Below are 115,343 nucleotides of genomic sequence, written 5' to 3'. Positions count from 1 at the left end.
AGCAGCAGATCGACCGTGCGGTCCTCGCGGACCGCCGAACGCGACAGCGCCGCGACGGTATTCAGCGAATCGATGCCATGCAGCAGCGCGAAGCTGTGCACGGCGATCGCCGCCTTGTTCGACTGCAGCCGCCCGATGAAATGCCAGCGCGCATCCGGCATCCAGCGCTCGAGATACGCAATTTTGCCGACCGCCTCCTGCACGTAGTTCTCGCCGAAATCGCGCTGCCCGAGCACGTACGCGTTGCGAATTGCATCCACGTCGAGCTTCTTGGTCACCGCGACGATCCGCACGGCGGCCGCGTCGCGGCCTGCCGCGCGCGCCGCCTGGTCGACGCGCTGCCGGACCGATTCGAGGCCGCTGCGGATCCGGTCGGGATGCGGCTCGTCGATCACACCTTCGCAGAAGATCTCCGGCGGACCGCTCATGACGACACGCTGATCGCGCCGGGCGGCGAGATTCCGCAACGGGCGAGAGCGCGTACGACAGGAGTCATCGGCAGGCCGATCACGTTGTCGAGCGGCCCGACGATTGCGCCGATGAACCGGCGCCCATCTCCTTGCGCAGCGTAGCTTCCGGCTTTGTCCATCGGCTCTCCCGATGCTGCGTAGGCCTCGGCTTCGCGGCGCGAGATCTCGCGCATGCGAACGACCGATCGGCACGCGCCGCACTCCGGCGCGCCGAGACTGCCGTTTACCGGCAGCACGGCCCACGCCGTCCACACGAAGTGGTTGCGGCCCGACAGCGACAGCAGCATCTCGACCGCATCGCGGACGTCGACGGGTTTGCCAAGAATGCGCTCGCCGACGACGACGGTCGTATCCGCCGCAAGGATGACTTCGGATGAGCATGACAGCTGATGGTCGGCTTCGCTGGCCAGTTTACGCTCGGCTGCGCTGGCCAGTTTACGCTCGGCTTTGCTCGCGAGTCGCCGCGCGGCAACGGCCTCGGCCTTCTCGATGGCGAGCCGGGTCGTGGCGGCGACCGGTGATTCGCCCGGGAGGATCGTCTCGTCCATATCGGGCACGTCGATCTCAAACGTGAAGCCTGCTCCGGTCAGAAGCTCGCGGCGGCGCGGTGAGCCCGATGCGAGAATCAATTGCATGCTGCGCGCGGCGGGCACCGCTGCATTCTTTCGGCCGCTCGGGTAAAGTCAACGAACCCATGACGATGAACCATGCGCGAATCGTGCGAAATCCTTTCCTGACCTGCTTCGCAGCGGTGCTGCTGTCGACTGCGATCGTCTGCGCGCCCGGCGTCGCGTATGCAGCCACCAGCGACGGCGCGAAGGCCCGGAGCGGTGCCGGAGCAGTCGCGCCGGTGCCGGACGCTGCGGGCGACGAAGCTCTCGAAGATCTTCATCCGGCCAATACCGAGCTCGGCCGCGCAATCGCCGGAATGCGCAAGGATCCGCGCAAAGCTGCCGCGGACTTCGGCAAGCTTCACGAGAAGATGCCGTGGCTCGACGATGTGACCGACTTTTACGCGGCCACTGCGCGCAGCCGCTTCGATCGCCCCGCCGCAAGAAAGGATTTCGAGGAATTCCTGACGAAGTATCCGGATTCGGTGCTGCGCGGGGACGCTGCAGCCGAGCTCGCGCGACTCGTTGCCGAAGACGCCGATGTCGAACGCGCCGTTTCGCTTGCCGAGCGCTACGGTCGCAGCGGTCCCGATACCGGAGATGCGGCCAGTGTCTGCCTTTCGGCAGGCCGCGTGCTGGCCGCAAAGGATCCGGACAATGCGGCCGTCTATCTCCAGTGCGCGCGCTCCAAGTCGCCGCTCTCCGCCTCGGCACGCAGCGCTTACGAGCTTCTGACGACCCTTCGTCGTGATCATCCCGAGCTGCGGCCTTCGGGTGCAGACGGGCTGATGGCCGAAGCGCGGCTTCTCGGGCGCGAGGGGCGCTCCGAGGAACAGGCCGCGCTCCTTCGCGAGCTGCTCGACGATTTTCCCGGAAGCCCGGTCGAAGGCGAAGCCGAGCTGGCGTACGGCCGCAATCTCGGACGCTCCGAGAGCAAGGCGGCGGGCGCGGCGTTCTTCGAGAAGCGCGCCGCCCCGGCCATCGGCGCGCACAAGGCCAAGCTTCTGTACGAGGCCGCAACGCTTCGCTGGAACAACGACCAGAACGCCGAAGCCACCGAGCTGTTCGAGAAGATGCTCGGCATGAAGACCGGCATCGGCGACGAGCAGCAGGCGCTCTACGCGCTCGCGCGCATCAACGACGTCGAAGATCACCATGCCGAAGCGATCGCGTATTACGGGCGAGCGGCAGCCCTGGCGAAGGGCGCGACTCGCGCGGAAAGCCAGTGGCGCCAGGGCTGGGTTTCCTATCGCGCCAAAGATTACAGCGAAGCCGCGAAGACTTTCGCAGCGATGGCAGCCGGAGCGCCGCGCGGCTCGGACACCGAGGGCCGCGCCGACGCGCTTTACTGGCAGGGACGCTCGCTCGAGCATCTCGGTCGCAACGACGAGGCGCGCGAGTGCTACCGGCAGGTGCTGAGCGAGTTTCCGCTTGGATACTACGCCGCTGCATCCGAGGCGCAGCTCGGACGCAAAAATCCCGCTCCGACCGAGATCAAGCCGCCGGTGGTTCCGGAGTCCTTGCCGGCCGATGCCGTGCTTGCGATCCGCCGCGCGACGTCGCTGCGCGAGTCGGGCCTGGTCACGCTCGCCGCGCGTGACCTTTCGATGCGGCTGGCGCGCTTCGACACGGCGACTCGGCGCGCGGTGCTGCCTGCGCTGCCGTCTTCGGGCGCGTATGATGCGGCGTTCCGCATCGCGATCGAGATGAACGATGCGGGCGAGCTGTCACGCGAAGAGGCCAGGCCGTACTTCTATCCTCGTGCGCACGCCGACATCGTCGAGCGCGAGTCGGCAAAGGCCGGCATCGATCCGATGCTCGTCTACTCGCTGATGCGCCAGGAATCGGCGTTCTCGGCAACCGCAGTCTCTTCCGCCAAGGCGCTCGGGCTCATGCAGCTTCTCGAAAAAACCGCGAAGCGCGTGGCGTCGTCGTCGGGGCTTCCGCAGCCGGATGCCGACGATCTGTTCGATCCCGCCGTGAACATACGGATTGCCGTGCGCTACCTTGCCGAGCTGTCGAAGGAGTTCGGCGGCAACACGGCGCTGATCGCGGCCGCATACAACGCCGGCGAAACCGCCGCCGAACGCTGGCGGGACCTCACGAAGATCTGGCAGGAAGACGAGATGATCGAGCAGATCAGCTACCGCGAGACGCGCCTGTACGTGAAGAGCATCCTGCGCAACATGCGCAACTACCGCAGCATCTATGGTAGCTCGCCCGAGGCGCCGGTCGCGAAGGCGAGCTGAAAAAGGGACAGGTACATTTACGCGCCGCGTAAATGTACCTGTCCCCTTTTTTATTTCTCTTTGTTTACGCGGGGGCGAGGAGTTTTCTGGGGAGGCCGCCGAAGGCGCCGTTCGACATGCAGAGGACGACGTCGCCTTCGCGCAGCTCGCCGCGAAGCCTCGCGAGGATTTCGTCGGGGCCGGCTTCGGTCCACGACGGAATGCCGCGCGCGCCGAGGTCGCGGATCAGCACGTCGGTCGACAGCATCTCTTCCGGCTTCAGCGGATCGTTGTCCTTGCGGAATACGGCCGACAGCGCGACGGCGTCCGCGCCGGCGAGCGCATCGGCATAGGCTCTCTGGAAGATCGCGCGCCGGCTCGTATTCGAGCGCGGCTCGAACACCGCCCACAGCCGCCGCCCGGGAAAACGCCCGCGAATCGCCGCAATCGTAAGCCCCACCGCGGTCGGATGATGCGCGAAATCGTCGACGACGGTGATGCCGCCGTTCTCGCCGACGATTTCCTGGCGTCGCGCGGCGCCCTTGTACGTTGCGAGTCCTTCGGCGACTGCGCCGAGCTCGATGCCGAGCTCGCGGCAGAGCGCATAGACCGCCGTCGCGTTGAGCGCGTTCATCGCGCCGACCAGCGAAAGGCGAAGTCGCGCATCGCGGCGTCCCTTCCAGTAAAGGTCGAAGCGGCTGCCGTCCGGCCCGACTTCGATGGCGCGCGGCTCCCATCCATCGGGCGAATGCATGCCGTACGGCACGAAGCGGTAGCGCCCGGCGCGCTCGATCGCAGCGAGCAGATGCGGATAGTCGACGCAGCCGACCAGCGGCGCATTGGAAGGAAGGATGCCGGCGAGCTTTCGGAACGACGACTTCACGTGCTCGACGTCGGTGTAGATGTCGGCGTGGTCGAACTCGACGCTCGTAAGAATGACGGCCGACGGCTTGTAGTGGAGGAACTTGGGGCCCTTGTCGAAGTAGGCCGTATCGTACTCGTCGCCTTCGACGACGAAGTATTCTCCGCTTCCGGCTGACGCGAGCTTTCCGAGATCGCGCACGAGCCCGCCGACGAGATAGCCGGGATCGGCGCCGGCGGTTGCGAGGCAGTGCGCGAGCATGCCCGTCGTCGTGGTTTTTCCGTGCGTGCCGGCAACCACCAGCGAGCGTGCGCCGCGTCCGAGGAAAAACCGTCCGAGCGCCGCCGGAAACGACGTCTTCTCGATACCGAGCGCCTCGACCGCCTGCGCCTCGACGTTGCTGCGCGTGACCGCGTTGCCGATCACGACGAGGTCCGGACGCGGTTCGAGATTTTTCGCATCGAAGCCGAGCGTGACCGGAATGCCCGCCTGGCGCAGCATGTCGCCCATCGGCGGATACGCGGCGATGTCCGAGCCCGTGACCTCGTAGCCGGCGTCGCGCAGCATCACGGCCATCGGCGCCATGCCGACTCCGCAGATCGCGACGAAATGAATGTGACGCGGCTTGTTCTCGGTCATCGAATCGGTCCCTTGCCTTTTCAGTCTCTTGCGCGGTCGAGCGCCGCAAAGACTGCATCGTGCACGCGCGGCCTGAGCGCACGGATCGCGTCTGCGTTTGTACCGTACGCGATGCGATTGGTCAGCAGCACGACGTGCACACTCCGGCTCGGGTCGATCCACAGCGAGGTGCCGGTGTAACCGAGATGTCCGACTGCGCCCGGACCGATGCGCGAGCCCGCCGAGCTGACGCCTGGAGTCGGCGTGTCCCATCCGAGCGCCCAGGACGACGAGGGCGACGGCGCGGCGCCGGCCGCCGGCTCGGCCCGATCCCATGCATGGCTCACGACGCGCCGGTCGAGCACGCGGCCTCTTCCAGCCGCGGCTTCCGTCCATTCGCCGGCGAGCCGGTGAATCGTGCGCGCGGTTGCGAACAGCCCGGCGTGCGTTGCGACGCCGCCCATCGCGTACGCGTTCTGGTCCTGCACGCGGCCGCGGATTTGGGTCCTGCGCCAGTCGCACGCTCCGGTTGCCGCACAGCGCAGCGTGAATGCGTCGTCCGGCTCGTCGGCAAGATCGACGAACCTCGCTTCTGCGGCGTCGAGCGGCCCGAAGATCTGTTCGGCGGCCAGCGCGTCGATGCGTAGGCCGGCGATTTTTTCGACCATCGCGCCGAGGACGAGGAAGCCGATGTCGCTGTAGACGCTGCTCGAGCGCGGATCGCGCTCGAGCGGCTCGGCGAGAGCGAGCGCGAACATGCGGTCGCGGCGGCGCGCCGCTTCTTCGCGCGACGCCGGAAGCTCCGGCGGGAACGATTCGAAATAGCGGCGGTGGGCCGGAAGGCCCGAATCGTGGTGCAGGAGATTGCGCACGGTAACCGCCAGGCGCCGCTCGTCGTTGCCGCCTTCGGCGTGCGACGCAAAGTCCGGCAGCACGTCAGTCACGCGCGTGTCGAACGACAGCCTGCCGCGCGCGATCAGCTGGAATGCGAGCGCCGCCGTCACGAGCGGCTTGGTCAGCGACGCGACGTCGAAGATCGTATCCGTCGTGCACGGCGGATCGCCGGCGCCGGGGCCGGTCGCTCCGGTTGCGTGCTCGAACAGCACCGCATCGCCGCGTCCGACCAGGAGCGATGCCGCCGGGCTCACGTGATCGGGGCCGACGGCGTCGTCGAGAATCCGTACGACCTCGTCCCAGGCCGAATGAGTTGTCGAGCCGGCAGCCTTCGGCGAGACGCCCGCCGGCCGGCCGGCCCGGCTGTTCGCCATCATCGGACCGACATCGAAGCGCTGAGGTCCGGGCGCCCGGGCGAAGCGGCAAAGACCGGCTCCAGAAGCTCGACGCGGCCCGCATCCGCATCCACGCGCACCTCGCAGCCGATCGGCACGACCGCAGCGCCCGAATGATGGCCGCCGTCGAACCCGGACACGACGGGAATGCCGCGCGCGCCGAAAATCTCCACGACGATCTCATGGATCTGATCCGCCGGCTCGCAGTCGTGAAACGCGCCGAGCACGACCGCAGCCATTTCGTCGAGCTTGCCGGCATGCGCGAGGTGCGTGAGCATGCGATCGATCCGATACGACGGCTCGGCGATGTCTTCGAGGAAGAGCACCGCGCCGCGCGTGTCGATCTCGTACGGCGTACCGAGCGTCGTCACGAGCACGGACAGGCAGCCTCCGGCAAGGCGTCCTGTCGCCTGACCACGAACGAGCGGCGTGAGGCCGTCTCCGGCCCACCAGCCCTCTTCGTCAAACAGGAAGCGGCGAAAGCGCTCGAGCTGCGCAGGCGAAAGCCGCGGCAGATCGCTCGCGGCCATCGGGCCGTGGAAACAGACGAGGCCCGCTTCCGACGACAGCCGCGACAGCAGCAGCGTGACGTCGCTGTAGCCGACGAACAGCTTCGGATGCGCGCGCGCAACGGCGGCATCGAAGCGGCCGAACAGGCGCGCCGATCCGAAGCCGCCGCGGACTCCGATCAGCGCCGCGACGTCGTCGCGCGCGAACGCGTCGGCAAGGTGCGCTGCGCGCTCGTCGTCGGATGCGGCAAGATACCGGAGCGTGGCCGACGGGGTGGGCGCATCCACGACGAGCCCCCACGACTGGAGCACCTCGATGCCCCGGTCGAGCGCTTTCTCGTCGTAGCGCGACGACGGCGCGATCAGCGCAACGCGGTCGCCCGACTGAAGTGCACGCGAACGAACCAGCGGAGAAAATTGTCGCATCGACGTTTCCGGCCGCGTGAGAACGCAGGCGAGTGCTCGTTGTACCGAAACTGGCGCCGCCCGTCATCACTCGAGTCGGGAAATCGGGGACAGACACCGATTTGCGCAAATCGGTGTCTGTCCCCGATTTTCATTCGAGCCCGCGCGCAAGGTTGCTCCGGCGGCGGTCTCCAACCATGTTCGCGTGCGTGAGCCTGTCCCGCGACGACATCCAGCGCCTGGCGATCTCGATCGCCACGGACCTTTGCCGGGAAGACCCTCCGGCCGTCAAAGGCGAGATGAACAAGGTCGCAGCAGCCGTCGCCAATGCGATCGCGACCAATTTCGCGCAGGAGGCCGCCATCCGGCGCGAGGCCGAGGAGGCCCTGCAGAAACTTGGCCGTCAGGACCCGACGATCGATCCGGCCAAGCTCTTTCAGGGGCTCTGCGAGCGGATTGCCAAGCAAAAAGGCTTTGTCCTGTGAGCGTCCGGCTCAAAGAAGAGCGCGTCGAGTCGCTGTCGCTGGCCATCGCGAAGGCGCTTGCCGACTCCGGGGTCCAGATCGTCGACCGGGGCTCGGCTGTGAGGCGGATCGCTGCCCGGATCGGGGCGAGTCTCGGCGGGGACTCGGGAGCACTCGACCGTGCCGTCCGTTCGCGGATTGCGTCCCTTCAAAGGACGGTGCCCGAGGGCGGACGGGAGTGGGAAGTCCTCTACCGCAAGTACACCGAAGAGCTTTCGCGGCGGCGCTGAACCGCCCGCTCGCCGGCCCCGCGGCGGCCTCGGTCGTTCGCGTTTCCGGCAAAAACAGGCTCTGAGAAAGAGATTGGGTTCAAAGCAAGCGTTTTTCCACGGCGCTGCCTTGACACCCCGATGAGCGGCCCTACAGACACGCCCATCTTCCGCGCTCGAGTTTCGAGCGCGGGCAATCCAAAACTCGACCGGTTTCCTGTCGGATAAACAGACAGGGAGCGGTCCTTTTTTCGAGGAGGCTACGACGAAATGAACATTCGGCCACTATACGACCGCATCCTGGTGCGGCGCGTGAAAGAAGAAGAGAAGACCGCCGGCGGGCTCTACATTCCGGATACCGCCAAGGAGAAGCCGCAGGAAGGCAAGGTTGTCGCCACCGGCGAAGGCCGCCGCGGCGACGACGGCAAGCTCCAGAAGCTGACCGTCAAGAAGGGTGACCGCATCCTCTTCGGCAAGTATTCGGGCAGCGAGGTTACGATCGACGGCACCGAGTGCCTGATCATGCGTGAGGACGACGTCCTCGGCATCCTCGAGTAGTTCCGGCCGCTTCGGCCAATTCCCGCATTTCCCAATCCAGAGAGGATTCTAACCCATGCCCAAGATTGTAAATTTCGGTCAAGACACCCGTGACAAACTGCTCCGCGGCGTCAACATTCTCGCCGACGCCGTAACCGTTACCCTGGGCCCACGCGGCCGTAACGTCTGCCTCGAAAAGTCCTGGGGCGCGCCGACCGTCACCAAGGACGGCGTCTCGGTCGCCAAGGAAATCGAGCTCGAAGACAAGTTCGAGAACATGGGCGCGCAGATGGTCAAGGAAGTCGCTTCGAAGACTTCCGACGTTGCCGGCGACGGCACCACCACTGCAACCGTTCTCGCCCGTGCGATCTTCAGCGAAGGCGCGAAGATGGTTGCCGCCGGCCACGATCCGATGTCGCTCAAGCGCGGCATCGACAAGGCCGTCGAAGCCGTCAACGCCGAGCTCCGCAAGCTCTCCAAGCCCACCAAGACCCAGGAAGAGATCGCGCAGGTCGGGACGATCTCCGCGAACTCGGACCGCACCATCGGCGACATCATCGCCGAGGCCATGAACAAGGTCGGCAAGGAAGGCGTGATCACCGTCGAGGAGAACAAGGCTCTCGAGACGACGCTCGACGTCGTCGAGGGAATGCAGTTCGACCGCGGCTACCTCTCGCCGTACTTCGTCACCGACCCCGAGCGCATGACGGCTCGTGTCGACGACGCGCTGATCCTCATCAACGAGAAGAAGATCTCGAACATGAAGGAGATGCTGCCGGTGCTCGAGGCGATCGCCAAGGCGGGCAAGCCGCTGCTGATCATCGCCGAGGACATCGAAGGCGAGGCTCTTGCGACGCTCGTCGTCAACAAGATCCGCGGCACGCTGAACGTGGTTGCCGTCAAGGCGCCGGGCTTCGGTGATCGCCGTAAGGAAATGCTGAAGGACATCGCCGTCCTGACCGGCGGCAAGGTCATCAGCGAAGAGCTCGGCCTCAAGCTCGAGAACGTCACGATGAACGATCTCGGCAAGGCCAAGCGCATCACCGTCGACAAGGACAACACCACGCTCGTCGACGGCGCCGGCAAGAAGGCCGACATCGAAGGCCGCATCGGCACCATCCGCAAGCAGATCGAAGACACCACCAGCGACTACGACCGCGAGAAGCTCCAGGAGCGCCTCGCCAAGCTCGTCGGCGGCGTGGCGGTGATCAAGGTCGGTGCAGCCACCGAAGTCGAGATGAAAGAGAAGAAGGCCCGCGTCGAAGACGCGCTGCACGCCACGCGCGCAGCCGTCGAGGAAGGCATCGTGCCGGGCGGCGGCGTCGCTCTCGTTCGCTGCCAGTCGGTGCTCGAAGGCCTCAAGGGTTCGACCGACGAGGAGAACATCGGCATCCGCATCCTGTCGCGCGCGATCGAAGAGCCGACGCGCTGGATCGCACGCAACGCCGGCGCAGAGCCGTCGATCGTGATCGACCGCATCCGCAGCGGAAAAGGTGCGTACGGCTACAACGCCGCATCGGGCGTGTACGAAGACCTGATCAAGGCCGGCATCGTCGACCCGACCAAGGTCGTTCGCACCGCGCTGCAGAACGCTTCGTCGGTTGCCGGGCTCATGCTCACGACCGAAGCAGCGGTCACCGAGAAGCCGAAGCAGGAAACTGGCGGCGGACACGGTGGCGGCGGCGGCGGAATGGGCGGCATGGGTGGAATGGAAGGGATGATGTAGAGCCGACCTCTACCTGGTCTGGAATGAGAGAGGCCCGCGCACCGAGAGGTGCGCGGGCCTTTTTTGGTCCTTGTTTCCAATTGATCACGCCAACCCCAGTCTTTCGCAGTGCAGGGCCTGGTGGAGTTTGGAACGCCAGACTCAGCTTCGTTTTGTTTCTTCAGACTATGTTAACTCGTAGCTGACCTTCACGGGACGCCCCAGGACATCCTGAGATACATTCGCAGAAAGGCCATTTCCGTCGCATCGAGTGCGCGGTTAAAGACGATGATTTCGCAGATATCTCCGTCAAAGAAATTCTGGGCTTTTTCGTAGTCCCCTGGGGTATCCGCCACAACTTTTCCTCCGCCGATACAGGACATGCCGATCGCTTGCGTGAAGGGAAACTCCGGTTGGCTGACGACGTCGTCTACATAGAGTCTCGCTCCGAGTCCGTCGCGAGTCGCAGCGACGATGTGAAACCCAGAAGCCAGAGTTGCTGATGCGGAGTCGAGATTGTGCCATCCGGCCAATTCGTCGTGATGCTTGTAGCGAAAAACATAGGAGGCGCCTCCGGTGCTCGCGGCGAGTCCGAGTTGGGCCCACGCCCCGAAACTCTGATCGCCGAGGATGGTCGCCGGCGGTGTTTCGGGTGACTCCTTCGGAGTCGCTGGCGGTGTGGGCGGATCATCGACTGCAACCGGAGGCAGGCTTGTCGGCCTGACCAGTGCAACGACTGTATTGGCTGACTCGCCGCCGCGAAGTCCTCTTTCTTTTTGTTCATCTGTCTTGCCGCACCCGAGCCAGGTCGAGCGTAACGCATCGAAATGAATGTGCGGTCCGCCAGCGTTTCGGAGAGTACGCAACTCCGGTCGCCGTGCCGGATCCGCCTGGAGAAAGACCGGAACGGAACGAGGACTCGCCTGCGAGAGGTCTTGCCAGGACTGAACGTTACCGGATAGATCCGTTTCAACTCCCATGTCCGCGCGAAGCCAGAGCAAGACGAGAGGGAGGGACGCATCCTCAGCGGTACGGCCAGCAACAAGATTCGGAAAAAACGGAATGATGCTCAGTGTGATACCTCAGCGCCGACCTTATCCCAACAGGGAATACTGTTCGGATAGCGCGGACTTGACGCTACATGCATGGTCGCAGCCACACGAGCAGAGCTTGCGACACAGAGAAAGAAACATGCTCGTGGTGTGAATGTAATTACTCAACCGTTCATCCCCCGCGCGTATCTTGCGCGGTCAGCCGATTGCCCCGCGCCTTGCACTTTCGTTTCTCCCGTTCGACTTGCATTCTATGGACTCGAGCCTTTTTACTCGCGACCCCGCCCACCCGAATCTCTTCCATCCCACCGAGCTCACGCGCGGCCCATGGACACCCGTCGCCCAGCACGGCGGCCCGCCATCCGCGCTGCTCGCGATGGCGCTCGAAGCGTACGACGATGCGAAGGCCCCGCGTCACCCCGACGGCAGCGACGATGCGATGTTCATCGCACGTCTCAACGTCGAGCTGCTGAAGCCGGTCCCGCTCACACCTCTCGTCGTCTCGGTGACGACCGAGAGACCTGGCCGCAAGGTACAGATTCTTTCGGCGTCGCTCTCATCCGACGGCAAGGAGGTCGCGCGCGCGACGGCGCTTCGCATCCGGCGGACACACGTCGCGCTTCCGGAAGGATGTTTCCCCGCGCTCCAGCCGCCGCCTCGGCCATCGACCGGCTACGACACGTCGACGCCTTGGCGTCACGGCGACCTCCTCGCATTTCACTCGCACGCCGTCGATCATCGCTTCATCGAAGGCGGGTTCGACCGGCCGGGACCCGCGATCGACTGGATCCGCCTTCGCGTGCCTCTTGTCGCCGGCGAAGCGACGCCGCCGGTAAGCCGCGTGGCGGCAGCTGCGGATTTCGGAAACGGTGTCAGCTGGACGCTCTCGCGCGTCGACGGCTACGTATTCATCAATCCGGATCTCACGCTCTATCTGCACGCGTATCCGGCCGGTGAGTGGGTGTGCCTCGACGCCGTGACGTATCCGCAACCGCACGGCGTCGGCCTTGCCGAGAGCCGGCTCTGGGGAGAACAGGGCGTGCTCGGCCGTTCGCTTCAGAGCCTTCTCATCGAACACGAACCGTGAGCTCGCGAGCGGTCAGAGATCGATGCGCACGACTGCCGCTTCGCGAGCGAGCACGGCCCGCTCCTCCTCCGACAGCTTCTTTCCACGCGTGTACTGGATTCCGAACTGCGGACTCAGCCATGGCATTTTCGTAAACGTCGTATCGAACGCCGCAGCGAACTCCTCGCTCTCCGGCGTAACGACTTCGGCCGTTCCCGTGTGTGTCGCGCCGCGAGTGTAGACCTCGATCGGCCCCTTCGTGCGGTAGTTGCGCCACCAGACCTTGGTCGCCGCCCGCGACACGAGAACGAGAATCCGGTTGCCGTCGCGCTGGTAGCCGACCGGGATCGTGTACCGCTTGCCCGACTTTTTCCCCGTCACGGTGACGAGCATGAGCTCGCCGTCGAGGAGCGCATGAAACGGCGAGCGCAGCACCCAGGCAATGGGGCCATTGAGCCGCGTGAAGAAGCGGCTGAGATTCAACGAATGCGGGACGGAGATTCTTCCAGGACTCATCGACTTACTTGTTACATTTGAATTTGTATTCGTGCGTCTCGGTTCTCACCATCGTGGCGCGGCCTTTTTCGGGCACGTCCATCGGCATCGTGATGGTGCGCGAAATGGACTCGCGCTCGATGCTCATCGTGCTCGCGTCGATGACGCGCTCGCCGGTTCCCTGGATCGACGGTTCACCGATCTTTACTTCGATGCCTTTGGTCAGCGGCTTGAGGCCCTTCTGGACGTCGTCCATCATCTTCCTGGTCGCCGCACCGTCGGCCGCATACGTGAAGTTGAGCGTGACGATCGGGTGGCCTGCGCGGTCTTCGATCTTCGAGATGCGCGTCAGCGACTTGAACTTCACCGGGCCGGTCGGCAGCGGATACTCGCTGTCGCCTTCCCACACGTCGCCAGCCTCAGCCTGTTTGCCGACGAAATCCCCTACGCGACTGTTCCACTCCATGATCTCGCGATTGGCCATCGAATCGGCATTGAGCGACTTCGAAACCATCGTGCGCACTTCAGCGGGCACCGATGCCAGTACGGCATCGATAAAGTCATCGTAGCCATGCACGTCGCTCGCCTTGCCGTTCGATTGCACGTCCATCGTGAACTCGCGTCCGGCCAGCAGCTTGCTCACGGGATCGACGGCGGGCTTGCCGTCGCGCGTCATGTCGACGGACTTGATCGTGGTCTTTACCTTATAGCCGGTGGGCGCTTTCTCGTACTTCGCGTGCGCAACGCTGTCGCTGACGTCCTCGCGCTTCGGCACATCGTCACCGATGCCCTTGAGCTCGGTGACGGAACTGGTCTTCAGGTACTGGTCGCACTCGAGACCGTCCGGCGGAGCGAACTTGAATTCGACGGCTGCGGCGTCGGTTGCGAGCAGGATGACGGCAAAAAGCGAGACCCGGATCGTTGAATTTGTCATTGCCACAGATTTCTTCCTTCGTCCTTTCCATAAGTCGAACCGAACGCCTCGCGACGAGCCGCCTCGGAAACGGAAACACGCAGATCAGAAATCCAGGCGGACGACGATGCCCGCCGCTTGCAGAAAGGCGGCGGCCCGTCTTTTGCGCGCCGGGCCCGGTCGCACTCGACCCGCCCCGCGCGACATCAGCGTACGCAACCGACCGACAACGTCTTCGTGACACCGATGATCGGCGCCGTTCCCACGCGGACCTGCACGTCGAACTGGAGTTTGTGCTTGCCCTTCGGCAGCGAGCCGATTGCAAAAACGTGCGTCGCGCTGACCTGATCCGGATCGATGGGATCGCTCGCGACGATGGCGCCGTGCGTCTTGAGGTCGTGGATCTGGAAGAGAACGTTATCCTGGCCGTTGACCGGCGTCAGCCAGTTGGCCGCCATCGTGATGGAGCTGCAGTCGTCGGCGTTGACCGCAAACAGGAATGACGTGGCCGGACCGGCCTCCGACCGGGCGGCAAGCACGGCGGCGGCGAGCAGGACGGACGCGAACATTGTGACGATTCGTGATCGGCTGTTCATGAGAGTCTCCTTCGAGCAGGTTTGGCGGACGGTGGCATCCTGCCATCGAAGGGACAGCCGAACTTTGAGAAGTTCTTGAATCGCTCTTGAAAGTCGGGCCGCGCCGAAAGGCGGCCGGGCCAGCCACGCGGACGATGCAATCCGCTCGGAGGGGTGCTCGCTGCGACCGTCGTCGTTACCGGTGGTATGTTCCTTTGTACTCCGCAGTGCTCTGCAGCTTTGCGCCGAGCCAGTGGAACCAGCACGCCTGCGAGAGCCCGTCGTCGACGATGATCCTCGCGCTGAGACGGGGCTGAGACAGCAGACCGTCCGGGAGCGGAAGGTTCGCGCCTCGACCAGTGAGGCGGAATCCTGCTGGTCCCACCCGCATTGCCGTAACGCCGTCCGCTGAACCCGAGCGGTCCTTGTAAACATAGCCGGCGCCTCGCGGCGTCCAGCAATTCTCTCCGTCGCAGCTTCCTCCAGCCGGGATCGTTGCGCTCATGACCGGCCGGCTGATTCCGTCGACGTACGAGTAGATGCACATCGTGTATGACGTCGACGAAGTCGGGTCGCCCGACGCGACGACGTCATCGACGATCCTCAAGCCGAGGCGGTCGTCGCTCGGATCGTCCGCCAGCTCAATCGACAGGATCTCCTTCGACAGGTCTTCGTCGCAGGCCGGCACCGTCGAATACACGCAGCCTTCGACCGCGTCGCACATTCCGCAGGGCGAACAGTCCATCGCAGCGCCGGGAGCACATTGGCCGGCACCATCGCAGGCGTCGTCGATCGTGCAGACGCTCGAGTCAAAGTCGCACGGGGTACCGGCAGTCATGTTCGTCGTCAGCACGCAGGCACCCGCGTTGCACGCGCCGGTCGCACATCCGTTTGGATCGGCGCAAGGCGCCGAGTTGTCCGGATGCTCGCACGTGCCGGCACCGTCGCAGACGTCGTCCGTACAGACGTCATAGTCGGTCGTGCAGAGGGTTCCAGGATCATCGAATGTACAGGACGACGAACAGCAGTCGCCATCGGCTACGCCGCCGTCATCGCAGTCCTCGCCGAAGTCGATCTGGTTGTTTCCGCAGCGCGTGCCGCTTTGCGTGGACGTATCGGAGGAGCATCGAATATCGAATCTGGAAATGACGACGAGTTGGACGTGGGTCCACGTCGCCGTGAACGATTCGTTGCCGGCCGCGATGTTTCCATCAAAAAAGTCCACTGGGCACGGAAAGCTGTTGCCGAAACGCAGGTGAAACTCTCCGGTTGTCTCGTCGATCGTCCCCGCGACCGTTCTGCCATCGGCGGTCCCGCCGACCGTGCCGTCGGATTGCGTGAGATCGAACCGGAGGCCGCTCGGGGAGACCAGCCATTTGTCGGACATGTCGTACGCGGCCTCAGCACGCGCTGTGAAACAGGATGTTACGACGATCGCGGCCGCGACCTTGGCGAGACGAGCGAATCTCATGCCGGTGACTACCATCCTGGTCCACCGCAGGTCAATGCTCGCGCTGGCCTCCGGCGCTACCTGTTTCCCGGCACCACGCCCGAAGCTGCGCCGAGCTCGAGCCAGCGCTTCAGCTCCGGCGTGAGCGTCCGCCGGGCGGCCGCCTCGTAAAGCTCGAGATCGTCGGCGGTAAGCACATCGCGCCACCGGTCGTTCGTCCCTTTGAACAGGAACTTGTCCGCCCCGCCCTCGAAGATCATCCCCATCTCCGGCCCGAGGATGTGCACGTCGCGTTTCATCGACGAGAACGTCGCGGCATCGACCAGCTGCGGCCATTTACCCTCGGGCACGTCGATTTCGAGAAAGCGAGCGATGCGCCGCATCTGGCCGTCGAGATCGGCCTTGAGATCGTTGTAGTGAACCATGAGCAGGTTCGGCAGATGCCGGTAGTCCCAGTACGAACGCGCATGCCGGAGGTGCGACCAGTACGGAAAGCCGTCGGTCTCCCACGGATAGCCGCCAGTCGTCATCCACAGACGCCAGAACTCGCGGATGTCGTCGGGCGGCTCGAGAAACGGGTGAGCCGGCGGGTTCTCTCCGCCGTTGAGCATCTCGCGCGCCATCGGCGTGTAGAGGTGGACGTGATTCCATGTCGACATGAACACGTCGCGCGTATCGCGCCCGACGTAGATGTACTTCGTATCCGCCCAGTACGGCAGCGCATCGAACGGAAGATGGCTCTTGAAGAAACGCCGGTGCTGCACTCCTTCGCAGAGTTGCTGCATCTCGGCGGTTCCGCCGATGAATCGGCAATCCACCCACGGCGAGCAGAAATGCAGCGTCGCCGGCAGCTCGACCGACTGGAACACCAGCAGGCTCACGATCCGCTGCGTCCACGTCGTTCCCGCCTTGAGCGACGTCGTGATGATGATGTCGTCGGGCCGCGGGATGATGTGGTCCCAGCGCGTCGAGTCGAGATGATGACATCGGTAGGTGCGCGTGCGTTCGGGGAGTGACGTGATCATGGCATACCTCTAGGCGTGGCTCTGCTGCATCACGAAGCCTGTATCGCATTTTCGCGGCGCAGCGTAAGTCTCCGCGTCTGCTGCCCCATGCCCGACAGCCGTGCGCAAGCTCGACGACGCATCCACGGCGTTGGCAGAGTTGCGCCATCGGATTAGAACTCAGTTGCCGCGACGCGACGGACGACCAATGAACATCGACAAGAAGCTTACCCAGTGGCGCGCCGCCGGCCACATCGACGAAACCACCGCCGCGCGCATCGCTGCCTTCGAGCAGTCCGGCCAGCGTCCGATCCTGCTCTACGCCCTCGGCGGCCTCGGCGCGCTTACGCTCGGCATCGGCATCATCTCGGTCGTTGCTTCCAACTGGCAGGCGATTCCTCGCACGACCAAGCTCGGGATGGATCTTGCCCTCGGCCTGGCACTGGCGCTGGCGCTGTTTCGCAGTGCGACGCGCGTACAACTCTGGCTGACCGATGTGCTGGCCGGCATCTACTATGCATTCGTGCTCGGCTCGATCGCGCTCATCGGGCAGGTCTACCAGCTCGGCTCGCCGCAGTACCAGGGGCTCGTCACGTGGTCGCTTACGACCATTCCTTTCATGCTTCTGGTGCGCGGACGCCTGCTCGGCGCCGTCTGGCTCGCGGGTCTCGCCGTTACGCAGGCCTTCTGCTTTGCAGCGCTGTTCGATTGGCTGGACGACTTCTGGAGCCAGGCGACCACACTGAACCTCGCGATCAGTCTCACGTTCGCATCGCTCCTCGGCTACATCGTCATCGCTCGCGCACGCTCCTTTGTGCGCGCACGTCCGCACGTAAGCGAAGTCTGGACGCGCATGTCGTGGACGGCCGTCGTGGCGAGTGCGCTCGCGATCAGTTTCGCGTTCTACGACGAGATCGACAACGACAAATTGAGCTGGGCGGTCGCCGTCTGCGGCGTTCTCGCTGCGGGCATGGTCGCACTTCTGCCAAGGCTGTATCCCGAAGTGGCGCCGCGCGCCCGTACCGGCATGGCGCTGCTGCTCGCATCGGTCTGGCTGCTGCTCGCCACGGCGACGACGTTCGATCGCGCGGCGCTTCCGGTACTCGGTGCCATCGTGCAGGTCGCGGTGCTGGGTATTGCGGCGTGGACCGTGCTTGCCCTTGGCAGCGTGCGCAGCTTCAACACGCTGACGGCGCTCATCGCGCTTCGCGTGCTCGTCATGTACTTCGAAGTCTTCGGCTCGATGCTCGATACCGGCCTCGGCATGATCAGCGGCGGGCTGCTCACGCTGCTGCTGGCCTGGCTGTGGAAGCGCAAGTCCCCGGAGCTCGCCGAGCGGCTGAGCATCGAAGGAACGCCGGACCATGCGTCGTAGTTTCCTCGCCGTCGCCGTCGTCCTTCCGCTCATCGTGCTTGCGCTCGGCATGGTGCGCGCGGAGCGTCACCTCGGAGAGAACCGGCGCTGGATCTTCGAAGCCACCGGCTACGATCCTCGCGACCTGCTGCGCGGGCATTACATCATCTACCGGCTGGCGCTCGACGAAACCGATCCCGCGTTTCAGGATGCCGAGCAGTGCCGCGACGACTCCGGCGACAGGTGCTGCCTGTGTCTGTCGGCCGAAACTCCCGGGGGCCCGACGAAAGTGCAGCGCACGACGTGCGAGTTTGCCTACGGGCGCTGCGAAGGCGCGCTGCAGTCGCAGTATCTCAGCGAGCTACAGCGCTATTACATTCCCGAAGAACGTGCGGCTGAGATCACGCGCCTGTTTCAGGACGCGTCGCGCGAACACCGCGCGCAGCTCGTGGTTGCCGTCGACAAGTCCGGCAGGCCGCAGATCGACACGCTGCTGGTCGACGACATCCCGATCGAGCGCGCTCGCTGAGCCCGCTCGGTGCTGCAGATCTATCGCGCGCGTTCGAAGCGAATGTCCGCTCCTTCCGAATTGTTCCCGACCGCACGGCGCAGAAGCGCGATCAGGTGCGGCGTCGCGCCGGGACGTCCGGAAATCGTCTCGATCTCCTCCGGATTGATCCAGTAGTCATCATCGTCCGGACCTTCTTCTTCCAGCGCATCCTGAAGGACGGCAAGCTCGGCCTCGGAGATGCGGCCGAGCAACTGGCCGGTCTTTTCGTCGAAGATGGAGATGGTCGCGTCGGGACCGTCGGCCATGCCGCCCGCGGCAGCGATGTCGACCTCGCTCAGCCGGGCTCGCCTCTCATCGAGAAGCTCGAGCTCGGTGAAACGCGGAGCGTCGGGCTCGAACGCTTCCCAGCCGGTGGTGATCCAGCGATGCACCCTGCGCCGCAGATCGATGGCACCAGCCGTTCGCAGCACGTCCTTGACCCGCTCCGCCTGCTCGGTCGGAGTTTCGACGACGAGAAGAGCGCTTCCGCGCCGCAGCCCTTCCGCATACGCGCTGGCGTCGTGCTCGTCGTCCGGAGCGACGTGTTCCTTGAGACGCTCCCAGGCGCTTCGAACGGACGATGGTGTTTCGGCGTCATCGCCGGCATCGAGCTCGACCCAGACGCTTTCCTCGGTCGCCAGTCCCGATCGAAGCAGCTCCGCTTTGGCGGTTTCGATCTGCGAGGGATCATCGAACATTGCTACGACTTTGATGACGACCATGTGGCTCCTTCGTGTCTCGCCGACAACTTCTTCCAAGACCGGAGTATCGCCGGACGCGCGGAGTTACCAGAGGGCATCGCCATCGGTTGTCGAAAAAACCTCTGAAGCGCAGGATTCCCGGCGATTGCGGCTCACCAGGACGGGTCGGCTGTTCGTTCGCAGCGATCGACTTGCAAAAGCGCCCTGCGATCGGCACCCGTGCCCGCATGATGTCGAACTTCACACTGAGGCTTGCGGGCACGCTTGCGATGTTGACGGTCCTGCTCGCAGGCTGCAGCGCCTCGGCTCCTTCACGAACCGCGTCCGCTGCTGCACCAACCGCTTCCGCTGCTGCACCAACCGCTTCAACCGAATCCGGCCCGCTGACGCTGGCGGAAATGCGCATGGATGCGGCCGGCGGTCCGTCCAGGCCGGCGATCCCGGCGGGCATCGCATCGCCCGTCACATCGTCCGGTCCTGCCGCGAATGCCCTGACGGATGCAGGGCCGAACACTCCACTCGGCAAGCAATGGATCTTCGCCAGTGCGAACGGATTCGACGGGCCGATGCCTCAGTCTCCAAGAAACGCGAGCCTTCTGCTCAGCCGCGAAAGCGGGCGCATGATCGGCAACACGATGTGCAACAGCATGTCGGCGGCCTTCGACATCAGCATGGTCCAGGCGACGCTGCGATTCCGTAACCTGTCGAGCACCCACGCCATGTGCGGCGAGCCCAACCGCAGCGTCGAGAGCGCCGTCCTCGATGCATTGACCGCGTGCGATTCCTTCCTTCTCGATGGCAAGCGCCTGAAGCTGTTCTCGAAAGGACAGACCGTGGCGGAGCTGACGACGCCTTAGCCCCTCCTGTTCGAAGCGATGTTTGCCGGGAGCCGCGCAGGTTCCCATCGCCCGGCCGGGGCATGCGCAGATGCAACTGGAGCTGCCGGCTCAGCCGCCGTGCTTGTAGAACTGTACGGCGCGTTCGTGCTTCTCGGCAGCCGCTCGACTCTTGAACGTTCCGAGGTTGCGGCGCTTCTTCGTTTTCGGATCGAGCTTTCGCGAATAGAGCCTGTACTGGCCGTCTTTCAGTTTGCGGATCATCGGTAGACCTCGATCCCCCTTGTCTTGTTCGCACCTGTGCTCTCGTCGACCGTACGTTCCTGTTGACGTCGACGTTGTTTTTTTCGTCAACGCACGGCTGTCGTGACGAGAAACGATCCCACTGGGGAGTGCCTCGGAAGCGCGAGATGACACCATTGCGTCACGCATGCCGGTCAGAATTTTTTCGACACCGTGATCGACAGCAGGTAGGCCGGTTTTGACTCGAATTTCCCCGGAAAGATCTTCGCGTCGTCCTCGCTGATGTTGCGAGTGCCGGAGAAAATGTAGCCGAAGCTGCCGTCGAGGGTCCACGCGTCGCCCGTCCAGTGCAGGCCCGTGTTGAGGCGAAAATCCTTGCAGTCGTAGCTCATGGGGCTGACGCCCTTTCTTCCGACGATCGAGTTGGCCTTGGCAAATCCCGCAAGCAGCTCGAGTCGCTCCGACCATGCGTACTCGAGACCGATCGCGTGCCGCCATTCGTCCTGCGCAGCACCCAGGAATGAATGGTTGGCCGACGGCGTCTCCTGGTATCGTATCCACGACGTCTCGAACACGCTCGTATCGGTGAAGCGCAGCGAGTACGAAACCCTCCATCGCTCGAAGAGCGATCTGGTGATTCCAAGCGCAACTTCCGCCGGAATCTCGAGCTCGAGATCGACGTCCTGCTTTCCCGATCCGAGCTTGCTGTCGCCGCTCGCCCAGACGCGGCCGGGCGGTTTTGCGGCGAGACCAATCGACCACGAATCGGTCGGCTTCCACGTAACGCCGAACATCCCCTGCACGCCGAAGCCTTCGACGCTGTAGTGGAACGGCGTCGACTCACCGGGGAATTCCGCGACCTCCTGCGAATAACGGAGATGGGTCGAACCGTAGAGCACGATGAGCTCGGCGCCGAGCCAGAGCTTGTCCATTGCCCGGTAGCCGGCGCTGATCGGCAGCCCGATCACGCCGGTCTCGGAAAAGAATCCGTCGTCTATTCCTGCTTTCGGACGCGGCCCGTAGTCGAAACGCGCACCGGATGTTCCCATCGTCCCGATTCCGAACGTCCAGCGATCCATCGGTACGATGAGGAACGAGTCGAGGAACGGGACCAGCACTTCGTTGCTCGCGTTGTAGCCAATGGCTTCGGAGGTCACTTCGCCGCGGCCGTATGCAAGGCCGAGCCCGGTTCCCATCGTACGCTCGGTAAAACCGGCAAGGCCGGCGGGATTGCTGAATTGGGCTCCGAGCGGAGAAAGTGGCTCCGCCGTGGTTGCACCGGCAGTCGCCGCGTCTGCCGCGCCGGACGCCGGTGCCACGAGACTCGAAGCATTGGCCTCGCACAGCAACGACAAGGGGAGGGGCCCCACGAAGACGAAACAGAACAGCCAGGGGAGGAGTGCGGCTGTCGAGTACTGAAGCGCCACCGGTGTTCCGCTTCGAGTATCGTGCCTGCTTCGCATCGTGGTTCCCGCGACCACCAAAGCAACAGGCGTGCCGGAGAAATTCCCGTTGAGATCCGTCGAGGCTTTCGCACGGATGCAGAGGCGTCGGACCGGGAGTCGCGATGCTGGGAAAGATTGCGAGCCGGCGCGTCAGCTTTTCGGCAGCGAAGGAGGCCCGCAAGCCGCGGCATCGTCGGCTAATAATCGACGCCCTCGACGTACGTCCGCACAGCCGGATTCGCGATCACGCTCGTCGGCCGCATCATTTCGTTGTCCTCGTGGTCGATGATGTGACAGTGCCACACGTAGCCGTGACCTCCGTCCGGAGTGAACGGATACGACGCTTCGGCCGGTGGCGTCTCCGAGGGAAGATCCGTCGGTGCCCAGCGCACGACGAAGCGCGTGACCTGGCCCGGATACGCGACAACCGTGTCCTTCCAGCCGGCTTCGTTCGCCGCCGGCGGGCGCACGGGCCCTTTCAGAAACGGCGTAATGTCCGGATTGCCGCCGAGCGCGCGCGGGTTGCCGGTCGCATAATCAAGCGGCGGACCGAATCCGGCCACATACACGCTGCCGGGGAACGCGCCGGTGTAGGCCGCGTCGTACTTCCGGCCGTCGAACGACTGCCGGTTCATGAGTTGAAACTGCACCAGATGAAGATGAATCGGATGAGCATCGGCGGTCATGTTGACGATCTCCCAGACCTCGGTCTCGCCCTCGTGCGGCAGCTCGGAGTAATACGTCGTCACGCCGCCCACGCTGATCGGTACGAAGTCCGGCCGGTCGGTTCCGGGAAGCTCCGTGTTGTTGATCAGCACTTCGAGCGGCCCGCCCGGATAACTGACGCCGGCGACTGCCGATGAGTCGTTGAGAACTTCGTTGAGTGTGAGCTGGCGAGTCTGCTGGACGGCAGCTGCCAGCGTTCCTTTGTCGGGATTTACGAGTCGCACCATCGGCGTTCGCAGCGGCGTGCCGGCGACGGGGTCGTAGCTCGTATCCGGGCTCGTCGCCGCGGTAACGCGGAATTCCATGATCCGCCCGGTCGTCGCACCGTTCGGCGCTTCGCCGTCCGGATACGGTGCCTTCGCGATGTTGCGAAGAAGCAGGCGGGTTCCCGGTGTGACTCCGGAAAAATCAATGATCACATCGGCACGCTCTCCCGGCAGCATGACCAGCCGTTGCAGCTTTCCGCCGTGCCTGTTCGAACCGATCCTGACCGGCGCATCGAGATATCCGCCGTCCGTGCCGATCTGCCAGAGTGCAGGTCCGGCCGACTTTCCGCCGCGCTCGGTGAGAAACATCTCATACCCTCGCGCATTGGAACCGTTCAGGAACAGGAACCGATAACGCCTGGCCTCGACCTCGAGATACGGCCACACCTTTCCATTGACGGCGATCGTGTCGCCAAGGAACTCCGGAACCCAGAACGGATGGGACGGGTTCGGAATGTACGGTGCACCGGCCGGGAAGAAGAGCTGGCCGTCCGCGTCGAACATGCGGTCCTGGATGACCAGGGGGATCGGTGCAGGAAGATTGGCAGGCGGCGGATTGGCCGGATCGGTCAGCAGGTATGCGCCGGCCAGTCCCGCGTAGACATTGAGACGGGTAAGGCCGAGCGCGTGATCGTGAAACCATAGCGGCGCCGCCTCCTGGACGTTGGGATAGCGATATCGGGCATGGTTCGTCGCCGCGATACCGTCGCTGCTGTAAAAGGCCGGCCCTTTCCATGCGCCGTCACTCGTGAACCATGCATTGGGACCGCCGTCGAGAACAGATGGCACTTCGCCGCCGTGCAGATGCGGAACCGCCGGTATCGGTCCGCTGTAGTTCTGCGCGCATTCGCCCGTCGGGACGTTGTCCGGCTCGACCGCCTCGGCGCATTCATTTCTCTCGTTGTGGTACGGATCCGCCCAATGAATGGTCTGGTCGCTGGCATTCAGCCACGCCGCAAGATTGCTGCTCGCGGTATCGCCGAGATCGTTGACCCACGTGATCTCGAGGGGCTCGCCTCGCTCGGCAACGACAACCGGACCGAGATACGAGGCCCGCGTCTCCTGACCCGGCTGAAGATATCCCCACACCCAGCTCTTCGGCATTCCCGTCGGCAGCACCTGGGCTTCGAACTCGGCCATGCGAAGCTCGATCTGGCTCTGCCCGGCGATGACGTCGAGTGTTGGGAGCGGGTCGACAAATTGAGGGATCGATTTCCCGTCCAGCAGCTCGGCCGCCGATGCAGGCAGCGACACAAGGCCGAAGCTGACCAGGAGCACCGGTAGCGAGATTCCTGTGAGTTTCGCAACGGAGCCTTCGCGCAGCAGGTTCATCAGTTCCGTCCTCCCGATTTCGAGATCGCACGAGCCTCTTGCGCAGGCGGGCGCATTGGTCCGCAATCCTGTTCAAGCAAAACAGGAGCCAACCGCGCTGCGACTGGATATCCGAGGTGATTTTTCCTGGGGACTGGCGAGATTCTTTCATCGCCGCGAAGAAATTGGCGCCGGCTCTCATCGCCGGGAAACGCGAGCCTGCGCCGACCCCTCCTGACGGCAGAGATCGCTTCGACGCGCGCTGCCCAGCGTCGAGCCTATCCGCCAGAGAGTTGGTGGACGGCATCCAGATACTCGGCAATCGCGCGATCGGCCCAGGAGTCCGCCCCTCTCAGCGTCTCGAAAAAACCGCAATGGCCGCCGTGGCGCGTGACGGCCAACGTCATGCGCGGCAGCTGCTGCATCTCCGCCAGGTGGCGAAGAACGTTGCGTTCGACGCACACCGGATCATCCGCAGCGTTGATCACGAGCACCGGCACGGCGACGTCGCGCGCGACCTCCATCGGATTGGAGCCGAGATAGTACGCTTCGCGACTGTCGAAACCCGCCAGAGGATACAGGCGATCGTGGAACTCGGTCATCGTGGTCGCCGCAGCACAATGGTCGTAGCCTTCGATGCCGCCGAGCACTTCCTTGTTTCGATGCAGGAAGAACCGGACGATCTTGCGAGTCAGATACCAGTTGTATCCGGGGTGCGCGTGATCGAACGCGTACCGGATATCGTACGCGGGACAGAGCGCGACGGCCGCACGAAGGCGCGAGCGCTCTCCTTCTTCCCCGAGATAGCGCACGATCAGCCCCGATCCCGCGGACACTCCGACGCCGTATAGCGCGGCCTTGCTGCGGCGCGACTCGATCGCGAGGAGCTGGCGGCGAAGATCGTCGGTCGCACCCATCGTGTTGATCTGCGCAGACGTGAGCTCGAGCCCGGCGTGACCTCGCCGGTTGCAGGCGGCGACAACCCAGCCGAGCCGTGCACGAACCGCCGCAATGAAACGTCGAAGATCGTCGCCGCTGCCGGTGATCGTATGGAGCACGACCAGCACTGGAGTCTCTTCCGGCGCGGCAAGCCCCAGCCACTGAATCGAGACGGTTCCGCCGTCCGGCATCGACAGACGTTCTTCGAGATCCCAGCGAAGCGCCGGTGCGACCTCGCCGCGCACGACGGTCAGGAGGTTCTGAACGTGCGCGCTGCGGATCGACCACGACGGTTCGAAATCCGCGCGCAGCGACGGACATCGCTCGAGGATCTCGCGGTGCCAGTCGCGATCGCTGCCGCTGTAACACGCAATGCTGTCTTTCATTCGGGTCTGTCAGCCGGGGAACCGTAACGTCATAACAGGACCGGCCACGGATGGAGAATCGGCGCCGAAACAGGGCCTTTCTTCAAGCACTGCGCGCTGATAGTGGTAGGCGGCTTCCAGCACGATCCGCGCATTGCGCGAAGGAGATCGCATGAATATCGCTCTGAACCATCCCGGCGTCAGGACCGTTCTCGCAGCCGTCTTCTCGATGTTTGCCGCAGCGTCACAGGCCGCACAGCCGGTCACCGCGTGCGATATGACCATCGACGGGGATGCGTATCTGGAAGCAGATCTTGACTGCCCAACAAGCGATTTCGCGATCCGCCTCAAGGGACCGGCCACGCTGGAGCTGCGCGGATTCTCGATTCTCAATGTTCCCGGTGAAGCCGTTGCGTGCGACGGTAAATGCTCTGTCGTCGGACCGGGATCCATTCACGACGCTGGGACGGGGATCCGCAGTATCCGGAGGATCGACGTCACCGACGTTTCATTCCAGGAGAACGGCGTCAGTATCGATGGCAACAATGTTCAGCTCGAGAACTGCCAGATCGAAGGAGGCCGCACCGGTGTCTATGTTGGCCGGAAACTGGTGCTCCAAAATTCGAGCATCAGCGGCGCCGACGAGTTCGGCGTGCACGCCGGATGGCGACTGCACGGGAACGATCCGTGCAGAGGTGGGCTGATAAGGCTCGTCAATTCGGATGTGTCCGGAAACATGCTCAATCCCCGTCCGGAAGTCATCCCGTACTTCGGCGATGTCGTCTCTTGTGCCATGCCGAAGCTGGATGACGAAAGCTCCTGCGGCACCAGCCGGAAATACGAGAGCGATGAAAGCTGGGGTGCGTGCAGCCTCGATTGATCACGCGTCCGATGCTTGCAGCGATCACTCTGGCAGCGACGATTGCGCTGCTCGTCGTCCTGCCTGCGAACGGCCGCGCGGAAATCAGCTTCCGTACCGAATCCGGCAACCGTCCCTATCTTTTTGAAAGCGGCATGGTCCTGCAGCGCGGCAAAGTCGTGCCGGTCTGGGGTACGGCAACGCCCAGCGTCGCAATTCGCGCCGATTTCGTTTCGCCGGTGTCCGGGCTGCTGCAGTCGCGCACGACCGCGTCGAGCAGCGCCGGTGGATGGGTCGTACGTTTCGACAACCTTCCGGTCGGTGGGCCGTACGAGGTGCGATTCTTCGAGAACGGAGAGAGCTCGGCGTCCGTCGTGCTCGCGGACGTGCTGGTCGGCGACGTCTGGCTGCTCAGCGGCCAGTCGAACATGGTTCTGCACGGTCCGCGCGACGGCGACGCCGAGCTCTATCCGCAAGTCCGTGCGATCACGGTAATGCATTGGGGCCAGCGACCGTCGGGACCGGCGTTCTACTTCGGCGCCGAGCTGTCCGACTTCCTCGACATTCCGATCGGTCTCGTCAATCGCGCGGTTCCCGATACCGCGCTCGGACACTGGCTGCCGTCCGAAGTCGCCAGTGATCCGGATCCCGTCGTGCAATCGCTGTTCACCGGCTGCGGCGGAGAGCCGGTCAACCGCTGTCTGTACTACGACGAATCGATCCGGCCTCTGGAACGGCCGGTCGAGACGGGCGAGCCGCGCGAAGGGCTCGCACTGCGCGGCGTCGTCTGGTGGCAGGGCGAAAAAGGCTTCGACAAGCGCGCACCAGGCGAATACGCGCATCTCTTCCCCGCGATGATGCGCGCGTGGCGTTCAAACCTCGGCCAGCCCGACCTGCCGTTCGTGTATAACGAGCTGCCGTCGGGCACCGGCCTTCGCTGGCTCGCGACGCGCGTCAGGACACTACCGTCCAACAATCGCCTCGACGACTGGCAGGCGCAGCAGCATTCGATGTTCTTCCGCACGCTCGCCTTTCCGCTGACGGCGCTGATGACGTCGATCGACCTCGTCGGCGGAATCCATCCGAAGGAGTTCGACGTCTACGGACGGCGTCTCGGCGATGCGGCGCTTGGAACCACGTACGCCGGAGAAATTGCGCCGTTCGCGTATTCCGGTCCGATCTACGAATCCGCATCGCTCGAGCCCGCCGCGGAGGGACCCGACGAAGTCCGCATCCGCTTCCGTGCGCACACGGCCGACGGCCTCAAGGTCGGGCCCGCGACCGCGCCGCCCGGAGCTGCGCTTCAGGGATTCGCGCTATGCTGCAACGCCGACGGCAAGTTCGTCTTTGCCGACGCGCGCATCGAGAACGACGACGAGGTGGTCGTCTCCGATGCCGACGTTCCGTCACCGACGATCGTGAACTACGCGATCGGCCACACGCCGATGTGGGCCAATCTGTTCAACGGCAATGATCTCGGCGCAGCGCCGTTCTCCTCTGCGCTGCAGCCGTTTGTGGACGACGATCCCGACGGCGACGGGTTCTGGGAGCCGGGGGCCTACACCGGAATCCCGTAAACGCTCAGGCTGCGGCGTTCCGCTTTGCGACAGCGAGCATGGACGAACGCCGCGAACCTGCGTGAAGGACCACCAGATCGAGGATCGACAGGCCGCCATGCTCCAGGGCTCGCCGGAAATCCACTTCGTACGTGACGTTTCCGAAATCGATCGTGGTGACGAAACGCAGAAGAGGTTTGACGGCCTCGACGATCCTTGCGCGCCGGTGCTCGAACGTCTGCGTGAAGTAGACACGGCCGCCGTCGACGAGGAGCGAAGCCACGTGGCGAAGCGCTGCGGGCGGATCGTCGAGCAGCATGAAGCTGCCGCTGAAATACACCGCGTCGTACGGCCCGCCGTCGTGATCGAAGACCGATTCGAGCCGCGCGTCGACGCGGCGTTCGAGGCCGCGATCCCGGACCGCGTCGCGACATCGGTCGATGTAGGCAGCGTCGATGTCGATCCCCGTGATCTCGAGCTGCTCGTCCTCGATGACGGCAGCATGCGACAGCAGCGCCGTGCCGGTGCCGATGCCGACATCGAGCAGGCGAGAACCGCGAGGCAGCCGCTCGAGCACCGCTCCGTACCAATCCGCCGTCATCGCTGCGACTGCAGCGTCGTACACCGCAGATCGCAGCCAGCGCCGTACGTTCATCCGGACCACGTCATCGGTGGGAGTCGGTTCAGATCGATGGCCGCGGCTTGGCAAGCAGCCGCGGCTGCCTCGTTGCCGCAAGTCGGCGGGTCATGGACGGCGAAATCTCCTGCACGCGACTCAGCTCTGCGATCAGAGCATCGCACGTCCGAATGTCGGGTTCGCCCAATCCGCCGGCGAAATCCGCACGCACGCGCAGCAGAAGCGAAAGCGCCTCGTGGCGGCGCGCGGACTGCGACAGCAATCCTGCGAGATCGATCGTGGCTCGCAGCTGCCAGGACAACGCGCCCTGCGACGCGGCGACGGCGATCGCGTGTCGCAGATCCGCTTCGACTTCTTCGGAGCGGATGCCGGCCGCTTTGCGAAGAAGCGCACGAATGCGGAACGCTTCGGCCTCGCACTGCCGTTCGCCGGTGTTCTCGACGAGAGCGATGGCGCGGCCGATTTCCACGAGCCCTTCCTCGTTGCGACCAGCGTCGCCACAGGCCTGGGCTCGCAGGCAGTGCCAGAACGGCATGATCAGCGTGCTCGCGGTGGCCGTGAAGCGTTCGAAGCCGGCTTCGAGGCGTTCCCGTCCGCCGGTGTGATTGCCGAGCGAGACCGTCGCGGACCCTTCTAGGATCTCGCTGATCGCGAGGAACACCGCGAGTGTACGCTTGCCGGAAACCTCGATCCCGTCTCTCGCAAGGGCGAGGCAACGATCGGCGTCACCACGCAGGCGCTGCAGCCACGCGGCAAACGACAGCGCGTAGCCGATGCTGAATGGATGAGTGATCTCGCGGGCCAGCGCGATGGCATCGGCAGCGGCCGACTTTGCGCCGTCGACATCGCCCAGCGTCCAGCGGGCGAGCATCAGATGCGCGAGCGCCGCAGCGCGGGGATCCTGGCCGAAGATGAGGCAATGCTCCGCGTCGCGCTCGGGATCGAAGAGCGCGAGAGCGCGCTCGAGCCGGCGGCGGCTCTGCTCGAGCTCGCCGACGTAGAAATGGGTGATCCCGGCCGTGACGTCCGCTTCGAGCAGCAGCGAGTCGTTGTGATCGCGTTCGGCAAGCGCAGTCATGTCGCGGGCGATCGCGGCCGCTTCCTCGTGACGGGCCCGCACGCAATGGATGGTCCACAGGCCGAACATCACGGGAAACAGTGCGGGCGGATCTCCGAGCTGGCGGCACAGCTCACGCGCGCGCCCATACGCCCTCTCCATCGACGGATCGGCATATCCACGGCTCGCCATCAGCGCGGGGCCGAGGACGAGCTGCAGGTTGAGCTCTGACGAGAGCCTGACAGGCTCCCTGGCAATCGTTCCGACGATCGCAAGACCGGCCTCCGCGTATGCAATGGCTTCCACGGTAGCTGAGCTCTCGAGCGCGCGTTTCCCTGCTCTCGTCCAGTAGTCGACGGCTTCGATCGGCCTGCGCGCTTCCGTGTAGTGCCGTGCGATGATCTCGGGCCGCGTGGACACGACCTCCGGAAAGTTCCGGACCAGCTCGCCGGCGATCCTGTCGTGGTACAGGCGCCGCTCCGCGCGAAGAAGCGACTGGTAGGCAGCATCCTGAATCAGCGCATGCTTGAAAATCAGGATGCGCTGCGACGGCAGCTCGTGAGTGAACAGGATTCCCGCCCGGATCAGGCGCTCGATGGATGCCTGCAGCGCGGGCTCCGACATGAGGCTCACGCGCTCGAGCAGCGAAAGCGGAATCTCGCGTCCGATCACCGCCGCGAGCTGCGCCGTTTTCTTGGCCACTCCGAGCAGATCGAGGCGTGCCATCAGCAGGTCCTGCAGTGTGTCGGGAATGACCGGCGCACGACGAGTCGCTGTCGCACCGTCGGATGCGGAGCCGGCGGAACCATCCGCTTCCCGCTGGACCATCTCGACGATCATCTTCGCCAGCTCTTCGACGTACAACGGGATACCGTCGGCGCGCTCGATGATCGCTTCGGTTGCTTCGCTCGTCAGTGCGTCCTGATGCGCAAGGCGAACGAGCTCGCGCGACGTATCCTTCGGCAGGCGCTCGAGTGTGATCAGCGCGACGTCGGAGTACGGCGACCACGGCGACTCGAAATCCGGACGCGCCGTCATCAGCACGAGGATGCGGGAATCCGGATCCTGCTCCAGCAGGCGCTGCAGGAACTCGATGGTGGACGGATCGCACCAGTGCAGGTCTTCGACGAGCAGTACGACCGGCTGGGTACGCGCCAGCGTGAGTGTCCAGTTCACGAACGTCTGGATCGTGCGCGCGCGTGCTTCGGGGTCGACGTTTCCGGTTGCCGTCTCGCTCGCGAGCCCGACCAGCGGCGCGACGTTTGCATAGAGCTCATCAGCGTCCATGCCGTCGCGCGCAGCCCTGCGCCGGATCTTGGCCTGCTTCTCCTCGCGGCCGTCGTTCTCGGAGAGCTCGAGACCTTGCCGGATCAGCTCCATGATCGGCTCGAACGCGGCGTGCTTGGTGTAATCCATCGCGCGGCATTCGAGCCAGGTGTGGGGCTGATCGGCGAGCTGCTGCTGGAACGTCAGCACGAGACGGGACTTTCCGATCCCTGCCTCGCCGACGACGAGGACCGCACGGCCGCCGCCGTCCTCGATGCTTTCCCAATGCTCGCGCAGCAGACCGACCTCGCGATCACGTCCGACGAACGGCGTGAGCTTCTCGGCAGCTTTCAGCCGGCTGCGCACTCCGCTCGGAGCGGTCACCGAATACACCCGCGGCGGGTTGTCGACGCCTCTCAGCTCGAAGACGCCGAGATCCGCAGTGACGAACTCGCCCGCCGTAAGCCTGCGAACCGCGTCGCTGATGACGATGCCATTCGGCGCGGCCACTGCCTGGATGCGCGCGGCGACGTTGGCCGGCGTTCCGATCGCCGTGGTCTCGCGGTGCAGCTCGTGCTCGATTTTCTCGACGACGGTCAGACCCGTGTGAATTCCGACACGAACGGCAAGCGACCCGACCCCGAGACCCGCCGTCCGGTCACGCAGCGCCTTGAGACCCTCGACGATCGCGAGACCCGCGCGCACCGCGCGCGACGGGCCATCCTCATAGGCGACGGGAAATCCGAAGTAGGCGATGACGCCATCGCCCTGAAACTGCGCCACGTAACCTGAGTAGCGGGTGATAGCGGCCCGGGCCGTGTACCGGAAAAGCCCCATCGCCTGGTGCCAATCCTCGGGATCGACCCGCGCGGACAACCGCGTCGAATCGACGAGGTCGCAGAACAGAACCGTCAGATGACGGCGCTCGATGCTGCGGCCGGACCCGAGGCCGTACGCTTCGGGCGCTTCGGCAACGACCGGCTGAGTCGGGGAACTAATGAATCTTGCAGAGGAAACGGAAGACGGCGAAGCGGGCGAGCGAGTGTCGAGCAGCGGGCTTCCGCATTCTATGCAGAAGCGGGATCCCGCAGGATACTCACGCAGGCACGGGTCGCAGTGAGGCAAGCCACTCCTCCTCTATAAAAACGACACAATTTCGTTCCTCACGACTTAAATCAATCCGGCAGGTGGGTAGCATCGCGGCACTTTCCCGGCCGCATTTTCCAGGCCGTACGCTCCAGGGAGGACTACCCAATGCCCGGTGACGGATACGCAAGCTTTCTCGAATACCTCACACAACAGCACCTGAGCCTCGCCGGCTACGATCCGGGCGATTTTCTGTACGGGCACAATGGCCCGTGTCCGCAGATCGCCCGCGACCATCCTTTCGGCCAGGTGCCGGAGATCCTCGACATCCCGGAGCAGGAAACCATCGAGTGGGACAAGCACGTCCGCAGCTACTACCGCAGCGAAGGTTTCATGCTCGAGCTCGGCGAGGCGCGGATCTGGAGACGCAGGCGGTGGGCCGAAAGCGGCGGCCACGGATATGCGGAAGTGCCGGACGCCATGTTCCTGGAGCTGATGACCGAAGGGCTCTACAGCAAGTTTCTCTGCCATACCCTCGACGCGCAGGACCGCGCACGCTTCGCGGCCATCCTCCAGGAAGACCCGGGCGCGGACTACTGGAAGTCCGACTACTCGTGCATGGCGGCGATCAGGAAGACCCGCGACGCGGAGAACTACGTCGCACCGACGGTCGTGCTGATGAAACAGACCGCGTCGCGCAAGTTCGAGGTCGTCGCCATCGACCTGCGGTACTGGGACGGCAACGACTACGAGTACATCGACGCACCGCTGAAACCCGCGAATACCGATGCATGGCGCCTCGCGAAGTACTTCGTCCTGCAGGGCGCCATTCATCGCATCAACCTGATCGACCACGGCAAGGTCCATTTCCCGTGCGACGTGGTCAACGCGATCACCAAGACCGCACTGCCGACGCGACATCTCGTGCACCAGCTGCTGATGCCGCATTTCTTTCTCACGCTTCCGGTCAACAACGCCGTGCTGGAAGGTGAAAAGTCGCTGATCAGCCGCAACGGAACGTATCCGTACAGCCCATTCGCGGCGGAAAAACGCGAAGTGCGAAGGCTTCTTTCTCTCGGCTGGTACGGCTGGCGTTACTACTGGAGCGGCGACAATGCTTCGTATCCGCCCTACAGCTTCACGGTCGGCCCGCCGGACCTTCCGTCCGTGTACGGCGACTACATGAAGACCTGCTACGCGCCGATCTACGAATTCGTGCGCGAGATCGTCGAGCTGCTGCCGGACAAAGCCACCGCGGCGGACTGGATCGAGATCCAGAGCTGGGCTGCGCAGATCTCCGGCTGGCTTCCGGGTTTTCCAGAGTGGTCGGAGTTCAACTTCGACGACGCCGGGCGGGAGAAATCACTGGATACGCTCGCCAAAGTGCTGGCCACGATCATTCACAACGCAGCGGTGGTGCATTCCTGCGACCACGCTTCGCTGCACTGGATGATCCAGAACAGACCGGTGCCGTTCATCCTGAGGGTGCCGCCGCCGCACAACGCGACCGACAAGGCCGTGATCTCCGATACGCTGAAGCAAAGCTTTGACGGGTTGTTCGACTTCATCTCGAAAACGTTCCTGGACTCGGAGACGCCGATGAAGCCGTGGACGACGGGGCACGAAACGATCCTGTGCCATCCCGAAGATCTCGAGAGCACCTGCTGGGCGGACCTGCTGTTCTACCGCGCGCACAACACCACGCTGCTGATCGACTGCGAATACGAGTTCAAGGATGACAAGGCCAAGGCCGCGGTCGTCCGATTCCGCGAGGCGCTGGCGTTCGTGAGCGATGCACAGAAGGAACTCGTCAAGGATTACCACTTGCCGTGGATCAATCCCGCCGACGGCGGCGACGTCAGCGACAAATTCAAGAAGAGGCACTGCATCGGCGCCGGGATTCAATACTGAGCGTACGCGCGACCGGATAAGGCGGGTCGCTGGAGCGAGACGGTCGCTCCGGGCAACATGCCCGGAGCGATACCTCGATGGACGAAACTCAGCCCAACAATCCGCTGCACGGGATCAGCCTGAAGACGATCATGGAAGAGCTCGTCGAGCGCCACGGCTGGACGGGCCTCGCGCAGCGCTTCAGCATCCGATGTTTCTCGGAGAATCCGAGCATCGCGTCGAGCCTGAAATTCCTGCGCAGGACCGAATGGGCTCGCCAGAAAGTGGAGCGCTTCTATCTCGAGGACTGTCAGGCCATCGAGCGCAATCGAAAGCGCAACCAGCGCCGCGCAGCGATGCGCGCGGCCCGCGTCGAGCCCGAAGAATAACCTCGGCTCGACCGTTCAGGCCGGCGGCCAGGCGCCGGCAAGATTCTGCTTCGCCAGTTTTTCGAACGCGTCGTACGACGCGCGCTGCCCGGCCCGCGACGGAAAGTCCGGCGTCGACCGGCGAATGCCAGCAAGAATTCGTGCAGCCGATTCCTCGGCGCGCCCCATCAACGCCGGCACGTCGACACCGAGGAGCACTCCATCCTTCTTGACGGCTTTGCCCGCAACGAAGACATCGCGCACGTCGTGTGCCGTCGCCTGGAACACGACGCTCCCGGCAGGCTCGACGCACGGCCGGAACGCCATCGAATCCGCACCGCCGAGAACGATGATGTCGGCCTGTTTTCCGGGCCGAAGCGAACCGATGCGGTCGTCGAGACCGCACGCCTCCGCGCCGTAGAGAGTCGCCCAGCGAAGAGCTTCCTTCGATGTGACGCTGAGCTTTTCCGGCATCGCGCCGGAGCGATGGATCGTGTCGTTGTCGCCGAATCGCGCGGTAGCGATCGCAAGCCGCATTTGCGTGAACAGGTCTCCGGAGTTCAGCGAGATGATGTCGCAGCTGAGCGTCGGATGAATTCGGTGCCGCAGGCACTCTGCGACCATCGGCCGGCCCATTCCCATGTTCAGCTCGGTCTCCGGTGAGATCGAAACCCGCGCGCCTGCTCTCGCGAGCATCTTCCACTCGGATTCGTCGAGCGTGTTGCAGTGGACGTGGACCTGATCGCCGGCCAGCAGTCCGTGCGCATCCATTTCCCTGACGCCCATCGTCATCACCGAACCCCACTGACAGCCCGTGTGAAGCACCATCCGCGCGTCGAGGCGGCGTGTCGCTTCCACTTCCATGACTGTCGCGGCCCACGGGATCGTTGCAACTTCCGTAAGCGCAGAGCCGATCGTGACGAGGCCGTCGCTGGTGCCGTAGCGGCGAAGCACGCGCTCGAAGTCGGCAAGCCTCGTTTCGTGAGTCGGAAAATCCGTCGTGCCACGGCTCGGTGCAAAAAAGCCGTAACAATGGAGCGCGCGAATTCCCGCATCCTGCAGGCCTCTGACCGCCGCGTCGGCATGGTCGGGCGTGTTGTTGCAGTGCGAGAAGTCGAGAATGGTCGTCACGCCCGACCGGAGTGCTTCGACGGCACCGAGGTAGTTTCCGATGTAGACGTCTTCGGCAGTGTAAGCCGGGGAGATCGCGAGACGCATGCCGAGGAAATAATCGTTCAGCGTCCAGTCCGCGCAGATGCCGCGCATCTGCGTCTGCCACGTATGACGGTGGGTATCGACGAGGCCCGGCATCACGACGGCACCGCGCGCATCGACGACGATCGCGTCGGCCGCGTCGATCGAAGGCCCGATGGCCGCGATCGAGCGGTCTTCGATCAGTACGTCGCCGACCGGCAGGTCACCGATCGTATCGTCCATCGTGATCACGTGGCCGCCGCGGAGAACGGTGCGCTGAGGATTCATTGGCGGCACTCTATCGAAGTCGCGCGTCCGGCAAACTCGCCGGTGCGCGCTCGGAGCACCGTATCGGAATGCACGCTCAATTCGCGCGTGCGGCGAGAAGCCGTTCGTAGTAGCGGCGGGTCACGGTGCCGCTGCCGGGGTTTCCCATCAGATGCACGGGGTCGGCGACGATCTCCATCACTTCGAAACCGTCGGCTCCGAGATCGCGGTAGCCGCGGAAGTATTCGTCGCGAAGTCCGAGGATATGACCGAATTCGTGGGCCAGGACGTGCCGGTCGATGTCGCCGGGGCCGAGGAAGATCGTGCCCTGCTCCGCGTGGGTCGTGCCGGCGCCCGTCGTCAGCCGCGCACCGCCGGTCGGAAACAGCGCAGCATGCGCCGCAAGGTCGATATGGTCGCCCCGCTGCGGCGGAGTGCAGCGCTTCTCGGTGCTGCGCTCGCACCCGGCCTGGGCGCGATACAGGTGCTCGACGTTGACGGGCACGAGCACCAGCTCGACGCGGAACTCTTCGCCGCCGGCCCGCAGATGCCAGATGTCCTCGACCGCGTGCCGGAACTCCGCAAGGAAACCGGCGTCGTCGATGTCGGTGTACATGCGCACCTGAACGGTCGAGCGGTGTCGCTGGTGACTCACGTGCACGTACGCCGGAATGGCGATGCGATCGAGCTCCTGCTGGATCTCTTTCGTGTCGGCGGATGCGCGCTCGCGCAGAACCCGCTCGATCCGCGAACGAGGCTGCGAACGGTCGATTCCGGCAAGCGTTGCCGTCGCGCGCGCAAACGCAGCGTCGTCGCCGGTCGCAAGCGCATCGGCGATCTGCTGCCGCTCGACAACGAGATCGTGGAAGCGGGTCGCGCGGTCGTATGCCGCTCTGCGAAGCGCAATTTCGGACTGCCACTCGCGGTTGTAGCGTATGTGCTCACCGATATTGCGCTGCGCAGCGGTGAGGTCGGGATAGCGATCGGCGATTCGTGCGAGTGCCTCGCGTTGCTCCTTCCCGCGCAGAGAACCGGCGTGCTCGAGATCTGTACGTAGAGCGTCGAGATTCTTTGTCGCGTCCGCGATCTTCTGCTGTGTCCACGGCCAGCTGTAGCGGAGCGATCGGGCCGGCACCGGCGTTGCCGGCGCAGTCGCCGCCGGTGGAAGAACGTGGGGAAGCAAGCCATAGCCGTAGACCGACGGCGCCGGCGGAGCCTCTTTCAGCCTGGCGTACAGGTCGGGAGCGCGGGTCTTCACGGTCGCCGATAGCTCGTCGTAGAAGCTCTGCAGCCGCGAATCGTACTGGCGGCTGAGAGCCTCGACCTCGTCACCGCGCCGCATCCAAGCCGGCGGCGCGTCGGCGATGCAGACGTCAGCTGCAACGATGCCGACGCAAAGTGCCACGGCCACGGCGGATAGCGTGAACCACCGATGTCGAAGGCGAAATCTCACTGCGATGTCTCTACTGTCCGTCCCCATGGTTCTTCGGCGGCTCGTCGTCCTTACCGTGCTGGTCCTTGCGGCTGTCGTTGCGGTGATGGTCGTCGACCTCGGTCCGGTCACCGTCACGCGCAACGTTTATCGACGGGTGCTGAAAATCGCCGACCAGCGCAACCGCTGGCTCGAGCCCGCCGGCAAGTTGCCGCACGAGGACTCGTCGGTCACGGCCGCCGACATGGATCGAGGCTTCTATGTGTTCACGCGCTCGATCCTGGAGCGAGTGCTTCCGTCGTCGATCGCCGACGCCGCCGGGCGTCCCGCTCGTATCCGTCTCGAGGCGGCCTGGAACCAGTACGAAGCCGCGCAGATCGGCGTCCGGGCGCTTCACGATCTCGACGCGCTGACCATCCGAGTATCCGATCTGCATGATGCGGACGGGCACGTCCTGGCGGCCTCGTCTGTCGACATCCGGATGGAACGATTCTACGCGCTTCCGCTTTCGATCCGGGTGCACAACCGCTTCGGCGTGGTTCCGAAGACGCTCGAACCGGCCGTTGCGATCCGCGCGACAGCGGCGACGACGAGACCGTACTGGCTCACGGTGCACGTGCCGGATCGGCAGGCGGGCGGCCTGTATCGCGGCACCGTCACTGCCAGTGACTCGCAGCATGCGGACAGCGTTCCGATCGAAGTGGACGTGCTTGCCGGGACGCTCGACGAAGCCCCGCTGCTGCTCGGCCCGCTCAGCCTGCCCGTGCTGCGCAACTTCCCGCATGCGCGCGGACGCCGTGCAGAGCAGATCCTCGACCACGCCGACATCATCTTTCGCGACGTGCGCGAGCACGGCATGACCACGCTCAGCCTGTGGTCGGGGCGCGTCGTGCGTCGCGACGACGGCCGCCTGGTGCTTCCCGATCTTGACGAAGCGATTCGCCTCTATGCGCGCTACGGATTCCCGCGCCCGCTCATCTACGCACCGGTCAACCTGCTCAGCACCAACAAGCTCGGACGCTCGTCGACGTATCGGCACTACGACCGCTCCGTCGCCGTGCCGCTCGCGCGCGAAATCGCTTCTGTCTACGGACGTCGCGCGGCCGAAGCCGGCCTTCCCGGCCTGATCCTCGATCCGATCGAAGAGCCCAACTACGCGCTCGGCGTCGATCGTCACGATGCACCGGATCTGCGGCAGCGCATCGCCACCGAGCTCCTCGCGGCCGTCAAGCAAGGCGGCGGGACGACTGCAATGACGTGTACGCCGGAGACCGCCGCGGTCGGCGCGGGGAACCTCGACTACTGGCTGGTCGCATTCAAGCGCTTCACGCCGGGCGTTTACGAGAAAGCACGACGCGCCGGTGCGCACACTGCGATGTACGCGAACTCGACGCTGACCGGCAACGGAACGTCGTTCAGCCGGTTTTTCTTCGGGTACTACCCGTGGGCGAACCGCCTCGACGGAATGACGGCGTGGACGTATCCGATGACGCCCAAGCGCTTTCCGGTCAACATGGATGCCAAGCGCGCCGAGGGGCCTCTCGACGTTCGCGAAGGGTTTCTCGGCTCGGACGGAAGGCCGGTCCCGGTCATCCAGTGGGAGCTCGCGCGCGAAGGCGTCGACGACCTGCGCTATCTGACAACGCTCGAACGCCTTCGCGCAGAGCATTGTCCGGCCGGGGCGGCGGTTGCCGCTTCCGACGCCGACCCGTGTACGCGCGCCGGCGAGTTCCTCGAATCGGTGCGCTCCGCCGTCGCGCGCGATCCGCACCGATACACGTTCGAAGACCCGCGCACGCTCGAGCCCATTGCTGCGTTCCAGTGGACCGCGGACGACTTCGCAGCGCGGCGGCATCGCAGCTTCGAGCTGGTGCGCGAGCTCTCCGCTCTCGACCGGTGAGCGCGCGGCGAAGCGGCAACGTCTCTACGCGATCTTTCGAAAGCGTCATCGCACGCAGCGGAATCCGAGGTTGCCGCTCGAGTGGTACGGCTGCGCAGCGCCGAAGACCGCGAGCGGACCGGCCAGAGCGCCGCTCGAGAACCAGCCGCCGCGGATCACGACGCCCGGACCGGTCTTGTCCTCGCTGGCGCCGGCCAGGCACATCTCGTCGTTGCTGAAGCTGCCCCACGTCGGACAGGTGGTGGACGCGGGCGCCCAGTCTGCGGTCCACTCCGCCACGTTTCCGACCATGTCGAACGCTCCGCGCGCCGAAACGCAGGCCGCGCGCTCGCCTCCACGCGTCCTCGTGCCGCTCGTGCTGTTGCAGTCGAGCACGCCGTCGTCCGGACCCGGATCCGGCGTGCCGTCGGCGGCGACCTGCCACTCCGCGCTCGTCGGCAATCGTTTGCCGGAGTTCGCGCATGCCTCGCCCGCCTGGAACCACGTGATCTGCGCGGACGGGATCTCCGACGGAAGGCTTACGGCGTAGATGTCGTCGGCACATTGCTGTCCGTCGTCACGGCAGTCACCGTAGTCATCTCCTGCCGTGCCGAGCTCGACGGCGCCGGCTGCGACGAGATCGGCGCGGGTCGCCTCACCTCGCTGAATCGACCGCACGAGCAGCGTGTTTGCGGTGGTCGGATCGGGCACGCGCCAGACGCTCGCTTCGTAGAGATCCACGCACACGGTGCCGGCAATCACCGCATCCGCATTGCATCGCTTGAGCGCGGCGCGGTGAGCGTGAACCGTGGTGACCGTGGTGAGCGTAGCTGCGATGCCGACCGCGAGCGTGGCGAGGATCCCGATCGCAGGGCGAAGCTTTTGCGCAAGACGTGTCATGCAGGTTCCTCCCGAGCGGCTGTTGTACGGGGTGGCGGACGCACGCGCTTGGAGACTTCGTGGAGAACATCTGGAGATTCCGGACCGGTGAGGCCGGCCGCCGGCCTCACCGGTCTTCCTGCAGCCCGCCAATGGCGTGCTAGGCTGCTTTTCCGGCTGTCAGCGCGTGCACGTCGGCTGCCTTCAGGGATTTGCCGCCGATGGCCCAGTCGCCCTGCTCGAATTCGTTGATCCGGACCCAGGTGACCGGCCGCATGCCCTCACCTTCCACGCTGATCATCGCTTCGGTGACCTTCTCGACGAGCTCCTTTTTCTGGCCGGGCGTGAAAACGTTCTTGATTACATCGATTGTGACCAGTGGCATGCTCTGCTCCCTTGCGGTTTGGTCGCCGGACCATCCGGCGAGCACGGGAAAGAACATACGGCGGCCAGGAGCGACGCGCTGGAAGATCCGATGGAGAGAATCTGGAGAATTTCGGGAGCGCGCCGCATGACCGCCGGCGGCTGCAGCGGATGATCTATCTGTTCGACGCATTCGAGCTCGACCGCACGAAGGTCGAGCTTCGCCGCGACGGGAACACCGTCGCGGTCGAGCCGCAGGTCTTCGCGCTCCTCCTGCTCCTTGTCGAGAATCGCGACCGTCTCGTGACTCGCGACGAGATCATCGAGAAGGTCTGGGACGGCCGCATCGTGTCGGACTCTGCGCTCGACAGCCGTGTGAAGTCCGCGCGCCGCGCGCTCGGCGACGACGGCAAGGCCCAGCGCTTCATCCGCACGATTCACGGACAGGGATTCCGTTTCGTTGCCGAGGTTCGTGAGGCGGCGGCTGCCGCAATCGAAGCGGTCGAAGCGCCCGCGCCGGAGACCGCCAAGCCGTCGATCGCGGTTCTGCCGTTTCGGCTGATCGGTGACGCCGGCCCGTACGCGGCCATCGCCGACGGTCTTGCCGACGAAATGATCGCCGAGCTGTCGCGCATGCGCTGGATCTTCGTCATCGCCAGAGGATCATCGTTCCGCTTCCGTTCACCGGCTCCCGACCCCGCGGAGATCGGCATGCTTCTCGGCGTCCGCTACTGCCTGTCGGGGACGGTCGAGCTCGGCGGTGCGAAGCTCGTGGTGACGGTTCAGCTCACCGACACGCGGGACTCGGGCGTAGTGTGGGCCGACCGCTTCGTATCCGGGCTCGCCGACCTGCACGACACGCGCTCGATGATTCTTGCGCGCGTCGTCGCCGCCCTCGAGCTGCAGATTCCGCTCAACGAAGCCCGGGCCGCACGCCTTATCGCACCGGAGAATCTCGACGCATGGTCGGCTTACCACCTGGGCCTGCAGCACATGTTCCGTTTCAATCGCGCCGACAACGCCGAAGCCGGGCGGTTGTTCGAGCGCGCGGCCCGCGAGGATCCGCAATTTTCGCGCGCACATGCGGGACTCTCGTTCGTGCACTTCCAGAATGCGTTTCTGCGCTACTCGGCCGATCACGACGGCGAAGTCGCGCTTGCGCACCGCCATGCCGAGCGCAGCGTCGAGCTGGATCCGTTCGATCCGTTCGCGAACCTCACGATGGGGCGAAGCTTCTGGCTCGACGGGCAGCTCGACGCGGGATTTTCCTGGGTCGAGCGCGCGACGGCAATCAGTCCAAATTATGCGCAGGCGGTTTACGCTCGCGCGTGGACGCACGCGTTGTCGGGTCGCGGGCCGGAAGGACGCGAGGACGCCGACACGGCGATGTCGCTGAGCCCGCTCGACCCGCTGTACTACGCAATGGCTGCGACGCGTGCGCTATCGCACGTGGTTTGCGGCGACGAAGCCGAAGCGGCGGCCTGGGGCGAGCGGGCCGCTCGATCGCCAGGCGCGCATGTCCTGATCGCGGTCATCGCGGTTGCGTGCCATTCGCTTGCCGGCGACCGCACTCGCGCTGAAGCATGGGCGGCCAACGTGCACGCTCGCAGCGACGCGAATGTCGGTGAGGCGTTCTTCCGGTCGTTTCCATTCACCGACGCGGCCGTTCGCGAGCGCGTAGCAGCCGCGCTTTCGCGATTCGGGATCTGAGCGTCCTGCGACGTTGTCCTGCCGCAACGCCGCGGTCGTGCTGCAGCACCGGCATTGGGCCGCAACACGTCGCTGCGCTCGCGGATGCGCCTACCGGTCCTCGACGAACGCGCGCAGCCGTTCGAGTGTGCCGTCCCATTCCTCGGAGATCAGGGCGAGAAGCTGCTGCGCCTTCGCGAGGCGGCGCGGCTGCAGCTCGTAGACGTTTTCGCGGCCGTCGCGTGCGCTTTTGACCAGCCCCGCGCTTTCGAGGACCTGAAGGTGCTTCGTTACGGCCTGCCGCGTGACGTCGACGCCTTCGGTCAGCTTCGAGATCGACAGCGGACCTTCCTCGCACAGGCGCGCAACCACGCGCAGGCGGGTTTCGTCGCCGAGCGCGGCGAAGACCGGCGCTGCCTGCGCAACGCTTCGAGTCGGCGCGCTACGCGGCATGCAGTGCCAGGTACTTTTCGAGGAGCCTCGTCTGGTGCTCCCAGCCGCCGTCGTTCGCAGCGAACGCCTGTGCGCGCCGATCGAGCGGAATGCTGCGGAAGCCGGATTCCGTAATCGTCAGGACCGTCCCGTCCTCCGAATCCTCGAGCTCGAAGACGATCAGTGTTTTCGGCTCGTGCGAGTAGTCACGGGCCTTGTCGATCCCGAACGGATGCCAGCGAAACGAAATCCATTGCTCCGGCTCGATGGCTTCGACGGTCCAGTCGAACGGCAAACCGGTGTGCGGCTCCTGCAGCTTCGCGACTTCCGGGTCGACTTTGGTCGGAACGATCCGGCCCTTGAGGGCTTTGCCTGCGACGAACGGCCCCTCGAACTCGACCCCGAACCAGGTTCCGAATTCCTTCGCATCACTGATCGCGCGCCACACGCGGCTTCGTGGTGCACGCAGCGTGATTTTCTTCTGAATGCTGTCCGGCGTTTCGTCGTGCTTCGTCATTGGCAACCTCCAGGTTGCATATGTCTAGCGCGGCCGTCTGCCGATGCGCAACCGTTCAGTTGCCTGACATCCGCCGAAAGCAACCCGGATGAGCGCGAAAATCGGGGACAGACACCGATTTCCGGAAATCGGTGTCTGTCCCTGATTTTGACCCTGCGCGAAACGTGCGAAGAAGCGGCCATGGACCGAAGTGATCCGCTGCGCACCCGGCAGGGCGAACCCATCCCGGACTGGGCGGAGCGTCTCGTGCTGTTCCTGGACGACGGCTACGTGATTCCCGGGACGGGCTTCCGGGTGGGCTTCGACGCGATCGTCGGCCTCGTTCCGGGCATCGGAGACCTGCTGACGACGGCGAGCAGCTTGTCGCTCGTCTGGCTCGCGCAGCAACGAGGCGCGTCGAGGTCCGTGATCACGCGCATGCTCGCCAATCTCGCTATCGACGCAATGGTCGGCGCGGTGCCGGTGCTCGGCGACCTGTTCGACGTCGTGTTCAAGGCGAACCGCCGAAACCTCGAGCTTCTCCAGCGTTACGACAAGGCTCCAAAGGAGGCGCGCAAGAAGGACGCAGTCTTCGTCGTCATGGTCGTCGCCGGAATCATCCTGCTGCTCACGGTGCCGATCACGCTCGCGATCCTGATCGTGAAGTTTCTTACGGACTGACAACGAGCGCGACGGCTGCGTTTGCGAGCTCGCGCGCCGCGACGTTCATGGAATCGTCGCGCCGGGCTCTGCCGCGCATCCGACACCAGGAGCGTACCGTTTTCCGGCGGCAGCGTCGCAGAAGGATTGCATGGTCGTCTGCTGCAGCAGTCGAAGAGGCCCGGGGATTCCAAGAACCGCATTCTTCCCCGCTCCGCTCGTCGGAGGCATGCATGCCGTTGACGCCAGTACAGGATGCTGCGGGTCGACTTCGCCCGTCGCGACGATCGGATCGGGCAGACACAGTCGCCGCTGACTGAGCGTGCAATTCCCATAATAGAAAACTCCATCGCTGGGTTTGCCGCATCCCCTTTCATCAACGACGCGCGTCGGGTCGCACGGGACAATTCCCTTGCCGTTGGCGCGAACGAGATCGTCGCAGAAAAACTCGTCAGGCCCCGTCGTGCACTCTCCGGTTCCGTCCGGCAACGCGCTGCAGGCGCTGTTTTCGCAAACGTTGGGTTCCGGGAAGCCTCCGGAGCCCGAAGAGGAACACGTTCCGAACCCGAGATCCGCGCAATACTGGTCGGTGTTGCACGGGACGTCCTCCGTACGATTGCCGTTGCAGATGAGGCAGGGGCAGAGCGCGTCAACCTGTCCGCACGGCACGTGGGCCGTCAGCGTCGAGGTTCCAGTAGTCTGCGTCAGATCGATGAGGAGACCGGTGCCTGTAGCGTTCTTCCCGGCACTCGGGAAACAATCGAGGCTGTATCCGCCGCCGTTCGGCCCATCGATAAAAGCGGGGAACGTCGTATTGGCCGCCGTCACGTCGCACGGAAGCTTGATGTTCTGCCCCGCCGTGCAGACGCCGCCGCGCTGTCCGTCACCGCTGATCGGATCCAGGTGGGTGCAAGTGCCCCCTGGACAGTCGAGGTCGCGATTGCACACCGCATCGGCGTTGGTCGAACACAGACCGCCACACGTCGGACACGAGTTACCGCTGCCGGACTGTCCCAGAAACACCAGCATTCGCAGGTTCTCGGTGAGCGCGACCGATCCTTCGTCCACGTCGACGGTTCCGACGACCGGGTTTGCGAATCGCGTGAGCACGCAAAATGGAACTCCACCGGCGGAAATCGGAAGCGGCGCGCCGGTGTAGCACGCGCAATCTCCGTGTCCGGTGCACGTTCCGTGGATAAAGCAGTCCTCATTGGTCGTGCAGAACTCCGAGCTGCCCTGAGTGGAACAGTGCAACCTCTGCGGGTTGCATACACCGACCTGGCAGTCCGTGTTCGTCGAACAGGTGTGGGTCTTGTCATTCGAGCACTTCTGCGACTGGCACTTCGCAGTTGGCTCGGCGCAATCGCTGTTGGCGCCGCAGGCCGTCAGATGCTCGTTGGAGCATACCCTGGCCGCGCACGTCCCTTCCGCAGAAATCGCCGTGCATACCGAGCTCGAAGTGCAGACCGTGTCTGGTGAGTTCGTGCAGACCTTGACGTTCTTACACTGAGGATTTGTATCCAGGCAGTCGTCCGCGACGTTGCACCCCTGCGTGTTCTTCTGGCCAGCGTCCTCGCATTCCAGGCACGCCGGCACGTCGTGCTGGAACGGAACGTCGCAAATCTGCTGGTTCCCCCTCCCCGGTAGAGTCGCGAACCCGAGGCTCGTGCAGCGGCAGTTCCCCGCCGATGCATCGACGTCGGTCACGCTGCACTGGCCGCACGGTGGTCCGTCGCTGCCGCACTCGGTTCGCAGGCGAAGAGTCGACCCGTCGTTCCAGTCCGATTGCGACGTTATCCATCCGATGTCGAGCTCGCTCGACGTGTGGCATCGGCCGCTCAACCCGTCGCACTCTCCGATCGCGCAGTCGCCATTCGAAGCGCACGCGGCTCCGTAGCCGGCGTGCGTCGTCAGCGCGATCACCGTCGGACACGAATCGATGGTTGTCGTGGTTGTCGTTGTCGACGTGGTCGTGGATTGATCGCACGGCGGACAGGTGAGCGTGACCGGCTGACCGACTGCGGCCTGCAGGCACCCCAGCGCATCGGATGCGGTCACGCCGCCGCTGGCGTTGACGTCGCACAGACAAAGCGGACAGCTCAACTCGTCGCTGACGGCCGCACGCAGAATGTACAGACAGTCGGACGCCGCGGGATTCTGCCCCGCGCTTTGAGGCTTTCCACACGATTCCGATGAGGCAATCCCCGCCCCCGGTAGAAATAGTGCGACCGCCGCAATCAGCATCGCGGCCGGAAAAACACGGATCTCGGCCCGGAGTCGCTCGAACATGTTCCCTCTTTGCCGCTCGCGGGAGCAGACGCGGCATCATGCAGGTCTGGCGTGAGTTGAGGCAATCCCGAAACAGCTGCCAGGACGGGAACTCCGACGTGAGCCGCTACGCAATCGCCGACCGCAGCACCTCGCAGACGCGATCGACTGACGCTTCGGGCATTTCCGGATACAGCGGCAGGCTCACGATCTCGCCGGCAACGCGTTCGGCAACCGGAAAGTCACCGGGCGTCGGCGTCGCGCCGACCGCGGGAAGGAACGCGACCGGCGCCGGATAATGGATGCCGGCGCCGATGCCGGCCGCACCCATCGCACGCATGACGCCATCGCGAAGCCGCGCCGGAACCCGCACCACGTAGAGATGGAAGACGTGCTCTTCACCGGTAGGAATCTCCGGCAGCACGAGGCCTTCGATGCCGCGAAGCCGCTCGTCGTATGCACGCGCGAGCCGGCGGCGCGACGCATTCCACGCATCGATGCGCCGCAACTTCACGTCGAGCAGCGCCGCCTGAAGCGAATCGAGCCGGCTGTTGACGCCGAACGCCGGGTGCTCGTACTTGCGGGGTGAGCCGTAGTTGCGCAGCGCCCGAAGGCGGCTCGCGACGTCTGGATCGCTCGTCGTCACGGCGCCACCGTCGCCGGCGGCCCCGAGATTCTTTCCGGGATAGAAACTGAACGCCGCAGCCATTCCGCACGATCCGGCGCGACCAGCCGCACTATTGGCGCCGTGCGCCTGCGCAGCGTCTTCGATCAGCAGCCAATCGTTTGCGCTGCAGAACGCACGCAGCGCATCCGGATCGCACAGCCGGCCATAGAGATGAACGGGAAGCAGCGCGCGAACACGCGGCGTCCGCGCGCGCGCTGCCGCATCGAGATCGATAAGGAACGTTCTCTCGTCGCAGTCGACGTAGACCGGATTCGCGCCGGCACGCAGCACGCCGATGGCGCTCGCGACGAACGTGTTCACGGGCACGAGCACGTCGTCGCCTGCGCCGATGCCGCAGGCCCGCAGGCTAAGCTCGACGGCGTCGGTGCCGCTGCCGACTCCGACCGCATGCGCTGCCCCGACCCACGTCGCAAAAGCCGTTTCGAAACGTTCGACCGCCGGACCGAGAATGAACGCGCCCGAAGCCAGGACCTCGGCCATCGCCGGTTCGGCTTCGGCGCGAATCGACTCCCACTGCGCGCTGAGGTCGACGAGAGGAATCGCGCTCACGACGCGTCCGTGAGGCCGCCGTTGGTTGCCGGCGTCCAGCGGCGCCCGCATTCGCAGACGAAGACCGTGCCTTTGGTGGCGAGCTTGTCACCGCATGCGCAGACCCAGCCCGTAGCGCGCGCAGGCACGCCGACGGCCAGCGCATGCGGCGGAACGTCGTGCGTCACGACCGCGCCGGCCGCGATCATCGCATACGAACCGACAGTGACGCCGCAGACGATCGTCGCGTTGGCGCCGATGCTGGCGCCGCGGGCAACGCGCGTGGCGAGAAACTTCGCGGCCGACTTCTTGTGTGCGCCCGAGCGCGGCCGAAGATCGTTGGTGAAGACCGCGTTCGGTCCGATGAAAACGTCGTCTTCCAGCGTTACGCCGTCATAGAGAGCCACGCCGTTTTTTATGGTCACGTCGTTCCCGACCGTCACTCCGGATTCCACGAAGACGCCTTCACCCAGATTGCATCGCGAGCCGATGCGCGCACCCGGCATGACGTGCGCGAACGCCCAGACGCGCGTGCCCTCGCCGACGTCCGCGCTCTCGCAGAGCGCGAGCGGATGGATGATCGCACCGCCCGCCGTGTTCCCGCGTTTCCCGCTCATGAGACATGCTGCTCCGCGGAGCCGGCGCGCAGCGACCGTTCCACGGCTTCGAGCACGCGAACGACGGCGATGCTTTCGGCGGCGCCCGACAGCGGCCTCGCGCCGTCGACGATGCAATCGAGGAAGTGCTCGCATTCCGCACGCAGCGGCTCGCCGGCCGGGATGAGCGGAACCGAGATCTCGCCGTCGCGGATCGATGACCGGAAGCCGACGAAACTGTCGACGATCGGGTACGACTCTTCGCAGCCGGGTTCGGTCACGGGCGCGACGCCCTTGTCGTAGATGCGCACCGGCTCGGCAAGGTTCATGTCGTCGAAAACCAGCATGCGCTGCTCCCCGACCACGGTGATCTGCCGGAGCTTGTTCGGCGACAGCCAAGTCGCGTGCAGGTTGGCGAGAACGCCTCCGGGATATTCGAGCGTCGCAAACACCACATCCTCGATCCCCTTGTTCACGTAGATGCCTCCTTTGCCGGTGACGCGACTCGGAAGCCCGTTGAGCCAGTAGTGGAAGATCGACACGTCGTGCGCGGCAAGGTCCCACAGCGCCGACACGTCGGTACGAATCGGACCGAGGTTCGTGCGCACCGACTGGATGTACTGGACGCGGCCGAGCTCGCCGTCGTCGATCAGGCGCCGCACCGTACGCACGGCTTCGTGAAACAGGAACACGTGACCGGTCAGCAGCACGAGCCCTGCGTCCGCGGCGATGCGCCCGAGCTCTTCGGCTTCTGCAGTCGTCCGCGCGAGCGGCTTTTCGACGAGCACGTGCAGGCCGCGGGCCAGCGCAGCCACAGCAAGGCGATGATGCGTCGCGGTCGGCGTTGCGATCACGACGGCGTCGAGGTCGTCGCGCGCGAGCAGCGACTCCGCACGGTCGTGACCGTCCACGCCGGGATAGCGTGCCAGCACGGCCTCGCGCCGGCCGGCGTTGGTATCGGCAATTGCAACGACACGTGACCGTTCGTTGCTGATGAAATTGCGGATGAGATTCGGCCCCCAGTGCCCGGCGCCGAGAACGCCGATGCGGACGACGCCGTTCGAATACGACGACATCGTCACCTCCTCAGCCCGAGGCCGAGCAGGACGAGCGGCCTCAGCATCGACCACCATCCGGTTACCGGAGGCATCTTGGTGTAGCCGAGCGCTCGCGGCGGGTAGATCTTGGTGACGGGAACTTCGCGCGTATCGTAACCGAGACGAATGGCTTTCAGGTAGAGATAGGGCTCGAGCTCGTACTGGTCGAGCCACGGCTGGTCGAGGCGGATGCGCGGATCGTCGAGCAGCGCAGTGCGGAATGCGCGGAAACCGTTGGTCGACTCGCTGACGCGTTTTCGTGCGACCAGCGAGAACAGCAGCGGGTGCACCCGCGTCGCGATCCGCCGGTACAGCGGCATTCCGCCGGATCGTCCGCCGGCGAGGAAACGCGAGCCCTGAACGAAATCGGCGCCGTCGGCGATGGCGTCGACGAGACGCGGAATCTCCTCTGGGGAATCCTTGTTGTTGCCGGCGCACACGACGATCACGTCGCAGCCGCCGGAGCGGGCGTCGCGGAATCCGGCGCGCAGCGCGGCTCCCACGCCGACCGTGCGGCCCATCTCCAGCACCTCTGCACCGCCGGCCTTGGCGACTTCGCGTGACGTGTCCGTGGATCCGTCGTCGACGACCAGGATCCGATCGACGATGCTGCGCGGCACGCGCCGGACGACCTCGCCGATTTTTCTTTCCTCGTCGAAGACCGGCACGACGAGGACGACGCGCAGGCCGCGGTGCATGTCACTCGGTCGCCGCGCGGCCGAGTGCAGCCCCGTCTTTGCCGAGTTTGAGGCGCGCCGCCTGCTGCTCCACGGACGCCATCGTGCGCGCGATGTCGAACTGGTCGCGCGTGCGAAAAGCGAAGAAGAACTGCCGCACGAAGCTCTCGTGAGGAAAGTCCGGGGTCTCGATTCCGAAGTGCACCGGTTCCTCGTCGTGGAGCCTCGCGGTGCCGAACATCCAGTCGAAGATCGAAAGGTTATTGCCGAAGTTGCAGTCTCCGCGAACCGGATCCTGCACATGGTGCCACAGGTGCATCTCGGGACCGACGAAGATGGCGTGCAGCGGGCCGAGACGGATGCGGGTGTTGGAATGGTTGAGCATGCCGAAAAAGACGTCGATTCCCGACCAGACGAGCAGCGCCGGCTCGTCGGCGCCGAGCACGGTCAACGGCAGCAGGAAGATCACGCGATCGAGCAGTTTTTCGAGCGGATGGAAACGAACCGACGACAGGAAGTCCATCTCCTCGGAGCTGTGGTGGGTTTCGTGAAGCCTCCACCACCAGTGCCAGCGATGCTTGAGGCGGTGCATCACGTAGAAAAAGAAATCCAGCACGATGACCACCACGATCGCCTGCAGCCAGATCGGTCGTCCGGACAGGATCGAAACGGATCCCGGCAGCGAGCGGCTGCCGATCTCCGTCAGCAGGCTGGCGCCGAGGAAGCTGATCAGCACGCGCAACACGTACTGCACCGGCAGATAGAGCATGTCGGCGAAAAATCCGCGGCGCATGATGCGCTGCGCGGGCACGCGCGGGAACAGCCGCTCGACGACGAAGAAGAAACCGGCGATCGCGCCGAACATGACCAGGACCGTCATCGCGCGCTCTTATAAGGAAAGTCCGGGGCCCGGCCAAGCCCTCGGGTGGCGGCGGGTACGATGGCGTTCGCGGGGTTTACTTCTGCCCGCACAGGCAGAAGAAACCTCGCATGTCCGCCTCATTGTCGATCGTGCTTCCGTACTGGCTCGACCGCCCCAATCTCGAAGCCGTCGAGATCGCCAGAAACGCCGACGCCGCGGGCTTCGGCGCATTGTGGGTCGGCGAAATGATGACGTTCGATGCGTTCGCGCTCGCATGCGTGATCGCACGCGAGACCACGGCGATACGGCTCGTCGTCGGCCCGCTTGCGGTCGGCGTGCGAACGCCGGCTTCGCTCGCACTTGGAATGGCGTCGGTCCGGACGCTCGGCGCGCGCGATGCCGATCTGGCTCTCGGCGCATCGAACCAGCTGGTGGTCACGGCGTGGCACGGCCGCAACTTCGCGCATCCCGTTGCACGGATGCGCGAGACGGTGGACGCGCTGCGTCCGATGCTTGCCGGCGAGCGTTCGTCCGCGAGCGGAACGCACGAGTCTTCGACGGGATTTCGCACCGCCGGCGATCCGTCACACGCCACCATCACCGTCGCGGCGTTCGGCAAGAGGATGCTCGAGCTGGCCTCGGCGGTCGCCGACCGCGTCGTCGTCAATCTCGTCACCAGCGAGCAGGTCGCGCGCACCAAGGCGGCGATTGCGCATGCGGCACGCGCAGCCGGCCGAGATGCGCCGCCGCTTGCGGTCTGGGTGCCGGTTGCGATCGATCCCGGGCCCGCAGCGTGGCAGCAGCTTGCCCGTCAGCTCGTCGTCTACGCCGGGGCACCCGGCTACGGCGAGATGTTCGCGGAGGCGGGCTTTGCGAGCACGGTCTCGCTCGCCCGCAGCGGCGCTCATCCGCGAGAGATCCTCGCGGCGATGCCGCGCGAGCTCATGCAATCGATCGGCGCAGTCGGAAGCGCGGACGAAGTGCGCCGGCGTCTCGGCCAGTACGCCGACGCCGGTGCCGATGAGATAGGAATCGTACCCGTTACCGCCGACGATCCCGCAGGCGCGCGCCTGATGGACGAGCTGCGGCCGGATTGAAAAACGACCACAGCCCAACGGAGACTTACGCCATGAGAAATTCGATCACGCTTCGACTCGGACTTGCTGCAGTTGCACTGGCGCTGCTCGGCGCAGGCGCCGCCCATGCCGGCATGCTCTCGCCCGGCGCATCGATGCCGCATTTCGAGCTTCGCGACCAGGAAGGCCGCATGGTCAGCTCCAACGATCTTGCCGGCAAGCGCTATCTGTTGTGGTTTTATCCGAAGGCCATGACGCCGGGCTGTACGATTGAAGCGAAGAGCCTGCGCGACAACTATTCGACGCTGGAGAAAGCCGGAGTCGTCGTGCTCGGCGTTTCGTTCGACGAACCGGCGAGCAACAAACAGTTCGTCGCCGCCGAAGCGCTGCCGTTCCGACTGCTCTCGGACACGGACCGAAAACTCGCGGTAGCCGTCGGCGCGGCCGAATCGACGGATGCAAAGACCGCACGGCGGATTTCGTACCTGGTCGGCGCCGACGGAAAGATCGAGAAGGCCTACGATAACGTCGATCCGAACGTGCACGCCGGACAGGTCGTTTCGGACTGCTCGGCGAATGGGAAGTAAACGGCGTCGATTATGCAGCCCCTAAGGGCGTCGTGACGCACACTGACGTGGCACGAATCACGTCACTACGCGCGTAGAACTCCTGTCTATCGCCATCACCTTCGAAGCCTAGAATTACGGTGCCGCCATCTCCCGGCGACAGGAGGCATCGTGAAACTTCGTAGAAGCCTGACTTTTTCTGTGGCGTTGTCGATGATGGCATCTCCGGTTTCGCTGTACGCGGCCGTTCGTCCTGACCTCGGCACGGCAATCGACTTCGCGGTACTCGGAGCGACCACCGTAACCAGTACCGGACTCACCGTCGTCAATGGCGATCTCGGTGTGAGCCCTGGCACCGCGGTTACGGGGTTTTATCCTCCCGGAATCGTCAACGGGACGATCTACTCGGGATTCAGCTCGAACGCCGGTCCGGGTCAGGCCGATGCACTCGACGCATACAACTTCGTTGCCGGACAGGCGTGCAATACCGACTTGACGGGCAGCGATCTCGGCGGCCTCACGCTTACTCCCGGAGTCTATTGTTTCGACAGCTCGGCGGAACTGACGGGAACGCTGACCCTGGACTTCCAGGGCAACTCCAGCGCCGTCTTCATCTTTCAGATCGGAAGTACGCTGACCACGGCAAGCAATGCGAGCGTGGTGACGATCAACGGATTTCCGTCCTGCAACAACGTCATCTGGCAAGTCGGCAGCTCCGCCACTCTCGGAACGGGAACGGCGTTCTTCGGAGACATCCTGGCCTCCGAATCCATCACGATGACGACTGACGCATCCAACGACGGCAGCCTGTATGCCCTCAACGGCGCAGTTACGCTGGACACCAACGTCATTTCCGCGTGCGGGCCGTCGTGCGGCAGCAATGCGGAGTGTCTCGACGACGGCAACGTCTGTACCACCCAGATTTGCGCTCCCGCCGACCCGGTCGCAGACGTCGACGGATGTACTTTTCCGAACAATACCCTGACTTGCGATGATGCCCTGTTCTGCACTGTCGGCGACGTGTGCGCGGGCGGCACCTGCTCCGGCACGGCGCGCGACTGCGCGGACGCGAATTCATGCACCAACGACTCGTGCAGCGAAGCCACGGATGTCTGCCTGCACACGAACAACTCGATTGCGTGCGATGACCTGCAGTTCTGCACCACGGGGGATGCCTGCAGCGGGGGCACCTGCGGCGGTGTGCCTCGCGACTGTACCGATTCGAACGTCTGTACGAACGACTCCTGCGACGAGGCGGGCGGGATCTGCACTCACAACGACAATACCGGTCTCTGCGACGACGGGTTGTTCTGTACGGACGGAGACTCGTGCAGCGCCGGCAACTGCATCCCCGGTGCCGCGCGCGATTGCGGCGACGCAAACGCGTGCACCATCGATTCGTGCAACGAGAACACCGATACCTGCACGCACGCGAACAACCCGATTGCCTGCGATGACGGCCAGTTCTGCACGGTCGGCGACGTCTGTACCGGCGGCGCCTGCGCCGGCGTGCCGCGCGATTGCGGCGACTCGAACCTGTGCACGAATGATGCGTGCATCGAAGCGACCGACACCTGCGCGCACGTGAACAACGCCGTCCCGTGCGATGACGGAGAGTTCTGCACGGTGGGCGATGCCTGCGACAGCGGCACGTGCCTGGCCGGGCCGGCCCGCGACTGCACCGATGCCAATGCGTGCACCATCGATTCGTGCGTCGAAGCGACCGACCTCTGCATGCACGTGAGCGCGACCTGCGGCAATGGAATCGTCGAGCTCGCCTGCGGCGAGCAGTGCGATGTGCCCGGTGGAGAGCTCTGCAACAACGGAACCGATGACGATGGAGATGGGGAGATCGATTGCGCGGATAGCGACTGCGTGGATGCCATTCCACCAAGCTGCAGCGATGAGTGCCAGCTCCTCGTCCCGTGCATTCCGCTGCTGCGGGATCCGGCCATGGTGTATCTGTCGGAAGTCGACCCTCGTGCCGTTCGAAGCGGAGACTTCAGTTTCCACGGCCGAATGGTGCCGACGACAGACGTGAACCCCGCCCTCGAGACCTTCACGATCATGCTCAGCAACGCCGCCGGCACAATTTTCCGCGCGGACCTGCCGGCGGGAGAGCTGAGGGCGACACGCAAAAGCAGGTTTCTCTTCAAGGCGCCGGACCTGCAGGGAGACGGCATCCAGAGCGTCCGCGTCAAGCGGCGCAGGGACGGCGGCGTTTACGGATACGGCGTCCGGGTCAAAGTCTCCGCCGATCTCTCGAGCGCGACCGTCCCGCGGATGACGACCCAGATCTATCTCGGCAATGACGTCGCGTTCGTCACGGCGAACTGGAAGCTCGGCAACGGACGCTGGACGCTTTCGCAAAGCCAGTACTGAAGCAGCCGGGGGGCGCTTCGAGCAGTTCGATCTTCTACAGACCGCTGCAGTTTCCGCTGCAGCGGTCTGTTGGTTTTTGCCGTGCGGCCTGCATCCGCGCGCAACTACGCGCGTAGAATTCCGCCCTGACGTTTTTGCGTTGTTGCCGCATAATCGATGGTGATCGCGCCGCAGGAAGGAAGTCCCCTGCGGCCCGTGATCCATCGAGGAAACGCATGACATCCGGCGGCCACATTTTCTTTTTCCTGTTTGCGACCATCGCGTTGTCAGGCACACCCTCCGCATTCGCAGACCCGCCCGAACCCATCCGGCTCGCATACGTCGAAGGCGACATTGCCGGCATGAGCTCGATCGTGAGCGAGGACGGCAAATCGATCATCGGGTTCGTCGAATATCGCCAGCACCGCCGCGGCAGCGTGCTCGAGGTCTCGCGCGTCGCACGCTTCGAGGATGGTTCGAGTGACGAGGACCGCGTCGAAGCGGACGTCGGCAAAACCCTTCGATCGATCCGCGGACGCATGATCATCCGCAACGCAAAAGGAACCCCGACCGTCGACGTCAGCATCGATGTCGCGGCTGGACGCATCAAAGGCTTTTCCGGCCTGGGCAAGAAACGCGAAACGTACGACGAAGCCGCCGAGCTTACGCCCGCCACCTACTGGGGCCCGCTGCTCGCCATCGTGCTCAAGAATTTCGACGAGAACTCGCACGGCGATCACCTGGTCTTTCAGACCGTCGTCGTCACGCCGAAGCCGCGGGTGCTGAACATGGAATTCGTTCGCAAGCAGCCCGTCTCGCTCGAACGACACGGAAGCAGGATCGATGCGAGGCTTTACGCGCTGAGCCCGACGATCAACTTCGTCGTGGATCCGATCGTTCGCATGATCGCCCCCACCACGAGCTTTTACGTGTCGCCCGGAGCGCCTCCGGCTCTCGCGTCCTTCCGGGGTCCGCGCAACTACGATCGGCAGATGATCCGTATCGAATAGCCGCCGGGGGGTGGCCGGTGGCGGAGCCGGTAGAGCATCAGGCGGAGCCGGTAGAGAAGCACCGGCGGTCGTGCCAAGAATAGCCCATGCCTGACTACAGTCTTTTCGGCGACGAACACGTTCGGCAATACGAGGCGACCGGCGGCAAGGTCGGACACGACTGGAACGGCACGAGTTGCCTCGTGCTTCACACCATCGGTCGGAAATCCGGCAAGACGCGCAAGTTTCCGCTGATCTACGGACGCGATGGCGACGACTACGTGCTCATCGCATCCAAGGGCGGCGCGCCGCAGAATCCGGGCTGGTACGAGAATCTGGTCGCACACCCCGACGTGTCGATTCAGGTTCGCGACAAGATCATTCCGGTCACGGCGCGCACCGGCAGCGCGGAAGACAAGAAACGCGTCTGGCCGATGATGGCGAAGCAGTGGCCCGGCTACGACGACTACCAGGCCGGATCGTCGCGCGACATTCCGGTGGTTCTGCTGCGCCCGCGCTGAGCGGCGCCTGCCCTCAGCGGGCCGCGAGCGAAACCACGACGCCTGCTTCGCCATCGGCCTCGCGCTCGCCGACCGCTACGCGTGAAGGGTCGATCTTCTTCGCAACCAGCAGCGCGCGAATGCTCGCCGCACGGGCAGATGCCAGCGCGACGAGCCTGTCATTCGGAATCTCGACGGCCGCGATCGTCTTGTCGTAGCGCGCCTTGTCTTCCGGCGACATCCCTGCCGGCGGTCCCTTTCGCGCAGCGCCGCTCTTGTCGGCAGCGACGAGCGCCTGCGAGATGCGTCGCCGCGCAAGAAAGCCGGAACCCTCGACGTCGGGCAGGCCCTTGCCCGCTTTGATCCGCTCGATGAGAAGCTGCTCGGCCACGAACGGGCGATCCTCAGGCGACGTGCGGCCGCGCAGCACGAGCTTTACGACCGGGCGATCCGCGAGCAGCTTCGCGAGGCCGTCGACGCGCGACGCTGCGTCGGCCGCCGGTTCGGCCGAGCCCGCGTCGAAGCGCAGCGGCGCGATGCCGACCGCGCCGCCCGCCGCATTACCGGCATCGTGACTGCCGCCGCCTGCTCCGAATGCGCCGCCGAGAAGCTTGAGCGGTGACGTGAGCGCTCCCAGAATCGCGTCGCGCACCGCGCTGGCGATGATCGCGCCCGTATCCACCTCGGTGCCTTTCTCGTCCATCTTGACGGGAATGCGCAGCCGGATGTCGCCGGCCGGATCGCGCAGCAGCGCGAGCACCAGATCGATCGACATCCCGAAGCTGCGGTCGAACGTCGACGGGTCGCGCAGCGACACGCCGAGCTTCCTCAGCACCAGCTCGCTGTCTATCTGCGTCATCTTTCCGCGCAGCTTGACGCTGGTCTTGACCGTGGCCTGACCTGCATCGAGCGATGCGCCGCCCATCATCGCGTACGGGCTGAAGACCGGAAGGTCGAGCTTCTGCAGCGACACCGTGAAGTCGCCGACGTTGCCGGGCTTCAGGTCGCCTTTGATCGTCAGCTCCGAAACTTTCGGAAGGATCGCACGGATGCTGATGTCGTGCGCGGACGGATCCGGAATGTGGACGTCGCGCGCGGTGACGAACAGGTCCTTGACCGTGGAGACCACCGGCGGCGCGACCGTGGTGTCGGTGACTGCGAGGTCTCCGGCGACGAGCTCGAGCGATGCGATCGAAACGTCGACGGGCGACGACGGCGGTGGCGGGGCATCGGTTGCGATCGTGGTCGGCGCCGCCGGTTTCGCGGCGGCGGCTTTTGCCGAAGCAGCGACTGGTTTCGACGCGACGGCTTTTGCCGGTGGCGCTGTGGCGACTTTTGCAGCTGGCGCTGCGACGCTCGTCTGCTTCGTCGCAGAAGACTGGTCCTTCGTTGCCGCGGCTTTGCCATCCTTCGCTGCTGCCACGGTCGCGGGCTGTGGTGCAGCGGTCGCGGGCTGCGGCGGCGCAATTCCCAGCAGCGCGTAGAGCGACGGCGAAGGATGCGTGTAACGGATCGTCGGCTGCGTGAGCTTGACGAGATCGAGCTGGACGACAGTCGTGCGCATCGGTTTTCCCGCCTCCGGAAGCGGAACCAGCACGTCCTTCATCGCGACCTCGAGCTCCTTGAATCCGACGGCGACTTCCTTGTCGCCGGGGTCGGCAATCGCGAGCGTCGCGACGGTCGCATGGCCCGCCATGCGGATCGACGGAGGCCCGTGGGATCCGGCGATGTCCGCATCGATCTCGAGCGCAGCGGTCGAATCGGCCGATCGCAGCCATGCGGCGAGATCCGGCAGTGATGCGAGAAGCAGCGGCGGAAACGGCAGGCCGTTCCAGGCCAGCTTGCCCTTGTAGGTCGGCGGCAGGATTCCGACGTCGCCTGCAACGCTCACGTGCCCTTTGTTGATGTCGAGCTTCAGATCGACGGGAAACGTCTTGCCCTCGTCGGCCGTGATGTCGCTGGCTTTCAGTGCAAGAGCGACGTCGAGGGGACCGTGATCGGTTACCCACGTGAACGTCGCGCGCGCGATGTCGATCTTCTCGATGCGGTAGCCGGCGCGCGACGGCGCGGAAGTCGCGGGCGGCGCAGCTGCGGAAGCGGCAGGCTGTGGCGTCGCGGCCGGTGCCGGTGGCGGTGTCGCGGCCGGTGGCGATGCAGGTGCAGCAACGGGCGGCGATGCAGGCGCAGCAGCGGGCGATGATGCCGGCGCCGGAGCGGCCGGCGCACCGGCAGCCGGCGGCGACGGCGCGGCCGTCGTTCCAGGCTTTGCCGAAGAACCGGAAAGAACGAGGTCGCGACGCACGCGCAGCACCGGCCCCTCGACGTCGATGCCGCCGAGCGCGAAGCTGCTGCCGTTCACCGCCACGTGATCGAGCCCGAAGCTCTCGAGCGAGAACTCGAGAAGATTACCGCCGGTCGGCGGATCCACGATCACGACGTTCGGTGCGCGCAGCGCGAAGCGATCGACCGATACAGGCCAAGGCCGTGAAGGTTCACCGGTCTCGGGCTCGGCGGGTGATGCGGGCGCAAGCGGCCTGGCGTGTCTCAGCGGATCAATGGCGCCGTCGGCTTCACGCTCGACGCGCACCAGCGGCGCTTCGAGCGTGAGATCGACCAGCCGAAGCGCGTGGTCACGAAGGTCTTTCCACGAAAGCCGCGCAGAGATGCGATCGAAGTGCAGCAGCGCGGTCGATCGATCGATCGCAGGCGGCTCGAATGCCGCGTCCTCGGGCAATACGTTGTCGGGCTCGCGCCCTACGCTCACGCCCTCGAGAACGACGACGCCGTCGACGAGATCGAAATCCACGTTGTCGATGCGTGCCGGAAGCCCGAGCCAGTAGCGCGAACCGTAGGCCGCGCCGCGCTCGACGATCGTCGGCAGCAGCGCGCGAAGCCCGACCAGCAGCGCGATGTCGACGACGAGCACGATCCAGATCCATCGCCGTTTCCGGCGCGGCTTGCTGTCCGCGGGCGTCGGCTGCGCGTCGCCGGAGTCCGGGCGTACGTCCGCGGATTCCGTCGGCGGCAGCGTGATGTCCTCGCCGGCCACGATTCACTGTCTCGCATGCTGCGAAAGAAAACGATCCAGCGCGTTCGCGAACCGCTGGCGATCGGCATGATTGAGCGGCGCCGGCCCGCCTGTCACGAGCCCGTCGCCCTGGAGCGTCACGAGCAGGTCGCGCGCCGCAAGCGCCTGCCGGACGTTGTCGTGCGTGTAGAGCTCGCCGCGCGGATTGAGCGCATACGCGCCGGCGTCGACGACTTCCGCGGCAAGCGGAATGTCCGCGGTAATCACGAGATCTCCGGCTTCGAGCGAATCGACGATGTAACGGTCGGCCACATTGAAACCATCGGCGACGCGCACCGACGTGATCCAGTCGCACGAATCGGGAGTTCGAAGCGTGCGGTTGGCAACCAGCGTCATCGTGCAGCGAAGTCGCGCGCTCGCGCGAAAAAGAATTTCGCGGACAACGGCCGGACAGGCGTCCGCATCGACCCAGATACGCATTGGCGGCAAGCCTATCAGACCCCCCGGCGTCGCGAATCGGGCCACCCCGGACTCACGCTGGCGGACGAAGAAGCACGACCGTCGCGCCCCAGCCTCCACGCTCGGGCGGTGCATCGTAAAACGACTCCACATCGGGGTGCCCGGTGAGCACCGTGCGTACGCGGTCACGCTGGAATCCCGTGCCGCGCCCATGGATGAGCCGCACTTCTCGAAATCCTGCCTCACGTGCTGCTTCGAGATAGCTCTCGACGACGGCCGGAATCTCGCGCGGACGAAACGTATGAAGATCGATCGAGTCTTCGATCGCGACCACTACAGTGTCTTCGGTTTCGTCGTCTTCGGTATCGTCCGCGGCCACAGTCGTTCCCGTCTATAACGATACGGCAGCGCGCGCAGCCGCGCTCTCCGCGACAAGTTTCCTACCCGCAGATGGGCACCGCGCAATCGCTTCTCGCCACTCGAACGCGTCCCGTGAGCCGCTCCACTGCGGAAAATTCTCGCCGGCCACCGTGGAACAGCATCGTGGATGGAGTTTGAATGATCGCGAGGCAACCCGATGCGAACGCTTTTTCTGGCCGTCTTCCTGCTCGGCGCGACGCGTGCGCTCGCGCAGCCCGCCGCAACCTGCGATGGGCTGCCGTCGCACGATGATCTGCGCGGCGTACTTCAAACGATCACCGGCGAGGGCAGCGATGCCAACACGGGCATGGGCAATCCGTCGTGGGCCGCCGTCGTCAATCGCGACGGCATCGTCTGCGCCGTGGTATTCAGCGGTCCCGATCGCTCGGCGGAATGGCCCGGCAGCCGCGTGATCGCCGCAGAGAAAGCCAGCACGGCAAACGCACTGAGCGCACCGAACTTCGCGCTGTCGACCGCCAACCTCTACTTCGCATCGCAGCCGGGACAGAGCCTTTTCGGGTTGACGGCGAGCGCGCCGCCGAACCCGGACGCCGCTTACGGCGGAAGCCCGGAAAAATTCGGGCAGGCCGACGATCCGATGATCGGCAAGCCCATCGGCGGCATCGTCGTCTTTGGCGGCGGACTCGCGCTCTATGATTCGGGCGGCAAGATCGTCGGCGGGCTTGGCGTAAGCGGCGACACTTCGTGCGCGGATCACGTGGTCGCATGGAAGGTCCGCCATGCGCTCAACCTCGACGCGGTCCCGGTCGGCGTTGCGAAGAACGTCACCGACAACATGATTCTCGACATCCGCGACGGAACGAGCGTGAGCGGATTCGGCCACCCGAGCTGCAAGGGCGGAAAGGCGTCGGACGACGTGATCAACAGCCTTGCCGAGAAAGTCCCGGTCGGGCCGGGCAAATAGCCGGCACGTGCGCGCCGCAGTTGACGCCGCGGTCAGGCGTGGTCGAAGATCGGATGTTCCTCGGTCAGGAAGACGAACGAGCGTGCAAGATCGATGAACTCGCGTTCGTCGTCGAGAAGCCGCCTCCGGGCATCGAGCGATTCCGCGGAGCCCATGCCCGCGACCAGCTCTTCCATACTGTCCCACCAGACTTCGGTGATGCCGTCGTAGCCTTCGGCCATGCCGCGCGAATCCGCCAGCACGGCGTTGAGCGGGGTATCGATGGTGTGGCTCTGGATGTAACGGCGAGCGCGAATGGCCGCGGCCACCTCGCTTACCAGCGGGCCGTGCGCGAGCCAGCGCGTGCGGAATGCTTGCGGCGTCAGGTCGGCACGTCGGCGAATCACGTACACGAGCTTGATCATAAGGGATTCCCTCCTCCGCTGTGATCAGTGCGCAGAGGGCTGCGCGCACTGCTGCGCTGGCAGCACCCACTGCGCAACCAGCCAGTCCAGCGCAACCGGCGCCGAGCGCATCGCGAAATCGACGGCCTCGACACGCGCGTCGGCGAGCGCCGACGGATGTCCGTGGGCACGCGCATGCAGGATCCAGTTGGAAAGCTCGTAGTGGTGCAGCAGCGATGCAAAGCGGTGCGTCTCGAAACGTGCCAGCGCGCCGAGCGCGGCTTCCGCCGAGTCGCAGGCGAACAGCGCCGACGTGACATCCGACAGCAGCTCGCGAAGATCGGAGAACGCGAGCTCGGGCTCGCAGGCAACACTGGCAAGAAGCCGTTCGAACTCCGTGTCCGGAAGTCCTGCGGCCATGGCTGCCTCCGCCATCGCCGGGACCTGGGTCTGCAGGAACGACGACTGCGGCGCCTGTCCGAGCAGGCGTCCGATCAGATAGAGATCGAATGCGCTGGCGATCGCCTCACCAAGAAGCATTGCGCCTGCGCTCGCTGGTGCGTCGTTGCCGGACACCGCGCGGCTGGCGAGGTGATGCCATGCGGCATGCGCGACGACGTCCGCCGGCAGGTGACGGTCGGCGAGCACGTCGCCTCCGGCATCGGCCTGCCAGAAGACGAGATTGAGCAGAAGCGCGCGCTCCCATTGTCCGCCGGGCGCAGATGGCAGCACGCGAAAACGGTACGTCGCCGCGCGCAGCACCTGCTTCAGCTCCGCGTAGAGCGCGACATGGCGAAACGAAGCTTCGTCATCGATCGTCAGCTCGTCGACAGAAAGTGCCGCAAACCCGGAAGCAGCAGTCTGGCGGAGCGCGGGCATCGCCGGACCTTAACACGGACCGGCCGCATGCGTAGCCACCCGGTTCGCGCCGCGGCTACTGCATATCCTGCGACTCGCTGCCTGGATCCGTCGGCCCGCTGCGAGCGGGCGCGTCGTCGCCGCTGCGATCGGGCTTCGCGCCCGTTCGATGAAGCTCCCAGACGCGCGCACCGCGCACCGACACGCGCTCGTCGTGCGACAATCCGTTCGCCGCCAGAAAAGGTCCCATCCACTTCCCCTCTTCGTCGGTCAGGAACAGCCACGCACGGCCGTCGATCGCGTCGAGCCACGGCGCGGCACGATCGGTCCAGTCGGGGCACGCGATCTCGCAGTAGGTCGCCTGCGGCAGACGACCATCGCGATAGAACTGGAACGCGTACGACGCGCGCAGCGAAACCATCACCGGGTCGGCAGCATCGATCAGCGGCGCCGCCGCGGAAATGGCGTCGTCGACATCCTGAAGCGTGTCGTAGCGGAAGAACTCGGTGATGTTGGTTCGATAAGGGCCGACGCGCCTGGCGACGGACCCGACCGACAGAAACGTCGCCAGTCCTACGGGAAGGGCGACCATGAGAACCGGACGCAGGCGTCCGAACGGCCGGGCGAGCGTCCACAAACCCTGCGCCGACCACAGAATCAGCGGAGGCATCGCAAACATGAGGTGGCGGCCGTGCGCGATCAGGTAACGATCGGTCGCCGCTGCAGCGATGCAGAACACCGCCGAGCCCGCATACATCCAGACGAGCATCATGCGGTGGCGGCGCGGCCACGTCACCGCACCGATCGCGGCGAGCACCGACATCGGCAGCCACTGGCGGTCGAAGAAATACGTGGTCGAAAGCCGCACGTAGTCCCACGCGCCGGTCGCGACGGATCTCCACAGTGGACCCTCCGCGCTGCCGATCATGCGCGAGCTCCAGTAGATCTGCAGTCGCGGGTTCGACGCCTGCGGAGCAATCGTCAGCACGTACGACGCGACGAATGAGACGGCGAACGCCGCACTGCCGAGGAACAGATCGCGCCGGCCGGAAGGCGTCGCGCGCCGTGCCCACACAAGCCAGCCCCACGACAGCAGCGCGGCAACCGGAAAGATGCCGGCATACGTGATCCATGGCGCCGCGATCAGAAGCGCCAGCAGTCCAATGCGCGCTCCGGCGCCTGGCGCCCGCCCGTCGTAGCTCACGATCGCGAGCATCGGCACCAGGATCGCCAGAGCCATGTCGATGTCGTACGGCTTGAGCTCGCGCGAATAGTACACGAGCGGAACGAGGCCGACGGCGATCCACGCCGCGGCCACCGCCACCCAGCGCCGCGCGCCGAAAACCGACGCCATGCGTGCCAGCAGCGGAACGATTGCAATGCCGACGACGAACGGTGCGAACCGGTAGCTGATCTCGGGCGGTCCCGGAACGATCGCCCGCGTGAGCCGTATCAGCCACAGGAATCCGAACGGTACGGGCCGCCCCTCGAGGATCGCCCGCGCGGGGTGGTCCGCGAGCAGCGCAACCCACGCCTCGTCGCGCCAGAACGGCTTTGCATCGAGATACAGCGCCCGCACGGCGATGGCTGCAACGACCGCGAGCCCGAGCAGGATCGCCGCCGGCATACGCCTGCCTTGCGCTCCCGCTTCGGTCTGCGACGGCGTTTGCGAAGTCGTCACGGTCGGCTGTTCCTCGTGCAGATGCGACGCGGCGAATCCTCCCCGCGATGCGGCGTCGAGACCTATCACGAATCGCCTCGATCGCCCCGGGTGGTATGCGAAAGCCCGTGACAGCGCGAAACCGAACGCGTAAGGACCGCCGACGGGAATTCGAAATGCTGCGCTTTGCTTTTCTGGCCGCTGCCGCGGTGCTCTGGTCGTCGGTGTTCGGCTATGTGGCGTTCCTCGTCGCGACCGCCGGGCGGCGGCGGTCGCTGCACTCGCATCGCGCTTCGCTTTCCAGTGAACCCGGGGCCGCAGCGTACGCAGGGGCCGCCCTCCCCGAGATCGCCGTGGTCATTCCGGTCCGCAACGAGCAGCGATTCATTGCCGGCAAGCTGGCCAACCTTCGCAACGCCGACTATCCGGCCGAGCGGCTCGCGATCATCGTCGTCGACGGCGGCTCGAGCGATGACACCGCCGCGCTGGTCGAGGCCGCTCGCGACAGCGGCGATCCCGTCACGCTCGTTCGTGTGAGCGATGCGCGCGGCCGGGCCGACCAGCTCAATGCCGTGCTCTCCGGCCTTTCCCAGCAGATCGTCGTCGTGACCGACGCCGATGCCGAGCTCGACCCCGGCTGTCTGCGCGCACTCGTCGAAACGCTTCAGAAGCATCCCGCGACCGACGTGGTCGGAGCGCGGGTGCGCCCTGCTACGCGGCTCATCGAGGAACGGATCCACTGGTGGCTGCTCAATTCGCTGTGGTGGCTCGAAGGCGAAGCACTCGGCAACGGGCAGGTGTCGGGCGTCTGCTATGCACTGCGCTCGAGCGCCGTCGACGCGCTGCCGGGCGACTGCACCGCCGACGACATCCGCTTCGGGCTGCTCGCCAGCGCGCGCGGCCGTGACGTACGCCTTTGCCGCCATGCGCTGGCGATCGAGCTGCGCGTGCCGCAGACGATGCGCGACTTCATGACGTTCCGCCGTCGTCGCGGCACCGGATATCTTCTCGAGCTGCGCCGCACGCGGCCGGCGGCTGCGCCGCTGCGCTGGCACCTGGTGCAGGCACTGCGCCTGTATCACTTCTTCGTGATGCCGGTGCTCGCAGTAGTCGTGGCCGCGCTGGCGCTGGCGCTTCTTGCCACGCCGCACTGGCACTGGCCCATCGCCGCCGCAGCGGGCTTCGTCGTGCCCGCGTTCCTCGCATTGTTCGCATCGACGACGCTCGGCGAGGATCGCCGCTGGCAGCTCGGGATGGCGGCCGGCACGATGGCCGGGCTGACATGGTATTCACTGCTGCTCGTGCCGCGCACTGCGGCTGCGCGCATTCTCGGCCGCACACCTTCAACGCCGCTCGCCAAGGGAGACTGAGACGATGCTTTCCGAACGACACCTGCGATTTGCCGCCCGCTACGCGGCGCATCGATTCCGGAAGCTGCATCCGTTCGAAGTCCAGGCCTCGCTGCTCAACGCATGCAATCTGCGCTGCGCGTACTGCCGGTGCCCCGACGTCAAGATCGAGCTGATGACGACCGAGCAGTGGGTCCGCGCAATCGAAGGCTTCGGCGCGCACGGCACCATGCGCATCAAGTACCAGGGCGGAGAGCCGACGCTGCGGCAGGATTTCCGGACGCTGTGCGCCGCGTCGCAGGCGGCCGGGATCGTCACGGCCGTGGTCACCAACGGACTGCAGTTCGTCGAAAAACCCGAGCTGTTCGATCACCTGGACGAAGTCGTGTTCAGCCTGGACTCGGCCACGCCCGGCCACACCAACCGGATCCGCGGCGCCGGCGTCCACGAACGCGTCTGCGAGGCGATCGAGATCGCGCGCAGCCGCGGCATCAACCTGTTCATCAATATGGTCGTCACCCGCGACAACTTCGACGAGATCGAGCCGATGCTCGACTTCTGCGAAGCGCGAGGGATCGGGCTCCATTCGCAGCCCGCGGTCTCGGGGCGCAAGTACTACGACGACGCCGTCAAGGACTTCGCGCTGACGGACGAGCAGATCCGCGCGATGCACCGCCGGCTCGGCGAGCTGAAACGCGAAGGGCGCCGGCTGATGTTTTCGGCTGCGACCTACGAGAACGTTCTCGACTGGGACGATTACGGCGACATCTCGCAGAATACCGGGGGCGGCGAGTCGACCTGCATGGCGGGGCGGTTCTACGTGCACATCGAGCCCAACGGTGACGTGCACCCGTGCAACCAGCACGACGCCAACTTCCAGCCGAAGAACCTCGTGCGCGACGGGCTCGGGCCCGCGCTCGAAAATGCGCAGCACCACGACTGCGCAGACTGCTACTGCGCGTACCTGAACGAGCGCAAGTCGGTGTTCGGCATGCGCCCGCTCGCGCTGTGGGAGATGGCGCGCCGCGGCTGATCCGATGAATCGGGGACAGACGCCGCTTTACCGAAATCGGTGTCTGTCCCCGAATTGCGGAAATCAGTGTCTGTCCCGGATTTCCGGCGGTGCGACCAGCGCGCGGCAGGCTTTCGGCATCGCCGCCATCGACATTGCCTTCGACGATTTGCCGGGCTTCGCCTTGAGGATGGCGTCGGTGAACCAGTAGTCGAGCTCCTTGCCGCATCCGTCGCCGGGCGGCGGCGCGATCTGCTCGATGCATTCCTTCTGGTCTTTCGGGCACGCCAGCCGGACGTGGAAGTGGTACGTGTGGCCGGGGACCGGCCGCACCTTGTTCAGCCATTTGCGGTCGCTGCCGGCGTCGCGGCACAGCGCTTTCTTGATGGCCGCGTTGACGAACACGCGCGCGACCCCGGGCTCCTCGGCCGCCGCGCGCAGGATTTCGAAATGCTGGCGCGTGTAGCGTGACGGATCCACATCCTTGCGGTCGGCGCGCAGAAGATCGGTCGACATCATGCGGCCGATCTCTTCGGGCGTCAGCCTGCGATCCGGCATCGGCCGCAGCCAGATGTCGGCTTCGATGCCGAGCTGATGCGATGCATGTCCGGTCAGCATCGGGCCGCCGCGCGGCTGCGACATGTCTCCGATCAGGATGCCCGGCCATCCCGTTGCGGCGGCAGCCTTCGCCGAAAATTTCTCGAGGAAGTCGATCAGCATCGGCGTTCCCCAGTTCCGGTTGCGATAAAGGCGCATCACCTGCCAGTGATCGCCGAACGGCGGAAGCTGCTGTCCGCCCGCGTAGCAGCCTTTCCAGTATTCGCCGATGACTTCGGCCTTGCCGGGCGCGGCCAGCGTGATCGCGCCGAACTGCCTGCGCGCCGCATCTTTCGGAAGGCTCGCCAGGACAGCCTTGCGTAGCTCGGCGTCCTGCACGTCAGTTTCCTGCGCGATCGAGGGAATGGCGGCGAGAACGTTTGCGATGAGAGCCGCGACGCACGCGCGTACGACAAAGCTGCGGCCGAAGTGCCGGCGGCGACGCTCGTGCCCCGATTGCGATCGCCGCTTCATGAACGCGGACGATTGCAGAAACCCGGATGGAGTCCCAGCACGATCGCATGAGGCTGTTCGCTTCGATCGGGTCGCGAACGTTGACCCGCATCGGGCGCAAAATTGTCCGGGCGCCTTGCCGCCCGGGATCAGGCGCCTAAGCTCGACGTATGGAAACTGCAGAAAAGGTAACCCAATCGAGCATCGCTTCCCGACTCGTCTTTGCCGCCACGATCGCGGTGGGAAGTCTCGTCCCGGTTGCTGCGCTGGGTGACAACGTCGTTCACAAGGCCGCCGATGCGACCAGCGACGTCGTGCATGGCGCGGCCGAAGGGACGAAACACGTCGTGCACGGCGCCGCGAATGCGACCGAGCACGTCGTTCACGGGGCCGCCAACGGCGTCGACCACACCGTGCACGGGCATCCTGTTGCCGGCGCGCGGTCGACGGTTCACGGCGCGGCCAACGGAACGCGGTCTGCGGCACATGGCGCGGCCAACGGTGCGAAGAGCGCAGCCGGCGGCGCGGCCAACGGAGCGGAAGACCTGACACGGTGATCGGGCCTGTCCGGCCGTGCGTGTAAAGCCTCGGGTCGAGTGCCCTTTGCGTCGCTGGTAGCCTCTGCGCCATGCTCCACCGGCGAATTGCCGCATTCGTATTCGCGGCGACGATCGCGGTTCCGATAGCCCGCGCGACTGCACCTGCCGAGGCCACGGCGGGCGCGGGCTCGCCGCGCATCGTCTGTCTCGGCGATTCGCTGACCGAAGGGTACAGCCTCTCTCCTGAGCAGGCCTGGCCTGCACTGCTGGAGCAGTCGCTGCGCAAGCGCGGCTGGCCGGACGTGCAGGTGATCAACGCCGGCGTCAGCGGATCGACGTCGGCGAGCGCCGTATCGCGCCTCACGTGGCAGCTGCGCACGAAGCCGGACGTTCTCGTACTGGCGCTCGGCGCCAACGACGGCTTGCGCGGCATCGATCCCGCGGAGACCAAAAAGAATCTCGGCGCCGCCATCGATCTCGCAAAGAGCAACGGAATCACCGTGCTGCTGGCCGGCATGAAGATGCCGCCGAACTACGGCAACGCGTTTACCGCGAGCTACGAAGCGACCTTTCAATCGCTCGCGTCCGAGAAAAACGTGAAGCTGCTGCCGTTCCTGCTCGAAGGCGTTGCCGGCGACGCGGCCCTGAACCTTTCCGACGGACTGCATCCGAACGCAGCAGGCTACGTGATCGTCGCAAAGCTCGTCGAGCAGCATCTGGTTCCCGTGCTCGAATCGCTCAAGCCGGCGGACGCCGGCAAGTGAGCATCCCGCGCGACCTTTCCTCAGGAGACGCCGTCGTTCGCGCGGCGGGTCTATGCAAGAGCTTTGCGACCACGGCCGGACCGCTTGCGGTGCTGCGCGGCATCGATCTGGTCGTCGCGCGCGGCCAGACGGTGTCGGTCGCCGGGGAGTCCGGCAGCGGAAAATCCACGCTGCTCGCACTGCTCGCCGGCCTCGACGTCGCAGACTCGGGAACGCTCGAGGTCGGCGGCGTCGACCTTGCGTCGGCCGGCGAGCACCAGCTCAGCGATTTCCGTTCGCGCACGGTTGGAATCGTCTTCCAGCATTTCCACCTGATCCGGTCGCTGACGGCGCTCGAAAACGTGCGCCTGCCGCTCGAGCTTCGCGACGGCGAGGATCCGGACGGGCGCGCCGACCGCGCGCTCGAATCCGTCGGTCTCGGCGCCCGCTTCGATCATTTTCCTGCGCAGCTGAGCGGCGGCGAGCGCCAGCGCGTTGCGATTGCACGAGCGCTGGTCGGTGAGCCGGAGCTCCTGCTCGCCGACGAGCCGACCGGCAACCTCGACGAAAAGACCGGAGGCGCCGTCGCCGATGTGCTGTTCGAGCTCGTCGAGCGCACGTCGACGACGCTCGTCCTCGTCACGCACAGCGCAGCGCTGGCGTCGCGCTGTGCGCGCTCGATGGTGCTCCGTGACGGCCGGCTGCACGACGGTTATGACGATGCCCTGACGACTCCGCGCGAGCAGGTGGCCACCGAGCGCGCCGGCCGGGTGCCTTCGAGCCGATGCTGACGCTCCTCGGGCTCGCGCTTCGCGACCTGCGGCAGCAGCGGGCGTTCTCGCTGTTCTTCATTGCGAACCTGGCGCTCGGGCTCGGCGGCTCGCTGCTGCTCGATTCGCTGCAGGGGTCGGTCAGCCGCACGCTCACGGCAAGGTCGCAGGCCCTGCTCGGCGCGGACATCCGCGTGGCATCGCCTCACGCGCTGAGCGCCGATGAGACTGCACGGATCGACGCCGCAGCTGCAGCGCCTGACTCCTCGGGCGGCGCAAACGGCTCGGGTTCGTCTTCATCGAGCGGTGTCGAAACATCAGACCTCGTTCAGCTGTACTCGATGGTCTCCGGCAGCGGGCGCGCGCGCCTCGTCGAGCTGCGCGGAATCGACCGGCATTTTCCGCTTTACGGCGGTCTGGTGCTGGCGAACGGAGGCGTCGCGGGCGACGCCGTTCGCGACGGGCTCGAACGCGGAGACGCGTGGGCCGATCCGTCCCTGCTCGAACAGCTCGGCGTCCACGTCGGCGATGCAATCAGGATCGGCACCGGGACGTTCCGCATTGCGGACACGCTGGTGCGCGACACCGGGCTTTCGGTGCGCGCCGCGTCGCTTGCGCCGCGTCTGTACGTTGCGGGCTCGCTTCTGGCCGCGACGGGACTGCTCGACACCGGAAGCCGCGTCGAGCACCAGCATCTCGTCGCGCTCGAAGACGGTGCTCGCGCTGATGGAGGCGCGAGCGCCGCTGCCGCGCGCATGCGATCGGCACTTCATGATGCGCGCGTACGAATCATCAGCCACGAGGAGGCCGTCTCCGAGATTTCCGGCGGCTACTCGCGCGTGACCGGATATCTCGGCCTGGTCTCGCTCGTGGCACTGGCTCTTGCCGGAGTCGCGTCGGCCTATCTGTTCCATGCGTTCCTGCGCAGACGCGTTGCCGACCTCGCGATCCTCATGAGCCTCGGCGCGAGGCGCCGCTACGCGCAGGCCCTTCTGATGACCGAAGTTGGCGTGCTCGCTTCCATCGCCGCGGTCGTCGCGATCGTCGCGGTGATGCTCGCGCTGCCGGCCGCCGCATGGCTGCTGGCGGACCTGCTTCCCGCCGAGCTCGCGCTCGGCGTCGGCGTGCGCGACGCGGCCGTCGCGCTGGCCGTTGCGCTGTCGGTCGGCCCCGTCTCATGCCTTCCGCTGCTCGCGCGGCTCGCAACGCTGCGAGTGGCCGACCTGTTTCAGGAGCAGGCCCATCTCGCTCTTCGCAGCCGCCCGCGCGACGTGCTGTGGACTCTGCCGGCCGTCGCGCTGCTGTTCGTGCTTGCGGCAGAAAGAGTCGGCAATCCCCGTCACGGAGCATGGTTCGCAGCGGTCCTGCTCGTGGCATTCGGCGCGGCCGCCGGCGCGGGCCGCGTGCTGCTTCCATTCGTCGCTGCCGCGAGCGTGCGCGCACGGCTGTCGATCCGGCTCGCTCTGCGCCAGCTTTCTCCGCATCGGCGCGCGTCGCGCACGGCGTTCGTGGCGCTGACGATGACGGCGCTGCTGCTCGGACTGCCGCCGCAGCTGCGTTCCATCCTGACCCAGCAGCTCATTCCGCCGGGGAAGGAGACGACTCCGAGCCTGTTTCTTTTCGACATTCAGCCCGAGCAGACCGGGCCGCTGCGCGCGCATCTCGCAGCTGCGGGCACCGACTGGCAGCGCCTCGCGCCGATGGTGCGTGCACGTCTGCTCAGCATCAACGGCGAAACCGTCCGCGCCGAGGACGCGCCGGCCGGCGACGCGGCCGCGCAGAAACCTTCGGGCGGTTTTCGAAGCGGCGAGAACCCCGGCGCGCGGCGCTACAACCTGACGTACGAGGCCGACCTGCACACGACGGAGAAGATCGTTGCGGGAGCTCCGTTCGACGGAACGTGGAGCGTCGAATCGAATTCGCTGCCGCAGATTTCACTGGAGAAGGAGTTCGCGCGCCGCCTCGGGCTCGCGCTCGGAGACCGGCTGCGCTTCGACGTGCAGGGCGTCGAGGTCGAAGGACGCGTCGTCAACCTGCGCGAGGTCGACTGGACCAGCCTGCAGCCGAACTTCTTCGTATCGTTCCAGCCGGGCGTGCTCGAGGCGGCGCCGACGGTGTTTCTCGCGTCGATCCCGGCCCTCGACGGCGCGGCGCGCGAGCGCCTTCAGGCGTCGATCGTCGAGAAATTTCCGAACATCTCGATGATCGACGTGACGCGCGGCGTGGAGCGCGCGCTCGGCCTGCTCACGCAGCTTCGCTGGGCCGTGGCCGCCACCGCGTGGACGGCGCTCGCCGTGGGACTGATGCTGGTGTTCGCGATCGCCCGCGACGAAGCCGACGAGCGGCGCTGGGATATCAATCTGATGAAGGTGCTGGGCGCCCGCCACGGGCTGCTTCGCACCAGCATCGCGATGGAGTTCGCGACGCTCGGCGCCGTCGCCGCGCTGGCCGGATGCACGATCGGTATCGGCGCGTGCGCCGTGCTCGCGCGCAGCGTTCTCGACGTCGACTGGCATCCGGCATGGCTGCCGCTCATGGCCGTGGCGATCGTGCTGCCGCTGATCGCTGCCGTGACTGCCCGCGTGGCGATGGGACGCGTGCTTCGCGAACGGCCGCTGCTGACGCTCGGATGAAAACTGGGGGCGTTACGGATCAGCGGCGGCTCGAGATCAGCTCGATGATGTAGCCGTCGGGATCCTTGACCCACATCTGGCCGCTGGCTTCGAGCTCGAAGATCTCGTGGCCGTGCCGCTTGAGGTGATCGCGCGTGGCCGCGTGATCGTCGATGCCGAATGCCGCGTGGCTCGCAAGCGGGTTGAGCGATGGCGGAGGCGTGCCGCCGTCGAAGCCCTCGGGCACCTGCAGGAGATGGACCTGCGCGTCGCCGACCGTCAGCCAAGCGCCGGGAAAGCCGAGATCCGGCCGCGGGGCTTTCTCGAGCCCGAGCACATCGCAATAGAAGCGAAGCGACGTGTCGAGATCGCGAACGGAAAACGAGATGTGATCGACGCTTCGGACAACTTTCATCCGGCAACTCCGTCGCGGCTGACCTCGAGCACGGGCTCCGGCCCGGCGCCGTACATGATCGCCCACATCGCGATGACCGGCTGCACCATTGCGCCCATCAGTGCTGCGTAACCGGCCTTGAACCAGACGAAGGTTGCGACATCGAGCCCGCCGATGCCGGACGCGACGAGGGCAAGAATCATCGGCGGCGCAAACACCGCCATCGTTGCGGCACCAACCGTGAGCCCGCGAAGGAATGCGCCTTCGGGCAGCCGGATGAGAACATTGCCGGCCGCGCCGGTGAATCCCGTCGACTGGATGCGCCCGCGGCGAAGATGCATGCGGACGATGCGGGTCACGATCAGACACGTGAGCGTCGGCAGGATGATCGTCGTGCCGAGCAGATCTCCGATGATGCTCTGCTGGCCCCACAGGGGTACAGCCGGCTCGTGGCGAAACGACAGCCACGCGATCAGCGCGTTGATCAGGAAGTTGAAAACCGCCGAGCCGGCAACGTGTTCGACCAGAAGGTAGTGGCGAAGCTCCGGTGGCACTGCGCGCACGTATCCGCCGCGTCGCAGGCCATGTCCAGCGGTCCCCGAGGCCGCTGCGTCAGGCCATTCCCGTGGAAAACCGGCGGTCAGCCGCACGGCCGCGCAGGCCGATGCGGGGTCGCGGTCGGCGCTCCGGCTGCTCGTGACCGGCCAGGCCCGGCTCCGCTGCGCCGTTCCACTTGGAGTGGCGCCGAGGCTAAGGTGCCGGGTCCGGTTCCAGAATTTCGACGCAGAAACCTCAAGCAGGCCTCAAGCAGGAAGGATGGCGCAGACCATGGCAGATACCGCGAAGAACATCGGCAGCGAAGAAGAGTCCCGGCGGGTAGCCGAAGAGTCCCGTGAGCAGGAATGGGCGGGGCGCGCTTTCATTCGCGAGCTCTACCTGGGGCAGCTTCCGCTCGACATCGTGCATCCGTTCCCGATCGACGCGAACAAGAACCCGGAGTTCGTCCAGTGGCTCGACCGCCTCGAAGCGTTCCTGCGCGACGCTGTCGATTCGGCCGAGATCGATCGAACCGGTGAGTATCCGGACCACGTCGTCGACGGGCTGCGCAAGCTCGGCGCATTCGGGATCAAGATCCCGAAGAAGTACGGCGGGCTCGGCTTTTCCGTGACCGAGTACTGCCAGGCCATGGAGCTGATCGGCAGCTACGACGGCAACCTCGTGGCGCTGTTGTCGGCGCACCAGTCGATCGGCGTGCCGCAGCCGCTCAAGGATTTCGGAACCGAAGAGCAGAAACAGAAATTCCTCACGCGCTGCGCGAAGGGCGCGATCTCGGCTTTCGCGCTGACCGAGCCGAACGTCGGCTCCGACCCGTCGTCGCTGTCGACCACCTGCGAGCAGGAAGGCGACTTCTGGGTGCTCAACGGCGAGAAGCTCTGGTGCACCAACGGCACGCTCGCCGAGCTGTTCGTCGTGATGGCCCGCAATCCGAAGACCAAGAAGATCAGCGCGTTCGTCGTCGATGCCGATACGCCGGGCGTCAAGGTCGAGCACCGCAGCCGCTTCATGGGTCTCCGCGCGCTCGCCAACGGCGTCATCTCGTTCACCGACGTGCGCGTACCGAAGGAGAACCTGATCGGCGCCGAGGGACAGGGTCTCAAGATCGCACTGATGACGCTCAACACCGGACGCCTCTCGCTGCCGGCGGCGTGCGTCGGCTCGGCCAAGCGCTGCCTCGAAGTCGTCAAAGGCTGGTCGGCCGCGCGCGCGCAGTGGGGCGTGCCGATCTGGAAGCACGAGGCCATCTCGAACAAGATCGCATCGATTGCCGCAGTCACGTTCGCGATGGATTCGATCGCCAAGATCACCGCCAACATGGCCCAGCGCGGCGGCTACGACATCCGGCTCGAGGCCGCAGCGGCCAAGGAATGGAACAGCGTCCAGGGCTGGAAGATGATCGACGAAACGCTGCAGATCCGCGGCGGTCGCGGCTACGAGAACGAGACGTCGCTGCGCGAGCGCGGCGAGACCGGCATCCCGATCGAGCGCATGATGCGCGACAGCCGCATCAACCTGATCTTCGAAGGCTCGAGCGAAGTGATGCACCTGTTCATGGCGCGCGAGGCGGTCGACAAGCACCTCCAGGTCGCAGGCGCGATGATCGATCCCAAGTCGACGGCAGCCATGAAGATGTCGGCGATGCCTTCGATCATGGCGTTTTATGCCGGATGGTATCCGCCGCTGTGGCTCAAGGGACTCGCCACTCCGTTCCAGTACGGCGAATGGGGCGAGCTCGCGGGCCACATCCGCTTCGTCGATCGCGGCGCACGCAAGCTCGCACGCTCGAGCTTCCACGCGATGGCGCTGTACCAGGCGAAGATGGAACGGAAGCAGGCCTTCTTGTTCCGCACCGTCGACATCGTCATGGAGCTGTTCGCAATGTCGGTCGTCTGCTCGCGCGCACGGCAGATGAAGGAGACCGGTGATCCGAACGCTGCCGAAGCGATGAGGCTCGCCGACCTGTTCTGCGCGCTGTCGCGGCGCAAGGTGCAGGCGTCGTTCCGCGCGCTGTGGCGCAATGACGACGCCGCTTCGGGAGCCGTGACGGCGAACGTCATGAAGGGCAACTACGACTGGCTCGCCAAGGACGGCGTCGTCGACATGCAGCTTCCGGCCGATGCGTACGAGCCGAAGATGTTTGCATTGCGCAATCGCGACGCGGCCTGACGGCGTTCAGTCCGGGAGCCCGCTGCTGCGGAGCGCTGCAACGAAGCGCTCGTTGTCGGCGTCGCGATGGAACGGCCAGCGGCGCATCTCGCTGAGGGTGAAATCCGGAAACTGCTGGAGGAGCTGCCCGACGGCTGCGGCTGCTTCGTTCGCACGGCCGGCACTGGCAGCGGCCGCAGCAAGAATCAGCAGTGTCGGCGCGACGTCGCGCTGGAGATGATCGGCGCGCGTCGCGATCTCGAAGGCCTCGGCGCTGCGCTCGCACAGGAATGCGGCCAGCGCCGCGCCCTGCAGCATGCGGTGATGAATCACGTTGCGCGAGCTGGCCTGCGCGGCCGCGACGCAGTTGGTAAACCCGCGCTCGGCATCGCCGCCGAACAGTTGCGCAAGCCCCTGGCCGTAGCGTCCCATCGCGAAGTACGGGCTGAGCTCGAGAGCGCGCTCGCATTCGCGCAGCGCACGCTGCGGATCGTTCTCGGCGTAGATGTGCACGAGCGCCATCGTCAGGCGGGCGAAATCGTTCTGCTCGTTGCACCGGACCGCCTGGCGCGCTTCCTTGATCGCCGCGCTGCGATCCTCGGCTGCAAGCTCGCGCCATCCGTAGAAGACCTCGTACAGGTGCCAGCATGCTTTCATAGCATGCGCGCCCGCATCGGACGGATCTGCGGCGAGAATCGTATCGAGCGCGGGCCCCGCGTCGGGCCATTCCGAGCGAAAACCGCCGGCCAGCGTCCGCCCGATGCGCGCGAAGATCATCTCGCTGGTTCGTTCGGACACCGGAATGCGCTCGGTCTCCTGGACCTGGCGGTCATAGATGGAGTAGCGCAGCGCCGTCGAGATGCGCAGTGCGAGATCGTCCTGCGCTTCAAAGATTTCGGACAGGTCACCGTCGAAGCGGTCGGACCAGAACTGCTGTCCGGTGCTGTTGTCGACGAGCCGCACGGTGGCGCGGTATCGCGTGCCGACCGCCTGGATCGTCGCACTCGCGAGGAAATCGGCCCCGCCCGGATCGGCGAGAAGCGTGATGCCCGAAAGGTTGGACAGCGCGAGCACGGTCGCGTCGTAGACTGCAGCCGACAGCAAGGTCGCGTCGCCGCTCCCGCCGGCCACGTCGAACGGACGCACGCAGACGGATGGCTTGCGACCTTTCTCGCGCACAGTCGCAACGACCGTTTCTTCTTCGAGCGGCTGCGTCGACCAGCACCAGATCGCAACCGGCCGCGCGATGTTCTTGAGCGTCCGCTCCCCGCGCGCGACGAACTCGACGCCGACCTTGCCCGCCACATGATCGTGCACTGCCGCTGAAATGCAGACGCCGCCTTTTGGAGCGAGCGGCTCGAGCCGCGCCGCCACGTTCACGCCGTCGCCGAAAATATCGTCGTCCTCGAGGATCACGTCGCCGATGTTGACGCCGATGCGCAGCAGCATGACGTCGGCTTCGGCGACGCTTTCGTTCCTCTTCGCCAGCGCCTGCTGCACGCCGACGGCCCAGGCCGTTGCCGACACCGCGCTCGCGAATTCGGCGAGGATGCCGTCGCCCATCAGCTTGACGATGCGGCCGCCGTGCTCGCGCATCAGCGGATCGAGGATTTCCGTGCGCACAGAGCGTACGCGGCCGAGCGTTCCTACGTCGTCGGCACCCATCTGCCGCGAGTAGCCGACGACATCCGCCACGACGATGGCAGCAAGCTTTCGCACCGCGCGGGGAGTCTCGGTCGTCGACATCGGCAGAGCTTAGATCAGCTTGCCGCCGGCGCGAAATTGTCCGGGTTCTGTCCGCGGGGCGGCCAAAGCACATCGACCGCGGCGCGGTCGCGAATCGCGCGCGGGCTCAACCGAGCGCGGCTGCAACAATCAGCCGGGTCGCGAGCTCGGCCGAAAGAAGCTCGGTGTTCAACACGAGATCGTAACGCGTCGGCGATTCGTCTTCGATCTTGTAGAAGCTCTGGAAGTAGTCGCGCCGCGCATCGTCCGAGCTCGTGACGGACTCGCTGGCGTCGACCCGCGTGAGCATGCGCCGCTCGGCGTGACGATCGATGCGGACCTCCTCCGGCGCCGTGACCAGCACACGCAGGACACCCGGCGTACCGGCAAGAGCCATCGATGCGCCGTGCGCGACGATCACCACGTTGCCGAGCTTGCCGACCTCGTGAATCGCCGCGCGGATCATGTCGCGAAGCTCGTCGCTCGAGGCCGCAGACGATCGACCCGGCCCCGGCGAGCTTCGAACCAGCGGCTCGACCGACGAAAGGATTCCGAGCACGCGTTCGAGCAGCGGCGGCTTCTGTTCGGCGGCCGCAACGCGCTCCGGCTCCACACCCGCAAGGTCGGCCGCCTTGAAGATGATTTCCTCGTCGACGAAGCGGAAGCCGAGTGCAGCGGCGACCATCTGTCCGATCCTCTCCCCGTCGGATTCCTGGGTGAACGAAATGCAGACCGTGTGAAATCTCATGGCGACCTCCGGACCCCGCGCCAGTAGCACGTGCGGGGGTGACTGGGGAATTGGCCGAGGCCGATCGTGCCGCCGCTGCTTTTCGCCCGGCGGGCGGCGCGCTACAGTCGCCGTGCCGTGCACGAGAATCGCTATCGCAGCCTGCTCGAACAGGCTCCGTTCAGCATTCAGGTCTTCTCGCCGGACGGGCGTACGATTCGCGTCAATCAGGCCTTCGAACGGCTCTGGGGCGTCCGCCTCGAACAGCTCGCCGGGTACAACATTCTGGAAGATCCGCAGCTCGAGCAGTCGGGCGCGCTCGAATTCATCCGCCGGGCCTTCGCCGGCGAGACCACCAGGGTTCCGGCGGCCCAGTACAACCCGAACGACACCATCCCCGGGATTACCGAGATCGAGGATCCGCAACGCTGGCTGTCGGCCGTCATCTTTCCGGTCAGGGACGCAAGCGGTGCCATCGCCGAAGTCGTCATCATCCATGAAGACATCACCGCGCGCGTGCACGCCGAAAACGAGCGCAACAAGAGCGAGCAGATCACCCGCAACGTGCTCGAAAGCATCGGCGATGCGTTCTATGCCGTCGACCGGGAATGGCGCTTCACGTACGTCAATCCGCAGGCCGAACGCGTCGTCGGCCTGCCGCCGGAAAAGCTTCTCGGCAAGATCGTCTGGGAAGAATACCCGGGGCTCGTCGGCAGCCGCTTCGAGCAGTGCTTCCGACAGGTCGCGACCGGGCGCGTTTCGGGCTCGATGGTCGATTACTATCCCGACCACGACCGCTGGTACGAGGTGCATGTCTATCCGGCTCCGGGCGGCGGCATTTCGGTGTACGTGCAGAACGTCACCGAGCGGAAGAAGGCCGAGGAAGAGCTGGCGCGCGTCAGCCGCGAGCTTCGTGAGGCCGACCAGCGAAAGGACGAATTCCTTGCCACGCTCGCGCACGAGCTTCGCAACCCTCTGGCGCCGATCCGCAACTCGCTCGAAGTGCTGCGCATGCCGCGGATCGACGACGGGATGGCCCGGCACGCCCGCGAGATGATGGAGCGCCAGGTGCATCACCTGGTGCGACTCGTCGACGATCTTCTCGACGTCTCACGCGTGATGCGCGGAAAGATCGACCTTCGCATGGAACCGGTCGAGCTCGCGACCGTCGTCGCCCGCGCCGTGGAAACCTGCCAGCCGCTGATCGACTCGCAGCGGCACAGGCTCGAGATCTCGCTTCCGGCCGAATCGATGCTCCTCGATGCCGATCCTGTCCGGCTTGCGCAGGTCGTCGGCAACCTGCTGACGAACGCGGCCAAGTACACGAGCCCGGGCGGAAGGATCTGGCTCGGCGCCAGGCGCATCGACGATGTGGCCGTGCTCGAGGTCCGCGACAACGGCGTCGGCATAGCGACCGAGTTGCTGCCGCACGTGTTCGAATTGTTCGTGCAGGGACATCACACCGCGTCGCATTCGCAGGGAGGCCTCGGCGTCGGGCTGACTCTGGTCCGCCGGCTCGTCGAAATGCACCACGGCACTGTCGAAGCGTCGAGCGACGGTCCCGGCAAAGGCTCGGAGATCACCGTGCGCCTTCCGCTCGCCGTTCGTGCCGACGAATGCGCCGAAACGAATGACGAGCGAGCGGCGCAGAAAGCGGTACGCCCGTCGGGCCTCCGGCTGCTGGTGGTCGACGACAACGAAGATGCCGCGGTGAGCCTCGCGATGTTGCTGCGTCTCCAGGGTCACGAAGTTTGCGTCGCGCACGACGGGCCATCCAGCCTCGAGATGGCCGTGGCCTATGCTCCCGACCTCGTCTTTCTGGACATCGGAATGCCCGGCATGGATGGCTACGAAGTCGCGCGCCGGATTCGCGCCGAGCCGAGCCTGAAACACGTCGTGCTGACGGCAGTGACCGGCTGGGGACAATCCGAGGACCGGCGGCGTACGTCCGAAGCCGGGTTCGACCACCACATCGTCAAGCCACCCGAACCGCGCGCGATCGAACAACTGATCGCAAGTCTTCGAAATGGAGATTGAATCCGTGTCCTGAACGGTGACGCTCGTGTTTTGCCGTTGAACAGCTCCCGGACCACCGACGATTTCGTCGCGACCCCTGAATCCGGGCAGGCCGCGAGCCGGGTTGACTCGACTCGAGACGGCCGCGTATAGCTTGCGAATGTCGAACCTCGCCGGCCGCGGACTGTCGCAAACGGTGCTCACGTCGTCGCTTGCCGTATTGCTCGGCGTCCTTGTCTGGGCACCTGCGGCTGCGGCCATCGATCTGACTGGTCACTGGCGCGACGTCAGAAACGCCAAGTACGCAATCGTGCAGTCCGGCACTTCGGTTACGTTGAACGGGCTGCAAGGATCGATTGACGGCAGCAACGTCGAAGTTGCGAGCACCGATCCGAACTTTCCCCAGTCGTACTCGCTCGTCGTCTCCGAGGATGAATCGACGCTTACTGGCGTGCGGCACTCGTTCCAGTGCGTGCTCTCGTTCTGCCAGTACGTGACTTCCAATGTGACGCTCGAACGATGCGCCTGCTACGACGGCAACACGGCGAATGGGGACGGCTGCGACTTCAAGTGCCTGGTCGAAGTGTGCAACGAATGCACCGCCGAGCCATCCACGTGCACGCCGGTCGCCGACGCCACGCCGTGCGAAGACCCGAGCCTCTGCGTTGCCGGCGGAGCGTGCAGCGGTGGTACGTGCGCAAGCGGCGTCGAAACTGCGCAGTGCATCGATCTCAGCGGCACGTGGCTGCGCGGGATTCGCGGGACGAGCGGCCTTTTCGACGGGACCGGAGTAAGCCGCAGTGAATTCGTGCAGGCCGCCGACGGGACTCTGACGGTGTACTCGCTGCCGGGCGGAGCCGAACAAAGAAGTGGATCATTCGATTCCACGACGCTGGCGATCCAGATGGACGGTACCGGATCGTTTCCGAACTGCGGTCTCGGCGGGCTCGACGGAGCCGTCGCCGCGGACGGCAACACCTATATGGCGACCGATGGTTTTCTCGCACCGACGCCGCACGGATGCTTCGGCTACGCTCCGTACGATGAGTTCGGCGTGCGCTGCGCACCCCCTGCGCTCGAGCCGCCGGACGGCTGCAGCGTCGATTCGTGCCAGCGCTGCGAAGGCGATCCGGCCGTTTGCGAGCCGGTACCCGACTGGACGCCGTGCGAGTCCGACGATCCGTGTGCAGTCGTCTCGACATGCCACGCCGGCCAGTGCGTAGCGGCGTTCTCGCAGTATTGCCCTTCCTGCTCGGTCTGCGATGGTTCCGGCGGCTGCAGCGTGGGCCCGCGCGATGACTGCCGCGCCGCGACGACGAAATTCTCGATCAAGAACGTTGAAGGCAGCGCGCGCAGATCGCTTCGCTGGGACTGGAAAGACGGCGGCCCGGTAGCGCCTTCGGAGATCGCGCGACCCGACGTATCGAGCGAGGTCGGGCTCTGCGTGTTCGACGAATCGGGCGTCGATCCGGTGCTGCTCTACTCCGACAGCATCAACGACTATTACCTCGAGCCGGGATGGAGCGTGGACAGCAGCGGCAGCATGCGCTTCCGCAGCCGCACCGACGCAATTTCGGCGATCGACCTGCGCGTAGGCGACGCTCCAAAGCTCGGCGTGAAAACATCCGGCGAGGCGCTGCCGCTTCCGGTGCCGGAGGTGTCGCTTCCGATCCGCGTGCAGCTGCAGATCCAGGACGGCTCATGTTTCGAGGGGTCGTACGGGACCGACGACGTCCGCCGCAATGCGAATGGCATCCTCAAGGCGGTCACCGCTCCGTAAGCAACCACGGAACGGTCGTCGCCGTATGCGTGCGGCGACGACCGCACCGAGTCGATGCCGGTCGATGGCGGCGAATCGATGCCGGTCGATGCCGGCGGCCGGCACCCTCGATCGGGCATCGTCCAGAACACCCGCGCAGCGGCCAGCCGGCCCCGGGCAGCAAGTCCAGATACAGGCAAAATACGGGAATTCGCGGCCGTCGCGCTAACTGTCATTGTTGTAAATAGCGGGCCGTGCGTTTTGTGGTGGCGTTCCGAATCCGACCTGGAGGACCCGCCAATGCCGCTGCTCGCTACGTTCGTATGCGCATTCTTCGCCGCCCTCGTTGCCACCGATGCCATGGCAGCCGACGTTCCGGCCACCGGACGCCAGCTGTCCATCCGAGACGGCAGCAAGCAGGCGCTGTCGCTGGATGGAAAGGATGCGAGCCTCAGCGCCCCGTCCGCCGCCAGCGACGAGGACCCGACCATCACCGGAGCAAGCCTGCTGATCCGCAACCCGCAGAGCGGCGAGGCCGCAACGTTCATCCTCCCGGCCGTCGGATGGTCGTTTGACGGTAAGGCATACAGGTTCCGCAATCCGGATGCCCCGGACGGCAGCTCGCCGGTAAAAACCGCACGCATCGCGGACGGCTCGATCAAAGTTCGTGCGCGCGCTTCGGGCATCACGCTCGATGAGGAGTCCCAGGGCAGCATCGCGATCTCGTTCGCCAGCGGTACGCTGCGTGTGTGCCTGCACTTCGGCGGCACGATCGTCCGCGACGAAGCCGGACGTTTCCAGGCCAGGGCCGCAGCGGCGCCCGCCAGCTGCGACGATGCCGGGACAACGACGACGACACTTCCCGAAACGACGACGACGACCCAGCCCGATGGGACCACCACCACGACGACGACCACGCTGCCGGTGCCGGCGCTTTGCGGCGATCTCGCCATCAACGGCAGCGAGCAGTGCGATCCTCCGGGCTCCGATTGCGGCGGCTCGGTGTGCAACGCCGACTGCACGTGCCCGTGCGACCCGCTCGACCCGAGCGTGTGCATGCATCCGTTCCCGAACGATTACTTCACGGTCCCCGATGCAGCGTCGCCGACCGGTCGGCGCGTGCATTTTTCGGTGACCGGCATGCCGCGCAACCAGTCCGCGAGGCCCGTCGAGCCGAGCGATTACAACTACAGCGACGGCTTCAGCCCGGGCGCGCTGATCACGCTTCGGATTCCCGGCATCGACCTCGTACAGACCGGCGCAGTACCGATCACCGACATCGCGCGCTCGCTCGACGCCGATGCACCGATCGTGATCGTCAACGCCGCTACGCTCGAGCACCACAAATTCTGGGCGGAGCTCGATTCGCTTGCCGAAGTCGAAGCCGATCGCTCGCTGCTGTTGCGTCCGGCCGTCAACTTCGAAGAAGGCGCGCGCTACATTGTCGCGCTGCGCAACCTGAAGGACTCTGCCGGCGCGCCGATTGCGCCGTCGGCGGATTTCCTCGCCTACAGGGACGACACGCCGCTCGGCAACGCGGCAAAGGAAGCCCGACGCAGCCACATGGAATCGCTGTTCACGACGCTGGCGGCGGCCGGCGTCGCGCGCGGCGATCTGAACCTTGCGTGGGACTTCACGGTGGCCAGTGCCGGCAGCACGACCGGCCGGCTCGTGTACATGCGCGATGACGCGTTCTCGCGCCTCGGTGCGGCGGCTCCGACCTTCGTCGTCACCAGCGTAACGGACGACGTCGACAGCAATATCTACCGCACCGTCGAAGGCGTGTTCCTCGTCGATCGCTACGTCGACTCGCCGCTGCCCGGCGCGCGCTTCCTCATCGGTCCCGACGGGCTGCCCGTGCGACAGCCGACGCCGCAGCAGGCCAACTTCATCTGCAACATTCCGCGCGCGGCCCTGTCCGATGCACTCGCGACGGCCGTGCCGGCGCGTGCGTCGCTTTATGGTCACGGCCTTTTCGGCGAAGCATCGGAGGTCGGGGCCGGCAACGTCGAAGCGATGGGCAACGAGCACAACTTCGTGTTCTGCGCGACGGACTGGATCGGCATGGCGCTGACCGACGTTCCGACGGCGCTGGCCGCAACCGTCGACCTTTCGAACTTCCCGACGTTGCCCGACCGGCTGCAGCAGGCCGCGCTGAACTTCCTCGTCCTCGGCCGCCTGATGATTCATCCGGACGGATTCGTGTCGAACGCGGCCTTCCAGGATGCGCTCGGAAATCCGGTCATCGACACGAGCAACATCTACTACGACGGCAACAGCCAGGGCGGCATTGCAGGCGGCATGGTCATGGCCGTGGCGCAGGACATCCGGCGCGGAGTGCTCGGAGTTCCGGGCATGAATTACAGCACGCTGCTGCAGCGCAGCGTCGATTTCGACACCTATGCGACCGGCCTTTACGCGTCCTACCAGAACCAGCTCGAGCGCCCGCTTCTGTTCTCGCTGATCCAGATGCTCTGGGATCGCGGCGAGCCGAACGGCTACGCGCACCACATGACCGCCGACCCGCTGCCGGGCACGCCGACGCACGACATCCTCATGCATGTCGCATTCGGTGATCACCAGGTTGCCAACATTGCGGCCGAGGTCGAGGCGCGCACGATCGGCGCGCATGTCTATCAGCCGGCGCTCGCGCCCGGACGGCATTCGGACGTCGAACCGTACTTCGGCATCCCGGCAATTCCCGCGTTTCCGTTCGACGGGTCGGCGCTCGTCGTGTGGGACAGTGGAGTTCCGACGCCGCCGACGACGAATTCGCCGCCGCGCGAAGGCTCCGACCCGCACAGCAAGCCGCGCAGCACGCCGGCGGCGCGACTTCAGAAGTCGGAGTTCCTGAAAGAGAACGGCGCGGTGGTCGACGTCTGCAACGCGTCACCGTGCCTCGCACCGTAGGAAAAGCCGGAAGGGTCGTCGCCGCGTACGGTGACGACCCTTCCGTCAGAGCGTGCCTGTGATCAGACCGGCCGCGCTCCGGCCGGTCTTCAGTCGCACACGAACGGGCAAGCCGTAAAGAAATCGGCGCATCCCGTAGGCGAGAAACACGCGATGTCATTGCAGAAGCAGTCGGCTCCGTCACCCGGAGGAACCGAGTTGGTGTTGCAGAATCCGACGCAGCTCTTCGGGAACCCGAGCGTGGTGCTGGTGGTGCTCGTCGTCGTGGTCGTGGAGCTCGTGGTCGTGGACGTGCTCGGCGGCGTCTGGCCGCATGGAGTCGCACACACACCGGCCTCGCCGCAGCACGTCTTGATCGCGCAGACCTGGCCCGGCGCGCAGTCGGTGGTCGCGGTGCACGCCGTCAACGTCTGACAGTCCGCGTTGTTCACGCAGTTCGGCGTGCACGCGCCGGTCTCGGGCGTCTGGACCACGAAGCAGGAGCCGGGTGCGCCTTCGCCACAGAGCGAAAGATTTCCGCAGGCTAATTCCGTGCACATGGTCGTGCTCGTCGTCGAGGTCGTTGTGGTGGTCGTCGATGCCGGCACGCATTGATTGTTGACGCACGTGCTTCCGGGATCACAGGGTCCGCATTCGATCGGTACGCCGCACGCATTGCCGATCGTACCGCACTGGGCATTCGGCTCGGGGCAGCCCTGCGGCGTGCAGCAGACGCCGAACTTGTCCTCGGGATGGAGCGTGATGCAGTAGTTGCTCCGGCAGCTCTTGGAAACATGGCACGGCCGCCCGTCGGCCTTGCCTCCCGCGCTGCTCGAGCCCGGCAATGCAACGACCGCGAACATCAGGAAGAAGATCGAAAGGGAATTTTTCATGACGCTCCTTTTGTCGACCGGCATCGCGCTCCCCCTTTGCGAAAAATTCTCATGAGTTGCGCCGTCCGACAAGACTTGGGCAGCGGATAAACCCACCCACGAGGTTGGAAATATGCCGCTGAAGCCATGTGCGCCGTGCGACAATGGCGGCGCCTGCTCGCTGAACGCTTGCGGAGGAAGCGTCGGCGCGATCAGCGCGATTTTGCCCTTATGCTTTCCGTCGCTGCCTCGAGCGTCGAAGTCATCTCCGAATAGTGCGCCGCTACGCTCTCCGGTGCATGCGCGACGACGAGCCGGATTGCGATGGCCGTCGTCAGCGCTCCCGACGCGAAAGCGAGAGCGATGAGCACTACGCGGAGCGCGACACGGGAGCTCGCCCGATGCGAGCCACGTAAACGATCGCCCATCCAGACGGAGGCCACTCCACCGATCAGAAGCGGTCCGAGCAGCCCTGCGATCCACAGCACCTCGGCTACGAAGCTGGCACCCGAGAAGCGGCCGTTGATCAGATCGAAATACACGCCGAGCGCGATGCAGACGGCGACGAAGCTGCCCATCGCCTTCAGAAGCACCACGCTCGTCTTTCTGACCGATATCGCCGGACCGTCGTTCATTGCACTGCCAGCTTCGGTTCTATCCACTCACGCGTCCGGCCCAAACCTGCCGGCGCGCGGATGAGGTCCGCATGCTTCGCAGTGCCGATTGCGCGACCTGCCGTGCGGCGCGCATTCATGCTGCGCGTGCGACAGTACCCCGCAAGGCCATCTGCATGGACACGCCCTCCACGGATGCGGCGTCACCGGTCGGAACGACCACTGCGCCGCAGTGGCCGACGGCGCAGGCTGCGCGGGAGCCTGCTGCCACCGGGCCTACGGAACCGTATCTGCCATTTACGGCCCCGCCGGACACGGATCGGGCGCGCCCGCTCGCTTCGCCGAGAACTTCCCGGGCTCGTCGCTGTCGATCTCGCCTCCGAAGAGCGTGCAGTAACCTCGCTCTCCGCTGCTCAGCACCACGGCAAGTGACCCCTGCGATGGCTCGTCGAGCGTGAACGCAATCGACCCGCCGCGTGCCTTCACCTTCATGCGCCCGCTCTTGATGCTCGCGGCGATTCGCGTGCTGCCGTCGTCCGATTTGTAGCGATAACGTCCGTCGCCGCTGGCGGCCCAGCCCGCGGCCGGCAGCTCGATGGTCGCCGACTCGCCGCTGTCCGGATTGCTGATCGTCACCGACGCGCCGGCAACAGTCGGAGCGTCATCGCCCGACGGCGCTTCGAGCAGAGCGTCCTTCACCTGCCAGACGACCCGCCACGCAGGCTTCGCCGAATCCTGGACGAAGAGCAGGCGGGATCCGGCCACCGGCTGCAGCCCGCCGACCGTGCCGAGCACGAAATCGAACGCGAGGCCGCGGCCGAGATTGCCGGCGTCGTCGACCGCATGAACGGTGCCGCGCGATACGGCCGCAGGGATCGCCAGCGTTTCGTTCGCACCGGCGGCTGCGGCAGCCGCGAGCGACTGCTCTCCGCCGTCATAGCGCACCACGTAGGCTGCGACGCTTCCCGCATACCAGTCGTCGCCCGGCGCGGTGAACGCGATGCCATGCGCCGCTGTGTCGAGCACCGGATCGCGCAGAATTCCCGGCGGTCGTGTGTCGGTGCCGTATCGGCGCGTATTCCACTCGTCGTGTCCGTAACGCCACCATTCGGAGTTCGACGCCGCGAGGCCCGGCGTATGCCACACCATCGTCACGCCCTCGCGCGTGTTGGCGACGATCTCCGTCGTACCGTCGGAGTCGAGGTCGGCCGCACCCGGCGACCACAGCATCCATCCGGTCGTGAATTTCGGAAAGCCGGCGAGCACAGCCTGGAGTCCGCCGGCCATGTATCCATGCAGCGCGCTCGAATCGCCGCCGTCGAGGATCTCGGCAAGTCCGTCGCCGGTGATATCGGCGAAGATCGGCGCGCCGAGGAAGTTGAGGCCCTGAAGCTTCGACGGAAAGCCCGGCAGCTGCTCGCCGGTCTGCGCGTTCCACGCACGCTCCTTGTTCAGGATCGGCTGGCCGGAGCCTGCAGTCAGCAACGCTCCGATGATCGATGCCGCGCCGGAACCCGGCTGCGCGTACGTCAGCGTTCCGGCGAAGCTGCCGAACGCGCCGGAAGTCGTAAATCCGAGCGGTACGTCGGGAATCGGCAGCGCGGGATCGACGACGCCTTCCTGCGGCGACGTCCACGGCGCCGCGCCGAACGCGGTTCCGTCGCCTTTGAACGGATACGAGCTCGTCGACAGCACCGGGTTCGACACCACTTCGTCCTTGCCGTCGCCGTCGATGTCGGCGGCCGCCGGAGAATTGGATCCTTCGGTGATGAACTCCTGCGCGCTGCCGTAATAGAACGCCGCGCTGTCCATCTTGGCGGTCCACAGGTAGCTGCCGTCGTGATCGTACGCGATCAGATGCCCGACGCCCGACAGCACTTCGATGTCGTCGGACGGCATCGTGTCCGACATCTGGCTGCGCACCACGATCTCGAGCTCGGGATCGTCGTCGAGCTGCGCGAGTGCCGGGTTCGAGCTGATGCGCAGGTCCTGCATGCGGATCGGGGTGCGCGTATCACTCGGATTGTTGAGCGCAGGCCTCGTGATCGGCACCGAGTCGGGAACGCGCACCTGGATCGGCCAGTTGCCGCTCGTCACCTCACTGCCGTCGCCGTCGTAGAGGTGAATGTGCCCGTCGTAGCCGGCCTCGATGATCTCGAGGTCGCCGTCGCCGTCCCAGTCCGACAGCGTCGGCGCCGCGAACAGTCCCTGATGCGGCATGCGCGAGAACTGGCGCGGGATGCGCGGCGATTCGAGCGGAGCAACGCCCGTGGCCGGCAGCACCGGAAAGCCGGCACGCCGGTGTCCGTGCGAATCCCATGCATAGATGCGGCCGGTCGAAGTTCCCGCAACGATCGAGAGCCTGCCGTCGCCGTCGAGATCGCCGACGGCGATGTTGCTCGGCATCGGCTCGAAACCGGCTTCGATATCCGGGAAGCCTCCGCTTTTGATGATCGGCGACGGATCGGTCGTGACGGGGAAGCCCGGCAACTCGTTTCCGCTGAGCGGATCGATTGCGTGCAGGTAGCCGTCGGTATCGCCGAAGACGATCTGCAGATGGCCGAGGCCGGCGAGGTCGACGAGCGCAGGCTGCGCTTCGCCGCCCGGCGAAAAACAGTAGCCCGGCGTGCCGCCCGCAACCTGGAATCCGCCCGCACATTCCGCACCGCTGCGAATGCGTCGCGGAAAGCCGGCCATCCAGTCGTCGTCGTGGTGCACGAAGATCGAGCGCCGCTCTTCGCCGCTCAGCACGACGCCAGGACTCTTCTCGTAGGAGACGCGAACGCGCAGCGTGACCGTATAGTTCTCGGTCGTCTCGAGCTCTTTGCCGGTCGAGAGCGCGAACGCCTTCGCGTAGACCGAAGCTGGAATCGCAGAAAGATCGAGCTCGCCGAGCTTGCCATCGAAAGCCGCGCTGCGCGTACCGGTGGAAATCTCGATGAAGTCCGCGTCGGTCGGCTCCGCGCCGACCGCCCACTCGAGCGTCCAGTCGTAGCTGTGGTCCGGTGAGCGGCTCGCTTCGGTGTGGCCGAACAGCTCGACCTTCGGCGTCACCGTCGGATCATAGAGCGTGAACCACTCCGGAGCGTTCAGCCACGCGACCGGCCGCACGTTGCCGTGCAGCAGCTCGTCCTGGAAATGCCGGACGTTGATGCGTCCGTATCCGGTCTGCAGATCCCAGCCGGCCTGCGTCGGCCACGCCGTGGGCACTGCGCTGAAGTCGGACGGATCGATGTCGGATGCGGTCGCGATCATCAGCTGCACGACTTCCGGACCGGTGAGCGCACCATCGATGTAGCCGAGCTCGGCGGCGGTTCGCCCGTACGAAGTCAGCAGCGCGAGAATGCCGCCGAGCGTTCCGGTCGACGCCGACGTCGACGTCGTGCCGGCCACCGAGACCATGTTGCGCGTGCCCCACGACGTCTGCCCCGATCGCTGCCGGAACGTGCGCGTCGCCGTATCACCGGGAAGGCACAGCGGCGTTCCCGGCAGGCATGTCGGCACCACCGGCACGCCGCCTTCGTTGTCCTTGACGACGCCGTTGCCGGGAATCGAGTGCGGCCAGTACATGCCGCCCTGGTGATCGGTCGAATCGAAATCGTTGGAAGAATGCGCAATCAGCACGCCGCGCTGCCACAGGTTCTCCTGGGCCTGGCGCATGAAGCTCGAGTAGCCGAGGTCGGCGGTCAGCGTCGCGATCGACGCCGCCCCGGAGTCCGCGGCGAACAGGAACGCCTGCGCGAGATCGTCGGTGCGGTCGAGCGCCTCGGCACCGGCGCGGATCGGCATCACCATGCAGAGCGGGCACGCGCCGAGCGTGCCGCCGTCGTTGATCGCCGCTTCACCGTTGAGCATCTGGCCGTTGTGATGGCCGTACGTCACGTCCTGCGAGTGCGGGTTGTTCTGGCGGTTGTAGAAATCCCAGCCCGAGATGTCGTCGGTGTAGCCGTTGCCGTCGTCGTCGACACCGTCCTCGCACTCGACGATCAGGTCTTCGGGATCGAGAAGGCCGTTGCCGTTGTGATCGGGCGTGCCGGGGAAATCGAGGACGTTCAGCCACGGATCGCCGTTCGGCGTGTAGCGTGCGGCACAGGCCGGCGCGGCCATCGCTTCGGCAGCATTGATGTAGATCTTCTTGATGAGCTGGGTGTTGCCGTTGTCCCAGTAGTTCACGCCGCCTTCGATGTAGGCGACCAGCGCGTCGGGCCGCCCGAGGCTCGAGAACGTTCCGCCGCTCGATGCGAGCGGCGGCCAGTCGTCGATGTCGTTCCACGCGGCCTCGAGCGACATGCCCGAGGCGCCTTCCTTGTCGGTCGCGAGCGGATACTGCGCGCTGTCGATCGTGCTGCGGAAGCCGTACTTCCAGCCTTCGGTGGGGGTATCCGCGTCTTCCGGATATGCGGCCGAGGCGGCCGCGGGCACCAGCAAGGCCGTCGCAACGAGCAATGCAAACCCTTGGCAGACAAGGAGATTCTGGCGATTCATGGGGTCCCTCCGCAGCGGCCGGAGCGATGCCGGCTGCACTACTTACTAAGTCGTAGGTAGCGCGCATCGGGGCAGCCAACAAGGAGGAAGCAGACGAAGACGGGATGCGCGGCAACCGGCGTCCGCTTACTCTGCCGGCACGGCCGGGCTCGGTGCCCACGGATGAAGATCGCGACGTACAACGTAAACGGCGTCAACGGACGCCTGCCGCGCATTCTCGACTGGCTCCGCGAGACCAGCCCCGACATCGTCTGCCTTCAGGAGATCAAGACCACCGACGAGAAGTGTCCGGCCGCAGCGCTCGAACGCGCGGGATACAACTCGATCTGGCACGGCCAGAGGTCGCATCACGGCGTCGCGATCCTCGCCCGAAGCGGGCTTCCGATCGAAACGCGCCGCGGTCTTCCCGGCGATGACGACGACCGCCAGGCGCGCTACATCGAAGCCGAGATCGAGGACATCGTCGTTGCTTCGATTTATCTGCCGAACGGAAATCCGCAGCCCGGTCCGAAGTTCGACTACAAGCTCGCGTGGTTCGAGCGCCTGATCCGGCATGCGCAAACGCTGCGCGACTGCGGCCGGCCCGTCGTGCTGGCCGGCGACTTCAACGTCGTGCCGACCAACTTCGACATCTACAACCCGTGGCCGTGGCGATTCGACGCCGTGATGCAGCCCGAAACTCGCGCGGCATATCAACGACTTCTTGCGCAGGGCTGGATCGATTCGAGCCGGCATCTGCATCCGAAAGAACGCATCTATACGTTCTGGGTCAACGCCAATGCGTTTCGCCGCGGAGCGGGATTCCGAATGGACTTCCTGCTGGTGTCACCGGATCTCGCACCGCGGCTTGCGGATGCCCAGGTCGACGCGGAATTCCGTGGACGCGAAGGTGCTAGCGATCACGCTCCGGCGTGGATCGAACTCCGCTCGCAGTGAAAATCGGGGACAGACACCGATTTCGCGAAATCGGTGTCTGTCCCCGATTTACCGATGCGTGCCCGTATGTAGCTCGAATAAACCTCGCTACTGGCCGCCCGCCGTGCGCACAGCACGAACGTGCCGGTTCGACAGCTTGGTCGCCGAGAATGTCGTCGCTGCGCCAAAGTCGACACCGTGGGCCAAACCCGAGAGAAACGGATCCGTGGTCGCCGACCAGTAGCGATCGGCGGCCGTGCAGCTGCACGTCGTCACCGCGCAGCCGGGCTGGCAATCGTCGCGAAAGACCGCGGAGATGGTCTGCTCGGCCGCACCGCCGAACGTGACGAGCGTGAACAACTCGCGCTGATTCGGCAGCCGCCAGTCGGCGTGTCCGGCGAACTTCGCGTCGTTGAGCATCGAGATCTTCACGAACGCGTTGGTCCAGTCGAACGTGTCGGACACTTCGTGAATGGTGCCGTTGCGCGAGAGCTTCTCCCACATCAGGCCGGTCAGGTTGTCGGTCACCGTGCCGTTGCCGTTGTCGGTGAAGCTCAGCGGCTGGCCGGTGCGAAGCTCGCCGTCCTGCCCGGTGCCGTTGCAGTTGATCTCTTCGCCGCCGCCGTTCCAGCACATCGACTGCCCCGTGCGTCCCGGCGAGCCGGAAGCGGGGCACTCAAGCGGCACCGGCTGTCCGACGGCCGACTGCAGCACCACCAGCGCGTCGGAGACGGTAACCGAACCGCTGTCGTTCACGTCGCCGCATTGCTGCGCGGAACATGGCCTTGCGATGGCAAGAGCCATCGCGCACGCGATCAGGAGCATTCTCGTGACTGGCATGGGAATTCCTCCGGTTCATCAGAGGCAGGACTCGGGCCGTTTGGGAATGGCGCTTCCGCGCGAAGCGAAGAAATCCTCGCCACGTCCCCACTCAAAGTAGGGCGGAGTGACGCAGGCGAGCCTCCCGCGCGAACGGCAGCGCACCGTGTCGAATGGAATCAGTCGAGATCGGCGAAAAGCTCCTCGATCGACAGGTCGAGGCCGGAGACAACCCGTGAGTCCAATCGGCCGGCACGAAAGATTCGGCCTGCGCCGAAGCGATCGCCGTCGCGCGTGAAAATGGTGACCTCACGGCGGCGCGGATCGACGAGCCAGTATTCGTCCACGCCGCACCGCTCGTAGACCTTCTTCTTCTCGACGCGGTCGCGGCGCGCAGTCGACGGCGAGAGCACCTCGACGACGAGGTCGGGAACCACTTTGACGAAACCCTTCTCGGGCGCTTTCGGTCCGGCCGCGAGGCGCCCGGCGGATATGAACGTAACATCGGGCTCGAGCGTATCGCCGGACGGCAGATCGAAGCCGGCGCTCGACTCGAGCACGAGACCGCCACCCGCCGCTCTCCGGTAACGATCCAGCGCAGTGCAGATACGCACCGCGACGGCACTGTGGCCGAACCACGCCGGTGGCGTCATGATGATGCGCCCGCCCAGCAGTTCGTAGCGGTTGATGTCGGAAGCCGGAAGCTCCTGGAGCCAGTCCCAGAACTCGGCCTGCGTGAATTTTTCGTCCGACCGGAACGCCGTCTGCATCGGCATGGTCCTCCAAGCGTAGCCCAACGCATCGTGCCGGCAAAGGTAGTCCTTCACCACGCACTCCGACGACTACAGGGATGGAATGATCCCGGGGTTCAGAGCATGGCTTGCACGCGTTCGCGCGCAGCGGCCACGCCGGGCAGCGCGCCGTCGCCCGGAACCCTGCTCAGCACTTCCGCCAGCAGCGACGATGCGTCGCCGGCGCGCGGCGAATCGCGCAGCAGCTGCTCGAGCCGCATCGCAGCCGAAAGCTCGGCCGTCGTCGCTTCCTGGCGATGCGCGACGTCGACCGCTTCACGATAGAGGGCTTCCGCGCGCGCAACCGATTCGTCCGATGGAGCATCGCCAAGCTCGAGATCGCCGCGCAGCTGCAGAACCTCGGCGCGCCCGAGAAGCTCGCCGTCCTCCTCGCCGATCGTCCAGGCTTCGTCGAGAAGCCGCCTGGCTTCGTCGCGCTCTCCGTGCGCAACGAGCACAGCCGCGACCTTGGCGAGATAACCCGCCAGTCCCATGCGTGCGCCGATCGCGATCAGCGCATCGATGCCCGCGCGCATCTCACGGATTCCGTCGGCAAGATCTTCGACCGCGCGTGCGCGACCGAGAATCCAGATCGTGTGCGCCTGCCAGAACGAAAGCCCGTGCGTCGTCGCGATCTCCATGACCTCGGAGCAGTACTTGCGGCATCCCTTGGCATCGCCGCGTTCCATGTGGACCCATCCGGTAAAACCGACGGCGAAGTTCAGGCTGACGGGATGGCCAAGGCTGCGGCCGAGCTCGACGGCTTCGCGGCACTTGCGGTCGGCTTCCGCAGAGTTGCCCTGCAGCTGCCAGACCAATCCGCGGTACGACAGGGCGACCACGCCGGGATCCTGGCCGAACAGCATCACGTGCGCGTGATGGTGCCTGCGATCGTAGAGCTCGATCGCAGCATCCATGTGACGGCCTGCTTCCCCGACGTCGCCGCGGAAGAACAGCGTGACCCACAGCGCGTGATGCCCCTCGATGATCATCTCGCGGTCGCCGCCTTCCTGCGCGAGAGACATCACCTGCGTCGCCAGCTCGAGCGCGTAGTCGAGCTTGCCGCGCACGCACCAGAACGCCCACAGTCCCCACAGCACCGGAAAGAGCTGCGGCCCGTCGCCGAGCGCGCGGCACAGCTCGCGCGCTCGTGTGAAGATCTCCTCGAGCTCGGGCGCGGCGTAGCCCTTGATTGTCGCGAGCGCCGGTCCGGCCGCCATCTCGATCATCAGCTGTTCGGCGGTGCGCTCGAGGCCGAGCGGAAGCTGCTCGAGATGCGTGCGCGCCCGCGCAAACAGCGCGAGCGCTTCGCGCGGTGCGCCGCGGCGCGCGGCAACCTCTCCGGCCTGGCGCAGATAGCGCGCCGCGCGCGAGCGGTCGCCGGCCTGCTCGAAGTGCATGCCGAGAACTCCGTAGCTCGCACCGGGATCGGCCGCGTGCGCCGTCTCGAGACGCTCGCCGACGCGCTGGTGCAGCCGCCGCCTTCTCGCACCCGGAACCGCGTCGTAGAGCGCGTCGCGGTAGAGCGCATGGCGGAACGAGTACGCGCTTGCCGACGTGCCGTCGGGCCATTCGTCCATTCCCGCGCGATCGAGAAACACCCCGCGAAACGACATCGCTTCGCAGAGGTCTTCGACTTCGACGGGATCCTTCTGGAGCGCGGCCGCGGCAGCCGCTGCCGAAAAGGACACGCCGATGATGCTCGCCGCTTCGACGACGGCGCGCTCTTCCGGCTCGAGGCGCTCGACCTGCGTGCGGACCATCTGCTTCAAATCGTCCGGAACTTTTCCTTCGACGTCGACGATGCGGCCGTCGAGCAGCCAGCCGCCGTCGACCGGCGCAGGAGCGATGATTCCCTGCGAAATGAGATCCTCGAGCATGCTGACGACGAACAGCGGATGTCCCTCGGTGCGGCGATGCACGATCTCGGCGAGGCGCTCGGCGAACGGCGCTTCGCGGAAACGGCGCGCCACGAGATCGCCGACGTCGCCGGCGGGCAGCGGTTCGATTGCGAGGTTCTGGCAGCGCCCCTGGCGCAGAAGCTCCTGGTGCACCGGACGGATCGGGTTTTCGGCGAGGATTGCGTCCACCGGCCGATAGGTCGCGACCACCATCAATCTCGCGGACGCAGGACGCCGCGCAAGAAATGCGAGCAGATCGGCCGTCGCCGAATCGCACCAGTGAAGATCTTCGAGCGCGATCACGAGCAGCCGCTGCTGGGCGATGGTTTCGAGCGCCTGCGCGAGCTCGCGCAGCATGCGGTCGGCGGTCACGCCGCGCATCTCGCGTTCGAGAGCCGCGCGATCGGCGTCGTCGATCAGCCACGGGAACTGCGCGAGCCATGTCGGCGCCACGCGGCGCAGCACCGGAACGACCTCCTCGGCGGCCGCACTGCGGCAGAGCTCGCCGAGCGCATCGAGCAGCGGAAGATAGGCTTCGCCGGTGCCGTAATGTTCGATGCACTGGCCGCGCGCGATCAGGATCGAGCTTCGCGCAGGCGACCTGGAAGACGATCTTGCAGTAGTCGCGCCCGCGGACGTCGCCGCATGCGAACAGTCGGACAGAAACTTTCCGAGAATCGTGGTCTTGCCGATCCCGGCCTCGCCGACGAGGAAGACCATCTGGCGGGATCCCGATTCGGCCAGCGCCTTGAGATCATCGAGCCGCTGCCGCTCGCGCTCGCGTCCGACCAGGTTCGAGCCGGCGGCCGGCGCCTGCGTCTGCGCGGCCGGCCCGTCTTCCGATTCGATCCTGCCAAGGAAGCGAAAGCCGAGGCGGTGGACGGTTTCGATGAAGCGCGGCTCGCGGGAATCGTCGCCGAGGGCTTCGCGGGCATCGAAAAGCGTCCGCGCGAGTGTCGCATCGGTCACGGCCGTATCGCCCCAGACCGCATCGACGAGATCTTCCTTTCGCACGAGCTGCCCGGGCCGCGTGGCCAGATAGCCGATGAGCGCAAGGCTCTTCGGGCGCGCCGCCACGACGTCGCCATCGAGGCGCAGCTCCGGCCCGGCCGGATCGAGCTCGAATCCGGCAAACCGAAGCACGCCGGCCTGGCCACCCTGAGTGGATGTTCTGCTCATGTCCCCGGGGCGCGAATATGCCTCGGCGGCGGCGCAAGGGACAAGGCCCTCGCGCAGAACGTCCGCGATTCGCCGCGCCGATATCCGACCGCGGCACGCCCCGTGCGGCAGCCGCGGGCGTGATCTTCAAATGCAATTCAAGAACTTCTCAAAGACTTGCCGGCTCCCCGCCTTCATCCTGCAAGCATGGACACAGCAGCTCGCAACGAAAAAACCGAAGGCGCAGCCCGCACTTCGTTTCCCCAGCGCAAGGCGTTCGTCGTGCAGTTCTCCGCCGAGGCCGGTCCCCAGACCGGGCTCTTCCAGGGGCGCGTCGAACACGTGACCAGCGGCGACACGGCCAGCTTCGAGTCCACCGAAGAGCTCTGGGCCTTCGTGCGCTCGGTGATGATGCGGCCGACAGCCGTCGATCGTCTCGGCCTGCCGCCCGCACGCGGCCGCGCGGCCTGAGATTGCCGGGCACGGCCACTTGTCGATGCCGAGGTGTCTGGCGTCAACTCGGCGGCATCGACAGAGTGAAAATCGGGGTCAGACACCGATTTCGCAAAATCGGTGTCTGACCCCGATTTACCGATGGCGGCGCCGTCCGTTCTTGTCCATCAGTCGTGGCGCGTGTCGAAGAAAGACACGGCGGCCGTGCTGCTCCGCAAAGTCCTCGACGCATCGAGCTCGCTCGGTCCACCCACGATCGACATGCTGGCGACCGATTCGCCGGTCGGCAGCGTCTCCGCAACGGCGCGAGCGGTGAAGAAACACGGCGAGCTGTTCCGTTTCGCCAGGGACGTCCAGCTTCCCGGTTCGCCGGCATCGGTTCGCGGCCTTTCGACGTCCGCATCGCAGGGCCGGATCGCAATCCCGTCCGACCTCGTGCTTGCCGTGCTCGACGGCGTGCCGAGATCGTTTCCATTCAACCAGGTCGGCGTGATGCTGAGCTGGGATACCCCTGAGAAGCCGCAGCTTCGCATCACGGACATGTGGTGGATCAACGGCCGCAACCGCTCGCTCACGCTGACGTGGACGACCGAGGCCGATCCGGCGTCCAAAGCGCTGCCGCAGCCGTCCGAGGAGCTTCACCTGCTCGTCGATGCGCTCGGAAAGCCGAAATCGACGACGCGCCAGCCTGCCGGCGACGCGCTGACGGTCGCACCACGCAATCTGCTCGAAATCGCACGCCGGTATCGCAGCGGCATGCGAGACCTGGCGGCAACGCTCGATCTCCCGCATGCGTTCGCGGCCGGCGGGATCGGAGAAGCCGCGGGGCCGATGAAGCCGCTGCTCGTCGAGACGTTCGGACCGCGCGGCTACGACTGCCGCGGCGAGCACGGCGCGTTCACGCTGCGCCGCCGCACGCCGTCGAACCACGTCGTCGAGCTGTCACTCGACGTCGGGACCTGGAGCCATTCGTTCACGGGATTTCTGATCGTGCACGTTCCGGGCTTTCGTGCGTCGGTTCCGCTTCCGGTCTCGCCGGGCACGCTTCAGACGCCGATCGCCGGCGCGGCCGGCTGGAAGGGCATCGTCGAGAATCTCGCCATCATCGTCGATGCGCTCGAGAAGTCGTTCGTCAGCGACATCGAACGCGAAGCGGGCACCGCGCCGGCATGGTTCGATCCGGGCTGACGCCGCGAACGCCGACGCGCCGAATCTCAGTATCGTGCCGGGCAGTCGGCCGACGCGCCTGCACCGATCGCCGCCTTGAGCACTTCGAGCGCGTCCGACGCCGAGATGATGCCGGACCCGTCGTAGTCGCACTGCCAGACCGCGCATCCGAACAAACCGACGCCCGCGCGAAGCACGCCGAGCGCGTCGGCGGCGGTGATCACGCCGTCGTCGTTGACGTCTCCGCATGACGTTTCGTCGGCCATCGTGGTCGACGTCGTCTCCGGTGTCGTCGTGGTCGTCGTCTGCGGCAGGGTCGTCGTCGGCGCGACGAACGTGTTGGCGTTGTACGGCCGCATCTCGTGATCGAGCGTGCAGCGCATGAAGTCGCGCTGCTGGTCGGTGAAATGCCCGGGCGTGCAGTGGTAGTAGCCCATCCAGTCGAACGAGTCGGGGACGCTCCCGTCGGTGCAGACCTTGTGGCCGCAGGTTCCCGAACACGAGCCGTCGAGCAGCGAGCCGTTCGCACATTGCGCAATGCCGCTGACGCCGGCGGGGCCGCGGTCGGGCGGAGTGTCACAGAGAAAATCGCCCGTCGACGAGCACGCCGCCCGCGTTTCCGAGCCGTACTCGCATTCGAACGTGTGCGCGAGCCCGAAGAAATGGCCGAGCTCGTGCACGACCAGCGTGTCGTATGCGCCGGCATTCACGCAGATGGGACCGAAGAAGTAACAGTAGCCGCCGACTGCGAACTGGCTCGACGCCATCGAAATTCCGGTGACGAAGCTGACGGCGAGCACGCCCGGGGGTGTGTTCGCAACCAGCGCGTCCGACCACGTCGAATCGTCGGCCGACACGAGGCAGTCCTTGTCGGAAAATCGCACCAGCGATTCTTCCTCGAGGATGACGCCCCCGAGCGCGTACTCGTCGGATGCACGTTTCATTGCGGCGCGCACCTGCTCGGGTGTGAACGAATCGACGCCGAGCGGCGTGCGGCAAAGGTGGATCCGGTATTTGACGTGAACCGGTTCGAGGTCGCGCGCGCCATCGCGCACGGAGGCCGGTTTGCAGTCGAGACCCGGCGAAAAGATCTCGGCGAGATTGCCGAAATCGCTGCTCAATGTGCTCATCGGAACACCGAACGGAAGTCCGGCCGGCTCGAATGCCGTGCGCTGGCACGCGGTGTTGCATTCCGGCGAGCCGAGCGCGCTGCCGGAGTCGCACTGCTCGCCGGCATCGACGACGCCGTTGCCGCAGCTCGTCGAAGCGGCGGCGACACGCGGCGAAACCACGGAAGCAACCGGCAGCAAAGACAGAAGACAGGCTGTTACAAAAGCTCGGGGAAGCGCTCGGAAAAAGGGCATCCCCGCACCATGAAGACCGGAAACACGGTTCTCAATAGAGAATCTTTCGTTTCGCGGGGCCCGACGGTTCTCAAGACGGGATCTTTCGTTTCGCACCTCCCGCCGAACGCGTCGGTGCGCGCGGATCGGTTCTGCCGGCAACCCGATCGGGAGCCACCGCTATTCCAGCGCGCTTCGGGAACGGACAATCGTCGAGAAGCGGACATTCCGGGCATTTTGGTTTTCGCGCGATGCAGATCCGTCGCCCGTGAAAAATCATCGCGTGCGAGAACATCGTCCAGTCGGCGCGCTCGATGAGCTGCATCAGGTCCGATTCGATCTCGACCGGATCGTCGCTGGCCGTCAGCTCGAGCCTGCCCGATACGCGGCGAACGTGCGTGTCGACGACGATGCCCGGCGTGCCGTACGCATTGCCGAGCACGACGTTGGCCGTCTTGCGGCCGACACCAGGCAGCTCGACGAGCTCTTCCATTGTCTTCGGCACGACTCCGCGATGTGCGGTCGTGATCGCACTGGCAAGACCAAGCAGCGAGCGCGCCTTGGCCCGGTAGAATCCCGTCGAGCGGATGAGGTTCTCGAGCTCATCCGGCGACGCGCCGGCCATCGAGCGCGCGTCGGGGAAACGCTCGAACAGCGCCGGCGTCGTCTTGTTCACGCGCTCGTCGGTACACTGCGCCGACAGCACGGTTGCGCAGATCAGCTCGAACGGATTCCGGAAGCTCAGCGCGATGGTCGCATCGGGGTGCGCTGCGAAGAGTTTCTTCGCGATCCGTCGCGCACGCTTCCTGCGGTCGGTTGTCGATTCGCGGGGCATTGGTGGCCGTTTTGTCACCGATGGATTGCGGGGCAAGCCGCCGGGTGTCCAGACTCACGCTTCAAGGAGAGCGCACATGGTCTGCAAAAAACCCACACCGTACAGCCTGCTCGTGACCGGCACTTCGCTGATCGCACTTCTTCTGGGATCCGCGTTTCCCGACACCGCACTCGCTGCGCACGATCATCACGGAGCAAACGCCGGATCGAAGACTCCGCGCAAGGCGCGCTCGAGCGTAAAGCATATCGTCGTCGTGATGATGGAGAACCGCAGCTTCGATCATCTCCTCGGATGGATGCCGAATGCGGACGGCAATCAGAACCTTGCGTACCCTGCCGAGGACGGATCGATGATCAGCACGATGCCGCTGGCTCCCGACTGGCAAGGATGTACCCATCCGGACCCGGATCATTCGTTCGACGGCGCGCGGGTAGAATACGACGACGGCAAGATGGACGGATTCCTCGTCGCGGGGGCGAACGACGAGTATGCAATCGGCTATTACAACGAGGCAGACCGGCCGTTCTTCAATACCTTTGCGCAGACGTTCACGACGCTCGACCACTTCTTCGCTGCGCACCTCGGATCGACCTATCCGAACCGGATCTTTCAGCACGCCGCGCAGACCGACCGCATCGAGAACACGCTCGACATCTCGACGCTGCCGACGATCTGGGACCGGCTCGCCGAAGCCGGCATCAGCAACCGCTACTATTTCTCGGACGTCCCGTTCCTTCTTCTGTGGGGTGCGAAATACGCGCCGATCTTTGCGACGCACGAGCAGTTCCTCGTCGATGCCGCCGCCGGAAAGCTGCCCGCGGTTTCGTTCGTCGAGCCGCGTTTTCTCGATGAGGAGAGCGGCACGTCGGGCGACGATCATCCGCACGCCGACATCCGTACCGGCGATGCGTTTCTTGCCGAGGCCTTCAGTGCGGTCGTTCATGGTCCGGACTGGAGCAATACGGTGTTCATCGTGACGTACGACGAATGGGGCGGATTCTTCGATCACGTCGCGCCGCCGCGCGTGGTCGCCCCGAACGACGTCGACCCAGACGTTGTCGACGGCAAGGTGCTTCTCGGCATGCGCGTGCCCGCCGTCGTCGCGTCACCGTTCACGCGCAGCGCAGCCGGAAATCCTCGCGTCGATTCGACGGTTTTCGATCACACGTCGGTCCTCAAGCTGATCGAATGGCGCTGGAACCTTGCTCCGCTCACGGCCCGCGATGCATCGAGCGATGTCGGAAACCTGCTGACGGTCCTCGACTTCGCGCATCCGGATGCGAGCGTCCCGTCGCTGCCGTCGCCGCCCGCGCCGCCGCCTTCGATCTGCGAGTCTCCGATCCCGACCGACGATCTGCCGCTGTCGGCAATCCTCGAGCTCCTGCCGCTGCTCGGCGGACAGCAGGCTCCATAACGCAACGACCGCGCCGACGTCGTCGTCTCTGCGAGGTGCAGTCACCTTGCGAGAGTGAAGCGCACGGCCTATGCCACCGGTCATGGGATTCCGCGTGGTCTGCATCTCGTACACGGACGGCGCCGGCGCCGAGCCGGTCGGTCACCGCGTCGCCGATCAGCTCGGTTATCGCTACGTGAACGAGGAGATCATCCTCGAAGCTTCGCGCATGGCGCGCGTCGATCCGGCGCTCGTTACTGCCGCGGAAAAGAAGCAGTCGTTCTTCGACCGCCTGCTCGACAGCCTCGCCTCCGCGCAGCAGACTCTCGGGCCTGCCGCGCTCGCCGCGGGTTTCGCCGTTCCGATCGTTCCCGAGGTCACCACCACGCGTCCGGCCGACAAGGAAGACCTTCGCACGCTGATCCGCGCGGTGATCCACGAAGTCGGCAAGCAGGGCAATGCGGTGATCGCGGCGCATGCCGCGTCGCTGGCCCTTGCCGGCAGGAGCGGCGTGATGCGTGTGCTGCTCACTGCGCCCGACGACGTGCGTGCTCGTCGCATCGCGACCGAGCGGGGCCTGTCGCAGGAGGACGCCGCGGAAGCTATCGCCAGAGGCGACAGCGGCCGGCGCGAATACCTGCGTACGTTCTACGAAGTGGACGACGAATCGCCGACCCGCTACGACGTCGTGCTCAACACCGAAGTGCTCACCGCCGAGCAGGCCGCGTCGATCATCGTCACGGTCGCAAGGTAGAGGCCGGAGAATGGGACTCGTGATCGATCTTTCGCGCGAGATCGATGCGCCGCCGCCGGTGGTCTGGGACGTCGTCACGAATCTCGCGGCCTATCCGGAATGGAATCCGTTCGTCGTCGCATGCCGGTCCGGCCTCAAAGCCGGAGATCCGATCGTCATGCAAGTGCGGCTGTTTCCGTGGTTCACGCAGTCGCAGACCGAAGCGGTCTTCGAGCACGTCCCGCAGGCTCGTCTCTGCTACGGACTCGACGGCGGCCGGGCCGGCGCGATCATCAGCCGCCGCTGCCACGAGGTCGCAGCGGGCGCCGCGGGGCGCACGCATTACCGCTCGCACTTCGAGCTTTCGGGCTGGCTGAGCCCGGTCGTCGCGGCAATGCTCGGATCACGGCTCGAGCACGGCTTTCGTTCGATGACCGACGCCCTTCAGCGGCGCGCCGAACAGACGCGCACGTAACTGCGGACGGCGTCGCGTTCGACGTCGACGCGACGGCAGAATGGAGACTCTCCGATGAAGTACCTGACCGCCGAAGAAGCACGACACTTTACCGACAAGTGGCTCCCGGCCTGGACCGGCAACGATCCGGAGCTGCTCGCGAGCTTCTATTCCGACGATGCGCTGTATCTGGATCCCGCGATTCCCGCGGGCGTGCGCGGCAAGGCCGCGCTGCTCGCGTATTTCCGCAAGCTGCTCGCGTACAACCCGGCCTGGGTCTGGAAACACATCGAGGGAATTCCGCTCGAGGACGGCTTTCTCAACAAGTGGTGCGCGACGATTCCCGTCGGCTCGCGCACGCTCGAAGTGATCGGTGTCTGTTCGGTTCAGCTCGACGCCGTCGGAAAGATCCGCCGCAACGAAGTCTGGTTCGATCGCTCCGCTCTGCTCGCGGAGATCGAAAAGGCACGCCACGCGTAGGCCCGGCCGTCGTATGGAGCACAACGACTGAATCCCCCGCCCGCGGCTTCCCGAAGGATAATCCGCCTCGACGGAGCGTGAAACTCCCGCAACGGCGTCGCTTCTCTCGCCGTCCTTCGCTAGTCGGAATGGGATGGCGGCAAGCAAAAGCGAAACCCGCGTCCTCGAGATCGAAGGTCGCGAAGTTGCGATCACGAATCCGCAGAAGGTTCTGTTTCCGGACGCCGGCTACACCAAGCTCGACGTCGCCCGGTACTACCTGTCGGTCGCCGCCGGCGCGCTGCGCGGAGCCGGCGGTCGTCCGAACGTGCTCGTGCGTTACCCGAACGGAATCGGCGAGTCGTTCTTCTTCCAGAAGCGTGCGAGCGAGCATCGGCCCGACTGGATCGAAGTGGTGACGATCTCGTTTCCGTCCGGCCGCGTCGCGGAGGAAGTCGTTCCGCGCGATGCCGCAGCGCTTGCGTGGATGGCCAACCTCGCCTGCATAGAATTGCACCCGCATCCGGTGCTCGCCGAGGATCTCGATCATCCGAACGAATTGCGTGTCGATCTCGATCCCGTGCCCGGCGTCGAATGGCCGCAGATCCGCGCCGTCGCCGCTGTGGTTCGCGAAGTGCTGTCGGAATATTCGCTAGTCGGCTGGCCGAAGACATCGGGCTCGCGCGGCATCCACATCAACGTGCGCATCCAGCGACGCTGGGGATTCGACGACGTGCGCCGCGCCGCGGTAGCGCTGGCGCGCGAGGTCGAACGGCGCGCGCCTGCCATCGCATCGAGCAAATGGTGGAAGGAAGAACGTCACGGCGTCTTCCTCGACTACAACCAGAACGCGAAGGATCGCACCGTTGCGTCCGCATACTCGATCCGTCCGAAGCCCGATGCCCGCGTGTCGGCACCGCTCGACTGGAGCGAGATCGACGAATGCGATCCCGCCGACTTCACGATCGCAACGATGCCGGCGCGCTTTCGCGAGATCGGAGACCGCCACGCGGCCATCGACGATCACGCGTCGAGCCTCGAGCTTCTGCTCGAGCTTGCCGACCGTCAGGCGAAAGACGGTCTCGGCGACGCGCCGTGGCCGCCGCACTATGCGAAGCAGAAGAACGAGCCGCCGCGCGTGCAGCCGTCGAAGCGCAAGCTCGCGGCGAACGCGACCGAGCGCCGCTCCGCGGCCAATCCGCTGATCGAAGTCGGCCGTGCGTGGCGGCGCGAAGATGCGCTCGCGGGTCTCGAACGCTGGAAGAAACGCCACCGCCGCGTGTCGGAGTATCTCGAGCCCGCCGACATCCTGGTGGACGCGATGCGTGGAAAATCCTCGACGTGGACGCGCGTGCGCGTGAACCTGCGCAACGTGCCGCCGCCGCTGCAGCCCGAGCAGGAACCGCTCGATCCCGACGAGGACGTCTCTAGCGGGCGGCCGCCCGGCGCGACTTCTGCTCGCCGAACACCTTCGCGAGCTCGTAAGGAGTCGTGACCTCGAGCTGATCGTATCGGCAGTCGGCCGGCTTCTTGTCGGGACGCCAGCGCAGAAAGATCGTTGCGTGACGGAACCTGTCGCCTTGCAGGTGGTCGTACTTCACTTCGCAGACGCGCTCGATGCGCAGCGGTTCCCACGAAAGATCCTTGCCGCCGCTCCAGCGGCTTTGCGCACCGGGCATCCGCTGCGAGCTCTCGTCAGCCTGCGCCCAGTCTCTCCACGGATGGCCGGCCATCGCGTTGCGGCGAAGCGGTTCGAGCTCGGCGGCAAGCTCGCGGCGCACCGACATCGTGAATGCGGAGGAGACGCCGACATGGTGAAGAACGCCGGCGCCGTCGTAGAGCCCGAGCAGAAGCGATCCGACCAGGCCCTCGCCCTGCTTGTGCCAGCGAAAGCCAGCCACGACGCAATCGGCGGTTCGCACGTGCTTCACCTTGAACATCGCGCGCTTGCCCGGCTGGTACAGCGCCGTCTCCGGCTTGGCGATGACGCCGTCGAGCCCTGCTCCCTCGAACTCGCGAAGCCATCGCGTAGCCGTTTCGAGATCGCGCGTCATCGGTGTTAGGTGGATCGGCGGCTTCGTTCGGCCGAGCAGCTTTTCGAGCTCGCGGCGGCGCTCGGCCTGCGGAAGCTCGAGCATGCTGCGGCCGCCCGCCGCGAGAAGATCGAACGCAACGAACGACGCCGGCGTCTCCTTCGCGAGCTTGGCGACGCGCGATGCTGCCGGATGAAGCCGCATCTGCAGCGCGTCGAAATCCAGCCCGGCCGCGGCCGGCATCACGAGCTCGCCGTCGACGACGCAGCCGTCGGGAAGAAGCTCGGCGAATGCGTCGTGCATTTCCGGGAAGTATCGATCGAGCGGACGCGAATCGCGGCTCTGGATGAAGACCTCGCCGGGGCCTCCGCGAAACACGATGGAACGGAAGCCGTCCCATTTCGGTTCGTAGAGGAAACCGCCTGCTGCGGGAATTTCCTCCGCGAGTTTTGCGAGCATGGGCTCGACGGGCGGCTCGATCGGGAACACGCCGCCAGCGTAACGCGGTTTTTCAGTCGCGCGCAGCGATTCGCACGCTTCGCCGGAATTCGTTCCTCACGCGAGGGCGCGTGAGGCCTGCTTCAGAACGTTTTGTCCATCAGCGCGACCCACAGGGTCGCAAGACCGAGCACCAGGCTGAGCGGCGAGAACAGATGCGTGTCCCATTCGGCAAACGCCGTTCCGCGCACGCGCTTGAAGAAGCCCATCAGATGGAAGTCTCCGATCGCACGAACGGCGAGCACCGCTCCGACCGAAATCGTTCCGATCTGCGTCCATGCTTCGGGAAACGGCGAGCGCAGCAGTCCACCGCGCGTCGTGACGAGTATGGACGCGAGTGCCAGCGCCGCAGCGACGGCGTAACAGTCGCGGGCATCCGGAATGAACGCCGGCTTGCCGTCGACTTCGGGAATGACTGCGGACGGAGCTTCGATGCCCTCGACGCCCCAGTAGACGTGCAGCATCGAGAGAATTGCGAGAACGCAAGCGATCGTAAACGCCACGATGATTTCCCCCATTCCGGCGCAAGGCCGGCGACGAGCTTCCAATGTACGAACTGTGTGCCGGCGATGTGCGAGCGGTCCCGCGCCCGCATTCCCCTTACCGACGCGCCGCATATTAGGCTGATGCCGCGCCAATTCGAACCAGGTCGGGGTATTTTTTTTCGACGCGCTGCATCGCCGTGATTCCGGCTGCGAATTTGCCCCACGCGCTCGTGCCGAATACGGCCGACGGACTCGCCGCGGCCTCTTGCTTGATCGACCGGCTCTTCCTGAACGCCCATACAAATTCCGGACGCGTCACGTCGCATGAGGGGACGAGCGAACCGCGCGCGAACGTCGCTCGTGTGACCGTCGTTGTCGGTGGTAGGGTGTGCCTGCGTGCATCGCATCCGTTTCCTGCTCTGCATCTCTGTTGTCGCCGCCACGTTCGGCGGCATCGGCAGTGGTGCGGCACACGCAACGCCGGACGAGTTGTTCTCCGCAGCCGATCCGCCGGGCTCCGGAGCTCCTCCGGACGTTCCACCTTCGGTACGCCGGCGATTCGTCCGCACGAATCATGCGCTGCTCGATGCCGGGCAGGACGTGCGGCTGAATCTGTTCTCCGACACGCAGCCCGTCGCGAGCGGCGTCGTGCTCACGGATCATCCGAGCGGGCTGCGAAGCTGGTCGGCGGGAGTCGAAGGCGGCAACCGTGCCCTGCTCGTCGTCCGCGGCGACGGCGTGACCGGCCTCGTCCCGGATGGCGATGCGATCTACGAGATCCGCCCGCTGGCAGGCGGCATCTCGGAAATCCGACAGATCGATCGCGACGCGCTGCCGCCGGAAGCCGAACCCGATCCGTCTGCTGTTGCGAGCGGCGCTGCCCGCGCGGCACAGGCTGCGACGGGCACGGCGTCGTTCGACGCCGTCGACACGATCCGCGTGCTCATCGCATACACTCCGGCCGCGGCTTCCGCGTCGGGCGACATCGAAGCCGCCGCGCAGCTGGCCGTCGACGCCGCCAACGACGCATACGCCAACAGCGCGATGGCGACGCGCATCGAGCTCGTCGCTACGGCAGCGACCGATTACGTCGAGTCGGGAACGATCGCTACGGATCTTTCGCGTCTGCAGGGAAAGACCGACGGATACATGGACGAGCTGCACGAGCTTCGAAACGCGTATCTTGCCGATTTCGTCTCGCTGCTGACCAACGACGGCGCCGGTTACTGCGGCATGGCGAAGCTGATGGCAACGCTTTCGCCGTCGTTCGAAAGCTCCGCGTTCAGCGTGGTCTGGCTGCCGTGCTCGGCGACCAACTGGACGACTGCCCACGAGCTCGGCCACAACATGGGATGCCAGCACGATCGCGCGAACTCGACGAGCTCGCCGGCGTTCACGTACGCGTACGGTTTTCAGGATCCGGGCGGACAGTTCCGCACGATCATGGGCGTTGCCGAAGGCTGCGCCGGCGATTGCCCGCGCATCGCACATTTCGCCAATCCGGATGTGTCGTACACCGGCCTTCCGACGGGCATCTCGCCGGCCGATCCGGATGCCGCCGATTGCGCGCTCGCAATCGACGCGACATCGCCGGTCACCGCCAATTTCCGGTCGCTCGTCGAGCCGGCAAATGTTGCCGCGTCGACCAGCCGCAGCGACGCCGTCCAGCTCACGTTCACTCATCCGTGGCCGTGGCAGTTCCAGATCTATCGCGCAGTCCATGGCGAGCCGATGGCCGGGCTCGCCGTGGCCGACGCGACTTCCTACGACGATGCTTCGGCGACCCCGGGAACGAGCTACGACTACTGGATCAGCGCGCGGACCGAGCTTGGAGAGGAAAGCGCGATTGCCGGACCCGTCACCGGAATGCGCGCGATTCCCGATTGCGGAAACGGTGTCCTCGAGATCCCGGCCGAGCAGTGCGACGACGGCGGCCGGCTCGAAGGCGACGGATGCGATTCCGCATGCATGAACGAGAACGCTCTCGATTCGGAAGCCGGACTTTGCGTGACGACGATCAACGACCGAACCATTGGTGTCGCCAAGGCGCAGGGAAAGGAAAACCTGACCTGCCTGGCCGGTGCGTCCGCCGGAACCGATAGCGATGCCGACAGCTGCCTCGTCGCGGACGCGAAAGGCAAAGTCGCGCGTGCACGTGAAAAAACTGTCGCGGCGGACGAGCGCTTCTGCCTGACTCCTCCGGAGATCGGGTACGCCGGCGCGCTGGTCGCAGCAGCCGCCGCAGAATCCGAGCGCCGCTCGTGGCTGCTCGATCTGCTGGGAGACGACGTGTCCGCGGCCGCTCTTGCCAAGGCCGCCGATCCGGTCGGCGCCGCATGCCAGCGCGCCGTTGCCAAAGCCGCCGACCGGTTGATGATTTCGTACGTCACGAGCTTCGCACGCTGCGTAAAAGCACGAATCCAGGACGGTGCGGCCTTCGCCGCCGAAAATCTCGAAGCGTGCTTCGACGACGTCGCCGCCGACTCGCTCGTGATGAGCTCCCACATCGCCATGGATGCGACCAGGCTGCGCCAGGCGCGGATCAAGAGCTGCGCCGGCATGGACCTGTCGGCTGCGTTCCCCGGCCAGTGCGCAGCGTTTACCGATACCGGGTTCGACGCGTGCGTCGCGTCGGGCGCCGCGTGCCGCATGTGCCGCCTGTTCGACGCTGCCGACGCGCTCGCACGCGACTGCGATCTTTTCGACAACGCCGCATCCGATTCGTCCTGCGTCCCGTAGCGAGCCCGGCTTCTCGACGCGGCGTATCGTCTCTGACGGCCGATGCCCGATTCGCCGCCGAGGATCTTTTTCGAGCCTGGCCGATCTGTTACGTGGAATTGCGCGGCTGGCCCGAAGCGGCCGGAAACCGTGCGTTCGGCCGGAGCGCGGGAAACCGCGCGTTCAGCCTGAGCGCGGGAAACCGCGCGCTTCAGAAGGAGGGGAACATGCACGCATTCCGACTGACGATGACGTTGCCGATGCTGGCTCTGCTTTCGACCGGAGCCCGCGCGGCAATCGTTACGGTGGCGTACGAGGCAAGGGCGGCAACCGTGGCCGGCAAACCGTTCGGTCTCACCGTACCGCTCGACACCGTCGTCACGGGCTATTTCACGTTCGACACCAGCACGCCCGACACCGACGACGACCCGATGCGCGGCGAGTATCCGCACACGCACAACTCGGCGTTCGTTGCCGATTTCCTCGAGACGGAAATCCGCGGCTCGCACACCGCGTTCTACGAGGTCCAGCTCTCGGGCAGCTCGCCGTCGGATACCTTTCGCGCCTACGACGGTCCGCGCGTGGTCGGCAACGAAGGCGGCACGATGTCGATCGACGGGACGCCCGACGAGGACGTCCAGCTCTTCCTCGCCATCACCGACGATGCATTCCTGAATGACGACCTGATCGATCCGTTCCCGGCGTACACGTTCGGCTTCCTCGGCACGCCGCACACGTTCAGCCTCAAGGATACGCACGGCACGATGCTGCTGCAGTTCACCAGAGCCGTCGAAGCCCGCTGCGGTGACCCGAACAACAGCGGCACGACGACCGCGGGCGATGCGCTGCAGGTACTGAAAACTGCGGTGGGAACTCTCGAATGCCTGCCGTGCGTCTGCGACGGCGACGGCAACGGCGTGGTCGCGAGCACGGACGCGCTCAAGGTGCTGCGCTTTGCGGTCTCCGGCGCGACGCCGCTGCAGTGCTCGGCGTGCCTGTAGAGACCGTGGGATTCAGCTTCCGGGCGCGGCCGGACTCTGCGGCAGCGCATCGGTGATCGCGAACCAGGTCGCCTTCGACTCGACGAAGATGTTCGCGCGCGGCTCGATTCCGGGATCGCCGTCGAGGCACCCCATCGGCACCACCACCATCGCACGGCTCTCGTTGCGCCACGGCATGCTCGAGCCGCACCGGGTGCAGAACGCGTGCGTGAACCGCTCGGCGCCCGGCGGTTTGTACGAACGGACCTCGCTCTCGCCCTCGATGTAGCGGAATCCGTCCTCGCCAATGAAAAGGTTGGATGCGAACGCCGCGCCGCGCGTCTTGCGGCAGCGCGAGCAGTGACAGTTGTGGGCCCACAGCGGATCGCCGGTCACTTCGAAGCGCACCGCACCACACAGACAGCTTCCCGGGATTGTCATTGTTCGTTGCCTCGCACGAAGAATCGGGCGAACCGCTCACCCGGTGTCGGGATACTGCAAACGCGATCGCTCCGAAGCAATTCGCCGCACGCGGCAGGGCTTTTCTCCCGTTCGGGTAAATCGCTGCGTTCGACTTGCTCGACTCCGCATCGACCTCCCTAATGGTCGCAGAGAAGCGCGACTTGGAGCTCTCACCCGGAGCTCCAAGCCGCCGAATCCACATATTGATCTCTGCCCGCCTGGCGCGATGCCGGCGTGCGCCGCATGCGGCAAAGGAGCAAGCCATGATCGAATCCACTGCAGGCCGCGTTCCATCGAACACCTCGCGCGACGTCAATCTCGAAATCAAGGAGGCATTTCGCGCGAGCGTCGCCTATTTCACCGAGCATCCGACCGCCATTCCTCACCGCCTCAAAATGCTCGACCAGGAGTGGGACATCGAACGCGCACTGGCCATGGCTTCGTCGGGATTCTCGCTCGCCGGCCTGCTTGCCGGATTCTCCGGGCGGCGGCGCGGCTTCGTGCTTTCGCTGATCGTGCAGGGCTTCTACATGCAGCACACGCTGCAGGGCTGGTGTCCGCCGCTGCCGGTGCTGCGGCGGATGGGATTCCGCACCGCATCCGAGATCGAACGCGAGCGTTGCGCCCTCAAGGACATTCTTCGCGAAGACAACGCCGAGCTCACGCAGTCCGGCATTCATCATCCGGCCGAGAAGTTCGGCATCTCCGAGAAGGACGCGTCGCGACCGATCTGATTTTTCGTGACACTGCGTGCGGCGTCTGCTCGTGCCAGGTCGGGCGATCGTCTAGGATGCGGCGGATGATGGAGGTCCGTCGATGCTGAGACCGCTGGCCGCCGGCGCCGTCGCCGCCATGCTGACCGTCTTTTCGAGCCCGGTGTTCGCGCAGAACCTCCTGCCGAACGCGGACTTCGATACCAATCTCGACGGATGGGACACCACCGTCGGCACCGACTGGTCGCCGCAGGATTCGGACGGCTCGCCGTCGTCCGGCTCGCTCGCGATCGTCGTGACCGAACCCAAGAGCACGGCGATCACGACCTGCGTGCCGGTCACCGCCGGCGACACCTACGAATTCGGCGCAGACATCAAGATCGACCTCGAGGGCAGCGCAGAGGGAAGGGCCGTGATCGTGGTGCGGTGGGAAGCCGATGCAGCCTGCAGCCAGTCGCTCAACGACCTGCTCGAGTCGACGTTCCTGACGAGTGCGCCCGACTGGACGACCCATCATGTGACTGCGGCTGCACCGCAGGGTGCAGTTGCCGCGCTGGTCGAGCTGCGCACGACCAAGACCGGACCCGCAGGCGGATCGATCACCGCGAGCTTCGACGATGCGGTTTTTCAGTCGCTCGCGATTGCCGGTTGCGCGGATCCGGTCGCACCGTTCGGCAAGGTCACCGCGGGCGATGCGTTGTTCGTGCTGCGTGCGTCGGTCGGCTCGACCGAGTGCGATGTCTGCTACTGCAACGTCAATGGTACCGGCGGCACGACCGCGACCGACGCTCTCATTGCATTGAAAGCCGCGGTGTCCCTGCCGGTAAGCCTTGCCTGCCCGGCCTGCGGCTAGTCCAGCCGGCGATCAGCAGTTGCCCGCCGCAACGTCGAGGATCTTCTCGACGAGCGCGCGCGGGTGCGTTCCCTTGCAGAGACACGCGGCGGCGCCCGCTGCGATCGACTGTTCGGCGGTATCCGGATCACTGCTCCCGCTGTAAACGATGATTTTCGCCGAGCCCGTCCTTGCGAGCGCGCGCATCTCCTCGAACGAATCGCATCCGGGCATGCCGAGATCGAGCAACACGACATCGGCATCGCGATCGGCCGCTTCGGTTGCAAGGTTGCTGGCGCTATCGAGCGCTCCGACGCAGGTCATTCCGTCCGTCCTGTCGATGAGCATCGAAAGGATCTTTCGCATGTCGGCGTTGTCGTCGACACAAAGGACATGAACCGGCTCCATGAACGCGTCATGGGCCGTTCCGCTGTCCACGTCAATTGTTTCCGGCGTGAATCAGCGCGTGGGTTTCGGCGATGAGCATCTCGGGGTCGATCGGTTTGGCAAGAAAGATGTCGAAGCCGCTCTCGAGCGCCTCGGTGCGATCGTGTCCGGTCGCGAGCGCGGTCAGCGCGATCGCCTTTGCGCGAGCGAGGGATTCCTCTTTTTCGATTGCGCGCAGCTTCTGCATCAGCTCGAGGCCGGTCAGCTCCGGCATGCTGAGGTCGCTGATCACGACGTGGGGCGCAACTTCGCGAAATGCTTCGAGAGCTTCGAGCGGATTCGTCATCGCTTCGACGCGCGCACCCGCGTTTTCGAGCGCGATCTTGATCGCGCGGATCGCATCGACGTTGTCCTCCACCAGCAGGACCGAGACGCCTCCGAGACTTTGACCGCCAGCATTCCCGTCGCGGTGAAGCGCATCGCGCTCGACGGGACGCACATGTCGGGGGAGCCGGATCGTGAACGTGGCCCCCTTGCCGAGCCCGTCACTGTTGGCCGTGATCGCGCCGCCATGAAGCTGGACGAGCGAGCGCGCGATCGAAAGCCTGAGGCCGAGTCCGGAACGAGTTCGACCTGTTTCGGCCTGCGCGAACGGATGAAAGAGATGGGGGAGAAAATCAGCCGGAATTCCCGCGCCGGTATCGCGCACGCGAAGGTCCACCCAGTCGCCGTCCTGGCACGTCGAGATCTCGACCGCGCCGCCGCTCGGCGTGAACTTGACGGCGTTGGTCAGAAGGATCCAGACGACCTGCTCGAGCCGCCCCGCGTCCGCGAGCACCACATCCGGCGGCTCCTGCAGCTGGGTCGACAGCGTGACGTCCTTGCTGTCGGCAAGAGGCCGTACGACGTCGATTGCCGCGCGTACGAGACGATTGAGCTCGATCGGCTTCAGCGAAACCCGCAGCTTTCCCGAAGCGATGTGCGTGGTGTCGAGAAGGTCTTCGACCAGGCGACGCTGCGCATCGGCAGCCCGGACGATCGCGTCGTAGGCCTCGTGTTGTTCGTCCGGGGTCATGTCGCTCGACGTCAGCAGCTTCGACCACATCAGGATCACCGACAGCGGAGTGCGCAGCTCGTGAGAAATGTTTGCGAGGAAGCGATCCTTCATCTCGCTCGCCGCTTCGACGAGTTGCTTCGAGCTCTCGAGCTCGGCCTCGGCGCGCTTGCGGTCGGTCAGGTCGACGGCCATTCCGACGCACATCCGTCGCCCGTCGGGCAGCGCACCCGGAGACGAAGCGTGCAGGCGCCAGTGGCGATCCTGTCCGTCGCGCGTGCGGATCACGAAGTCGACTTCGAAGGTACGGATCGCGCCCCGGAAGAGATCGCGGATCCGGCTGCGCACGGCCGCGGCACCATCGTCGTCCACGTGGCTGAGCCAAGCTTCCATGACCGGGATGCTGTCGATGGTATGTCCGGTGAGCTCCGTCCATGCGCTGCTGAGCTGCAGCACCTCTCCATTTTCGGCCATCATGATGACCGGAACCGGCGCTTCCTGGATGGATCGGCGGAACTGCTCCTCGCTCCTTCGCAGCGCCTCCTCCGCGCGCCGGCGAGCGGTGGTTTCGACGAACGTGATCACGACGCCGTCGATGCGGTTCTCCGCCGTGCGGTACGGTGTGATCCGCCGCAAAAACCAGCGGTCGGGGCCGACGGCGATCTCGCGCTCGCACGGAGTGAGGCGCTCGAGAACGAGCCGGGCCTCTTCGAGCAGCAGCGGGTCGTCGAATTTCTGCGCCAGATCGGAAAACGGCCGCCCGACGTCCGTCGCGATCACGTCGAGCAGCTGCTTGACCTGCGGCGTGAAGCGGCGGATGCGAAACCCGGTATCCAGGAACAGCACGGCGATGTCGGTGCTCGTCAGCAGGCTCGCCAGGTCGCTCGTGACCGCCTGGTATTCCTCCATCTTGGCCTGCAGCTGGCCGTTGACCGTCGAGAGCTCCTCGTTGAGCGACTGCATCTCCTCGCGACTGGTTTCGAGCTCTTCATTGGTGCTCTGAAGCTCTTCGTTGGTGCTGACGACCTCCTCGTGTGCCGCCTTGAGCTCCTCGTTGCTCGTCTGCAACTCGTCGACCGTGCTTTGCAGCTCGTCGCGCACGCGCCGCAGGTTGTCGGCATTCTCCTGGTCGGAACGCGATGCATTGGCCCCACTCGCCAGCCATTCGCCGACCTCGCGAAAGCTGACGACGAAGCAGTCGGGCTCGGACTTTGCGCTGGCGCGCGAAACCGACACGGCAATCTGCGCACGGCCTCCGCCGTCGCGGTACACCCATGCGTTCTCGAGCGTCGTCGTGCCCGGGTGCGCGATTGCGCGCTGGACGGCGGCGCGCACCGCTCCCCGCAGCGTGTCGCGGATCACCGACATCAGCTCACGCGTCGGTTCTCCCGCCGGCTGGCGAAGGAACGGCGACGTGTTGCCGTGGTAGTAAAGGATGCGGTAGTCGCGATCGATCGTCACCGCAGCCCCAACGTGGTGGTCGAGCAACGCGCGGGTCGTGAGCTGCGCGATCGACTGGCGCGCCGCCAGCGAGCGGTTCTCGGCGAACGCCGCTTCGTGATTGTGCATCGCCAGGATACGGGGAAGCGGAAAATCGATGTTGCCGTGGCGCGTGGGGCCGATGCGGCGATAGATGCGTGCTTTCTTGTCGATCGTCTCGAACATGTCGTCGTTCGCGCCGACGGTCTCGCTGGTTCCGAGGAAGAGCGTGCCGCCGTCGCGCAGTCCGAAATGAAGCATCGACAGCACGCGCTGCTGCACGCCCGGCTCGAGATAGATCAGCAGATTGCGGCACGTGATGATGTCGAGACGGCTGAACGGCGGATCCTGCAGCAGGTTCTGCGGCGCGAAGACCACGCGCTCGCGCAGCTCGGGCCGGATGCGGTAGACCGCGTCGTCGCGCTGGAAGAAACGTTCGAGGCGCTCGGGCTCGACTTCCGATTCGATGCCACCGGGATAGATGCCCTGGCGCGCGTTGCTGAGCGTGCGCTCGGCGGTATCGGTCGCGAAGATCTTGATGTCGAGCCGCTTGCCCGCCCGCTCGGACTCTTCGACGAGCAGCATTGCGAGCGAATAGGCTTCTTCGCCGCTCGAGCACGCCGCAACCCACGCACGGATCGACGAATCGGCATCCTTGGACGCCACGAGCGGCACGATCACCTGGCTTCGCAGCACCTCCCACAGCTCACGATCGCGGAAGAATCCCGTCACATGGATCAGAAGGTCGTCCGCGAGAGCCATGACCTCGCTCGGTGTCTGGCGCAGCAGGCGTGCGTAATCCGCGACCTGCATCACACGAGCGAGGCCCATGCGCCGCTGGATGCGGCGCAATAACGTAGGCCGCTTATAGCCGCTGAAATCGTGGTGCGTGCGCGTACGCAGCACCGCGAGGATTTCGCGCACGTACTGCTGCTCGCGCCCGAGCGTCTGCTCGAAATCTCCACCGCGATCCCGCGCGTAAGGATGACCCGCGTACGCAAGGAGCGTCTCCGGCATGTCGGCCGGCCTCAGGATGTAGTCGGCGTATTCCGCGTCGATAAGATGACGCGGCATCGACGGATACGCCGCCGAGTCCGGATCCTGTGCGATGCAAAGGCCGCCGACGGCCTTGACGGCCTGCGCTCCGGCGGTGCCGTTGCTGCCCATGCCGGACAGCACGATCGCAATGCCGCGCTCGCGCTGCTCCTCGGCGAGCGATCGGAAGAAGTCGTCGACCGGCCGGTTGTGCATCGGCTTCACGAGCGGCTCGCCGAGATGAAAGACTCCCTCGCGCAGTGTGACCGTACGCCCGGGCCGGATCACGTAGACGTGATTCGGCTCGACCTTCTGGGCTTCGGCAATGACGTCCACCGGCATCGTCGTCTTGCGCGACAGAATCTCGGGGATCAGCGTTTCGCGGTCGGGCGGGAGGTGCTGCACGAGCACGAAGGCCATGCCGCTGTCGGCGCGCATGTGCTCGAAGAACTCGATTGCCGATTCGAGACCGCCGGCCGACGCGCCGATGCCGACGACGGGAAACGCGAGCCTGGGTGGCTCTTCGTTGTCGACCGGCTGCGCGAGGCGGTCGTGCTCGGAATCCGGCTGCTCCCCGATGGCACCGTTGTCGTCGTGCTTGTCGGGGTCCAGCGTTTTCATAGGAGGCAGCCCTCTCGGAGGTGTCATTAACGCGGCAGGTGCGGAGCGTATGGCGATGCCCACCTGGAAACAACGATTTGCAGGCGAAATGTCCTGATTCTGGTGGGCGCAGCAGCGCTGATCAGCGCGAAATCGGCGACGAGGCCCCCCCCCCCCC

Annotated in this window: 98 protein-coding genes (1 of these 98 running past the window's edge); 44 read left to right on the top strand and 54 right to left on the bottom strand. The window is 65.5% G+C overall.

The annotated features are described in order from the left end of the window. Both VN634_16350 and VN634_16345 read right to left on the bottom strand, forming a co-directional pair. Window positions 1-428: the 5' portion of a YggS family pyridoxal phosphate-dependent enzyme gene (locus VN634_16350; protein HXC52455.1), read on the bottom strand. It extends 334 nt beyond the left edge of the window; the window shows 428 of its 762 coding nt (coding positions 1-428); the start codon lies at window positions 426-428; the stop codon falls past the left edge of the window. Beyond that, the gene (locus tag VN634_16345) at window positions 425-1,123 is read right to left on the bottom strand and encodes a Maf family protein (protein ID HXC52454.1); all 699 of its coding nucleotides are present in this window, start codon (window positions 1,121-1,123) and stop codon (window positions 425-427) included. The genes VN634_16350 and VN634_16345 overlap by 4 nt, the downstream gene beginning before the upstream one ends. A gap of 47 nt (window positions 1,124-1,170) precedes the next feature. On the opposite strand from VN634_16345, the gene VN634_16340 reads away from it, so the two are divergent. Beyond that, window positions 1,171-3,330: a transglycosylase SLT domain-containing protein gene (locus tag VN634_16340; GenBank protein HXC52453.1), complete on the top strand. Its 2,160-nt coding sequence runs from the start codon at window positions 1,171-1,173 to the stop codon at window positions 3,328-3,330. A gap of 64 nt (window positions 3,331-3,394) precedes the next feature. Here the strand turns inward: VN634_16340 and VN634_16335 are convergent, their stop codons facing one another. The 3 genes from VN634_16335 to VN634_16325 are packed head-to-tail and all read right to left on the bottom strand — an operon-like array spanning window position 3,395 to window position 7,013. Beyond that, window positions 3,395-4,810 (bottom strand): Mur ligase domain-containing protein, encoded by a 1,416-nt coding sequence (locus tag VN634_16335; protein ID HXC52452.1) that lies wholly within the window; start codon window positions 4,808-4,810, stop codon window positions 3,395-3,397. A gap of 20 nt (window positions 4,811-4,830) precedes the next feature. After that, on the bottom strand, window positions 4,831-6,060 hold the full coding sequence (locus tag VN634_16330) for a serine hydrolase domain-containing protein (GenBank protein ID HXC52451.1): 1,230 nt from the start codon (window positions 6,058-6,060) through the stop codon (window positions 4,831-4,833). Continuing rightward, complete coding sequence (locus VN634_16325; protein HXC52450.1) at window positions 6,057-7,013, bottom strand: LD-carboxypeptidase; 957 nt, start codon at window positions 7,011-7,013, stop codon at window positions 6,057-6,059. The genes VN634_16330 and VN634_16325 overlap by 4 nt, the downstream gene beginning before the upstream one ends. A 176-nt stretch (window positions 7,014-7,189) precedes the next feature. On the opposite strand from VN634_16325, the gene VN634_16320 reads away from it, so the two are divergent. From VN634_16320 to groL, 4 genes are all read left to right on the top strand, one after another. Then, window positions 7,190-7,477 carry a DUF507 family protein gene (locus VN634_16320; protein ID HXC52449.1) on the top strand — a complete coding sequence of 96 codons (288 nt, stop codon included), beginning with the start codon at window positions 7,190-7,192 and terminating at the stop codon, window positions 7,475-7,477. Then, window positions 7,474-7,746 carry a DUF507 family protein gene (locus VN634_16315; protein ID HXC52448.1) on the top strand — a complete coding sequence of 91 codons (273 nt, stop codon included), beginning with the start codon at window positions 7,474-7,476 and terminating at the stop codon, window positions 7,744-7,746. Before VN634_16320 ends, VN634_16315 begins: the two co-directional genes overlap by 4 nt. A 249-nt stretch (window positions 7,747-7,995) precedes the next feature. Then, the gene (gene groES / locus VN634_16310; protein ID HXC52447.1) at window positions 7,996-8,283 is read left to right on the top strand and encodes a co-chaperone GroES; all 288 of its coding nucleotides are present in this window, start codon (window positions 7,996-7,998) and stop codon (window positions 8,281-8,283) included. A gap of 55 nt (window positions 8,284-8,338) precedes the next feature. Then, window positions 8,339-9,988 carry a chaperonin GroEL gene (gene groL / locus VN634_16305; protein ID HXC52446.1) on the top strand — a complete coding sequence of 550 codons (1,650 nt, stop codon included), beginning with the start codon at window positions 8,339-8,341 and terminating at the stop codon, window positions 9,986-9,988. Window positions 9,989-10,176: 188 nt separating this feature from the next. Here the strand turns inward: groL and VN634_16300 are convergent, their stop codons facing one another. Beyond that, entirely contained in the window at window positions 10,177-10,833 is a 657-nt protein-coding gene (locus VN634_16300; protein ID HXC52445.1) for a hypothetical protein, read from the bottom strand. Between the two features lie 439 nt (window positions 10,834-11,272). Here VN634_16300 and VN634_16295 point away from each other — a divergent pair, with 439 nt between their 5' ends. Beyond that, the gene (locus tag VN634_16295; GenBank protein HXC52444.1) at window positions 11,273-12,106 is read left to right on the top strand and encodes a thioesterase family protein; all 834 of its coding nucleotides are present in this window, start codon (window positions 11,273-11,275) and stop codon (window positions 12,104-12,106) included. Window positions 12,107-12,118: 12 nt separating this feature from the next. Here VN634_16295 and VN634_16290 read toward each other — a convergent pair whose 3' ends face one another. From VN634_16290 to VN634_16270, 5 genes are all read right to left on the bottom strand, one after another. After that, the gene (locus tag VN634_16290; GenBank protein HXC52443.1) at window positions 12,119-12,601 is read right to left on the bottom strand and encodes a nitroreductase/quinone reductase family protein; all 483 of its coding nucleotides are present in this window, start codon (window positions 12,599-12,601) and stop codon (window positions 12,119-12,121) included. A 4-nt stretch (window positions 12,602-12,605) separates the two neighbouring features. Beyond that, entirely contained in the window at window positions 12,606-13,514 is a 909-nt protein-coding gene (locus VN634_16285) for a hypothetical protein (GenBank protein HXC52442.1), read from the bottom strand. A gap of 185 nt (window positions 13,515-13,699) precedes the next feature. Next, complete coding sequence (locus VN634_16280) at window positions 13,700-14,089, bottom strand: hypothetical protein (GenBank protein HXC52441.1); 390 nt, start codon at window positions 14,087-14,089, stop codon at window positions 13,700-13,702. Window positions 14,090-14,264: 175 nt separating this feature from the next. Further along, a complete protein-coding gene (locus tag VN634_16275) occupies window positions 14,265-15,539 on the bottom strand; it encodes a hypothetical protein (GenBank protein HXC52440.1) in 1,275 nt (424 codons plus the stop codon). A 56-nt stretch (window positions 15,540-15,595) separates the two neighbouring features. Beyond that, entirely contained in the window at window positions 15,596-16,543 is a 948-nt protein-coding gene (locus tag VN634_16270; protein ID HXC52439.1) for a sulfotransferase domain-containing protein, read from the bottom strand. A gap of 187 nt (window positions 16,544-16,730) precedes the next feature. Here VN634_16270 and VN634_16265 point away from each other — a divergent pair, with 187 nt between their 5' ends. Then, window positions 16,731-17,897, top strand: a complete 1,167-nt coding sequence (locus VN634_16265; GenBank protein HXC52438.1) for a DUF2157 domain-containing protein — start codon at window positions 16,731-16,733, stop codon at window positions 17,895-17,897. Next, a complete protein-coding gene (locus tag VN634_16260; GenBank protein ID HXC52437.1) occupies window positions 17,887-18,405 on the top strand; it encodes a GDYXXLXY domain-containing protein in 519 nt (172 codons plus the stop codon). The genes VN634_16265 and VN634_16260 overlap by 11 nt, the downstream gene beginning before the upstream one ends. 20 nt (window positions 18,406-18,425) lie before the next feature. On the opposite strand, the gene VN634_16255 is transcribed toward VN634_16260, so the two are convergent. After that, window positions 18,426-19,148, bottom strand: a complete 723-nt coding sequence (locus tag VN634_16255) for a hypothetical protein (protein HXC52436.1) — start codon at window positions 19,146-19,148, stop codon at window positions 18,426-18,428. A 206-nt stretch (window positions 19,149-19,354) separates the two neighbouring features. On the opposite strand from VN634_16255, the gene VN634_16250 reads away from it, so the two are divergent. Further along, the gene (locus VN634_16250) at window positions 19,355-19,984 is read left to right on the top strand and encodes an META domain-containing protein (GenBank protein HXC52435.1); all 630 of its coding nucleotides are present in this window, start codon (window positions 19,355-19,357) and stop codon (window positions 19,982-19,984) included. A gap of 90 nt (window positions 19,985-20,074) precedes the next feature. On the opposite strand, the gene VN634_16245 is transcribed toward VN634_16250, so the two are convergent. From VN634_16245 to VN634_16230, 4 genes are all read right to left on the bottom strand, one after another. Beyond that, window positions 20,075-20,227, bottom strand: a complete 153-nt coding sequence (locus VN634_16245) for a hypothetical protein (protein ID HXC52434.1) — start codon at window positions 20,225-20,227, stop codon at window positions 20,075-20,077. Window positions 20,228-20,400: 173 nt separating this feature from the next. Then, complete coding sequence (locus tag VN634_16240; protein ID HXC52433.1) at window positions 20,401-21,525, bottom strand: outer membrane protein transport protein; 1,125 nt, start codon at window positions 21,523-21,525, stop codon at window positions 20,401-20,403. Between the two features lie 323 nt (window positions 21,526-21,848). Further along, a complete protein-coding gene (locus VN634_16235; protein ID HXC52432.1) occupies window positions 21,849-23,975 on the bottom strand; it encodes a multicopper oxidase in 2,127 nt (708 codons plus the stop codon). A 257-nt stretch (window positions 23,976-24,232) separates the two neighbouring features. After that, on the bottom strand, window positions 24,233-25,279 hold the full coding sequence (locus VN634_16230; protein ID HXC52431.1) for an alpha/beta fold hydrolase: 1,047 nt from the start codon (window positions 25,277-25,279) through the stop codon (window positions 24,233-24,235). Between the two features lie 151 nt (window positions 25,280-25,430). Between VN634_16230 and VN634_16225 the strand changes: the two genes are divergently transcribed. Further along, a complete protein-coding gene (locus VN634_16225) occupies window positions 25,431-26,138 on the top strand; it encodes a hypothetical protein (GenBank protein ID HXC52430.1) in 708 nt (235 codons plus the stop codon). Further along, window positions 26,123-27,694 (top strand): sialate O-acetylesterase, encoded by a 1,572-nt coding sequence (locus VN634_16220; GenBank protein ID HXC52429.1) that lies wholly within the window; start codon window positions 26,123-26,125, stop codon window positions 27,692-27,694. Before VN634_16225 ends, VN634_16220 begins: the two co-directional genes overlap by 16 nt. A gap of 4 nt (window positions 27,695-27,698) precedes the next feature. On the opposite strand, the gene VN634_16215 is transcribed toward VN634_16220, so the two are convergent. Together VN634_16215 and VN634_16210 are read right to left on the bottom strand one after the other, a co-directional pair. Then, the gene (locus VN634_16215) at window positions 27,699-28,328 is read right to left on the bottom strand and encodes a class I SAM-dependent methyltransferase (protein HXC52428.1); all 630 of its coding nucleotides are present in this window, start codon (window positions 28,326-28,328) and stop codon (window positions 27,699-27,701) included. A gap of 28 nt (window positions 28,329-28,356) precedes the next feature. Next, window positions 28,357-31,758 (bottom strand): AAA family ATPase, encoded by a 3,402-nt coding sequence (locus tag VN634_16210; GenBank protein HXC52427.1) that lies wholly within the window; start codon window positions 31,756-31,758, stop codon window positions 28,357-28,359. 129 nt (window positions 31,759-31,887) lie between these two features. On the opposite strand from VN634_16210, the gene VN634_16205 reads away from it, so the two are divergent. Both VN634_16205 and VN634_16200 read left to right on the top strand, forming a co-directional pair. Then, window positions 31,888-33,630, top strand: a complete 1,743-nt coding sequence (locus tag VN634_16205; GenBank protein HXC52426.1) for a lipoxygenase family protein — start codon at window positions 31,888-31,890, stop codon at window positions 33,628-33,630. Window positions 33,631-33,707: 77 nt separating this feature from the next. Continuing rightward, window positions 33,708-33,998 (top strand): VF530 family protein, encoded by a 291-nt coding sequence (locus VN634_16200; protein HXC52425.1) that lies wholly within the window; start codon window positions 33,708-33,710, stop codon window positions 33,996-33,998. Window positions 33,999-34,013: 15 nt separating this feature from the next. On the opposite strand, the gene VN634_16195 is transcribed toward VN634_16200, so the two are convergent. Together VN634_16195 and VN634_16190 are read right to left on the bottom strand one after the other, a co-directional pair. After that, window positions 34,014-35,459 (bottom strand): amidohydrolase family protein, encoded by a 1,446-nt coding sequence (locus tag VN634_16195; protein ID HXC52424.1) that lies wholly within the window; start codon window positions 35,457-35,459, stop codon window positions 34,014-34,016. Between the two features lie 76 nt (window positions 35,460-35,535). Next, window positions 35,536-36,849, bottom strand: coding sequence for a hypothetical protein (locus tag VN634_16190; GenBank protein ID HXC52423.1), 1,314 nt, complete (start codon window positions 36,847-36,849; stop codon window positions 35,536-35,538). A gap of 46 nt (window positions 36,850-36,895) precedes the next feature. On the opposite strand from VN634_16190, the gene VN634_16185 reads away from it, so the two are divergent. Continuing rightward, entirely contained in the window at window positions 36,896-38,770 is a 1,875-nt protein-coding gene (locus VN634_16185; protein HXC52422.1) for a glycoside hydrolase domain-containing protein, read from the top strand. A gap of 45 nt (window positions 38,771-38,815) precedes the next feature. Here VN634_16185 and VN634_16180 read toward each other — a convergent pair whose 3' ends face one another. Both VN634_16180 and VN634_16175 read right to left on the bottom strand, forming a co-directional pair. Next, entirely contained in the window at window positions 38,816-39,649 is an 834-nt protein-coding gene (locus tag VN634_16180) for an SUMF1/EgtB/PvdO family nonheme iron enzyme (GenBank protein HXC52421.1), read from the bottom strand. 139 nt (window positions 39,650-39,788) lie between these two features. Beyond that, window positions 39,789-40,013: a tautomerase family protein gene (locus tag VN634_16175; GenBank protein HXC52420.1), complete on the bottom strand. Its 225-nt coding sequence runs from the start codon at window positions 40,011-40,013 to the stop codon at window positions 39,789-39,791. Between the two features lie 149 nt (window positions 40,014-40,162). Between VN634_16175 and VN634_16170 the strand changes: the two genes are divergently transcribed. After that, window positions 40,163-41,701: a winged helix-turn-helix domain-containing protein gene (locus tag VN634_16170; GenBank protein ID HXC52419.1), complete on the top strand. Its 1,539-nt coding sequence runs from the start codon at window positions 40,163-40,165 to the stop codon at window positions 41,699-41,701. A 90-nt stretch (window positions 41,702-41,791) separates the two neighbouring features. Here VN634_16170 and VN634_16165 read toward each other — a convergent pair whose 3' ends face one another. Together VN634_16165 and VN634_16160 are read right to left on the bottom strand one after the other, a co-directional pair. Beyond that, the gene (locus VN634_16165; GenBank protein ID HXC52418.1) at window positions 41,792-42,133 is read right to left on the bottom strand and encodes a metalloregulator ArsR/SmtB family transcription factor; all 342 of its coding nucleotides are present in this window, start codon (window positions 42,131-42,133) and stop codon (window positions 41,792-41,794) included. Continuing rightward, complete coding sequence (locus VN634_16160; protein HXC52417.1) at window positions 42,123-42,629, bottom strand: SRPBCC family protein; 507 nt, start codon at window positions 42,627-42,629, stop codon at window positions 42,123-42,125. The genes VN634_16165 and VN634_16160 overlap by 11 nt, the downstream gene beginning before the upstream one ends. Before the next feature lie 180 nt (window positions 42,630-42,809). On the opposite strand from VN634_16160, the gene VN634_16155 reads away from it, so the two are divergent. Then, entirely contained in the window at window positions 42,810-43,289 is a 480-nt protein-coding gene (locus VN634_16155) for a DUF4112 domain-containing protein (protein ID HXC52416.1), read from the top strand. A gap of 45 nt (window positions 43,290-43,334) precedes the next feature. Here VN634_16155 and VN634_16150 read toward each other — a convergent pair whose 3' ends face one another. From VN634_16150 to VN634_16125, 6 genes are all read right to left on the bottom strand, one after another. After that, window positions 43,335-45,557, bottom strand: coding sequence for a hypothetical protein (locus VN634_16150; GenBank protein ID HXC52415.1), 2,223 nt, complete (start codon window positions 45,555-45,557; stop codon window positions 43,335-43,337). Window positions 45,558-45,663: 106 nt separating this feature from the next. Next, window positions 45,664-46,773, bottom strand: coding sequence for a DegT/DnrJ/EryC1/StrS family aminotransferase (locus VN634_16145; protein ID HXC52414.1), 1,110 nt, complete (start codon window positions 46,771-46,773; stop codon window positions 45,664-45,666). After that, window positions 46,770-47,369 carry an acyltransferase gene (locus VN634_16140; GenBank protein ID HXC52413.1) on the bottom strand — a complete coding sequence of 200 codons (600 nt, stop codon included), beginning with the start codon at window positions 47,367-47,369 and terminating at the stop codon, window positions 46,770-46,772. The genes VN634_16145 and VN634_16140 overlap by 4 nt, the downstream gene beginning before the upstream one ends. Further along, complete coding sequence (locus VN634_16135) at window positions 47,366-48,424, bottom strand: Gfo/Idh/MocA family oxidoreductase (GenBank protein ID HXC52412.1); 1,059 nt, start codon at window positions 48,422-48,424, stop codon at window positions 47,366-47,368. The genes VN634_16140 and VN634_16135 overlap by 4 nt, the downstream gene beginning before the upstream one ends. Window positions 48,425-48,426: 2 nt before the next feature. Beyond that, window positions 48,427-49,143, bottom strand: coding sequence for a glycosyltransferase family 2 protein (locus VN634_16130; protein HXC52411.1), 717 nt, complete (start codon window positions 49,141-49,143; stop codon window positions 48,427-48,429). 1 nt (window position 49,144) lies between these two features. Beyond that, window positions 49,145-50,002, bottom strand: a complete 858-nt coding sequence (locus VN634_16125; GenBank protein HXC52410.1) for a sterol desaturase family protein — start codon at window positions 50,000-50,002, stop codon at window positions 49,145-49,147. A gap of 11 nt (window positions 50,003-50,013) precedes the next feature. On the opposite strand from VN634_16125, the gene VN634_16120 reads away from it, so the two are divergent. The 5 genes from VN634_16120 to VN634_16100 all read left to right on the top strand — a co-directional run bounded on the left by VN634_16120 (window position 50,014) and on the right by VN634_16100 (window position 55,497). After that, window positions 50,014-51,081, top strand: a complete 1,068-nt coding sequence (locus tag VN634_16120) for an LLM class F420-dependent oxidoreductase (protein ID HXC52409.1) — start codon at window positions 50,014-50,016, stop codon at window positions 51,079-51,081. Window positions 51,082-51,113: 32 nt separating this feature from the next. Next, window positions 51,114-51,647, top strand: a complete 534-nt coding sequence (locus tag VN634_16115; protein ID HXC52408.1) for a peroxiredoxin — start codon at window positions 51,114-51,116, stop codon at window positions 51,645-51,647. 150 nt (window positions 51,648-51,797) lie between these two features. After that, complete coding sequence (locus tag VN634_16110) at window positions 51,798-54,008, top strand: ice-binding family protein (GenBank protein ID HXC52407.1); 2,211 nt, start codon at window positions 51,798-51,800, stop codon at window positions 54,006-54,008. A gap of 215 nt (window positions 54,009-54,223) precedes the next feature. Next, on the top strand, window positions 54,224-54,997 hold the full coding sequence (locus tag VN634_16105) for a hypothetical protein (protein ID HXC52406.1): 774 nt from the start codon (window positions 54,224-54,226) through the stop codon (window positions 54,995-54,997). A gap of 86 nt (window positions 54,998-55,083) precedes the next feature. Continuing rightward, the gene (locus VN634_16100) at window positions 55,084-55,497 is read left to right on the top strand and encodes a nitroreductase family deazaflavin-dependent oxidoreductase (GenBank protein HXC52405.1); all 414 of its coding nucleotides are present in this window, start codon (window positions 55,084-55,086) and stop codon (window positions 55,495-55,497) included. Between the two features lie 13 nt (window positions 55,498-55,510). On the opposite strand, the gene VN634_16095 is transcribed toward VN634_16100, so the two are convergent. The 3 genes from VN634_16095 to VN634_16085 are packed head-to-tail and all read right to left on the bottom strand — an operon-like array spanning window position 55,511 to window position 59,342. After that, window positions 55,511-58,525 carry a DUF748 domain-containing protein gene (locus VN634_16095; GenBank protein HXC52404.1) on the bottom strand — a complete coding sequence of 1,005 codons (3,015 nt, stop codon included), beginning with the start codon at window positions 58,523-58,525 and terminating at the stop codon, window positions 55,511-55,513. A gap of 3 nt (window positions 58,526-58,528) precedes the next feature. Beyond that, the gene (locus tag VN634_16090; protein ID HXC52403.1) at window positions 58,529-58,984 is read right to left on the bottom strand and encodes a YaiI/YqxD family protein; all 456 of its coding nucleotides are present in this window, start codon (window positions 58,982-58,984) and stop codon (window positions 58,529-58,531) included. 52 nt (window positions 58,985-59,036) lie between these two features. After that, window positions 59,037-59,342, bottom strand: coding sequence for a Smr/MutS family protein (locus VN634_16085; GenBank protein HXC52402.1), 306 nt, complete (start codon window positions 59,340-59,342; stop codon window positions 59,037-59,039). 198 nt (window positions 59,343-59,540) lie between these two features. Between VN634_16085 and VN634_16080 the strand changes: the two genes are divergently transcribed. Beyond that, window positions 59,541-60,308, top strand: coding sequence for a heme-binding protein (locus VN634_16080; GenBank protein HXC52401.1), 768 nt, complete (start codon window positions 59,541-59,543; stop codon window positions 60,306-60,308). A 32-nt stretch (window positions 60,309-60,340) separates the two neighbouring features. Here the strand turns inward: VN634_16080 and VN634_16075 are convergent, their stop codons facing one another. The 3 genes from VN634_16075 to VN634_16065 are packed head-to-tail and all read right to left on the bottom strand — an operon-like array spanning window position 60,341 to window position 63,230. Continuing rightward, window positions 60,341-60,712, bottom strand: a complete 372-nt coding sequence (locus VN634_16075; GenBank protein ID HXC52400.1) for an EthD domain-containing protein — start codon at window positions 60,710-60,712, stop codon at window positions 60,341-60,343. Window positions 60,713-60,736: 24 nt separating this feature from the next. Continuing rightward, window positions 60,737-61,570, bottom strand: a complete 834-nt coding sequence (locus VN634_16070; GenBank protein ID HXC52399.1) for a hypothetical protein — start codon at window positions 61,568-61,570, stop codon at window positions 60,737-60,739. 55 nt (window positions 61,571-61,625) lie between these two features. Further along, window positions 61,626-63,230, bottom strand: a complete 1,605-nt coding sequence (locus VN634_16065; GenBank protein ID HXC52398.1) for a hypothetical protein — start codon at window positions 63,228-63,230, stop codon at window positions 61,626-61,628. Between the two features lie 155 nt (window positions 63,231-63,385). Here VN634_16065 and VN634_16060 point away from each other — a divergent pair, with 155 nt between their 5' ends. Both VN634_16060 and VN634_16055 read left to right on the top strand, forming a co-directional pair. After that, on the top strand, window positions 63,386-64,579 hold the full coding sequence (locus VN634_16060) for a glycosyltransferase (GenBank protein HXC52397.1): 1,194 nt from the start codon (window positions 63,386-63,388) through the stop codon (window positions 64,577-64,579). A gap of 4 nt (window positions 64,580-64,583) precedes the next feature. Further along, complete coding sequence (locus VN634_16055) at window positions 64,584-65,591, top strand: radical SAM protein (protein ID HXC52396.1); 1,008 nt, start codon at window positions 64,584-64,586, stop codon at window positions 65,589-65,591. A gap of 63 nt (window positions 65,592-65,654) precedes the next feature. On the opposite strand, the gene mepA is transcribed toward VN634_16055, so the two are convergent. Further along, window positions 65,655-66,506: a penicillin-insensitive murein endopeptidase gene (mepA, locus tag VN634_16050; GenBank protein ID HXC52395.1), complete on the bottom strand. Its 852-nt coding sequence runs from the start codon at window positions 66,504-66,506 to the stop codon at window positions 65,655-65,657. A gap of 284 nt (window positions 66,507-66,790) precedes the next feature. Here mepA and VN634_16045 point away from each other — a divergent pair, with 284 nt between their 5' ends. From VN634_16045 to VN634_16030, 4 genes are all read left to right on the top strand, one after another. Beyond that, window positions 66,791-67,177, top strand: a complete 387-nt coding sequence (locus tag VN634_16045; GenBank protein HXC52394.1) for a hypothetical protein — start codon at window positions 66,791-66,793, stop codon at window positions 67,175-67,177. A gap of 71 nt (window positions 67,178-67,248) precedes the next feature. After that, window positions 67,249-67,923, top strand: a complete 675-nt coding sequence (locus VN634_16040; GenBank protein ID HXC52393.1) for an arylesterase — start codon at window positions 67,249-67,251, stop codon at window positions 67,921-67,923. Further along, a complete protein-coding gene (locus tag VN634_16035) occupies window positions 67,920-68,693 on the top strand; it encodes an ABC transporter ATP-binding protein (GenBank protein HXC52392.1) in 774 nt (257 codons plus the stop codon). Before VN634_16040 ends, VN634_16035 begins: the two co-directional genes overlap by 4 nt. After that, window positions 68,687-71,305 (top strand): FtsX-like permease family protein, encoded by a 2,619-nt coding sequence (locus VN634_16030; protein ID HXC52391.1) that lies wholly within the window; start codon window positions 68,687-68,689, stop codon window positions 71,303-71,305. Before VN634_16035 ends, VN634_16030 begins: the two co-directional genes overlap by 7 nt. A gap of 19 nt (window positions 71,306-71,324) precedes the next feature. Here the strand turns inward: VN634_16030 and VN634_16025 are convergent, their stop codons facing one another. Together VN634_16025 and VN634_16020 are read right to left on the bottom strand one after the other, a co-directional pair. Then, the gene (locus VN634_16025; protein ID HXC52390.1) at window positions 71,325-71,699 is read right to left on the bottom strand and encodes a VOC family protein; all 375 of its coding nucleotides are present in this window, start codon (window positions 71,697-71,699) and stop codon (window positions 71,325-71,327) included. Further along, window positions 71,696-72,241: a hypothetical protein gene (locus VN634_16020; GenBank protein ID HXC52389.1), complete on the bottom strand. Its 546-nt coding sequence runs from the start codon at window positions 72,239-72,241 to the stop codon at window positions 71,696-71,698. Before VN634_16020 ends, VN634_16025 begins: the two co-directional genes overlap by 4 nt. Window positions 72,242-72,506: 265 nt before the next feature. Here VN634_16020 and VN634_16015 point away from each other — a divergent pair, with 265 nt between their 5' ends. Further along, entirely contained in the window at window positions 72,507-74,402 is a 1,896-nt protein-coding gene (locus VN634_16015) for an acyl-CoA dehydrogenase family protein (GenBank protein HXC52388.1), read from the top strand. A gap of 6 nt (window positions 74,403-74,408) precedes the next feature. Here VN634_16015 and VN634_16010 read toward each other — a convergent pair whose 3' ends face one another. Both VN634_16010 and VN634_16005 read right to left on the bottom strand, forming a co-directional pair. Then, entirely contained in the window at window positions 74,409-76,127 is a 1,719-nt protein-coding gene (locus VN634_16010) for an adenylate/guanylate cyclase domain-containing protein (protein ID HXC52387.1), read from the bottom strand. 106 nt (window positions 76,128-76,233) lie between these two features. Continuing rightward, on the bottom strand, window positions 76,234-76,854 hold the full coding sequence (locus VN634_16005) for a cytidylate kinase-like family protein (protein HXC52386.1): 621 nt from the start codon (window positions 76,852-76,854) through the stop codon (window positions 76,234-76,236). A gap of 66 nt (window positions 76,855-76,920) precedes the next feature. Here VN634_16005 and VN634_16000 point away from each other — a divergent pair, with 66 nt between their 5' ends. The 3 genes from VN634_16000 (at window position 76,921) to VN634_15990 (ending at window position 83,518) form a co-directional block, all read left to right on the top strand. Then, entirely contained in the window at window positions 76,921-78,870 is a 1,950-nt protein-coding gene (locus VN634_16000) for a PAS domain-containing protein (protein ID HXC52385.1), read from the top strand. 139 nt (window positions 78,871-79,009) lie between these two features. Continuing rightward, the gene (locus VN634_15995) at window positions 79,010-80,629 is read left to right on the top strand and encodes a hypothetical protein (GenBank protein HXC52384.1); all 1,620 of its coding nucleotides are present in this window, start codon (window positions 79,010-79,012) and stop codon (window positions 80,627-80,629) included. A gap of 279 nt (window positions 80,630-80,908) precedes the next feature. After that, window positions 80,909-83,518 carry a hypothetical protein gene (locus tag VN634_15990; protein ID HXC52383.1) on the top strand — a complete coding sequence of 870 codons (2,610 nt, stop codon included), beginning with the start codon at window positions 80,909-80,911 and terminating at the stop codon, window positions 83,516-83,518. 89 nt (window positions 83,519-83,607) lie between these two features. Here the strand turns inward: VN634_15990 and VN634_15985 are convergent, their stop codons facing one another. The 3 genes from VN634_15985 to VN634_15975 all read right to left on the bottom strand — a co-directional run bounded on the left by VN634_15985 (window position 83,608) and on the right by VN634_15975 (window position 89,468). Further along, window positions 83,608-84,390, bottom strand: a complete 783-nt coding sequence (locus VN634_15985; GenBank protein HXC52382.1) for a hypothetical protein — start codon at window positions 84,388-84,390, stop codon at window positions 83,608-83,610. A gap of 191 nt (window positions 84,391-84,581) precedes the next feature. After that, window positions 84,582-84,965 (bottom strand): hypothetical protein, encoded by a 384-nt coding sequence (locus VN634_15980; GenBank protein ID HXC52381.1) that lies wholly within the window; start codon window positions 84,963-84,965, stop codon window positions 84,582-84,584. Window positions 84,966-85,280: 315 nt separating this feature from the next. Further along, window positions 85,281-89,468, bottom strand: coding sequence for a hypothetical protein (locus VN634_15975; protein ID HXC52380.1), 4,188 nt, complete (start codon window positions 89,466-89,468; stop codon window positions 85,281-85,283). Window positions 89,469-89,630: 162 nt separating this feature from the next. Between VN634_15975 and xth the strand changes: the two genes are divergently transcribed. Next, entirely contained in the window at window positions 89,631-90,404 is a 774-nt protein-coding gene (gene xth, locus VN634_15970) for an exodeoxyribonuclease III (GenBank protein ID HXC52379.1), read from the top strand. 87 nt (window positions 90,405-90,491) lie between these two features. Here the strand turns inward: xth and VN634_15965 are convergent, their stop codons facing one another. The 3 genes from VN634_15965 to VN634_15955 form a co-directional block, all read right to left on the bottom strand. Beyond that, window positions 90,492-91,223: a DUF1566 domain-containing protein gene (locus VN634_15965; GenBank protein HXC52378.1), complete on the bottom strand. Its 732-nt coding sequence runs from the start codon at window positions 91,221-91,223 to the stop codon at window positions 90,492-90,494. 158 nt (window positions 91,224-91,381) lie between these two features. Next, complete coding sequence (locus VN634_15960; protein HXC52377.1) at window positions 91,382-91,972, bottom strand: Uma2 family endonuclease; 591 nt, start codon at window positions 91,970-91,972, stop codon at window positions 91,382-91,384. Window positions 91,973-92,070: 98 nt separating this feature from the next. Next, a complete protein-coding gene (locus tag VN634_15955) occupies window positions 92,071-95,073 on the bottom strand; it encodes an AAA family ATPase (protein HXC52376.1) in 3,003 nt (1,000 codons plus the stop codon). Window positions 95,074-95,259: 186 nt separating this feature from the next. On the opposite strand from VN634_15955, the gene VN634_15950 reads away from it, so the two are divergent. Both VN634_15950 and VN634_15945 read left to right on the top strand, forming a co-directional pair. Continuing rightward, the gene (locus tag VN634_15950; protein HXC52375.1) at window positions 95,260-95,523 is read left to right on the top strand and encodes a hypothetical protein; all 264 of its coding nucleotides are present in this window, start codon (window positions 95,260-95,262) and stop codon (window positions 95,521-95,523) included. 123 nt (window positions 95,524-95,646) lie between these two features. After that, the gene (locus VN634_15945; protein ID HXC52374.1) at window positions 95,647-96,693 is read left to right on the top strand and encodes a hypothetical protein; all 1,047 of its coding nucleotides are present in this window, start codon (window positions 95,647-95,649) and stop codon (window positions 96,691-96,693) included. Window positions 96,694-96,719: 26 nt separating this feature from the next. On the opposite strand, the gene VN634_15940 is transcribed toward VN634_15945, so the two are convergent. After that, window positions 96,720-97,964 (bottom strand): M43 family zinc metalloprotease, encoded by a 1,245-nt coding sequence (locus VN634_15940; protein ID HXC52373.1) that lies wholly within the window; start codon window positions 97,962-97,964, stop codon window positions 96,720-96,722. A gap of 142 nt (window positions 97,965-98,106) precedes the next feature. Further along, on the bottom strand, window positions 98,107-98,850 hold the full coding sequence (gene nth / locus VN634_15935) for an endonuclease III (protein HXC52372.1): 744 nt from the start codon (window positions 98,848-98,850) through the stop codon (window positions 98,107-98,109). A 76-nt stretch (window positions 98,851-98,926) separates the two neighbouring features. On the opposite strand from nth, the gene VN634_15930 reads away from it, so the two are divergent. The 5 genes from VN634_15930 (at window position 98,927) to VN634_15910 (ending at window position 103,384) form a co-directional block, all read left to right on the top strand. Next, window positions 98,927-100,264: an alkaline phosphatase family protein gene (locus tag VN634_15930; protein ID HXC52371.1), complete on the top strand. Its 1,338-nt coding sequence runs from the start codon at window positions 98,927-98,929 to the stop codon at window positions 100,262-100,264. A 70-nt stretch (window positions 100,265-100,334) separates the two neighbouring features. Beyond that, entirely contained in the window at window positions 100,335-100,997 is a 663-nt protein-coding gene (locus VN634_15925; protein ID HXC52370.1) for a cytidylate kinase-like family protein, read from the top strand. Between the two features lie 19 nt (window positions 100,998-101,016). Continuing rightward, window positions 101,017-101,451, top strand: a complete 435-nt coding sequence (locus VN634_15920) for an SRPBCC domain-containing protein (GenBank protein HXC52369.1) — start codon at window positions 101,017-101,019, stop codon at window positions 101,449-101,451. Between the two features lie 54 nt (window positions 101,452-101,505). Next, window positions 101,506-101,910: a nuclear transport factor 2 family protein gene (locus VN634_15915; GenBank protein HXC52368.1), complete on the top strand. Its 405-nt coding sequence runs from the start codon at window positions 101,506-101,508 to the stop codon at window positions 101,908-101,910. Window positions 101,911-102,043: 133 nt separating this feature from the next. Further along, complete coding sequence (locus tag VN634_15910) at window positions 102,044-103,384, top strand: DNA primase small subunit domain-containing protein (protein HXC52367.1); 1,341 nt, start codon at window positions 102,044-102,046, stop codon at window positions 103,382-103,384. Here the strand turns inward: VN634_15910 and VN634_15905 are convergent. Both VN634_15905 and VN634_15900 read right to left on the bottom strand, forming a co-directional pair. Next, window positions 103,317-104,411, bottom strand: a complete 1,095-nt coding sequence (locus VN634_15905; GenBank protein HXC52366.1) for an ATP-dependent DNA ligase — start codon at window positions 104,409-104,411, stop codon at window positions 103,317-103,319. The two genes, VN634_15910 and VN634_15905, sit on opposite strands and share 68 nt — an antisense overlap. Before the next feature lie 92 nt (window positions 104,412-104,503). Further along, window positions 104,504-104,923, bottom strand: coding sequence for a DUF3995 domain-containing protein (locus VN634_15900; protein HXC52365.1), 420 nt, complete (start codon window positions 104,921-104,923; stop codon window positions 104,504-104,506). A 378-nt stretch (window positions 104,924-105,301) separates the two neighbouring features. On the opposite strand from VN634_15900, the gene VN634_15895 reads away from it, so the two are divergent. Continuing rightward, the gene (locus VN634_15895) at window positions 105,302-107,644 is read left to right on the top strand and encodes a M12 family metallo-peptidase (GenBank protein ID HXC52364.1); all 2,343 of its coding nucleotides are present in this window, start codon (window positions 105,302-105,304) and stop codon (window positions 107,642-107,644) included. A 206-nt stretch (window positions 107,645-107,850) separates the two neighbouring features. Beyond that, entirely contained in the window at window positions 107,851-108,624 is a 774-nt protein-coding gene (locus VN634_15890) for a hypothetical protein (GenBank protein HXC52363.1), read from the top strand. Window positions 108,625-108,636: 12 nt separating this feature from the next. On the opposite strand, the gene VN634_15885 is transcribed toward VN634_15890, so the two are convergent. Further along, the gene (locus VN634_15885) at window positions 108,637-109,044 is read right to left on the bottom strand and encodes a GFA family protein (protein ID HXC52362.1); all 408 of its coding nucleotides are present in this window, start codon (window positions 109,042-109,044) and stop codon (window positions 108,637-108,639) included. A 284-nt stretch (window positions 109,045-109,328) separates the two neighbouring features. Between VN634_15885 and VN634_15880 the strand changes: the two genes are divergently transcribed. Both VN634_15880 and VN634_15875 read left to right on the top strand, forming a co-directional pair. Next, complete coding sequence (locus VN634_15880) at window positions 109,329-109,799, top strand: hypothetical protein (protein HXC52361.1); 471 nt, start codon at window positions 109,329-109,331, stop codon at window positions 109,797-109,799. Between the two features lie 82 nt (window positions 109,800-109,881). Further along, the gene (locus VN634_15875) at window positions 109,882-110,631 is read left to right on the top strand and encodes a hypothetical protein (GenBank protein ID HXC52360.1); all 750 of its coding nucleotides are present in this window, start codon (window positions 109,882-109,884) and stop codon (window positions 110,629-110,631) included. A gap of 12 nt (window positions 110,632-110,643) precedes the next feature. Here the strand turns inward: VN634_15875 and VN634_15870 are convergent, their stop codons facing one another. After that, window positions 110,644-111,048 (bottom strand): response regulator transcription factor, encoded by a 405-nt coding sequence (locus VN634_15870; GenBank protein HXC52359.1) that lies wholly within the window; start codon window positions 111,046-111,048, stop codon window positions 110,644-110,646. Between the two features lies 1 nt (window position 111,049). Beyond that, window positions 111,050-115,186 carry a CheR family methyltransferase gene (locus VN634_15865; protein ID HXC52358.1) on the bottom strand — a complete coding sequence of 1,379 codons (4,137 nt, stop codon included), beginning with the start codon at window positions 115,184-115,186 and terminating at the stop codon, window positions 111,050-111,052. Window positions 115,187-115,343: the final 157 nt, after the last annotated feature.

This window comes from Candidatus Limnocylindrales bacterium (assembly GCA_035571835.1).
Classification (GTDB): Bacteria; Desulfobacterota; Binatia; order UBA1149; family CAITLU01; genus DATNBU01.
Note: the sequence above shows the minus strand (reverse complement) of the source record. Positions and strands in the feature narration are given on the sequence as shown.

Bases quoted from the DNA above. Each gene is read 5' to 3' on its own strand.
- VN634_16295 (HXC52444.1), top strand. From the start codon at position 11,273: ATGGACTCGAGCCTTTTTACTCGCGACCCCGCCCACCCGAATCTCTTC.
- VN634_16230 (HXC52431.1), bottom strand. From the start codon at position 25,279: ATGAAAGACAGCATTGCGTGTTACAGCGGCAGCGATCGCGACTGGCAC.
- VN634_16265 (HXC52438.1), top strand. From the start codon at position 16,731: ATGAACATCGACAAGAAGCTTACCCAGTGGCGCGCCGCCGGCCACATC.
- VN634_16040 (HXC52393.1), top strand. From the start codon at position 67,249: ATGCTCCACCGGCGAATTGCCGCATTCGTATTCGCGGCGACGATCGCG.
- VN634_16010 (HXC52387.1), bottom strand. From the start codon at position 76,127: ATGTCGACGACCGAGACTCCCCGCGCGGTGCGAAAGCTTGCTGCCATC.
- groL (HXC52446.1), top strand. From the start codon at position 8,339: ATGCCCAAGATTGTAAATTTCGGTCAAGACACCCGTGACAAACTGCTC.
- VN634_16330 (HXC52451.1), bottom strand. From the start codon at position 6,060: ATGATGGCGAACAGCCGGGCCGGCCGGCCGGCGGGCGTCTCGCCGAAG.
- VN634_16290 (HXC52443.1), bottom strand. From the start codon at position 12,601: ATGAGTCCTGGAAGAATCTCCGTCCCGCATTCGTTGAATCTCAGCCGC.
- VN634_15960 (HXC52377.1), bottom strand. From the start codon at position 91,972: ATGCAGACGGCGTTCCGGTCGGACGAAAAATTCACGCAGGCCGAGTTC.
- VN634_16260 (HXC52437.1), top strand. From the start codon at position 17,887: ATGCGTCGTAGTTTCCTCGCCGTCGCCGTCGTCCTTCCGCTCATCGTG.
- VN634_16165 (HXC52418.1), bottom strand. From the start codon at position 42,133: ATGCCGCGTAGCGCGCCGACTCGAAGCGTTGCGCAGGCAGCGCCGGTC.
- VN634_16225 (HXC52430.1), top strand. From the start codon at position 25,431: ATGAATATCGCTCTGAACCATCCCGGCGTCAGGACCGTTCTCGCAGCC.
- VN634_16030 (HXC52391.1), top strand. From the start codon at position 68,687: ATGCTGACGCTCCTCGGGCTCGCGCTTCGCGACCTGCGGCAGCAGCGG.
- VN634_16100 (HXC52405.1), top strand. From the start codon at position 55,084: ATGCCTGACTACAGTCTTTTCGGCGACGAACACGTTCGGCAATACGAG.
- VN634_16285 (HXC52442.1), bottom strand. From the start codon at position 13,514: ATGACAAATTCAACGATCCGGGTCTCGCTTTTTGCCGTCATCCTGCTC.
- nth (HXC52372.1), bottom strand. From the start codon at position 98,850: ATGCCCCGCGAATCGACAACCGACCGCAGGAAGCGTGCGCGACGGATC.
- VN634_16005 (HXC52386.1), bottom strand. From the start codon at position 76,854: ATGAGATTTCACACGGTCTGCATTTCGTTCACCCAGGAATCCGACGGG.
- VN634_15950 (HXC52375.1), top strand. From the start codon at position 95,260: ATGGACACAGCAGCTCGCAACGAAAAAACCGAAGGCGCAGCCCGCACT.
- VN634_15885 (HXC52362.1), bottom strand. From the start codon at position 109,044: ATGACAATCCCGGGAAGCTGTCTGTGTGGTGCGGTGCGCTTCGAAGTG.
- VN634_16245 (HXC52434.1), bottom strand. From the start codon at position 20,227: ATGATCCGCAAACTGAAAGACGGCCAGTACAGGCTCTATTCGCGAAAG.
- VN634_16075 (HXC52400.1), bottom strand. From the start codon at position 60,712: ATGATCAAGCTCGTGTACGTGATTCGCCGACGTGCCGACCTGACGCCG.
- VN634_16055 (HXC52396.1), top strand. From the start codon at position 64,584: ATGCTTTCCGAACGACACCTGCGATTTGCCGCCCGCTACGCGGCGCAT.
- VN634_16195 (HXC52424.1), bottom strand. From the start codon at position 35,459: ATGAATCCTCAGCGCACCGTTCTCCGCGGCGGCCACGTGATCACGATG.
- VN634_16215 (HXC52428.1), bottom strand. From the start codon at position 28,328: ATGAACGTACGGCGCTGGCTGCGATCTGCGGTGTACGACGCTGCAGTC.
- VN634_15995 (HXC52384.1), top strand. From the start codon at position 79,010: ATGTCGAACCTCGCCGGCCGCGGACTGTCGCAAACGGTGCTCACGTCG.
- VN634_16175 (HXC52420.1), bottom strand. From the start codon at position 40,013: ATGCCACTGGTCACAATCGATGTAATCAAGAACGTTTTCACGCCCGGC.
- VN634_15865 (HXC52358.1), bottom strand. From the start codon at position 115,186: ATGAAAACGCTGGACCCCGACAAGCACGACGACAACGGTGCCATCGGG.
- VN634_16170 (HXC52419.1), top strand. From the start codon at position 40,163: ATGATCTATCTGTTCGACGCATTCGAGCTCGACCGCACGAAGGTCGAG.
- VN634_16080 (HXC52401.1), top strand. From the start codon at position 59,541: ATGCGAACGCTTTTTCTGGCCGTCTTCCTGCTCGGCGCGACGCGTGCG.
- VN634_15875 (HXC52360.1), top strand. From the start codon at position 109,882: ATGCTGAGACCGCTGGCCGCCGGCGCCGTCGCCGCCATGCTGACCGTC.
- VN634_16280 (HXC52441.1), bottom strand. From the start codon at position 14,089: ATGAACAGCCGATCACGAATCGTCACAATGTTCGCGTCCGTCCTGCTC.
- VN634_16200 (HXC52425.1), top strand. From the start codon at position 33,708: ATGGACGAAACTCAGCCCAACAATCCGCTGCACGGGATCAGCCTGAAG.
- VN634_16015 (HXC52388.1), top strand. From the start codon at position 72,507: ATGGCAGATACCGCGAAGAACATCGGCAGCGAAGAAGAGTCCCGGCGG.
- VN634_15985 (HXC52382.1), bottom strand. From the start codon at position 84,390: ATGAAAAATTCCCTTTCGATCTTCTTCCTGATGTTCGCGGTCGTTGCA.
- VN634_15990 (HXC52383.1), top strand. From the start codon at position 80,909: ATGCCGCTGCTCGCTACGTTCGTATGCGCATTCTTCGCCGCCCTCGTT.
- VN634_15880 (HXC52361.1), top strand. From the start codon at position 109,329: ATGATCGAATCCACTGCAGGCCGCGTTCCATCGAACACCTCGCGCGAC.
- VN634_15910 (HXC52367.1), top strand. From the start codon at position 102,044: ATGGCGGCAAGCAAAAGCGAAACCCGCGTCCTCGAGATCGAAGGTCGC.
- VN634_15930 (HXC52371.1), top strand. From the start codon at position 98,927: ATGGTCTGCAAAAAACCCACACCGTACAGCCTGCTCGTGACCGGCACT.
- VN634_16070 (HXC52399.1), bottom strand. From the start codon at position 61,570: ATGCCCGCGCTCCGCCAGACTGCTGCTTCCGGGTTTGCGGCACTTTCT.
- VN634_16025 (HXC52390.1), bottom strand. From the start codon at position 71,699: ATGAAAGTTGTCCGAAGCGTCGATCACATCTCGTTTTCCGTTCGCGAT.
- VN634_16320 (HXC52449.1), top strand. From the start codon at position 7,190: ATGTTCGCGTGCGTGAGCCTGTCCCGCGACGACATCCAGCGCCTGGCG.
- VN634_16140 (HXC52413.1), bottom strand. From the start codon at position 47,369: ATGAGCGGGAAACGCGGGAACACGGCGGGCGGTGCGATCATCCATCCG.
- VN634_16090 (HXC52403.1), bottom strand. From the start codon at position 58,984: ATGCGTATCTGGGTCGATGCGGACGCCTGTCCGGCCGTTGTCCGCGAA.
- VN634_16105 (HXC52406.1), top strand. From the start codon at position 54,224: ATGACATCCGGCGGCCACATTTTCTTTTTCCTGTTTGCGACCATCGCG.
- VN634_15955 (HXC52376.1), bottom strand. From the start codon at position 95,073: ATGAGCAGAACATCCACTCAGGGTGGCCAGGCCGGCGTGCTTCGGTTT.
- VN634_16275 (HXC52440.1), bottom strand. From the start codon at position 15,539: ATGAGATTCGCTCGTCTCGCCAAGGTCGCGGCCGCGATCGTCGTAACA.
- VN634_16155 (HXC52416.1), top strand. From the start codon at position 42,810: ATGGACCGAAGTGATCCGCTGCGCACCCGGCAGGGCGAACCCATCCCG.
- VN634_16130 (HXC52411.1), bottom strand. From the start codon at position 49,143: ATGCACCGCGGCCTGCGCGTCGTCCTCGTCGTGCCGGTCTTCGACGAG.
- VN634_16125 (HXC52410.1), bottom strand. From the start codon at position 50,002: ATGACGGTCCTGGTCATGTTCGGCGCGATCGCCGGTTTCTTCTTCGTC.
- VN634_16150 (HXC52415.1), bottom strand. From the start codon at position 45,557: ATGTTCGAGCGACTCCGGGCCGAGATCCGTGTTTTTCCGGCCGCGATG.
- VN634_16045 (HXC52394.1), top strand. From the start codon at position 66,791: ATGGAAACTGCAGAAAAGGTAACCCAATCGAGCATCGCTTCCCGACTC.
- VN634_16180 (HXC52421.1), bottom strand. From the start codon at position 39,649: ATGACACGTCTTGCGCAAAAGCTTCGCCCTGCGATCGGGATCCTCGCC.
- VN634_16235 (HXC52432.1), bottom strand. From the start codon at position 23,975: ATGAACCTGCTGCGCGAAGGCTCCGTTGCGAAACTCACAGGAATCTCG.
- groES (HXC52447.1), top strand. From the start codon at position 7,996: ATGAACATTCGGCCACTATACGACCGCATCCTGGTGCGGCGCGTGAAA.
- VN634_16270 (HXC52439.1), bottom strand. From the start codon at position 16,543: ATGATCACGTCACTCCCCGAACGCACGCGCACCTACCGATGTCATCAT.
- VN634_16250 (HXC52435.1), top strand. From the start codon at position 19,355: ATGATGTCGAACTTCACACTGAGGCTTGCGGGCACGCTTGCGATGTTG.
- VN634_16340 (HXC52453.1), top strand. From the start codon at position 1,171: ATGAACCATGCGCGAATCGTGCGAAATCCTTTCCTGACCTGCTTCGCA.
- VN634_15945 (HXC52374.1), top strand. From the start codon at position 95,647: ATGGCGGCGCCGTCCGTTCTTGTCCATCAGTCGTGGCGCGTGTCGAAG.
- VN634_16325 (HXC52450.1), bottom strand. From the start codon at position 7,013: ATGCGACAATTTTCTCCGCTGGTTCGTTCGCGTGCACTTCAGTCGGGC.
- VN634_16205 (HXC52426.1), top strand. From the start codon at position 31,888: ATGCCCGGTGACGGATACGCAAGCTTTCTCGAATACCTCACACAACAG.
- VN634_16255 (HXC52436.1), bottom strand. From the start codon at position 19,148: ATGGTCGTCATCAAAGTCGTAGCAATGTTCGATGATCCCTCGCAGATC.
- VN634_15975 (HXC52380.1), bottom strand. From the start codon at position 89,468: ATGAATCGCCAGAATCTCCTTGTCTGCCAAGGGTTTGCATTGCTCGTT.
- VN634_16060 (HXC52397.1), top strand. From the start codon at position 63,386: ATGCTGCGCTTTGCTTTTCTGGCCGCTGCCGCGGTGCTCTGGTCGTCG.
- xth (HXC52379.1), top strand. From the start codon at position 89,631: ATGAAGATCGCGACGTACAACGTAAACGGCGTCAACGGACGCCTGCCG.
- VN634_16135 (HXC52412.1), bottom strand. From the start codon at position 48,424: ATGTCGTCGTATTCGAACGGCGTCGTCCGCATCGGCGTTCTCGGCGCC.
- VN634_16115 (HXC52408.1), top strand. From the start codon at position 51,114: ATGAGAAATTCGATCACGCTTCGACTCGGACTTGCTGCAGTTGCACTG.
- VN634_16185 (HXC52422.1), top strand. From the start codon at position 36,896: ATGTCTCTACTGTCCGTCCCCATGGTTCTTCGGCGGCTCGTCGTCCTT.
- VN634_16335 (HXC52452.1), bottom strand. From the start codon at position 4,810: ATGACCGAGAACAAGCCGCGTCACATTCATTTCGTCGCGATCTGCGGA.
- VN634_15965 (HXC52378.1), bottom strand. From the start codon at position 91,223: ATGCCAGTCACGAGAATGCTCCTGATCGCGTGCGCGATGGCTCTTGCC.
- VN634_15915 (HXC52368.1), top strand. From the start codon at position 101,506: ATGAAGTACCTGACCGCCGAAGAAGCACGACACTTTACCGACAAGTGG.
- VN634_15925 (HXC52370.1), top strand. From the start codon at position 100,335: ATGCCACCGGTCATGGGATTCCGCGTGGTCTGCATCTCGTACACGGAC.
- VN634_16160 (HXC52417.1), bottom strand. From the start codon at position 42,629: ATGACGAAGCACGACGAAACGCCGGACAGCATTCAGAAGAAAATCACG.
- VN634_15890 (HXC52363.1), top strand. From the start codon at position 107,851: ATGCACGCATTCCGACTGACGATGACGTTGCCGATGCTGGCTCTGCTT.